At 68.8% G+C, this 113,868-nt stretch carries 111 protein-coding genes and 6 pseudogenes (1 of these 117 running past the window's edge); 66 read left to right on the top strand and 51 right to left on the bottom strand.

Annotated elements, in window-relative coordinates:
* Positions 1-40: 40 nt before the first annotated feature.
* Positions 41-157: a DUF397 domain-containing protein gene (locus FDZ84_RS38225; protein WP_371812713.1), complete on the top strand. Its 117-nt coding sequence runs from the start codon at positions 41-43 to the stop codon at positions 155-157.
* A 251-nt stretch (positions 158-408) separates the two neighbouring features.
* Entirely contained in the window at positions 409-951 is a 543-nt protein-coding gene (locus tag FDZ84_RS31205) for an AAA family ATPase (protein ID WP_168588787.1), read from the top strand.
* Between the two features lie 276 nt (positions 952-1,227).
* On the opposite strand, the gene FDZ84_RS31200 is transcribed toward FDZ84_RS31205, so the two are convergent.
* Positions 1,228-1,824, bottom strand: coding sequence for an MBL fold metallo-hydrolase (locus tag FDZ84_RS31200; RefSeq protein ID WP_210435235.1), 597 nt, complete (start codon positions 1,822-1,824; stop codon positions 1,228-1,230).
* A gap of 505 nt (positions 1,825-2,329) precedes the next feature.
* Here FDZ84_RS31200 and FDZ84_RS41180 point away from each other — a divergent pair.
* Positions 2,330-2,607: pseudogene (locus tag FDZ84_RS41180) on the top strand (Tn3 family transposase); the annotation flags it as partial.
* Between the two features lie 91 nt (positions 2,608-2,698).
* On the opposite strand, the gene FDZ84_RS31190 reads toward FDZ84_RS41180, so the two are convergent.
* The 5 genes and pseudogenes from FDZ84_RS31190 to FDZ84_RS31170 form a co-directional block, all read right to left on the bottom strand.
* Positions 2,699-3,034 carry a hypothetical protein gene (locus FDZ84_RS31190; RefSeq protein WP_210435234.1) on the bottom strand — a complete coding sequence of 112 codons (336 nt, stop codon included), beginning with the start codon at positions 3,032-3,034 and terminating at the stop codon, positions 2,699-2,701.
* A 329-nt stretch (positions 3,035-3,363) separates the two neighbouring features.
* Positions 3,364-4,839: a discoidin domain-containing protein gene (locus FDZ84_RS31185; RefSeq protein ID WP_168588786.1), complete on the bottom strand. Its 1,476-nt coding sequence runs from the start codon at positions 4,837-4,839 to the stop codon at positions 3,364-3,366.
* 713 nt (positions 4,840-5,552) lie between these two features.
* A pseudogene (locus FDZ84_RS31180) lies at positions 5,553-6,292 on the bottom strand (Tn3 family transposase).
* Between the two features lie 103 nt (positions 6,293-6,395).
* Positions 6,396-6,623 carry a hypothetical protein gene (locus FDZ84_RS31175; protein WP_168588785.1) on the bottom strand — a complete coding sequence of 76 codons (228 nt, stop codon included), beginning with the start codon at positions 6,621-6,623 and terminating at the stop codon, positions 6,396-6,398.
* 168 nt (positions 6,624-6,791) lie between these two features.
* Positions 6,792-7,643, bottom strand: a complete 852-nt coding sequence (locus tag FDZ84_RS31170) for a LysR family transcriptional regulator (RefSeq protein ID WP_168588784.1) — start codon at positions 7,641-7,643, stop codon at positions 6,792-6,794.
* Positions 7,644-7,742: 99 nt separating this feature from the next.
* On the opposite strand from FDZ84_RS31170, the gene FDZ84_RS31165 reads away from it, so the two are divergent.
* Positions 7,743-8,615, top strand: a complete 873-nt coding sequence (locus FDZ84_RS31165; protein ID WP_168588783.1) for a DMT family transporter — start codon at positions 7,743-7,745, stop codon at positions 8,613-8,615.
* Positions 8,616-8,816: 201 nt separating this feature from the next.
* Positions 8,817-9,194: a Tn3 family transposase gene (locus tag FDZ84_RS41175; RefSeq protein ID WP_371812930.1), complete on the top strand. Its 378-nt coding sequence runs from the start codon at positions 8,817-8,819 to the stop codon at positions 9,192-9,194.
* On the opposite strand, the gene FDZ84_RS41170 is transcribed toward FDZ84_RS41175, so the two are convergent.
* The gene (locus FDZ84_RS41170; protein ID WP_210435233.1) at positions 9,142-9,351 is read right to left on the bottom strand and encodes a DUF4291 family protein; all 210 of its coding nucleotides are present in this window, start codon (positions 9,349-9,351) and stop codon (positions 9,142-9,144) included. The genes FDZ84_RS41175 and FDZ84_RS41170 overlap by 53 nt on opposite strands.
* A 162-nt stretch (positions 9,352-9,513) precedes the next feature.
* Between FDZ84_RS41170 and FDZ84_RS31145 the strand changes: the two genes are divergently transcribed.
* From FDZ84_RS31145 to FDZ84_RS31130, 4 genes and pseudogenes are all read left to right on the top strand, one after another.
* Positions 9,514-10,278: a class I SAM-dependent methyltransferase gene (locus tag FDZ84_RS31145; RefSeq protein WP_168588781.1), complete on the top strand. Its 765-nt coding sequence runs from the start codon at positions 9,514-9,516 to the stop codon at positions 10,276-10,278.
* A gap of 130 nt (positions 10,279-10,408) precedes the next feature.
* Positions 10,409-10,677, top strand: a pseudogene (locus FDZ84_RS39575) (transposase family protein); the annotation flags it as partial.
* 14 nt (positions 10,678-10,691) lie between these two features.
* On the top strand, positions 10,692-10,829 hold the full coding sequence (locus FDZ84_RS31135) for a hypothetical protein (RefSeq protein ID WP_168584135.1): 138 nt from the start codon (positions 10,692-10,694) through the stop codon (positions 10,827-10,829).
* Between the two features lie 19 nt (positions 10,830-10,848).
* The gene (locus tag FDZ84_RS31130) at positions 10,849-11,154 is read left to right on the top strand and encodes a protein-L-isoaspartate O-methyltransferase (RefSeq protein WP_246869256.1); all 306 of its coding nucleotides are present in this window, start codon (positions 10,849-10,851) and stop codon (positions 11,152-11,154) included.
* A gap of 43 nt (positions 11,155-11,197) precedes the next feature.
* On the opposite strand, the gene FDZ84_RS31125 is transcribed toward FDZ84_RS31130, so the two are convergent.
* Positions 11,198-12,072, bottom strand: a protein-coding gene (locus FDZ84_RS31125) for an IS5 family transposase (protein WP_168588780.1) whose coding sequence is annotated in 2 segments (ribosomal slippage) — positions 11,198-11,725 and positions 11,728-12,072 — 873 coding nt in all. Because the reading frame shifts where the segments join, the coding sequence is not laid out codon by codon here.
* Positions 12,073-12,293: 221 nt separating this feature from the next.
* Here FDZ84_RS31125 and FDZ84_RS31120 point away from each other — a divergent pair.
* Entirely contained in the window at positions 12,294-13,232 is a 939-nt protein-coding gene (locus tag FDZ84_RS31120) for a site-specific integrase (protein ID WP_210435232.1), read from the top strand.
* A gap of 114 nt (positions 13,233-13,346) precedes the next feature.
* Positions 13,347-14,402 (top strand): VOC family protein, encoded by a 1,056-nt coding sequence (locus FDZ84_RS38220; protein WP_210435231.1) that lies wholly within the window; start codon positions 13,347-13,349, stop codon positions 14,400-14,402.
* A gap of 138 nt (positions 14,403-14,540) precedes the next feature.
* Here the strand turns inward: FDZ84_RS38220 and FDZ84_RS31105 are convergent, their stop codons facing one another.
* Positions 14,541-17,624, bottom strand: coding sequence for a Tn3 family transposase (locus tag FDZ84_RS31105; protein WP_168588779.1), 3,084 nt, complete (start codon positions 17,622-17,624; stop codon positions 14,541-14,543).
* A 124-nt stretch (positions 17,625-17,748) separates the two neighbouring features.
* Here FDZ84_RS31105 and FDZ84_RS31100 point away from each other — a divergent pair, with 124 nt between their 5' ends.
* Entirely contained in the window at positions 17,749-18,099 is a 351-nt protein-coding gene (locus FDZ84_RS31100) for a protein-L-isoaspartate O-methyltransferase (protein ID WP_246868559.1), read from the top strand.
* Positions 18,100-18,130: 31 nt separating this feature from the next.
* Here FDZ84_RS31100 and FDZ84_RS31095 read toward each other — a convergent pair whose 3' ends face one another.
* The gene (locus FDZ84_RS31095; RefSeq protein WP_168588778.1) at positions 18,131-19,174 is read right to left on the bottom strand and encodes a tyrosine-type recombinase/integrase; all 1,044 of its coding nucleotides are present in this window, start codon (positions 19,172-19,174) and stop codon (positions 18,131-18,133) included.
* Positions 19,175-19,536: 362 nt separating this feature from the next.
* Here FDZ84_RS31095 and mug point away from each other — a divergent pair, with 362 nt between their 5' ends.
* From mug to FDZ84_RS31080, 3 genes are all read left to right on the top strand, one after another.
* A complete protein-coding gene (gene mug, locus FDZ84_RS31090; protein WP_168588777.1) occupies positions 19,537-20,124 on the top strand; it encodes a G/U mismatch-specific DNA glycosylase in 588 nt (195 codons plus the stop codon).
* A gap of 243 nt (positions 20,125-20,367) precedes the next feature.
* Entirely contained in the window at positions 20,368-20,838 is a 471-nt protein-coding gene (locus tag FDZ84_RS31085; protein ID WP_246868558.1) for a hypothetical protein, read from the top strand.
* Positions 20,839-21,249: 411 nt separating this feature from the next.
* Entirely contained in the window at positions 21,250-21,825 is a 576-nt protein-coding gene (locus tag FDZ84_RS31080) for a hypothetical protein (RefSeq protein WP_168588776.1), read from the top strand.
* Positions 21,826-22,058: 233 nt separating this feature from the next.
* Here FDZ84_RS31080 and FDZ84_RS31075 read toward each other — a convergent pair whose 3' ends face one another.
* Entirely contained in the window at positions 22,059-22,835 is a 777-nt protein-coding gene (locus FDZ84_RS31075) for a hypothetical protein (protein WP_210435230.1), read from the bottom strand.
* A gap of 44 nt (positions 22,836-22,879) precedes the next feature.
* Between FDZ84_RS31075 and FDZ84_RS31070 the strand changes: the two genes are divergently transcribed.
* Positions 22,880-25,999 (top strand): Tn3 family transposase, encoded by a 3,120-nt coding sequence (locus FDZ84_RS31070; RefSeq protein ID WP_168588775.1) that lies wholly within the window; start codon positions 22,880-22,882, stop codon positions 25,997-25,999.
* Between the two features lie 58 nt (positions 26,000-26,057).
* Here the strand turns inward: FDZ84_RS31070 and FDZ84_RS31065 are convergent, their stop codons facing one another.
* The 4 genes from FDZ84_RS31065 to FDZ84_RS31050 all read right to left on the bottom strand — a co-directional run bounded on the left by FDZ84_RS31065 (position 26,058) and on the right by FDZ84_RS31050 (position 28,865).
* Positions 26,058-26,417: a hypothetical protein gene (locus FDZ84_RS31065; protein ID WP_168588774.1), complete on the bottom strand. Its 360-nt coding sequence runs from the start codon at positions 26,415-26,417 to the stop codon at positions 26,058-26,060.
* 246 nt (positions 26,418-26,663) lie between these two features.
* Positions 26,664-27,947 (bottom strand): oxygenase MpaB family protein, encoded by a 1,284-nt coding sequence (locus FDZ84_RS31060; protein ID WP_132485213.1) that lies wholly within the window; start codon positions 27,945-27,947, stop codon positions 26,664-26,666.
* Between the two features lie 199 nt (positions 27,948-28,146).
* Positions 28,147-28,464 (bottom strand): hypothetical protein, encoded by a 318-nt coding sequence (locus FDZ84_RS31055; RefSeq protein WP_168588773.1) that lies wholly within the window; start codon positions 28,462-28,464, stop codon positions 28,147-28,149.
* The gene (locus FDZ84_RS31050) at positions 28,461-28,865 is read right to left on the bottom strand and encodes a recombinase family protein (protein ID WP_246868557.1); all 405 of its coding nucleotides are present in this window, start codon (positions 28,863-28,865) and stop codon (positions 28,461-28,463) included. The genes FDZ84_RS31055 and FDZ84_RS31050 overlap by 4 nt, the downstream gene beginning before the upstream one ends.
* A 30-nt stretch (positions 28,866-28,895) precedes the next feature.
* On the opposite strand from FDZ84_RS31050, the gene FDZ84_RS31045 reads away from it, so the two are divergent.
* The 6 genes from FDZ84_RS31045 (at position 28,896) to FDZ84_RS41165 (ending at position 34,902) form a co-directional block, all read left to right on the top strand.
* A complete protein-coding gene (locus tag FDZ84_RS31045; RefSeq protein ID WP_168588771.1) occupies positions 28,896-29,990 on the top strand; it encodes a hypothetical protein in 1,095 nt (364 codons plus the stop codon).
* A complete protein-coding gene (locus tag FDZ84_RS31040) occupies positions 29,987-30,427 on the top strand; it encodes a hypothetical protein (RefSeq protein ID WP_168588770.1) in 441 nt (146 codons plus the stop codon). The genes FDZ84_RS31045 and FDZ84_RS31040 overlap by 4 nt, the downstream gene beginning before the upstream one ends.
* A gap of 147 nt (positions 30,428-30,574) precedes the next feature.
* Positions 30,575-30,712 carry a hypothetical protein gene (locus tag FDZ84_RS31035; protein WP_168588769.1) on the top strand — a complete coding sequence of 46 codons (138 nt, stop codon included), beginning with the start codon at positions 30,575-30,577 and terminating at the stop codon, positions 30,710-30,712.
* Between the two features lie 145 nt (positions 30,713-30,857).
* Positions 30,858-32,042: a site-specific integrase gene (locus FDZ84_RS31030; RefSeq protein ID WP_246868556.1), complete on the top strand. Its 1,185-nt coding sequence runs from the start codon at positions 30,858-30,860 to the stop codon at positions 32,040-32,042.
* A 44-nt stretch (positions 32,043-32,086) separates the two neighbouring features.
* Complete coding sequence (locus FDZ84_RS31025; protein WP_168588768.1) at positions 32,087-34,378, top strand: site-specific integrase; 2,292 nt, start codon at positions 32,087-32,089, stop codon at positions 34,376-34,378.
* Between the two features lie 38 nt (positions 34,379-34,416).
* Positions 34,417-34,902, top strand: a complete 486-nt coding sequence (locus FDZ84_RS41165) for a DUF6262 family protein (RefSeq protein WP_371812929.1) — start codon at positions 34,417-34,419, stop codon at positions 34,900-34,902.
* Here FDZ84_RS41165 and FDZ84_RS31020 read toward each other — a convergent pair.
* Both FDZ84_RS31020 and FDZ84_RS31015 read right to left on the bottom strand, forming a co-directional pair.
* Positions 34,892-35,080, bottom strand: coding sequence for a hypothetical protein (locus FDZ84_RS31020; RefSeq protein WP_168588767.1), 189 nt, complete (start codon positions 35,078-35,080; stop codon positions 34,892-34,894). The two genes, FDZ84_RS41165 and FDZ84_RS31020, sit on opposite strands and share 11 nt — an antisense overlap.
* 37 nt (positions 35,081-35,117) lie before the next feature.
* Positions 35,118-35,687, bottom strand: a complete 570-nt coding sequence (locus FDZ84_RS31015; RefSeq protein ID WP_168587152.1) for a DUF6431 domain-containing protein — start codon at positions 35,685-35,687, stop codon at positions 35,118-35,120.
* A gap of 419 nt (positions 35,688-36,106) precedes the next feature.
* On the opposite strand from FDZ84_RS31015, the gene FDZ84_RS31010 reads away from it, so the two are divergent.
* Together FDZ84_RS31010 and FDZ84_RS31005 are read left to right on the top strand one after the other, a co-directional pair.
* Positions 36,107-38,026: an integrase gene (locus FDZ84_RS31010; protein WP_168588766.1), complete on the top strand. Its 1,920-nt coding sequence runs from the start codon at positions 36,107-36,109 to the stop codon at positions 38,024-38,026.
* Positions 38,023-38,445 carry a hypothetical protein gene (locus FDZ84_RS31005; protein WP_168588765.1) on the top strand — a complete coding sequence of 141 codons (423 nt, stop codon included), beginning with the start codon at positions 38,023-38,025 and terminating at the stop codon, positions 38,443-38,445. Before FDZ84_RS31010 ends, FDZ84_RS31005 begins: the two co-directional genes overlap by 4 nt.
* A gap of 131 nt (positions 38,446-38,576) precedes the next feature.
* Here FDZ84_RS31005 and FDZ84_RS40200 read toward each other — a convergent pair whose 3' ends face one another.
* Both FDZ84_RS40200 and FDZ84_RS31000 read right to left on the bottom strand, forming a co-directional pair.
* A complete protein-coding gene (locus FDZ84_RS40200) occupies positions 38,577-38,699 on the bottom strand; it encodes a hypothetical protein (RefSeq protein WP_256413591.1) in 123 nt (40 codons plus the stop codon).
* 430 nt (positions 38,700-39,129) lie between these two features.
* Positions 39,130-39,660 carry a recombinase family protein gene (locus tag FDZ84_RS31000; RefSeq protein ID WP_256413784.1) on the bottom strand — a complete coding sequence of 177 codons (531 nt, stop codon included), beginning with the start codon at positions 39,658-39,660 and terminating at the stop codon, positions 39,130-39,132.
* 284 nt (positions 39,661-39,944) lie between these two features.
* Between FDZ84_RS31000 and FDZ84_RS30995 the strand changes: the two genes are divergently transcribed.
* Positions 39,945-40,355, top strand: coding sequence for a RidA family protein (locus FDZ84_RS30995; RefSeq protein ID WP_168588764.1), 411 nt, complete (start codon positions 39,945-39,947; stop codon positions 40,353-40,355).
* Positions 40,356-40,400: 45 nt separating this feature from the next.
* On the opposite strand, the gene FDZ84_RS30990 is transcribed toward FDZ84_RS30995, so the two are convergent.
* Positions 40,401-43,361, bottom strand: coding sequence for a Tn3 family transposase (locus FDZ84_RS30990; protein WP_246868554.1), 2,961 nt, complete (start codon positions 43,359-43,361; stop codon positions 40,401-40,403).
* A 215-nt stretch (positions 43,362-43,576) separates the two neighbouring features.
* Between FDZ84_RS30990 and FDZ84_RS30985 the strand changes: the two are divergent.
* Positions 43,577-45,691 (top strand): annotated as a pseudogene (locus tag FDZ84_RS30985) (Tn3 family transposase); the annotation flags it as partial.
* Positions 45,692-45,797: 106 nt separating this feature from the next.
* Positions 45,798-46,680: pseudogene (locus FDZ84_RS41160) on the top strand (Tn3 family transposase).
* 127 nt (positions 46,681-46,807) lie between these two features.
* On the opposite strand, the gene FDZ84_RS30980 reads toward FDZ84_RS41160, so the two are convergent.
* Positions 46,808-47,386: an SMI1/KNR4 family protein gene (locus FDZ84_RS30980; protein ID WP_168588763.1), complete on the bottom strand. Its 579-nt coding sequence runs from the start codon at positions 47,384-47,386 to the stop codon at positions 46,808-46,810.
* Positions 47,387-47,421: 35 nt separating this feature from the next.
* Here FDZ84_RS30980 and FDZ84_RS30975 point away from each other — a divergent pair, with 35 nt between their 5' ends.
* A complete protein-coding gene (locus tag FDZ84_RS30975) occupies positions 47,422-47,952 on the top strand; it encodes a hypothetical protein (protein WP_168588762.1) in 531 nt (176 codons plus the stop codon).
* A gap of 41 nt (positions 47,953-47,993) precedes the next feature.
* Here the strand turns inward: FDZ84_RS30975 and FDZ84_RS30970 are convergent, their stop codons facing one another.
* A complete protein-coding gene (locus tag FDZ84_RS30970) occupies positions 47,994-49,157 on the bottom strand; it encodes a recombinase family protein (RefSeq protein ID WP_210435227.1) in 1,164 nt (387 codons plus the stop codon).
* An 8-nt stretch (positions 49,158-49,165) separates the two neighbouring features.
* Entirely contained in the window at positions 49,166-49,453 is a 288-nt protein-coding gene (locus FDZ84_RS30965; protein WP_168588761.1) for a hypothetical protein, read from the bottom strand.
* Between the two features lie 63 nt (positions 49,454-49,516).
* Between FDZ84_RS30965 and FDZ84_RS30960 the strand changes: the two genes are divergently transcribed.
* The gene (locus FDZ84_RS30960) at positions 49,517-49,990 is read left to right on the top strand and encodes a hypothetical protein (RefSeq protein WP_168588760.1); all 474 of its coding nucleotides are present in this window, start codon (positions 49,517-49,519) and stop codon (positions 49,988-49,990) included.
* A 135-nt stretch (positions 49,991-50,125) separates the two neighbouring features.
* The gene (locus FDZ84_RS30955; protein WP_168588759.1) at positions 50,126-51,358 is read left to right on the top strand and encodes a class I SAM-dependent methyltransferase; all 1,233 of its coding nucleotides are present in this window, start codon (positions 50,126-50,128) and stop codon (positions 51,356-51,358) included.
* 309 nt (positions 51,359-51,667) lie between these two features.
* Here FDZ84_RS30955 and FDZ84_RS30950 read toward each other — a convergent pair whose 3' ends face one another.
* Positions 51,668-51,958, bottom strand: coding sequence for a Tn3 family transposase (locus tag FDZ84_RS30950; RefSeq protein WP_210435226.1), 291 nt, complete (start codon positions 51,956-51,958; stop codon positions 51,668-51,670).
* Between the two features lie 311 nt (positions 51,959-52,269).
* Here FDZ84_RS30950 and FDZ84_RS30945 point away from each other — a divergent pair, with 311 nt between their 5' ends.
* Positions 52,270-53,505 carry a glycosyltransferase gene (locus tag FDZ84_RS30945; protein WP_168588758.1) on the top strand — a complete coding sequence of 412 codons (1,236 nt, stop codon included), beginning with the start codon at positions 52,270-52,272 and terminating at the stop codon, positions 53,503-53,505.
* Between the two features lie 369 nt (positions 53,506-53,874).
* On the opposite strand, the gene FDZ84_RS30940 is transcribed toward FDZ84_RS30945, so the two are convergent.
* Positions 53,875-54,267, bottom strand: coding sequence for a hypothetical protein (locus tag FDZ84_RS30940; protein ID WP_168588757.1), 393 nt, complete (start codon positions 54,265-54,267; stop codon positions 53,875-53,877).
* Between the two features lie 49 nt (positions 54,268-54,316).
* Here FDZ84_RS30940 and FDZ84_RS38210 point away from each other — a divergent pair, with 49 nt between their 5' ends.
* Entirely contained in the window at positions 54,317-54,529 is a 213-nt protein-coding gene (locus FDZ84_RS38210) for a hypothetical protein (protein WP_210435225.1), read from the top strand.
* On the opposite strand, the gene FDZ84_RS38205 is transcribed toward FDZ84_RS38210, so the two are convergent.
* Positions 54,494-54,682 carry a hypothetical protein gene (locus FDZ84_RS38205; RefSeq protein WP_210435224.1) on the bottom strand — a complete coding sequence of 63 codons (189 nt, stop codon included), beginning with the start codon at positions 54,680-54,682 and terminating at the stop codon, positions 54,494-54,496. The genes FDZ84_RS38210 and FDZ84_RS38205 overlap by 36 nt on opposite strands.
* A 361-nt stretch (positions 54,683-55,043) precedes the next feature.
* On the opposite strand from FDZ84_RS38205, the gene FDZ84_RS38200 reads away from it, so the two are divergent.
* Positions 55,044-55,286, top strand: coding sequence for a hypothetical protein (locus FDZ84_RS38200; RefSeq protein ID WP_210435223.1), 243 nt, complete (start codon positions 55,044-55,046; stop codon positions 55,284-55,286).
* A gap of 203 nt (positions 55,287-55,489) precedes the next feature.
* Here FDZ84_RS38200 and FDZ84_RS30925 read toward each other — a convergent pair whose 3' ends face one another.
* Both FDZ84_RS30925 and FDZ84_RS39570 read right to left on the bottom strand, forming a co-directional pair.
* A complete protein-coding gene (locus tag FDZ84_RS30925; protein WP_168588756.1) occupies positions 55,490-56,254 on the bottom strand; it encodes an SMI1/KNR4 family protein in 765 nt (254 codons plus the stop codon).
* Positions 56,233-57,078, bottom strand: a pseudogene (locus FDZ84_RS39570) (Tn3 family transposase). Before FDZ84_RS39570 ends, FDZ84_RS30925 begins: the two are co-directional and overlap by 22 nt.
* A 240-nt stretch (positions 57,079-57,318) precedes the next feature.
* On the opposite strand from FDZ84_RS39570, the gene rox reads away from it, so the two are divergent.
* The 8 genes from rox (at position 57,319) to FDZ84_RS30880 (ending at position 65,882) form a co-directional block, all read left to right on the top strand.
* On the top strand, positions 57,319-58,743 hold the full coding sequence (rox, locus tag FDZ84_RS30915; RefSeq protein WP_210435782.1) for a rifampin monooxygenase: 1,425 nt from the start codon (positions 57,319-57,321) through the stop codon (positions 58,741-58,743).
* A 1,530-nt stretch (positions 58,744-60,273) separates the two neighbouring features.
* Positions 60,274-61,191 carry an NADP-dependent oxidoreductase gene (locus FDZ84_RS30910; protein WP_168588754.1) on the top strand — a complete coding sequence of 306 codons (918 nt, stop codon included), beginning with the start codon at positions 60,274-60,276 and terminating at the stop codon, positions 61,189-61,191.
* Positions 61,192-61,480: 289 nt separating this feature from the next.
* A complete protein-coding gene (locus FDZ84_RS30905) occupies positions 61,481-62,521 on the top strand; it encodes a s-methyl-5-thioribose-1-phosphate isomerase (RefSeq protein ID WP_168588753.1) in 1,041 nt (346 codons plus the stop codon).
* Positions 62,518-63,237, top strand: a complete 720-nt coding sequence (gene mtnC / locus FDZ84_RS30900; RefSeq protein WP_168588752.1) for an acireductone synthase — start codon at positions 62,518-62,520, stop codon at positions 63,235-63,237. Before FDZ84_RS30905 ends, mtnC begins: the two co-directional genes overlap by 4 nt.
* Positions 63,234-63,860: a methylthioribulose 1-phosphate dehydratase gene (mtnB, locus tag FDZ84_RS30895; RefSeq protein WP_168588751.1), complete on the top strand. Its 627-nt coding sequence runs from the start codon at positions 63,234-63,236 to the stop codon at positions 63,858-63,860. Before mtnC ends, mtnB begins: the two co-directional genes overlap by 4 nt.
* Entirely contained in the window at positions 63,857-64,435 is a 579-nt protein-coding gene (locus tag FDZ84_RS30890; RefSeq protein ID WP_168588750.1) for an acireductone dioxygenase, read from the top strand. The genes mtnB and FDZ84_RS30890 overlap by 4 nt, the downstream gene beginning before the upstream one ends.
* 27 nt (positions 64,436-64,462) lie before the next feature.
* Positions 64,463-64,753, top strand: coding sequence for a hypothetical protein (locus FDZ84_RS30885; RefSeq protein WP_168588749.1), 291 nt, complete (start codon positions 64,463-64,465; stop codon positions 64,751-64,753).
* Positions 64,754-64,841: 88 nt separating this feature from the next.
* Positions 64,842-65,882: an MFS transporter gene (locus FDZ84_RS30880; protein ID WP_168588748.1), complete on the top strand. Its 1,041-nt coding sequence runs from the start codon at positions 64,842-64,844 to the stop codon at positions 65,880-65,882.
* Between the two features lie 100 nt (positions 65,883-65,982).
* Here the strand turns inward: FDZ84_RS30880 and FDZ84_RS30875 are convergent, their stop codons facing one another.
* Together FDZ84_RS30875 and map are read right to left on the bottom strand one after the other, a co-directional pair.
* Positions 65,983-67,182, bottom strand: coding sequence for a macrolide family glycosyltransferase (locus FDZ84_RS30875; RefSeq protein ID WP_168588747.1), 1,200 nt, complete (start codon positions 67,180-67,182; stop codon positions 65,983-65,985).
* A 294-nt stretch (positions 67,183-67,476) separates the two neighbouring features.
* Positions 67,477-68,244, bottom strand: a complete 768-nt coding sequence (gene map, locus FDZ84_RS30870) for a type I methionyl aminopeptidase (RefSeq protein ID WP_168588746.1) — start codon at positions 68,242-68,244, stop codon at positions 67,477-67,479.
* Positions 68,245-68,301: 57 nt separating this feature from the next.
* On the opposite strand from map, the gene FDZ84_RS30865 reads away from it, so the two are divergent.
* From FDZ84_RS30865 to FDZ84_RS30855, 3 genes are all read left to right on the top strand, one after another.
* Positions 68,302-68,574, top strand: coding sequence for a helix-turn-helix domain-containing protein (locus FDZ84_RS30865; RefSeq protein WP_168588745.1), 273 nt, complete (start codon positions 68,302-68,304; stop codon positions 68,572-68,574).
* Positions 68,575-68,914: 340 nt separating this feature from the next.
* Complete coding sequence (locus FDZ84_RS30860) at positions 68,915-69,445, top strand: hypothetical protein (protein ID WP_168584134.1); 531 nt, start codon at positions 68,915-68,917, stop codon at positions 69,443-69,445.
* Positions 69,439-70,275: a hypothetical protein gene (locus FDZ84_RS30855; RefSeq protein WP_168588744.1), complete on the top strand. Its 837-nt coding sequence runs from the start codon at positions 69,439-69,441 to the stop codon at positions 70,273-70,275. Before FDZ84_RS30860 ends, FDZ84_RS30855 begins: the two co-directional genes overlap by 7 nt.
* An 89-nt stretch (positions 70,276-70,364) precedes the next feature.
* On the opposite strand, the gene FDZ84_RS30850 is transcribed toward FDZ84_RS30855, so the two are convergent.
* Positions 70,365-71,060, bottom strand: coding sequence for a histidine phosphatase family protein (locus FDZ84_RS30850; protein WP_168588743.1), 696 nt, complete (start codon positions 71,058-71,060; stop codon positions 70,365-70,367).
* Positions 71,061-71,162: 102 nt separating this feature from the next.
* On the bottom strand, positions 71,163-71,984 hold the full coding sequence (locus tag FDZ84_RS30845) for an undecaprenyl-diphosphate phosphatase (RefSeq protein WP_371812928.1): 822 nt from the start codon (positions 71,982-71,984) through the stop codon (positions 71,163-71,165).
* Positions 71,985-72,262: 278 nt separating this feature from the next.
* Between FDZ84_RS30845 and FDZ84_RS30840 the strand changes: the two genes are divergently transcribed.
* The 5 genes from FDZ84_RS30840 (at position 72,263) to FDZ84_RS30820 (ending at position 76,679) form a co-directional block, all read left to right on the top strand.
* Positions 72,263-73,246 carry an aldo/keto reductase gene (locus FDZ84_RS30840; protein ID WP_168588742.1) on the top strand — a complete coding sequence of 328 codons (984 nt, stop codon included), beginning with the start codon at positions 72,263-72,265 and terminating at the stop codon, positions 73,244-73,246.
* A 52-nt stretch (positions 73,247-73,298) separates the two neighbouring features.
* A complete protein-coding gene (locus FDZ84_RS30835; RefSeq protein WP_246868553.1) occupies positions 73,299-74,342 on the top strand; it encodes a YncE family protein in 1,044 nt (347 codons plus the stop codon).
* Positions 74,339-74,566, top strand: a complete 228-nt coding sequence (locus FDZ84_RS30830) for a DUF5703 family protein (protein ID WP_210435221.1) — start codon at positions 74,339-74,341, stop codon at positions 74,564-74,566. Before FDZ84_RS30835 ends, FDZ84_RS30830 begins: the two co-directional genes overlap by 4 nt.
* A 200-nt stretch (positions 74,567-74,766) precedes the next feature.
* Positions 74,767-76,326, top strand: a complete 1,560-nt coding sequence (locus FDZ84_RS30825; protein ID WP_168588741.1) for an amidohydrolase family protein — start codon at positions 74,767-74,769, stop codon at positions 76,324-76,326.
* A 200-nt stretch (positions 76,327-76,526) separates the two neighbouring features.
* Entirely contained in the window at positions 76,527-76,679 is a 153-nt protein-coding gene (locus FDZ84_RS30820) for a hypothetical protein (protein WP_168588740.1), read from the top strand.
* 135 nt (positions 76,680-76,814) lie between these two features.
* Here the strand turns inward: FDZ84_RS30820 and FDZ84_RS30815 are convergent, their stop codons facing one another.
* Positions 76,815-77,555, bottom strand: a complete 741-nt coding sequence (locus FDZ84_RS30815; protein WP_168588739.1) for a TetR family transcriptional regulator — start codon at positions 77,553-77,555, stop codon at positions 76,815-76,817.
* Between the two features lie 90 nt (positions 77,556-77,645).
* On the opposite strand from FDZ84_RS30815, the gene FDZ84_RS30810 reads away from it, so the two are divergent.
* Positions 77,646-78,845 carry an acyl-CoA dehydrogenase gene (locus FDZ84_RS30810; protein ID WP_210435780.1) on the top strand — a complete coding sequence of 400 codons (1,200 nt, stop codon included), beginning with the start codon at positions 77,646-77,648 and terminating at the stop codon, positions 78,843-78,845.
* A gap of 54 nt (positions 78,846-78,899) precedes the next feature.
* Here FDZ84_RS30810 and FDZ84_RS30805 read toward each other — a convergent pair whose 3' ends face one another.
* Positions 78,900-79,373, bottom strand: a complete 474-nt coding sequence (locus FDZ84_RS30805) for a YkvA family protein (protein WP_168588738.1) — start codon at positions 79,371-79,373, stop codon at positions 78,900-78,902.
* 130 nt (positions 79,374-79,503) lie between these two features.
* Here FDZ84_RS30805 and murJ point away from each other — a divergent pair, with 130 nt between their 5' ends.
* Entirely contained in the window at positions 79,504-81,132 is a 1,629-nt protein-coding gene (murJ, locus tag FDZ84_RS30800) for a murein biosynthesis integral membrane protein MurJ (RefSeq protein ID WP_168588737.1), read from the top strand.
* A gap of 3 nt (positions 81,133-81,135) precedes the next feature.
* On the opposite strand, the gene FDZ84_RS30795 is transcribed toward murJ, so the two are convergent.
* From FDZ84_RS30795 to fdh, 7 genes are all read right to left on the bottom strand, one after another.
* A complete protein-coding gene (locus FDZ84_RS30795) occupies positions 81,136-81,861 on the bottom strand; it encodes a type 1 glutamine amidotransferase (protein ID WP_371812710.1) in 726 nt (241 codons plus the stop codon).
* Positions 81,858-83,201, bottom strand: a complete 1,344-nt coding sequence (locus FDZ84_RS30790) for a Mur ligase family protein (protein WP_168588736.1) — start codon at positions 83,199-83,201, stop codon at positions 81,858-81,860. Before FDZ84_RS30790 ends, FDZ84_RS30795 begins: the two co-directional genes overlap by 4 nt.
* 62 nt (positions 83,202-83,263) lie before the next feature.
* Positions 83,264-83,575 carry a hypothetical protein gene (locus FDZ84_RS30785; RefSeq protein WP_168588735.1) on the bottom strand — a complete coding sequence of 104 codons (312 nt, stop codon included), beginning with the start codon at positions 83,573-83,575 and terminating at the stop codon, positions 83,264-83,266.
* A gap of 474 nt (positions 83,576-84,049) precedes the next feature.
* Positions 84,050-84,895: a siderophore-interacting protein gene (locus FDZ84_RS30780; protein ID WP_168588734.1), complete on the bottom strand. Its 846-nt coding sequence runs from the start codon at positions 84,893-84,895 to the stop codon at positions 84,050-84,052.
* Between the two features lie 269 nt (positions 84,896-85,164).
* Positions 85,165-86,055, bottom strand: a complete 891-nt coding sequence (gene nrfD, locus FDZ84_RS30775) for an NrfD/PsrC family molybdoenzyme membrane anchor subunit (RefSeq protein WP_168590462.1) — start codon at positions 86,053-86,055, stop codon at positions 85,165-85,167.
* 17 nt (positions 86,056-86,072) lie between these two features.
* Positions 86,073-86,960, bottom strand: coding sequence for a 4Fe-4S dicluster domain-containing protein (locus FDZ84_RS30770; RefSeq protein WP_168588733.1), 888 nt, complete (start codon positions 86,958-86,960; stop codon positions 86,073-86,075).
* 4 nt (positions 86,961-86,964) lie between these two features.
* Positions 86,965-90,240, bottom strand: a complete 3,276-nt coding sequence (gene fdh, locus FDZ84_RS30765) for a formate dehydrogenase (RefSeq protein ID WP_246868552.1) — start codon at positions 90,238-90,240, stop codon at positions 86,965-86,967.
* 169 nt (positions 90,241-90,409) lie between these two features.
* Here fdh and FDZ84_RS30755 point away from each other — a divergent pair, with 169 nt between their 5' ends.
* From FDZ84_RS30755 to FDZ84_RS30740, 4 genes are all read left to right on the top strand, one after another.
* Positions 90,410-91,072 carry a TetR/AcrR family transcriptional regulator gene (locus tag FDZ84_RS30755; RefSeq protein WP_168588731.1) on the top strand — a complete coding sequence of 221 codons (663 nt, stop codon included), beginning with the start codon at positions 90,410-90,412 and terminating at the stop codon, positions 91,070-91,072.
* Positions 91,073-91,110: 38 nt separating this feature from the next.
* Entirely contained in the window at positions 91,111-92,400 is a 1,290-nt protein-coding gene (gene selA / locus FDZ84_RS30750) for an L-seryl-tRNA(Sec) selenium transferase (RefSeq protein WP_210435778.1), read from the top strand.
* Complete coding sequence (gene selB / locus FDZ84_RS30745; protein ID WP_168588729.1) at positions 92,400-94,220, top strand: selenocysteine-specific translation elongation factor; 1,821 nt, start codon at positions 92,400-92,402, stop codon at positions 94,218-94,220. Before selA ends, selB begins: the two co-directional genes overlap by 1 nt.
* 81 nt (positions 94,221-94,301) lie before the next feature.
* A complete protein-coding gene (locus FDZ84_RS30740) occupies positions 94,302-95,273 on the top strand; it encodes a Ku protein (RefSeq protein WP_168588728.1) in 972 nt (323 codons plus the stop codon).
* Between the two features lie 4 nt (positions 95,274-95,277).
* Here the strand turns inward: FDZ84_RS30740 and paaE are convergent, their stop codons facing one another.
* Genes paaE through paaZ form a run of 6 tightly spaced genes read right to left on the bottom strand, consistent with a single transcriptional unit; the run spans position 95,278 to position 101,131 of the window.
* Positions 95,278-96,396 (bottom strand): 1,2-phenylacetyl-CoA epoxidase subunit PaaE, encoded by a 1,119-nt coding sequence (gene paaE / locus FDZ84_RS30735; protein ID WP_168588727.1) that lies wholly within the window; start codon positions 96,394-96,396, stop codon positions 95,278-95,280.
* Between the two features lies 1 nt (position 96,397).
* Positions 96,398-96,916: a 1,2-phenylacetyl-CoA epoxidase subunit PaaD gene (gene paaD, locus FDZ84_RS30730; RefSeq protein WP_168588726.1), complete on the bottom strand. Its 519-nt coding sequence runs from the start codon at positions 96,914-96,916 to the stop codon at positions 96,398-96,400.
* Positions 96,910-97,800 (bottom strand): 1,2-phenylacetyl-CoA epoxidase subunit PaaC, encoded by an 891-nt coding sequence (gene paaC, locus FDZ84_RS30725; RefSeq protein ID WP_168588725.1) that lies wholly within the window; start codon positions 97,798-97,800, stop codon positions 96,910-96,912. Before paaC ends, paaD begins: the two co-directional genes overlap by 7 nt.
* Positions 97,801-97,810: 10 nt before the next feature.
* Entirely contained in the window at positions 97,811-98,122 is a 312-nt protein-coding gene (paaB, locus tag FDZ84_RS30720; RefSeq protein WP_168588724.1) for a 1,2-phenylacetyl-CoA epoxidase subunit PaaB, read from the bottom strand.
* Positions 98,119-99,072, bottom strand: coding sequence for a 1,2-phenylacetyl-CoA epoxidase subunit PaaA (gene paaA / locus FDZ84_RS30715; protein ID WP_168590461.1), 954 nt, complete (start codon positions 99,070-99,072; stop codon positions 98,119-98,121). The genes paaB and paaA overlap by 4 nt, the downstream gene beginning before the upstream one ends.
* Positions 99,073-99,088: 16 nt before the next feature.
* Positions 99,089-101,131: a phenylacetic acid degradation bifunctional protein PaaZ gene (paaZ, locus tag FDZ84_RS30710; protein ID WP_168588723.1), complete on the bottom strand. Its 2,043-nt coding sequence runs from the start codon at positions 101,129-101,131 to the stop codon at positions 99,089-99,091.
* A gap of 300 nt (positions 101,132-101,431) precedes the next feature.
* Between paaZ and paaK the strand changes: the two genes are divergently transcribed.
* The 6 genes from paaK (at position 101,432) to FDZ84_RS30680 (ending at position 106,368) form a co-directional block, all read left to right on the top strand.
* Positions 101,432-102,775, top strand: a complete 1,344-nt coding sequence (gene paaK, locus FDZ84_RS30705) for a phenylacetate--CoA ligase PaaK (protein WP_168588722.1) — start codon at positions 101,432-101,434, stop codon at positions 102,773-102,775.
* 13 nt (positions 102,776-102,788) lie between these two features.
* Positions 102,789-103,436 (top strand): TetR/AcrR family transcriptional regulator, encoded by a 648-nt coding sequence (locus FDZ84_RS30700; protein WP_168588721.1) that lies wholly within the window; start codon positions 102,789-102,791, stop codon positions 103,434-103,436.
* 374 nt (positions 103,437-103,810) lie between these two features.
* Positions 103,811-104,443 (top strand): hypothetical protein, encoded by a 633-nt coding sequence (locus FDZ84_RS30695; protein ID WP_168588720.1) that lies wholly within the window; start codon positions 103,811-103,813, stop codon positions 104,441-104,443.
* 91 nt (positions 104,444-104,534) lie between these two features.
* The gene (locus tag FDZ84_RS30690) at positions 104,535-105,506 is read left to right on the top strand and encodes a phytoene/squalene synthase family protein (protein WP_168588719.1); all 972 of its coding nucleotides are present in this window, start codon (positions 104,535-104,537) and stop codon (positions 105,504-105,506) included.
* Positions 105,507-105,573: 67 nt separating this feature from the next.
* Positions 105,574-105,909 (top strand): plasmid stabilization protein, encoded by a 336-nt coding sequence (locus tag FDZ84_RS30685; RefSeq protein ID WP_168588718.1) that lies wholly within the window; start codon positions 105,574-105,576, stop codon positions 105,907-105,909.
* Between the two features lie 138 nt (positions 105,910-106,047).
* Positions 106,048-106,368 (top strand): hypothetical protein, encoded by a 321-nt coding sequence (locus FDZ84_RS30680; RefSeq protein ID WP_168588717.1) that lies wholly within the window; start codon positions 106,048-106,050, stop codon positions 106,366-106,368.
* Between the two features lie 20 nt (positions 106,369-106,388).
* On the opposite strand, the gene FDZ84_RS30675 is transcribed toward FDZ84_RS30680, so the two are convergent.
* Positions 106,389-107,555, bottom strand: coding sequence for a S8 family serine peptidase (locus FDZ84_RS30675; RefSeq protein WP_168588716.1), 1,167 nt, complete (start codon positions 107,553-107,555; stop codon positions 106,389-106,391).
* Between the two features lie 268 nt (positions 107,556-107,823).
* Between FDZ84_RS30675 and FDZ84_RS30670 the strand changes: the two genes are divergently transcribed.
* Both FDZ84_RS30670 and FDZ84_RS30665 read left to right on the top strand, forming a co-directional pair.
* On the top strand, positions 107,824-108,657 hold the full coding sequence (locus tag FDZ84_RS30670) for an SDR family NAD(P)-dependent oxidoreductase (protein WP_168588715.1): 834 nt from the start codon (positions 107,824-107,826) through the stop codon (positions 108,655-108,657).
* 38 nt (positions 108,658-108,695) lie between these two features.
* On the top strand, positions 108,696-109,130 hold the full coding sequence (locus tag FDZ84_RS30665) for a universal stress protein (RefSeq protein WP_168588714.1): 435 nt from the start codon (positions 108,696-108,698) through the stop codon (positions 109,128-109,130).
* 15 nt (positions 109,131-109,145) lie between these two features.
* On the opposite strand, the gene FDZ84_RS30660 is transcribed toward FDZ84_RS30665, so the two are convergent.
* The gene (locus tag FDZ84_RS30660) at positions 109,146-109,907 is read right to left on the bottom strand and encodes an IclR family transcriptional regulator (RefSeq protein ID WP_168588713.1); all 762 of its coding nucleotides are present in this window, start codon (positions 109,905-109,907) and stop codon (positions 109,146-109,148) included.
* A 231-nt stretch (positions 109,908-110,138) separates the two neighbouring features.
* Here FDZ84_RS30660 and FDZ84_RS30655 point away from each other — a divergent pair, with 231 nt between their 5' ends.
* Positions 110,139-111,401: a cytochrome P450 gene (locus tag FDZ84_RS30655; RefSeq protein WP_168588712.1), complete on the top strand. Its 1,263-nt coding sequence runs from the start codon at positions 110,139-110,141 to the stop codon at positions 111,399-111,401.
* Positions 111,402-111,440: 39 nt separating this feature from the next.
* Positions 111,441-112,910 carry an MFS transporter gene (locus FDZ84_RS30650; protein ID WP_168588711.1) on the top strand — a complete coding sequence of 490 codons (1,470 nt, stop codon included), beginning with the start codon at positions 111,441-111,443 and terminating at the stop codon, positions 112,908-112,910.
* 66 nt (positions 112,911-112,976) lie between these two features.
* Here FDZ84_RS30650 and FDZ84_RS30645 read toward each other — a convergent pair whose 3' ends face one another.
* On the bottom strand, positions 112,977-113,147 hold the full coding sequence (locus FDZ84_RS30645) for a hypothetical protein (RefSeq protein ID WP_168584133.1): 171 nt from the start codon (positions 113,145-113,147) through the stop codon (positions 112,977-112,979).
* Positions 113,148-113,294: 147 nt separating this feature from the next.
* Between FDZ84_RS30645 and FDZ84_RS30640 the strand changes: the two genes are divergently transcribed.
* Positions 113,295-113,462 carry a hypothetical protein gene (locus tag FDZ84_RS30640; protein ID WP_168588710.1) on the top strand — a complete coding sequence of 56 codons (168 nt, stop codon included), beginning with the start codon at positions 113,295-113,297 and terminating at the stop codon, positions 113,460-113,462.
* Between the two features lie 50 nt (positions 113,463-113,512).
* Here the strand turns inward: FDZ84_RS30640 and FDZ84_RS30635 are convergent, their stop codons facing one another.
* On the bottom strand, positions 113,513-113,868 hold the final stretch of the coding sequence (locus FDZ84_RS30635) for an MFS transporter (protein ID WP_246868550.1). Its footprint extends 805 nt past the window's final position; only the last 356 of its 1,161 coding nucleotides appear in the window; its start codon lies beyond the right edge, outside the window; the stop codon is at positions 113,513-113,515.

The following is a 113,868-nucleotide window of genomic DNA, read 5'->3' as shown; positions in this document are numbered from 1 at the left end:
GGAAGTCCAGTTACTCCGGCGGAACGGCACGTGCGCTGAGGTGGCGTTTCCTGCTGGCTGGATCGCGGCTCGGGACTCGAAGGATCCCGATGGTGGTGTGCTCGTTTTCGACCACCCCACCTCCCCGAGCTCATCGAAGGCGCGGCCTGGCTGCTGAGAGCAGACGCGCTTGCGCTGAACGCGGCCACGAGGTCCACGAGCTGCGGGAAGCTGTTGATGCTCTCGCCTGTCGGGCTCGGCATCACCACGCGCACTAGTCGCTCTGCCCCGTCCGGTTGCTAGAATCGTGTCCGGACCAGTTCGAAGTTGCCTTTCACACCGCATCTGGTGTTCACGCCGCATCTGGCGACAGCAATCACCGCACGTCCACTCACGACAGTTGTCGCGCGTTCAACCGTGGAGGTCGGCATGTCTTCGCCGGAGTGTTTCGTCGTGGTCACGGGCGGTCCCGGGACAGGTAAGACGACGTTGGTCGAGCGGCTGGCCGCCGCCGGGTACGCCTGGTCACCGGAAGCGGGCCGCGGTGTGATCACCGATCAGCTCGCCATCGGTGGCCGCGGGCTGCCCTGGGCCGATCGGGCGTTGTTCGCCGAGCTGATGCTCGGCTGGGACCTGCGCTCGCACCGGCAGGCCCACGTCCGCCCCGGCCCGGTGATCTTCGACCGCGGGCTGCCCGACATCATCGGCTACCTTCGGCTGAGCGGCCTGCCCGTGCCTGAGCACGTGGATACCGCTGCGCGGCGGTTCCGGTATAGCCGCCGGGTGCTGATCGCGCCGTTCTGGCCGGAGATCTACCGGCGGGACGGCGAACGCAAGCAGTCCCTCGCCGAGGCCGAACGCACTTGCGGGCACATGGTTGCCGCCTACACCGACTACGGCTACGAACTCGTGCACCTGCCGCGCACCACGGTGAACGAGCGGGTGCGTTTCGTGCTCGACGAACTGCGGTAAGAACCTGCTCTCACGCCCCGAATGCGAGGCATTCCCGACTGGCGCGTGCGCCTCTGCTGTTGTCGCTGCGCGTTTGGGCTCTGTGAAATGCCGCTCGACGCCTTTCTCGTGGTACCGGTGGTCTAGCGATGCCCACGGCGATCTCTTGTCCACTGTGGAGCAACTCGGGCACAGGGTGGCCGCCTACACCGACTACGGAAGTGGGCCGCCATGCCGGTGAGCACAAGCTTGTTGATCTTGTCGAGGCGCGGCTTTTCCGAAGCGGCGTGGACCTGATCAGCGCAGCCGGTAGGTCCTGCCCTCAACGCCCCATTCGCCGAAGGGCGGGGACTGGCCGCGGTCGATCGCGCGGATCGATGGGCGTCCGATGTGGGCGAATACAAGCCGCGCGGCACCGGCGCGGGTGGCGCGTTCGGCGGTGTCCAGGGTCGCGGCGTGGCCGCCGACGCCACCGGCGAAGCGGATCGGCCGGTCCCAGCCGGCCGCGTCGGCGAACATCAGCTCCGCGCCGGCGGCCCAGTCGGGGAAGGCCCAGAACTCCGGTGCCCACACGGAGCGGTGGCCGTGGTGTTCGATGAGGTAGCCGTAGGTGGGATGCGAGGTGTGTTCGACCGGCAGAGGACGCAACCGGACCCCACCGGCCTGGTACTCGACCACCCCGGCAGGCACGCCGAGAGCGGCACTGCGCCGCCGGATCGAAGGCATCAGCTCCGCGCGTTCGTCGCAGACCAGCCAGGCATCGACATGCTCACCTTCCTCAGGGATGCCGCCGCCGTCGATGACCACCCGATGCCCCGCCCAGCGCACCGCCAGTCCCGCAGGGCGGTAGCGGGGCGAGTTCATCGCCCCCACGCCCAGCAGAATCAGGTCCACTCCTGCACGATCCTCCGGCCGCAACGTCCAGCGCACCCCGGAAGGCAATCAATCCAGGCGGAGTGGCCTGCGCCGAGCGGTGCCCGGCGGTCCAGGTCGGGCCGGTGGCCGACCGGCGGGCATCGGGGCGGCTCCTGGGTGGGCATGGGGGCGCATCCCGCCAGCGATCGCTGAAGGAGTTGTCGATGAGCACCGTGGCGACCACCGCAGCGGAACACGCTGCGGCAATCAGCTCAGGAGCGGACGTGATCGAGACGGTTGGCACGATCACCGGCTCACCGATGATCACGCTTCCACCAGGTGTGCGACATCCCGTGAGTTCGGTGGTTCCTCGTTGGGAACGTGAGGGTGGGTTGCCACCAGGAACAGGGCGTTCAGGGTGATTCCCGCACCAGCACCCCAGCGTGGATGTGTTCGTGCCCGTGATCTCGCCGTTGTCGGCGGAGGACGTGCCGGCCGAGGCGGTCGCGCTGAAGGCGGAGCTGACCGAGATGCTGCCGTTCGCGCCGATCGTCGGCAGAACGCCCTGGCCGCAGCGCTCAAGGAGTACGGGGCACTCCGCAGAACGATCTACGCTGCTAGGTACTTGTCGGATCCGGCGTATCGCCGCAAGATCTCCCGCTGGCTCAACAAGGGCGAATCGTTGCACGCGCTGAACTGAAGCGGGACCTGCTGTATGCCCACGAGGGCACGGTCCGTGCTCGTCGCCTTGAACAGCAGACCGAGCAGGCGTGGTGCCTGACACTGACGACAAATGCTGTGATCGCTTGGACGACCGAGTACGGCCTCGGGGATCAATGGACCAGCCGTTGGCGGTAAGGACCATCTGAGGCTGTTGTAGCTGGTCAGCCCCGCCGGTCGGGGTTTTGTCACGTCATGTGCGGAGTCGGTGCTGGTGAGAAATCTGCCAAGTGACGGGTAGTGGTTGGTCAGGCGTCGTTGTCGGCGAGGGCGCGGTAGAGCGAGGCGATTGAGGGGTGCTCAGCGTTTTGCCGGTTTTGATGGTCAGCTTCTTGACGATGTCGGGCATCGGGATGCCTTTGTCGCGGAGGGCGCGGGCAAAGAGCACGTCGTCTTCGTCGATGACTTTGGGGCGGCCGCCGTGGTTGCCGCGTGCGGCGGCTTGTTGGCCTTCGAGGGTTTCCTCGCGGATGTAGTCGCGGTCGAGTTGGGCGGCGACGGCGAGTACGGCGAAGAGCATGGAGCCCATGTGGGTCGTAGATCCCGGTGAGCGGCCCGGTGAGTAGTTCCAGTTGCACGCCGCCGCCTTGCAGTTGGGCGGACAGCGTCATCAGTTCGGCGGCGTTGCGGGCGAGGCGTTTCATCTCGTGCACGGTCAGGATCGGCATGGCGAGCACCGCGGGTTCCGGCACCGAGAACGTCCCCGCGTCGGCCGGGCTGACCGAGGTTCAGCGCGGCCAGGCGATGGCGGGATTCGCGTTGCTGTGCTCGCACGTCGAGGACGGCGTCGCGCTGGCCGGTGCAGCGAGGTATGCCGGGGTGCCGCCGCGCACGGGCGCCCGCCGCCGCTTCGTGACCTCAGTCCCCGGCGGGCGGTTCGGGGTCGTAGCTGAGCATGGGTCGCACGATGCCGTCGTCGTCCGCGGAGTCCGCGAAGTCTTCCCAGTCCATGTTCGCGATGGACAGGTTGTTCTCGATTTCCGCCGCCGCAAGGGGGGTGGCGCGGAAGGTCCGGACGTCGTCGTCATCGAGATCGACGACCAGCACGTGATGTTCGGCGGATTCCATGGTCATCTTGTCGGCGATCATCAGGAACGGCCAATCCACACCCGGTGGCACCAGCTGAACAAGTTGTTCGGCGGTCAGTCCTTCGAATTTGACGTCGTCGACCGGTTCCACGTACGCGGAAAACGTGTCCGGCCCGTACTGGCGTGGCGAGATTATTTCGCTGTGCGTCGTGGCCCAGAGGTTGTCGTCCGAGAAGTCGGTGCGCACCAAGGGAGCCGACTCAAGCGACGGCAGCTGGGAAAGGACGGCCGGAACCGGTGGACGGGCCGGTAACACGTCGGGCAGTGGCGCTGGAGGAGTCTTGTCCGGCGACTCCAGCGCCGGACGCACGCCCCGGTAGGCGATCGGTCCGTAACCTGCGTGTTGCCGGTAGCCGGCGAAGCCACTGGCGCTGTCGGCGAAAAACCGGACGCTTTCCAGTTGCAGATCCGGGGACCCGTTGTTGCCGGTGATGTCGAGGCGATAGTAGTCGTATGCGCCGGGCCCGGCGATCCGGTACGTCTTGGACTGGTGCCGGTCGGCGAACGACTGGCCGGTGCGGGTGTCGAGGGTTCGCCACAGTTGCCCGTCGGTGGAACCCCGCAGTGTCCATGCCGCCGGATCACGATCAGGCGCGTCATTGGCCGAGGTGAGAACGTACCGATATGCCGCGACCGGCCGCTTCAGCTGGAATTCCAGCGACGCGCGGCTGTGTGGTGCGAACCATTTGCTGCTCGACGGGTCGATGAGATTCGCGGCGACCTCGCCCGCTTCGCGGTACTGGGCGCTGGCCCACACGACGGTCACCAGGCCGGTGACATCCGGATTGCCGGACGGACCCACCGAACGCAGTGCGACCGAACAACTGTTGCCCGACCGGTCGCGCCACGCCGCCCACCGGAGAGGCGCCTGGCCGCCGTCGTCGATCAGCAACCGCAGCCGTCCCGCCGGATGCCAGGAATCAGCCTCCTGGACCTCCGTATCGAATTCGTACTGATGAGTGGTGTCCTGGTAGCCGACGGTGTGGCCGTCCAGTTCACCGCGAATCTCGACGAGGTCACCGCCGGCCGCGCGGCGGTGACCGTAACAGCTTGTCCGCTCGCCCGAGAACCCGACCGCGGTGTGCGTGCCATCCTCGCTGGTCCAGGCCAGTTGCTCCAGCGCCGCGCTGCCTCCGCCGCTCACGTGCACCAGCAACCGTGATGCCGGAAGCCACTCCGCGGAGTCCAGCGCACGCCACCACATCCGGAACGTGGACACGGACGCCTCATCCGACACCGGCCGCACGGATCCTCCCTACCACCCAATGACACTTGCCGGAACGACCGTACTCACACCTCGGCACGTCCACTGACAATTGTCCGGAAAGACCCCAAGACGATGTCCGGAAGGGCACCGGCGTGACGCCGCACCACCCACCTGTTCCATCCGCGTTCCTTGCGCGTACGCCGTCCGGCTCACCGTCGTGGGACGGCGCCTGCTCGCCGCCCGCATCAATACCCGCTCGGTGTGGAGGCGGTGAGCTGGCCGGCGGTGCACGACCAGCTCACCTAACCCCCCATCGACGTGCCCGGCGAATTCGCGGCCGGGATACACGCGCTCAAGTCCCCACTGGGCCCGGCGTGCCCTTACGGCTGCGTGCCTACTGCGGCATGACCATCAAGCCCGGAATGGCCGGGTTCGTCGGCCTTGCCTCCGGCGCGCCCTGCCCGGCCTGCGTGCTCCTCGCCCCCCAGACCCGTCATTAACGACGGCATCAACGGCGAACAAAATGCTCGCTACAGCGGGTGGCGCGTCGGTGCACTGAACCGGAAGGCCGATACGGAAGGTCCCCGGCGCGCCTGCCGGATGGAGCCGGACGGCCACCGGGGACACCCATCGCCCCGGACCTGTTCCGAGGCGATCACCATGCTGCCCGATCGGGGAGGGATATCCGGTGCCGGTGTCGTCGGGCACGCTTGCCTCAGCCGTCGTCTTCGTCGAGGTCGACGGTGTCCGGGTCACGCAGGGGGCCGCAGCCTCTGGATGGACGCCGAAGAGCGGAAGCTGTAGCGGCCCAGGCAATTCAGGTTGGCGTGTTTGAGCGGGGACAACCGGGCGACATCCTCATCGGCCACGTCGTCTCCCTCCGGGCAATGAGCCCTCAAGTGGGCGACGGCGGCGTCCATGTAGCGGGTCGTCCACAACACCGCGGCGTTCACAACGAGGCCCAGGACGCCGAGCTGATCCTCCTGCCCGTCACGGTAGGCCTGCATGATCTGGCCGCGCTTGCCGTGGCAGATGTCGCGGGCCAGCTTGTGCCGGGACTCCTGGACGGTCAGCTGACGGTTCATCTGCCGCCGGTAGGTGTCATCAACCGGGTCGACCACGGCCAGCAAATGCAGTGTCCTGGAAATCCGCCCGTACTCGGCGAACGCCTGCCCCAACGGGGCCGGCCGTCCTTCGCGGCCGAACAACCGCAGCAGGTCATAGGCGCGGACCTGCCCGGTCAGCAGCGACCCGGCGACCCGGAGCATGCCGGGCCAGTGCGTGATCACCTTGTTCAGGTTCACTTTGTTGCGTGCCAACGACTCCAGTGGCCCGTAATCGCCGATCTCCACACCCGGCATCTGCGCCCGCCAGAACCGCTGATCGTTCAAATCCTTGGAACGAGGGGAAAGTTGTAGCCCAGCATGCTGAACAATCCGAACACCATGTCGGAGTACGAGGCGTTGTCGGTGGCCACCATCTCCGGTTTCACCCCAGCGTCGAGGTTCGGTAGCGCATCAAGGATGTGCAGCGAATCGCGCGGGGTACCGGGAGAAGTCCCTCGAAGGCCAGGCCTCGGCCCGCGAACGCGGCATTCACACCGCCGGCGGCATCCCGGCGGGCACCCCGGACCTGACCTCCAGTGGCGTCTTCGTCACCTCCGGGGCCCGCGTCGAGCAAGCCACCACCGCCGGCCCGATCACCACGTACGGCCAGCACGACATCGTGCTGGACAACTGGGGCGCGGTGAGCACGTGGACCGCGACCACCCCGGTTACGTCCTGCGGGCCCAGCGGGATCGGGTTCGTGAACTTCGGCGACATCGGCCTGCCGTTCGTGCGGGCCCCCATCCGCACGAACGGCAAGGGCGCGCGCGGGTTCAACCTCTACGACGGCTCGCTACGTCGAGATCGAAACCACCGGCGACGGCTCCGTGGGAAGCAGCCGACCTGGCCACCCGCTCCCCGCGTGCTGGCGTCGGGCCGCTGGTGCTACGCCCGGTAGAGGTCGGTGAGCAGGGCGACAGCGTCCTGCGCCGCCGGGTGCGGGTCGTCGCGCCACCAGATCAGCCGCACCGCGACGGGAGCGGCGTTGCGCAGCGGGCGGAAGACCACGCCTGTCCGCGGGTACTGGGTGACGGTGCTCTCCGCGGTGATGCCGACGCAGCGCCCGGTGGCGATGACGGTGAGCCAGTCGTCGACGTCGTGGGTGTATTCGACGGCGGGCCGGTTCTCCGGTGGCCACAGCTCGGTGGTCGTGGTGCCGGTGCGCCGGTCGATGATGAGGGTGCGTTCGCCGAACTCCTCCAGCCGGATGGAACGGCGGCGGGCCCACGGGTCGTCGGAGGCCACGGCGCAGAACCGCCGTTCCAGTCCGACGATGACGCCGTCGAAGCGCCGCTGATCGGGCGGGGTGCGCACGACCGCGATGTCGCAGGCACCTTCGGCCAGCCCAGCGGTGGCGGAGTTGGTGCGGACCAGGTGCAGCTCGACGTCCGGGCGCAGCGCGGTCCACCGACGCTGGAAGTTCACCGTGTGGCGGCCCATCGCGGACCAGGCGTAGCCGATGCGAAGCCGGGAGTGCCCGGAGTTTGCTTCGCGCTCCAGTTCGTCGGCCTCGGCCAGCAGCCGACGGGCGCGGGCGAGGACCTGCATGCCGACGGCGGTGGGGACGACCTCGCGGCTGGTGCGGCGCAGCAGCCGGACGCCGAGGGTGGTTTCCAGCGAGGACAGCGTGCGGGACACCGCCGCCTGGGAGATACCCAGTTCGACGGCGGCGTCGGTGAAGGTGCCCTCGTCGACGATCGCGACCAGGCAGCGCAGCTGCCTAAGCTCCACGTGCATAACCAAAGCGTATAGCTGAGGCATTGGATGCATTTTGCGGAAGCTTCGCCGACGCGCACGCTCTGGTGCATGCAGACAACAGCGCACGCGCAGCGGCCCGTGACCACCCCGGCTCCCATCACCGACAATGGCGGCCGCTACGCGGGTATTGCGATGATGCTCGGCAGCGGGCTGTCCAATCAGGTCGGCGCGGCTATCGGATCGCTGGCGTTACCGGTGATCGGTCCGGCCGGTGTGGTGGCGGTGCGGCAGTGGGTCGCAGCCGTCGCTCTGCTGCTGGTGGGCCGACCGCGGCTGAGGTCGTTTTCCTGGCGGCAGTGGCAGCCGGTCCTGCTGCTGGCCGCGGTGTTCGCGACGATGAACCTCTCGCTCTACAGCGCGATCGACCGCATCGGCTTGGGCCTGGCGGTGACGCTGGAGTTCCTCGGTCCGCTGGCTGTCGCCCTAGCGGCCTCGCGCCGCTTGGTGGGCCTCGGTTGCGCGGTGGTGGCCGCGGCGGGTGTGGTCGCGTTGACCCGGCCGCAGCCGACGACGGACTACCTCGGCATCAGCCTCGCGCTGCTGGCCGCGGTGTGCTGGGCGTCCTACATCCTGCTCAACCGTTCGGTGGGCCGCCGGTTGCCCGGTGCCGAGGGCACCGCGGTCGCGGCTGGGCTGTCGGGACTCTTGTTCGTGCCGATCGGCATCGTCGTGCTCGTCCAGAATCCACCGACGCAGGCCGCGCTTGGGTGCGCTGCGGCAGCGGGCATCCTGTCCTCTGCGCTTCCGTTCCTCATCGACATGCTTGCGCTGCGCCGGGTCCCGGCCCATTTCTTCGGCATCTTCATGAGCATCAACCCGGTCCTGGCGGCCACGGTCGGCCTGGTGTTCCTCGGCCAGACCCTGCAGGCCGGCGAGTGGCTGAGCATCGCGGCCATCGTCACCGCGAACATCGTCAGCGTCATCACCACTAGCCGCCAGCCCGGGGTTTGAAAAATCTTCACGCTGCCGCGGAGCCCGAGGAGCTCGGCTCCGCGACGTCGAGCGCCGCCGAGCCGATGCCTGGCTGAGCTGGGATACGTGGCGCTGGCCTTCGACCTCCACGGCGGGCGCGCGGCCGGCTGCACCTGACGGCGCTGCCCGCCCGAGGCGGAACCGCCGAGCCTGGAGAACCTGCGGGTGCTGACCAACCGGATGCTGCCGAGGGTGGATCTGCCCGAGGTGCTGCTTCAAGTGTTCTCCTGGACCGGCGCCGCGGATGCGTTCACCTCGATCACCGGAGGTAAAGCACGCCTCGCTGATCTGCACATCACGATCGCGGCCCTGTTGGTGGCGGAGTCCTGCAACATCGGCTGGCCGCCGTCCGCACCAGGTCCTGCGCACGGCGGCGATGGACATGCGCCAGATCAAGATCCGCCGGAAAGGCCGCAAGGCCCGAGCGTCCCCCAAGCGACGGCCGCGGCGCGGCCTGGTGCTCAACGAGCCCAGCCGCGGCCCGCACATCCCCGCGTGGATCAGGTCATCCCTCGATACCGAGCCCGGGCTTTTGAGCCCAGTTGCTGCGGTGCGTGAGCCGGCGGAACGACGGCTTGATCCACGTCATGCGGTTGAAGAAAAACGGCCGGGACGAGCCGGTTGGTCTGCAAGGCCAGGTCGGCGACAGCCGATGAGTACGCCTGGTGGGCGAGCGTGCGTCATATTCACCACGGATCTGTCGCAGGGGCAACATGTTTCGCACACTGCCAGCCGTTAGGCACGTCTGGCCAACGATTTTCCGCTCAAACTTCTAGGACGAGCTTGGGGAGACTGCAGTGTCCAGGCGCAGCGCGCGTCGCGTTCCCAGGGCGGATAGTCGGTGGCTGTCCGCGTGGCTTGGTGGGAGGATCACCGAATGTCAGCGGGTTCGTTCGAGAAATTGGTGGCCGAGGCGTCAGCGGTCCCGGTCGATGGTTGGGACTTCTCCTGGTTGGACGGGCGTGCGACCGAGCAGCGCCCCTCGTGGGGTTTCCAGCGGTTGTTGCGTCAGCGAATGGGGGCTGCGTCGGCAGCACTGGACATCCAGACCGGCGGTGGTGAGGTGCTGGCCGGTGCCGGGAACTTCCCCGCATTGATGGCGGCGACGGAGTCCTGGCCGCCGAACATCGCCAGGGCCACCGAGCTGCTGCACCCGTTGGGGGTGGTGGTCGTGGCGGACCCCGACGAGCCCCCGCTACCGTTCGCCGACGGGGCGTTCGACCTGGTCACCAGCCGCCATCCGGCGACCGTGTGGTGGGCGGAGATCGCGCGGGTCCTGAGGCCCGGTGGGACCTACTTCGCACAGCACGTCGGGCCGGAGACCGTGTTCGAGCTCGTCGAGTTCTTCCTCGGGCCGCTGTCCGAGGACATCCGCCGCAAGCGCCATCCCGACGTCGAGAGCGCCGAGGCCGAAGCCGCCGGGCTGGGAGTCGTCGATGTGCGCCTGGAACAGTTGCGGATGGAGTTCTTCGACATCGGTGCCGTCATTTACTTCCTGCGCAAGGTGATCTGGACGGTCCCGGACTTCACCGTAGACCGCTATCGGGACCGGCTGCGTGAACTGCACGAGCAGATCCAACGCCAGGGACCGTTCATCGCCCACTCGACCCGGTTCCTCATCGAGGCCCGCAAACCAGCCTGAATTCCGGCTCTTGTGACTGATCCGTGGGTGCTTTGAACTGGGTTTTTGGGTCTGGAGACGGGGGAACGCCGTTGCTTCGTCTAGGTTTCTGGCTTGTCGAGAGTCAGGAACCGAGGGGACGGAGAACGGTGTGCCGAAGGCCGGTTTATGGCGTGCTGTGGTGGGCGTCGACAGGCGCACGGTGACCGAGGATGTGTATTTCGATGAGACCGCGGAGCGGGTGGTGGTGCACGTGCGCCCGCGTCGGCGTGGGCGCACGTGCGTGGGCGCACGTCCGGGCGGTATGACCGGGGTGAGGGACGGCGCCACTGGCGGGCCCTGGACCTGGGCACCATCCAGGTCTGGCTGGAGGCCGAAGCGCCGCGGGTGCGCTGCCGGGAGCACAGGCCCACCGTGGCGCGGAGATCACGCATGTGTCCGCCGATGCGGCCCAGTGGATCGCCGACACCGCGGCCCGCCGCGCCCCGAACGCGATCCAGCGCAAGCAGCTCCAGGGCCGGCATGATCGGTTCGCGGATCGGTCTCCTACAGCGGTCGTGGCGGGGCGATGATGCAGGTGGAGGCAGTTCCATGCACCCCGCCGGACCTGAGGAGCTCGTGCGCGCGGCCCGTCACGCGGGCGTGACCGATGAGCGCGTGCTCAGGGTGTTGCTTGCGACGCCACGTGAGGTGTTCGTGCCGTTGGAGGCTCGCACTGCCGCCTACGACGATGCGCCGCTGCTGATCGGCCACGGCCAGGTCACGACGCAGCCTTCGTTGTCGGCGCTGATGCTGGAGGGGCTCGCGCTCACCGGCGGCGAACATGTTCTTGAGATCGGCACCGGGGTGGGTTTCCAGACCGCGTTGCTGGCTCGGCTGGCCGGTGATGGGGTTTGAGGAACATCGGAACGGCGGACAGCGCTAGGGTCTGTTTCATATGTCAGAGCCATTCGTTGATCGCCGCGACGACTACTGTGGCCTCGTAACGAACTGCCAACTTGTCGTAACGGGTAGCGACGGCACGATTGCGCTTGAGCCTGTTGATGCCGCACTCCACCGCGTGGCGTTGCTTGTAGATCTCCTTGTCGAACGCCGGTCGGCGACCACCGCGCGAACCGCGGTTCTTGCGATGGCGAATCTGGTCGGCCTTCTCCGGGATGGTGCACCGAATGCCACGTCGCCGCAGGTAGGCACGGTTGGCGCGGGAACCGTACGCCTTGTCCGCCAACACCCGATCCGGACGCGTCCGTGCCCGGCCACGACCGGCACGGGGCACCCTGATCCGCTCCAGGACCGTCTGGAACTGCGGCGAGTCGCCCCGCTGACCGGCAGTGACCACAACTGACAACGGCTTCTGGCCTTGCTCGGTGGACAGGTGCAGCTTCGTGGTCAACCCGCCCCGCGACCGGCCGATCCCGTGATCGTCCGGCTCGACGTCGACACCGCCCGGGGATTCACGCTGGTCAGCCCCTTTTTACGCGCGCCAGCGGCGTGCTGGTGTGCGCGGGTGACGGTGGAGTCCACGCTGACATCCCAGGTGATCAGCCCCTCGGCGTCGGCCCGGGCCTGCAACCGCGTCAGGATCCGTTTCCAGGTCCCATCCCGCTGCCAGCGCCGGAACAGGCCATACACGGTCTGCCATGGGCCGTACCGGTCGGGCAGGTCGCGCCACTGGACGCCGGTACGCACCCGGAATCGAATCCCGTTGATGAGCTGTCGTTTCGGGTGCTTGGGCGGGCGTCCTGACTTCTTGCCCCGGGGTAGCAGCGGTTCGAGCTTCGCCCACTGCTCGTTCGTCAGATCGCCACGTCCCACACGGAGATCATCTCAAACCCAGATCAACTTCTGAAACAGACCCTAAGCCCTGAGCGGTGCTGGTCGGCAGGTTGACCGCTTGTCGTTGCTGTCTCAACATCATCGGTTTCCGCAGATAACCAATGATTATCTGCGGTAGGGTGATCGGCGCCCTGGAAGAACACCGCCCTGCGGGCGCGGTGACTCGCCATGCTTATCTGCGATATTGCTGAGGAGGGCCTGTGGGCACCGTCCACCGTCTCGATGTCCCTCGGTCCGGACCGAAGCTCGGCGGTGCCGTCGATGTCTTCCTGGCGGAGGTGTCCAACCGCAACACCACCCGCGCTTACGCCACCGCGCTGCGGGCACTGGTGGACGAACTCGGCGCGGCGATACCGGTGACGGCGTTGGACGATGAGGCGACGGTGGAGAAGATCGGCCGGTGGTTTGCCCGCCGCTGGGGCAACTCCGCCGCGGCGACGGTCAACGCCAGGTTGGACGCGCTTCGCTCGGCCACCGCCTGGTGGCGTCAGCAAGAGTGGATTAGCGGCGAACCGACCCGTCGTATCCGTCGGCGGCCGCGTACCCCGGATCGCACCCGCGCCGTGGCCCGTGCCGACATCGAGTCCCTGTTGACTCGCCAGCATCTGCCGCTGCGCGAGCGGGCTCTGTGGCGAATGCTGTATGAAACCGCTGCCCGTGCCGAGGAAATCCTCGCCTTGGACCTCGACGAGCTGGATCTGCGCAACCGCTGCGCGAAGGTCCGCCGCAAAGGGGGCGCCGCCGATGTCATCGTGTGGCGCACCGCCACTGCCAGGTTGCTGCCACGTCTGCTGAACGGCAGGAAGACCGGCCCGGTGTTCCTCACCGATCGACGGGCACGGATCGAGCTGCCGTCGGTCGACCTCGATCCGGAATCCGGCCGGGCCCGGTTGTCCTACCGACGTGCCGCCGAGACCTTCGAGCACGCCAGCAAGGACCTGACCGGTGGGCCGTGGACGCTGCACCAACTCCGGCACTCGGCGTTAACCCATGCTGCCGAGGACGGCGCCAACACCTCCACCCTGCTGTCGTACTCCGGGCACACCTCGGTCGCTTCCCTCGCGCGGTACGCGCGAGTCTCACCCGAGGCTTTGGCTCGCTGGCAGCAGGGCCGGGATCCGGCGGCCAGGCGGCGATGAAGGCAGAAAGCTGACTCGGTCTCGGAGCCGATCGTGCACGCGAGGTTTCCCCATCGTCCCAGTTCACACAGTCGGCGACATTGGCTGCACCCGGCCACTGTCATGATGAGGCACATGAGCCAGAGTGTGCCGGTGACGTTGCCCGAGTGGCAGGAGTTCCTCCGCGGCTATAGCGATGACTATCTGCGGATGGCCACGGATGAGGAGTTGGCGCGCCTCGACGGCGTCCAGCGGGAGAATGGGTGGCTGGGCTACGAACCAGCCAGTGAGGAGGCCCTCCGTGTCGCCGAGAAACGCCTGGATGTGCGGCTGCCGCCGAGCTACCGCAACTTCCTGCTCGCCAGCAACGGCTGGCGCGACATCGACCCCGAGTTGAGCGAGCTGTTCCGGGTCGACGAGATCGGTTGGTTCGCTGAGAAAGATCCCGAGCTGCTGGCCGCGTGGACGGAGGCGGGCCTGGATGTCGTGGAGCAGGTCAAGCCGTGCTTGTTGGTGTCAGATTGGTCCGACTGCGCTGTCTACTGGCTGCTGGACCCGACCACGATCGGGCCGGACGGGGAATGGACCGTATACGAGTGGGCGACTGGTGACGGCTCCGATCCTTCGCCGTACCCCAGCTTTGGTGCCCTGGTGGCAAGCGCTCGAGATGTCTTTAACCGATGGAAGACCCACGGTTTCATCCAGAAACAGGGGTACCAGGGCACCGACCCGGCACCTCAAACTCGCCCCGACGCCGCACCGCTTCCCCATGTGACCGCAGCCGACACGTGGCCGCGCCTCATGCGCATCGACCGGCTCGACCACCTGGTGCTGACCGTCGCCGACCCGGCCGCCACGATCGACTTCTACACGCGGGTGCTGGGCATGAAGGCGGTCACCTCCGACGACGGCCGCACGGCGCTGACCTTCGGCCACAGCAAGATCGACCTACGCGTGGCCGGAGAGGATACCGAGGACTCCACGCCCGCCAACCCCGGTCCGGGCACCGCCGAGCTGTGCTTCGTCGTGGACACTCCAGTGCTGCTCCTGATCGACGAGCTCCGGGAGCAGGTGGGGGTGGACATCGAGGCGGGCCCGGTCAGCCGTACCGGTGCACTCGGCCCGATCTACAGCCTCCATCTGCGCGACCCCGACAAAAACCTGATCAAGCTGAGCAACTACCTCGACTGAGCGGGGCTATTCGTCCTTGGGCGAGGTCGGCTCCAGCAGCCGCACCCTGACCTACCACCTCGCTTGACTTGCTTTCGGCTCCGGCGTTGGCAGCGTGGAACAACGCGCGAACACCGGAGCCGAAGAGCATGATTGTCGCTAGTCGATCTCGTCTTCGTCGAGGCTTTCGGAGTCGCGTAGCGGGCGCAGGCGCCCGGCGAGGTCCGGGAGGAGGAACGAGTAGCGCCCCAGGACATTGATGTGATGACGTACGAAAGGCGACAGTCGCACGGCGTCCTCGTCGCGGACCTCGTAGCCACCGGCCCGTAGCTCTTTGATGGCGGCGTCGAGATAGCGGGTGTTGAACAGCACGATCGCGTTGAGCACGAGGCCGAGGGCGCCGAGCTGGTCTTCCATGCCTTCGTAGTAGCGCTGGCGTAGTTCGCCGCGCTGACCGTGGAAGATCCTCCTGGCGAGGGCGTGGCGGCCTTCCTGGAGGTTGGCCTGGGCTTTGATGTCGCGGCGGTAGCCGGTGTCGTCGACCAGACGCAGCACGTGCAGGGTCTTGTGGATCCGCCCGTAGTGGGCGATGGCCTCGCCGAGCGGGGTGGGGTGGCCGTCGCGGGAGAGCATCCGGATCACATCGTGCGCGCGTACAGCGCCGGTGTGGATGGAGGCGGTCACGCGCAGGATGTCCTCCCAGTTTCGCCGCACTTTGCCCAGGTCGATGCGGCCGCGGGCGGCGGTGGCGAACGGGCCGTAGTCGGCCTTGGTGTTGATGCGCCACAGCTTCTGATCCGGCAGGTCGGCCAGCTGCGGCGCGTAGGAGAACCCCGCCAAAGTCAGGAGTCCGAAGACAATGTCGCTATACGAGGCGGTATCTGTCACGATCATCTGCGGTTTCTGCCCGCCATCGCGGTCATAGAGCACGTCCAGCACGTGCAGGGAGTCGCGTGGAGTGCCGGCGACGACTTTCCCGGCGAGGCCGGCGGCCTGATCGTTGACCATGTTCAGCCACGTCGCGCCCCGTTTCTGGCCCCAGTAATGGGGATTGTGGCGGGCGTTGATCGTCTGCACCGGCACGACGAACCGCATCCCGTCCACACTGGCCACATGCCCGCCGCCCCAGATCTGAGCCAGGCCGATGCGGGCCTGTTCGTCGATCAGGGCGGCGTTGGCGGCCTTGAGGGTGTCCATCCGCAGGTAGGTGGCATCGACGTGCGCGAGCCGGTCCCGGGTCAGCGCGGGCACGGCGTGCTTGATAACCGGGGTCCAGCCGATATTGCACGACTCGGATACGAGCAGGGCGGCGATGGTGATGTGCAGGTCAGCCAGGCGGGCCTCGCCGCCGGTTATCGAGGTGAACGCATCCGCCGCGCCGGTCCAGGACAACACCTCTAGCAGCACCTCGGGCAGATCCACACGGGGCAGCATCCGGTTGGTCAGTACCCGCAGGTTCTCCAGGCTCGGCGGTTCCGCCTCCGCCGGGATCGCCGCCAGGTGCAGGCGCCCGGCGTCGTCGAACCGCACTGCGGTGTTCTCCGGAACCCTGGCGGCGACCTCGCGGAAGGTGGCGTCCAGCAGCTCGGCGCGCTCGTCCAGGTGGTCATCGGGGTCGGGTGGCAGACCGAGGCTGGACAGCACCACCGGCTTGGCCGTGGTCCACGCTTTGCCTGCCAGTAGCTTCGCGCGTGGGTCGCCCCACTTGCTGGAGTTGACCGCGAAGATGTCCCGGCGCCGCACACAGCGGTGGAACTGTTCCAGCACGCAGAAGGTGTAGGCCCGCCAGTCCACCGTGCCCGGTTCCAGCTCCGGGGCGTTGAGCACCAGGCGCTTCCAGGAGCCGATCAGCAGCTGCTCGTCGATCTCCGAGCGATCGACCTTGTTGCGGCCACCGCCCCACAACGTCGGCAGATTCCGCAACGCCGCCAGCACCCGTTGACCGTCGGGGGCTGCACCGAAGCGGATCACCTCGCACAACAGCGGCAGGAACGGCCGAACGGTGGCGAACCGTTTCACCAGCACCGCCCGCCATGCCTCGTCCGCATCCGAGTCCGGCGGCCCGGCCAGCTCCACCACCGCGACCAGCGCCTCGGCGAGCTCCGCACGTGGCACCACGGCCTCGATCTCGGCCCACACCTGCGCCAGACTCACCGGCTCCACCGCGGCGCTGTCATCGGCGGACTGGTCGGCGAGGTCGTCGTGAGCGCCGGTGACCTCCAGCAGCACCCCGAACGCCGCCGCGAGCTTCGCCGACGCCTTCCCCAGCTTGGGTAGGGTGCGGAGTTTCTCCTTGGCCGATTCTCGCTCGGCCCGGGCCAGCAGCTTCGAAGCGATCAGCACGTCCAGCAGGTCCAGGGCGTCATCGACCGCCCGGGTTTGCAAATAGGTCACCGTCGCCAGCAGCGTCGCCGCCCGGCGCGAATCACCGTGCCGGCGCAGCAGACTGGCCTTGCCCTGCACCCCATACCGCGACAACTCCGCCAACCTGCGGGGCGGCACGACCTCGGTGTCGACCTCGGCGAACCCCAGCCCCAAAATCTCCGCAGCCCGCTGGAGCGCATCGACCATCGCCGGCCCCGACACCCGCACCGGCGGCCGCCGCAGCTTGTCCAGCTGCGAACTCCGCTGCCCGTCCGGGACTTCCAGCAGTTCATCCAGTGTGGACCGCTGCTCATCGTCAAGCAGCCGGTGCAGCGTCTCCCATAACCGCTGGTTCGCCGCCTCGCGGCGGGACGCGACCAGCCGCACCAGCGTCGTCACGCCCGGCAGCAGCACCCGCCGTTCCCGCAGCCATCCCACTGCCGCGTCGAACAACGCTTTCGGCCCGTCCCCGGTAGTCCAGGCGCGGGCCTCGATCCACTCGCCGAGCTCGCACTCGACCTCGGAAAACTCCCGCCACCGCTCGGTTCGCCGGATCTCCCACTGGTGTTCCAGACGCGTCATGGCCCGCTCGCCGTAGGACTTCACACACGCCGCGTCGTCGATACCGAGTTGCTCGGCGAGGTAGTCGACGAGCTCGACCGGCACGTCCAGCGGATCGTCGAGGAACGCACCGGCGTTGCGAACGGTCACCAGCTGCAAACTGAAGCCGAGCTTGTTGTGATCCCGGCGCTTGGCCTCCACCAGACCCCGGTCGACGTCATCGAGGAAGAAGAACCGCTCCAACTCGGCCCGGGACAACGACTCCGGTAACCGGCTATAGGCCGTGGCCTGCTCATCGGACAAGAACTCAACGGGCAACGAAGTGCCTCCTGCTGCTCACACCGCCCACCGTGGCGGCACCGCGGCGTACCTCAGCAGCAGCCAGCAACCAAGGTCAAATCGCAAACCAGCAGGTCACGGCTTAGCGCTGTCCACCGTTCCGATGTTCCTCAAACCCCGTGATGTGGTCAGCATCGAGTGGTGGGCGGATCTGTCCGGGCAGGCCGGCCGTGTTCTGGCGGCCGAAGGTGCGAGCAATGTCGAGCTGGTCGTCGGAAATGGCAGCCGCGGATTTCCCCAGCGGGCTCCGTTCGACGCGGTGCTGGTCTCGGCCGCTGCACCGGATGTGCCTGCTGCGCTGGTTGAGCAGTTGCGCCCGGGTGGGCGTTTGGTGCAGCCCATCGGTGTGGGCGGCGATGAGCAGGTGGTGCTGTTCGAACGGCGGGAATCGGGACTGCGGCGCGTGGATGTGCTTGCGCTGGCCCGATTCGTGCGGCTGCGGGGCGACGACTGAGCATCATATTTCGTCACCGTGACATAAGTGATCAATGTGATTCCTCTTGGGAATCAGGTGATTCCGGCCCGGTTCGGTGCGTTGCGCTGGCGACGAGGTGCGCCGGGTCGCGGGTCAGGGACAGGGCGACGTGATCGTAGAGCTGGGTGATCGCGGCCGAGGAGTGGCCGAGGGCGTCGCGGCGGTCCTCCAGGGCCGCTCCCCTTTCCCGGGCGATGGTGTTGAAGGCGTGCCGCATCGAGTGCGGGGTGATCCGCTGGGGCATCGGCACCCCGGCCTGGGCTGCCAGGGCCTGCACGAGCCGGTAGACCTGGTGGCGGTTGACGCGCCTGCCGTTCCGGGTGACCAGCAGTGCGGACGTGTCGGCGCCGGACGGGCGGGCCTGAAGGTAGGCGTCGAGCACGGGGGCCAGCGGAGCCGGGATCGGTCGGGTACGGACCTTGCCGCCCTTCATGCGCACGGTCAGCACTCGAAGTCCGTCGCGCTGCCCGAGATCGGCCAGGTCGGCGTTACACAGTTCGGAGACCCGGATGCCCAGGTCGATCAGCAGCATCATGGCCAGGGCCGCTGCCTGCGGGTCAAGGGTGCGGTGCGGATAGCTGCGGCTGCTGGTCAGCATCTGCGCCGCCTGTTGTTCGGACACGCTGGCTGTCGTCGAATGCCGGCGGTCATAGCGCGGGCGGGCGGCGTCGCGAGCAGGGTTGGCGTCGATCGCCCCGGCTCGCACTAGGAAGGTGTACCAGCTGGAGACCGCCGCGAGCTTGCGTGCCCGGGTCGAGGCTGCGAATGGGCGCCCGGTGCGGTGGTTGGTCGCGGCGGCCAGCTGGGCCGCGTACATCTGCACCTCGGGCAGCCGCATCGTCAGCGGGTCGAGGTCGCGCTGGGTGCACCACGCCAGATACTCACGCAGATCGCGTGCGTAGGCGGCGCGGGTGTCCGCGGAGTCGGCGAACGAGCCCAGCCAGGCCGAGATCAACGCGGTGATGGTATGGCCGGTCCGAGTGGTCGCGGCCAGCAGTTCCGTTTGCGTCCCCACCGGCCGGACTCCGCCACCAGACCCCGAGATGATCTCCATGCGCCAACCTTACCGCACATAAGCGCGATTATGCGCGGTGACTCTCCGGCCGTTCTCCTCGCCGAATTTTTGTTTCGTTTAGTTTGTAACGTTATTGAATTCATGTCACGTAATTGATGGCGGGAGCGCGGAGGCGCCGAATTGGGGCTTGCGGGGGCGCAATGGCGCGGCGCTACTGCTCGGGAACACCCACGTCGACCGCTCCCCCGTGCCCCCCGGTGGCCCGCTCGTCAACGGGGCGGCGGTCTTGTGGGGCGACCACCTCGGCCGGGGCTGACCGAGGTGGTCGGATCGCGGTCCGGGGTGTAGTGGCCTCCGGGTTAAAGTCCTGTGTGGTTTGCGGGGACCGGAGGTGGGAGTTGGTGGGGAACCGGCCGAGCGCGCGGGAGCTGGCCGCGGCGGAAGGGGCGAGGATTCCAGACGTCCTCTCCCCCGGTTTGCGGGTGCTGTTCTGCGGGATCAATCCTGGTCTGTGGTCGGGTGCCACGGGTTTCCACTTCGCGCGGCCGGGCAACCGGTTCTGGCCGGCTTTGCACGCCGCTGGGTTCACCCCGCGACTGCTGCGGCCGGACGAGCAGGCGGAGTTGCCTGGTTTCGGGTTGGGCATCACCAATTTCGTGGCGCGGGCCAGCGCGCGGGCGGCGGAGCTCTCGGACGAGGAGTTGCGGGCCGGCGGGATGGCGTTGGTGGAGAAGGTGCGGCGGTTTCGGCCGGAATGGGTGGCAGTGGTAGGAATCACCGCTTACCGGGTGGCTTTCGGCGAGCGGCGGGCGACGGTGGGCCGGCAGGACCGCCGGATCGAGAGGGCCGGAGTGTGGGTGTTGCCGAATCCCAGCGGGCTCAACGCGCATTGGACGACGGGCACCCTGGCTGCGGAGTTCCGCCAGTTGCGGCAGGTCGCGATGGGCGACGAGGCGCCGCAGCAGGGGCTTGGCGGTAGCGGCGGCTGACCCGGATCGGGCCGCCGGCGGGACGTTGTCGCAAACGATGCTGGCAGGACTGGGTTTTCCGGCAACTGGGCGGATCTTGATTACGCCGAATGGCCGCGTTGGTACTGGGTGTGATCGCGGGACGAGAGCTAGGGAACACGGGGTGTGCTTTATCTGTCCGTTACCGGTAGGGTCTGATCCGCCGGTGAAGGAATCCCCTGATCTGGCGACATTGGCCGTTTGTCCCCCGCAGAGTCGATACGGATGACTATTCAAGACGACCTTGCTCGACCGTGGTTCCAGCCCGTGGTCGCGTCGGAAGACCAGCAATCGCGACTGGACCCGGGACCGCCGACTACCCGCATCGTGGGCCAGCTGCCCCTGGATGAGGTGTTCGTCCCGGCCCGCCCGGCGGTGCCACCACCACCGATGGCCAACGCCCCGTCGCGGGTGGAGGTCACCCAGCCCTACATTCCCGCGATTCGCGATGAGCAGCCCCAGTTCGCCAAGCGGTTCAACGCCGACCCGTCGGCTGCGGCCGCGGGTATGACGGGTCCACAGCCACAGCCACAGCCACAGGCGTCGGCTTCGGTCGCGGCGCCGACCGAGCGGACCAAGCCGGTCGCGCAGGCTCCGGCTGCGCCGGTGAAGAAGCGCAGCCTGGTTCGCCGGGTGGTGCGTCGTATCATCGGTCCTGATCTGCTGCGCAAGGATCCGCCTAAGAAGAGGCGGTAGTAGCGGAGCGAGAAAGCGGTGGCCTTGGCACTGGCGCAGACCTGCATCCTGCGCTGGTGCCAAGGCCACTGTTGTTTCGTGGGCCGTGTTCCCGGCCGTCAGGTCAGGTCGGGGGTTGAGACTGGTGAGGTCGCGTATTCAACTGTCGCGAGTTCCCCGTGGATGTAGCGGTGAGTGATCGCCAGGGGCGTATTGGCTCCAGGTGGTGCCGGCCTGGGTGACGAGCCTGGTTGTGGTGACGGGGTGGTAGCCGAGTGCGTCAGCGACGTTGGAGCGGTTCTTCTTCCTAGACGACGCGGACCGGGAGCTGATCGAGGGCAAGCGGCGGGCCCATTGACAACACCACGCCGGTGCTGACAAATTTCTTGATCGCAGCGGTGGCGCCGCATCCGCGAGGGCAGGGAGGCCCGCATGACATCCATCCACAGCCGTTCCCGTCACCGTGGTGCTGGCCTGACGGCCGTCTTGGCTCTGGCGGCCACGGCCGTCGTGGTGAGCCCGGCCCCCGCCCAGGCCGCCCTCGGTGACCTGTTCTGCCCGGACTCCAATGGCTATGTGGTGTTCCAGCCGCCGCTGCAGTCCGGTGTCACCTCGACCGTCACCGCCCATGTCTCCACCAACAACCCCACGCCATGTCACTCGCCCAACGGCAGCCACCCCGAGCTGGACTGGTACGACGAGGCGGTGAACGGCACCGCCACGGTGAGCGGCGTCGTCGATGGTGGCGGCATCTGCAACCTGCTGTTCACCCTCACCGGCACCGGAAGCCTTACCTGGTCCGACGGCACCACCAGCGACGACGAGATCACCCTCCAGACCGACCCCGCCAAGCCCCAGACCCTGGGCGGCAGCGCCACCATCACCCGCGGCACCCTGCAGGGCGACACCGTCACCATCGTCGAGGGCGTCGTTACCACCAACGCCGACTGCGCCACCGCGGGACTGTCCCGCCTGGACTTCCATCAGGCCTCCAACACCTTTTCCTGATCGCCCGATGGGGCAGCACCGGGAGCGGGAGGCAGGACGGTTCCATGGCCGCCGTCGTCATGCAGTGAGTACGTGTCCTTCCTGGTCACTGGCTGGATAGAGGCGTTGACGTTCCCGAGCGACATGATCTTTCCATAGGCGTCGAGATGACCGTTGGCGGTGACGGTACGGAGTTTCAGGACGGCTTCGGCGCCGTCGAGGCCCTAGACGGGGCTTGAGACTGGCGAGGTCGCCTATTCAACTTCGCGAGTTCCCCGTGGATGTAGCGGTGAGTGATCGCCAGGGGCGTATTGGCTCCAGGTGGTGCCGGCCTGGGTGGCGAGCCTGGTTGTGGTGACGGGGTGGTAGCCGAGGGCGTCGGCGACGATCGGGGCTGGCATGTTCTGGAGGTGCTGGCGGATTGCGGCTCCGCGGCTGGCGGCGGCAGGAATCCCGAGTTGGTGAACGAGCCGTGCGAGGTATTCGGGGCGTAGTGGCTGGTTGGCGCGGCGGCCGGGGAATAGCCAGGTGGCGGCGGGGTTCGTCGCGGTGTGCATGTTCGCGCGGTGGGCCGCGTAGTCCAGCAGCAGCGCGGCGAAGGGCGGAGGGACCGGTGACGGCGGGTCGCCGAGGCTGATGAGGACCTGGTCGTCGTCCTGGATGATGTCGTCGACGGTGAGCCGGACGATGCGGCTGACCGGCTGGGCGTAGAGCAGCACGAGGCCTGCGGCGATCCTGCTGCGCAGTGGCGCGTCGGCGTCGGTGAGGACTTGGCGCAGCAGCTCGATCCGTCTGGAGCGGGTGAGCGGGGCGGCCTGTCTGGTTTTCGCTGATGGCAGCACGAATTTCCGGGTGAGCTTGTTTTCCGTGCACCACAACAAGAAACGGCGGACGGCGTTGCGGCCGTGCTCGTTGTGCCCGGCATGCCAGGTGTCGATATCGGCCTGTCGGCAGTCGGCGAGAGTTGTTTGGCGGGTGGCGAGCCAGGCGAGAACGGGGTTGAGTAGCAGCGGTACAGCCGTTGGCGCCAAGCCAAGATCCGCAGATCAGCGGTGATCGTCTACGGTTGCCGCTCGTGCCCGTTGAGTTCTTAACCGATGAGCAGGCCGAGTCCTACGGGACGTTCACCCAGGTACCGACTCGTCCGGAGCTGGAGCGGTTCTTCTTCCTCGACGACGAGGACCGACGGCTGATCGGCAAACGCCGGGGTGATCATTCGCGCCTGGGGTTCGCCCTCCAGGTCTGCACGGTCCGCCACATCGGGCTGTTCCTCCAGGACCCTCTTGCCGTGCCGTGGCCGGTGGTCGAGTACCTCGCCGACCAGCTCGGCATCAGCGATCCGTCGTGCGTGAAGCGCTACACCGAGCGGGAGAAGACCGCCTACGAGCACGCCTGGGAGATCGAGCAGGCGTTCGGCTACCACTCGTATGAGGACCGGGACTGGGGCCGAAAGTTCCGCACGTTCCTGTACGGCCGCGCGTGGACGCACGCTGAGGGGCCGGTGGCGCTGTTCAACCACGCGGTCGCCTGGCTGCGTCGGCACCGGGTGCTGCTGCCGGGGGTGAGTGTCCTGGCCCGGCAGGTCTCCGGCGCTCGCACTGCCGCGGAGAACCGGCTGCACTCCTCGGTGGCGCGGGCCGCTCACCGGGCGGACCCGGCGTTGCCACCGGCACTGCTGGCGTTGTTGCCGGTGCCCGAGGGCGCGCGGCGCTCGGAGCTGGAGCGGTTGCGGCGTCCACCGACCCGGTCGACGGGGACCGCGATGGCGAAGGCGTGGGACCGGGTCAACGAGATTTCCGGCTTCGGGTTGGGCCGGGTAAACCTGTCTCGGGTTCCAGTGAACCGGCTGGCAACGCTGGCCCGCTACGGCATGGCCAGCAAGGCCGCCGCCCTTGAACGGGCCCCGGAGCCCCGGCGAACGGCGCTGTTGACGGCGGTGATGCGCAACCTGGAAGCTGCCGCGATCGATGACGCGCTGGACCTGTTCGCGCTGCTCATGTCCACCCGGTTGTTATCGCCGGCCAAGCGCGCGACCGACAAGGAGCGGTTGGCGAACCTGCCGCAGTTGGAGCGGGTGTCGCGGACCCTGACCAAGGTGTCGCAGGTGCTGGTCAGGCTGTTGGAGGACGCCGACCGGGACCAGGTGGCGCTGGACCCACCGCTGGTGTGGCAGGTGCTGGGTGAGATCGCGCCGCGCGACAAGATCTCTGCGGCGATGGAGATGGTGGACAAGCTGGTACCCGAGGACGACGGGTCGGCCGAGATCGCGCTGCGCAAGGCCCTGACCACTCGGTACAACACCGTGCGTCCGTTTCTGGCGCTGCTGGGCGACTCGCCGGCGCTGGCCGCCGCGCAGGGTGGGCGTCAGATCCTGGCCGCGGTGCGGACGCTGCCGCAGCTGGCCCGCCGCAAGGGTGCCTCGAAGTCGCCGCCGGTGAAGGACATCAACGTCGATTTGGTGCCGCGTGCGTGGAAGCCGGTGGTGTTCGCCAACCCCGCGTTGCCGGCGGGTGCGGTGGACCGGGACGCCTACGTGGTGTGCGTGCTGGAACAGCTGCATCGGGCGCTGTTGCGTCGCGACGTCTACGCCACTCCCTCCAACCGATGGGCCGATCCGCGGGCCCGGTTGCTGGACGGGTCTCGTTGGGAGGCGGTGCGCCCGGATGTGCTGGCTGGGTTGAGCCTGGATATGCCGGTCGAGGAGCACTTGGCCGAGTTCACGCGGGGCCTGGACGCGGCGTGGCGGCAGATGGCCGACCGGATGGCCGAGGCCGGGCCGGAGGCCAAGGTCGAGGTCGTTGTCCCGTCCGAGGGCGGCCGGGCGCGGTTGAGCGTGGACAAGCTCGGCGCCGTGGATGAGCCGGAGTCGCTGACCTGGCTGAAGAAGACGACTGCGGCGATGCTGCCGCAGATCGACCTGCCGGACCTGCTGTTCGAGGTGCATTCCTGGACTGGATTCCTCGACGCCTTCACCCACGTCTCCGAGGGCGCTTCCCGGATGGCCGGGCTGCCGGTCTCGCTGGTGGCGCTGTTGGTGGCGGAGGCGTGCAATATCGGGCTCACTCCGGTGATCAACCCGAACCGCGTCGAGCTGACCCGCACCCGCCTGTCGCACGTGGACCAGAACTACCTGCGCGGGGACACCATCGCGGCGGCCAACGCGCTGCTGATCGAGGCCCAGTCGCGGATATCCCTGGCGCGCTGCTGGGGTGACGGGCACCTGGCGTCGGTGGACGGAGTGCGGTTCGTTGTCCCAGCGCGGACGATCAACGCCGCGCCGTCCCCGAAGTACTACGGCTTCAAACGGGGCATCACTTGGCTCAACGCGGTCAACGACCAGGTCTCGGGGATCGGGGCGATGGTGGTGCCGGGCACCCCGCGCGACAGCTTGTTCATCCTGGACACCTTGCTCAACCTTGACGGCGGGGTGAAGCCGGAGATGGTCGCGACCGACCACGCCTCGTATTCGGACATGGTGTTCGGGCTGTTCAAGATGCTGGGCTACCGGTTCTCCCCGCGCCTGCGGGACCTGTCTGACCAGCGGTTCTGGCGAGTGGAGATGCCCGGTGAGAAGCCGGGCGACTACGGCCCCTTGAACGCGATCGCCCGCAACAGGATCAACCTGGAGAAGGTGATCACGCACTGGCCGGACATGCTGCGGGTGGCCGGGTCGCTGATCACCAACCAGGTCCGCGCGTACGACCTTCTGCGCGTGTTCGGCAGGGAGGGCCGCATGTCCCCGCTGGGGCAGGCGTTCGCCGAGTACGGGCGCATCGACAAGACGATGCACCTGTTGGCGCTGTGCGACCCGGTCGACGACTCCTACCGGCGGCGGATGAACCGGCAGCTGACGGTGCAGGAGTCGCGACACCGGCTGGCGCGGGCGATCTGCCACGGCAAACGCGGCACCATCATGCAGGCGTACCGCGACGGGCAGGAGGACCAGTTGGCCGCGCTCGGCCTGGTGCTCAACGCGGTGGTGCTCTGGACGAGCCGGTACCTGGACGCCGCAGTGACCCAACTGGAGGCCAAGGGTCACGTCATCGACGACGCGGACAAGGCCCGGTTGTCCCCGTTGAAGGACAAGCATGTCAACGTCCTGGGGCGGTACGCGATCATCGCCTCGCAGCCCGCGCAGGGCCTGCGCGGGCTGCGCGACCCGGCCAGTGTGGAGGAGAGCGACATCGACTTCTGACCCGATCGGGGTTGCCGACTGGCGCCGAAAGAGCGGACGGATATGGCTGACCAGGGCCTCAGAGCTCGCCTGCGATGTCGAAGAATGCCGTGTCAATGACGCCCCACACCTGAAGGAACAGGGCGTTTTCGACGAGGCCGCTGTACTCCACGGTGCCGCCGCCGGTGGACGGTGGTATGACCGGCGTGAGCCCTAGCAGGTCTGCCCATGTCCGCAGGACGCGCGGTATCTCGGTCTCCGAATAGTTGTGTGCCGCTCCGCTGAACCCTCCGCTAGTGCCGATCTCGGCCGCGATCTCCCACGTCAGCGGCTGGCATCCCGCCGGCGCGCCGAGTGTGTTCAGCGCGGTTCCCACCACTACTTCCAGGTCGCGGGAACGATTCGACTCCCATGTCACCATGCCATCCTGAACGATCATGACTGGGCAAGCCATGCCTGGGTACGGGCAGGGAGACGCTCATCCCTGTCCTACCCGGGGCGGACGGGACTGGCGGAGTCCCGTATTCAACTGTCGCGAGTTCGGTTGATTCCTTGGTCTTCAGTGCTCGCAGGCGATCAGGGAGCGTTCGGCCGGGGCGGTTCCGGCCCAGTTGTGCCCAGATGGTGGCAGCGAGGGCCAGCAGCCGTTGTGCGGTTCGGGCCGTGATTTCTCGAGAGATTGCGGTCACCCACGCGGCGGTGGGAACTGGGATTGGTGGCTCTCCTGGGGCACGCCCGCCGCCTCGGCCTGGCGCGCTTCTGCGCCCTGCGCCATCTGCCTGTCGACGGCCAGGAGCGGCACGATCTCCACATCACCCGCGTGCTCAAGCTTCTCCGCGCTACGCGGCGTCGGCACGGTGATCTCTTCGTTGTAGCCGGCGAGCTGGGTAGGCAGTGCGAGCGGCTTGCTCTTGCCCCTGGTCAGGATGCGCAGTTCCAGCGCGTACTGGGCCTTGCCGAGCCTGTCGAGCCACCACTTGCCCAGCCGGGAACGGTCTTCGATCCGCTCCAGTCCCCCGAGCACGGCCACGTAGACTCGGACGACGACCTGCCACAGCGGCGAGTGCGGAACCTTGAGCAAGTTGGCCACGTCCTTGCCGATCAGCCTGCGCAGCAGCGCGGGGACGACACCGTCGAAGACCTTCCCCGGCAGCACCCCGGAGTAGAGGTCGATCAGGTGCCCGGTGAGTTCCGCGCCTTCTTCCGACGGTCCCGCACTGCGCGCCAGCGCGGTGGCGAACAACTGGCGCGCCTCGCTCGCGGTCGACGGCATCGCGGCGGCCGGGATGCCGAGGAAGGTGCCCGCGACACGCCAGGTGTGCATGTAATCCTCGGCCTCCTGCGCGGTAACCCTGATCCGAAGCCGCTCCAGGAAGTCCAGCACCTGCACGGACAGTGCCAGCCACACGATCAGCAGGTGCTCCTGGGAAGCGGGAACACCGTGCCGGTCCTCGTCCCAGCTCCCGGTGGCGCGGAGGTGGTGTCGGACGGTCGCGTGGATGAGCCGGACCTTTACCGCGCTGACCACGAACCGGCTGTTCGGGCCGAACGGGTCCGGCTGCATCAGGTCGAAGACGAACTGGGCGGTGTTCGCCATCCGGCGCTCGGGGTAGCGCAGGCGATGGGTGAGGCTCATCATCTTCGCGCCGAGCGGGACCGCGTAGGCCATCGCCATCGAGCCGAGTGCCAGGACGGTGCCGATGTGGATGCCGTCATCCTCGAAGAACTCGTGCACCCGGGTCAGCCGCTCCTGGTCGGCCCACTCCGGAGCCACCCTGGCTTCCTGGAGGAAGTCGTGCAGGCCGCGCGGCAGTCCAACCGGGATGTCCTGGTCGTAGGAGTGCCACTGGCTCAGGACGCGGTTGACCTCCTCCAGTTGCCCCTTCTCGACCAGTTCCGAGACCACCTGCTCCGCTTTGGGATCACCGATCCGTGCCAGCTCGTCCAGCGTCGTCCCACTGATTTCCATGACAGTCCTCCGCCCTGCCGTCAACGCGACTTGCCCGCCCGACGGCAACCGCGGGCGGGCGTTCCAGTCAGGAGGATCCGAGAACACGAGGAAGCTCGCAGGCCCGCTCACAGGGCCACGCGTCCAAACCACCCTGCGGGGTGGACATGGGCACTGATCGCCTACGACCACTAACACCGACTTCACGGAATCACTCATCCTAGATGCGGAAACGCTGATCCTCACGGTCGTGGTTGCCGTAGCCGATGCCCTGACACTGCCCCAGCACGCCCGGTGGCTCATGGATCAGGTGGTCCGCCTCGCCGAGCGAGCCGGCAGGGAAGGCACCGAGCTGGGTGTCCTTGACCGCGATTACGTGCTCGGCGTGGTTGGCGACATCGCCTGGCACTGCCGCGATGTCGTCGACGAGTTGGTGGGTGCGACCAGCGACGAACGGCGCGAGGCCGCCGCCAGACTGCGGGCCGTCCTCCGGGACGCCGCACCTACGGTCCCTGACCAGTAGCCACGGCCGTCTCAAGGCTGCTGCTGGACGTCGGCCTCGGCGGCTTTCACCTCGCCGTGCACCACGGCGAGGCTGACGCCGACGCCTCGGGCGATCTGGCGCAGGGATTGGCCCTCGGCGCGGCGGGCGAGGATCGCGCGTCGCTTGTCGTCGTCGACGACGCGGGGGCGTCCGCCCTTGCGTCCGTGTCGGGCGGCGGATTCGAGACCGTTGCGGGTTTTGCGGGCGATGTCGCGGCGGCGATCCTCGGCCAGGGCGAGCGCAAGGTCGAGGATCAGGCTGCGCTCGGTGTGCTCGCCTGCGGCGATGCCTTCCAGGATCTTCACGGCCACGCCTTGCTCGAACAGGTCGTTGAGCACGATGAGGCCTTCCAGAAGGTTGCGGCCGAGCCGGTCGGCTTCCTGGACGGTGAGCATGTCGCCGGGGCGCATGTAGTCGAGCGCGGCTTGCAGGCCGGGGCGGTCGGCGACTTGATCTACCTGCAGCCGATGGAGGGTTCCGGCGGGGTGCACAAGGACGGGCTCGCCGTCTATGCCGCGGAGCTGATCGAGCCGCGCTGGTGGGCCGATGCGGTGGTCGTCATCCCGATCGAGGAGAACCTGCGGTTCTTCCCTGAGCACGACCACGCCCCGCTGGCCTGGGTGTACCAGCTCACGCCCCGGGCAGACGGCACCAGCGAACCGGACAGCAGTGGCGGGGTGTTCGGCGGGATGCGCCGGTGGTTCTCTCGCACCATGCCGCCCGAGCTGACCGGCCCCGCGGTACCGAACGCGCACTGGGCCACGTCCATGGACCTGGACGAACTCGCCAGGGTGGTGGGCCGCCCGGTCCCGTTGTGGCTCAACGACACCACCACCACCGACAACGCCGAGCGGTCCCTGGCCTATGACCGCACGTTCACCACGACCGACACCGTCACCGAGTGGCCGGCCGCGCAGGACCGGCTGACCCGCGCCATCGAGGTCGGCATGCCCGGGGACTACCCGTGCGCGTTCGCCGCATTGGCGGTGGAGGCCGCCGAGGGCCTGACCGCGATCCGGTCCGCCCACGAACACACCCCGGACACCGGGCCCGGCTGGTACCTGGTGTGCCGCCCGGCCCGCCCGGCCCCGCCGATCGAACTGGAACAACAACTCGCCGCGACCCGCCTCGTCACCGACCTGGACCTGGTCGCCGCCGAGCTGACCGAGCTGCGCGCCGTGGAGGGTGAACTCGACATCGACGACCCGCGCGGGGAGGTCTACGCCGAGGCGATCGGCCTGCTGGAATGGCAGCTGCGGCGCGCAGCCAAAGAGGCCGGCACCATCCGCGATCTGAGCCACGACTACGTGCCCGTCGCCGACGACGGATTCCTGCGCTACCACGCTCCCTGGAACGGGCCCGTGGTCGACGCCTGGAGCAAGACCTTGACCCCGGTCACCGACCTCGACGCCACCCTGCGGCTGCGCCGGGTCCGCCGACTCCTCGAGACTACACACCCGACCAGGTCCTGCGGGCCTACCGCGATCCTCACGGCCGCTATGTGCTGGTCGTGGGCATGAGCTTCGGCGACGAGTGGAGCCTGGCGGAATGGCCCGCTTCCCTGCAGGTCACCGATACCTGGACCGACAAGACCGTCCTCGCCGGCGACCACGACGGCGGCACCACCACAACCCTGCTCGCCCTCACCCCCACCGACGACGGCCGGATGCAGGTCGACCCCGTCCCGCTCCCGGCCCGCAGCGACCGCGACGCCTTTGCCTACGGCTACGGCGGCGGCACACCCGGCACCACCTACCAGGCGCTGTTGCGAACCGCGCTCGGTAACGACAGCAACCCCGCCCGCGTCGCCGGCCTGGCCCGTGAACGCGACACCGACGGCACTCCCGTCAGCCAGCTCTGGGCCGCCCTGTCCACCACCAAGGGACCGCTGCGCTTGTCCTGGCCTCAACTGCAGCTGTGGGCCAGAGCCGACAGAAAGCACATGGAGGAGCGATGAGACATGGCGGCCCGGAGGCCTCTACCAGTTCAGAACGCGCACTCTGCTGAGGCCCCGAGCAGGCCCTGATTTCACGACGCGCAGGCCCGCGCCTCGGCGAGGCGCGGGCCTGCGCGTCGTTGATCGGGTGTGTGCTCGGGGCACGGGATGGGCGATGCCGTGGTGAATCTCGCCGCGTTCTACCGGCGCCAGCACCGCGACGACCTCGCAGCGGCCTGGTGGACGACCGCCAAGGACGAGGGGTTCAGTGAGCGCGATCTGATCGAGGTGGACCGGCTCGGATGACGGAACTGTTGCCCGTTCTCTTGGGGTGGCCGGCCTGTTGTGTGGTGTCGCCCGATTCGGGTGATTGTGGTGGTTGTGTGGTGGTTCTCCTGGGGTGCGGTGCTCGTGGCTGGTAATCGTTCACGATTCCTGTCACGAGATCGGAGTGGGGAGAGTGCGGGCGTTCCTGGTGAGGCTGCCGTCCGGCGCGCGGTACTGGACGGTGCTGGATGAGGACCTGGTCGTGGTTGGCGAGGCGGACGTGTTCTTGCGGCATGTTCGGTTTGGCCGTGATGGCTCGGAGCTGACCACGAAGTCGTATGCCGGCGGGATCGCGTTGTTCCTGCGCTGGTGTGCCCGGACCGGGCGGCACTGGCATGCCGGGGTGGAGCATCTGGGACTGTTCATCACCTGGCTGCAACACGCTGGCGCGCGGGCCAGCGGGGTTGATGCCGTCCCGGGTGGCGAGGTGCTAGTCGGGCCGGGGCGGGAGCCGGTGCGTGGCGCGCGGCGGGTGAATGCGGTGTTGTGTGCGGTGCGCGGTTTCGTGACGCATTCCGTGACCGTGGGGCTGGCCCCGGCGGGGCTGGTGCCGCTGTTGTATGAGGTGGCTGATGACCGGGACCTGCCCGAGGCCGCCCGCGGTGAGGACGACCGCATGACGTGGCGGATGCGGGCGCGGCATCGGTTGCGTGAGCCGGAAACGGTGGTGGACCGGGCCAGCGACGAGGAGATCGTCGCGCTGCTACGGGCCTGCCGGTCGGCGCGGGACTGGCTGATCGTGCTGCTGATGGCTCGGGCAGGGTTGCGCCGTGGTGAGGTGTGCGGGTTGCGCCGCAGCGATGTGCATCTGCTGCCGGATTCGCGGCTGTTGGGGTGCAAGGTGGCCCGGGCGCATCTGCATGTGGTGCGCCGCGAGAACCCGAACGGGGCGTGGGCCAAGTCCCGCCGCGAGCGGGTGGTGCCGCTGGATTTCCTTGCTGTGCAGGCGTTTGACGTCTACGAGTTCGAGCGGATGAAGGTCCCGCAAGCCGCAGACAATGATCTCGTGTTTGTCAACCTGTTCCGTGAGCCGCTCGGCGCGCCGATGCGCCCGGACGCGATCAACGAGTTGATGGCCGCCTGCTCACGGCGGGCCGGGCTGGACCAGCCGGTCCGGCCGCACCAACTCCGGCACGCGTTCGGGAGCAATGTCGCCGACGCCGGCGGCCGCCTGGACGAGATCGCCGAGCTGTTGGGGCATGCCGCGGTGTCCTCGTCGCAGGTGTACCTGCATCCCGACCCGGGTCGGCTGCGGGAGGCCGTCGAGCGTGTGCCCAGCCCGCGTGTGCAGCCGGGAGCCCTGCGGTGAACGCGGTTACGACGGTGAGGTCGGTGCCGCCGTCGAGCATAGCCGTGGCTGTTCCCGCAGACGCGGCGCATGTGCTCGGTGCGGGGTGCGACGTCGAGCCCACGGTGGCTCGGTTGGCTGCCGTGATCGATCCGGCTTTCCTGGCCGAGGCCGGGTGGGATCCGGTGACGCGGGTGTTGTCGCTGCCGTCGGAGCATTCTCAGCTGGGCTGGCGGATGTGTCAGACGCAAGGGTGCGGCAATCAGGTCTATGGCCACGATCGGACGTGCGGCATGTGCCGGACCAGCATGGCCAGCCCGGAGGATCACCAGGGCGGGGGCGCGGTGGAGGGTGTTGTCCCGCTGCAGCCGGGCCGGTTGTGCCAGGTGGAGGCATGTGGCCGTGCTCGCAGGAACCGGCGCTACTGCCGGGCTCACGACGAGCGGTGGCGAGATCAGCGCCGCACCGATCCGGGCTTCGATGAGCGACGGTGGCGCCGGATCGAACCGGCCATCGAGGGGGCCGGCCAGGTCAGCCTGCACGGCATTCCGGCCCTCCTGGTCGCGGAGGTCCTTTATGGACTGCAGCAGCGGACCCGCGACGGCGCGCTCACCGGCACCGCCAGACTACGTCAGATCGCGTGGGAGTTGCGGCGTGAACAACCGGTCTCCCTCGCAGGCAGCGACCTTAATGGTCGCGGTGATCAGCACAAGGTGCTGCGCTGCTTTGTGCGCCATGTTCAACGCGCTTTCCGCACTCCCGAGACCGAACGAGTCAAGGATGTGTGGGACCTGGCCGTGTTCGGGTTGCCTGGGCGTCTGACCTTCACCCAGATCAGCCAGGCATGGTTGCGCGAGGCGGCCAAGCGGTGGGCAGCCGACGATTTGCCGAGACGCCGCGGCAAGAACGCTGCCGGGCCGGCGCATCACTACCTGACCAGCCTGGCCAGCTTGTCCGAGAGCCTGCGGGCCACACGCACCGATCACGGCAACGACCCGGCGGTGCTGGGACGCGGCGATATCGACGCCTTCCTGCAACGGATGGCTTTCCTCGCCGCTGAAGGGCAACTGTCCACTGACGCCCGCACGCGCCGATGCCGCGAGGTCAGGCAGCTGCTGGTGCGATTTCGGGCGCTCGGGTTGACCCGCGCCGGCGGCCCGGCCGCTGGTCTGGGTGATGATTTCGCCCTCGTCACCAGCGATATTCCGCAAAAGCCCGAGGATCCCGAGCCGAACCGGGACCTCCCCGCGGAGATCCTGCGGCAGCTCTGTGATCACCTGCCGGCACTGGAGCATTCCATTTCCTGCCGGGAAATCCGCGTCGCAGTGGAACTGATCATGGACACCGGCCGGCGACCGGACGAGATTTGCGCGTTGCCGTGGGACTGTCTGGAATACGACGAGGACCGGCTACCCGTGCTGGTCTACGACAACCACAAGAACGCCCGGCTCGGTCGGCGGCTGCCGATCGCGCAAGCGACCGCGGACTTGATCAGCGAGCAGAAAGACCATGTCCGCACCCGGTTCCCCGATACCATGCTGGCGGAACTGAAGCTGCTGCCCGCTGCCTATGCCAACCCACACGGCCGGCGCGCGATCACCGAAAACCAGTTGGGTGCCCGGCACCGCGCCTGGATCGACAGCCTTCCGTCACTGCTGCGGACCGATGGCACCGAGTACGACAAAGCCCGGATCGTGCCCTATGCCTACCGTCATTCGTATGCTCAGCGGCACGCCGACGCCGGTGTCCCGATCGATGTGCTGGGGTCTTTGCTCAACCATGTCAGCCTCAACACGACGAAAGGCTACTACCGTGTCGGCGGCGCGCGCCGCCGCGAGGCCGTCGACCGGGTCGCCACGATGCAGTTCGACCGGCACGGCAACCGGATCTGGCGGCAGGCGCAGCAACTGCTGGACTCCGAACGCGCTCGCCGCGCGATCGGGGAGGTCGCCGTCCCGTTCGGGATCTGCGCCGAGCCCTCCAACGTCAAAGCCGGCGGCCAGTCCTGCCCGTTCCGGTTCCGCTGCGCCGGCTGCGACCACTTCCGCACCGACGTCTCCTACCTGCCGGACCTGCAGGCATACCTCGACGACCTGCTGCGCAACCGGGAACGCGTGCTCGCTGCCAGCGACATCGACGACTGGGCGCGCGCCGAGGCCATGCCCTCCGACGACGAGATCGGCCGGATCCGGCGGCTCATCGCACGGATCACCACCGGGCTCGACGAGCTCACCGCCACCGAACGCGAACACCTCGAGCAGGCAGTCACGGTAGTGCGCCGCCACCGCGCCGTGATGCTGGGCATGCCCCGCATCCGCCAAGCCCTGCCCGACCTCCGCCCGGAGCGCACCGCGTGACCACCAACCACACAGATCGTCGAGACACGGCCAGGGCGATGGTCGAAGGACGACGAGCGGACTCCGGCCGACGCCGCCAGCGCGTCCTCACAGCCCTCCACACCGCGGTCGCCAACGGCGATCAGATCACCGTCAGCGCAATCGCGCGCGCCAGCGGGGTCGACCGCAGCTTTCTCTACCGCCACCGCGACCTGCTCGAACAACTCCACGCTGCCGACGCCCAGCCACCGAACACCGCAGACCCGGCTGTCCGCGCTCCTCGGCGAGCAAGCCTGGCGCGAGTCCGGGCTCGGCGCCCCCGACGACATCGACCAGCTCAACCAGCGGATCGTCCACTTAGAACAGCAGGTCACCGATCTGCGCCTCCAGCTCGAGGAACGCGACCAGGACCTCACCGCCGCCCGCGCCGCCAACCGCGAGCTGATGGCCCGCATCAACGCCCCAAACACCAACAGCTGAAAACCCCCACCAGCCACTTGCGCCACACCTGTTGCACCGATAACTTCCACCGCATCAGCCTCTGAGCAGCGCAAACGCGGAGGACTCAACCTCCACCACGGCGCCAAACCCCAGAGAATGCCCGGCATTCAAAATGAACATGGCGGCGGCGCTGTAGATGATCACGAACAGGGCACCGTTCGTGCTCACGGTGACGCCGTCATGCTCATCCTGTCGGACCTCGCCCTCCGTGCCGGTGACCAACTGCGGACACACTGATGCCACGACATGTCCGTGTTGATCATGGTGGAGAAAGCAGGCGGCCAGCGGTGAAAACCCCGATCAGCGTCCACGCCTGGACAGGTCGGGCGAAACGGCGCCGCCAGGCCAGCACGGCCGCAGCCAACGCGCACAGCGCGTCGCCCAACGCCGTGGCCTGCACCGTGAGGTCCACCAGCAGGTCCTGGTCCAGCTCGAACGTCCGCTGCACACCTTGACGCCGCAGCCACTCCACCTGATCGCCCCGGACGCCGCGCAGCCAGTGCCGCACGGTGGAGACCGGGCGGCCCAGCTCACGCGCGATCGAGCGGTAACCCTGCCCACGCGCCTTCGCGACCAGCGCCGCGCCGATGACCTCGGCCGCGTCCGCCCGCCGGGGCAGGCACCAGGCCGGCATGAGCACCTGGGTGGCCCGGCAACCCGAACAGCGTGCCCGGCGCGGTCGCACCAGGCGGTGCGAACCGTCGAGCTGCCGGATCTGTCGGGCCGACGCGGAGGACCACGGTCGTAGCACCGCCGAGCAGTGTGGACAGCGCAGCGCACCGGCGTGCAGGTCGACCTCGGCCTGCTCGACGTCCAGCACGATGATCACGGCGGCGGGCTCCTCGCACAGTGGTCCAGCATGCCTATCACGCTTGTGGCGGTCCAGGGGCCAGTTCGCGTTGCTGATCGTGGTCCTGGATCGTCCACAGTCGACGGACGGCCGGGCGATGTGCTGCCGTCACGATGAACATGAGGGATCAGGAGCGGTCAGCCCTGTGCTGGGCGGGCGCGCGTGGTGTTCATTCTGCCGCCGGGGACGAAGCTCTTGGGCGTGCTCACCGTCAATGCCGCCGACAGGGCTCCACGTCGTTATCCAGAACGCCTGACAACAACGGAACAGTCCCCTCGCTGACCTGCGGATCTTGGCTTGGCACCGCTCGCTACGCCGACCCCGCCTGGCCCCTCGCCTCGCTGACCGAGAACCCAAGTGTCTGCAAGAGGACGATCTACTGGCGCCGGTGTCCCGCAGTGTTTCAGGAGGAGATTCGGCTGGCGTCCTGGAACCTGATCAACGGCCAGTTGCGGCCCACCTATCTGAAGAACTACGGCACCAGACTTCGGGCCCGCATCAGTCTGGGAGCGATCGACCAGGCCATCTCGGAGTGGTTCAAGCTGGCCACATGGCTGGAGGGGCGGGGCATCTACCGTCTCGCCGATTGTGACACGGACGTCCTGCATGACTACGGCGAACGGTGCCGAGACTCAGGGGTCGGGCGACAACAGGTCTACAAGATCCTAGGCATGCTGACACGACTGTGGGCGTTCGACCAGCTCAGTGCCCGTCCGAATGGGATCGGCCGACCACCATGGGAAGAGGCGGGTGTCGATGACTATCTCCCCGCCGCGACCACGCTCGGTGGGGAGAACGAGACCGAACCGCTGGCTGAGGAGACCATGGGGCCGCTGCTGGTCTGGGCGATGCGCGTGGTCGACGACCTGGCGGAGGACATCCTCGCCGCCTGGACCGAACGGCAACGCCTCACGGACATAGCCCGCACCAGCACCGCCACCGAGGCTGGTGCCGCCGCACTCCGTGCCTACCTTGGTCCTCTCGTTGCGGCCCAGGCGCCGCTTCCGGCCACCGTCTACAAGAACAAGATTGGACTGGCTCGCCGCTACATCGGTGGCATCACGGGAGCCTCTGCCAACCAGATCGAGAGGTTCAGCGTCCGCGAGGGGTTGGTAGCCGCGGTGGCGCAGCGGCCTGGGCCTTGTCCGCTCAATGTTGCGGTGAGCGGCCGGATCGCCGGAAAGCGGTGGCGGTCGATGATTGACTTCAACGAGGCCCCGACGCTGATGCGGCACCTCACGACAGCCTCGTTCGTTGTCTGTGCCTACCTCACAGGCGCCCGCCCGGGTGAGATCCTGGGCATGCGGTCCGGGTGCTGCCCTGACCCGATGCCTGATGCCGACGGCAAGGTTGGTCGGCACTTGATCCGCAGCAGTGTGTTCAAGACCGCCGTTGACGAGTACGGCAACCACAAGTCGTCCGGAGTGGAACGCGACGTGCCGTGGGTCGCGATTCGTCCTGTCGTCAACGCCATTCGTGTGCTGGAGCGCATGGTTCCTGAGGGAGCGCTCCTGTTCGACCATGACGTTCACGACACCATGTCGCGGCCAGGCACAGGGTCGCTCAAGACGGCCACACTCGGAGGCCGGATCGAAGCATTCATTGCTTGGGCCAACGCCCAAGCAGCTACTCACGAGCTGCTCGGCGAGGCCATCGCACCCGATCCGAACGGCGCGATCGGGACCGCCCGGTTCCGGCGCAGTCTCGCGTGGCACGTCGCTCGTCGGCCGAACGGCCTTGTCGCGCTGGCCATTCAGTATGGACATCTTCGAACGGCCGTGGCTGGTAGTTACGCGGCTCGCAGTCGGGGCGGGATCCAGGACCTGATCGACATCGAGACCGCTCGCGCGGTCGCTGACACCGTCGCCGATCTCCACGACGACCTGGAAGCCGGTGGAGGCATGTCTGGTCCGGCCGCCCACCGGGCGATCAAGGCCGCCGCGACCGCACCCCGCTTCGCCGGCACGGTCATCACCGCCACCACTGCACGGCGGCTGATTGCGAACGAAGACGCCATGATCTACGACAACCCGCACGCGCTACTTCTCTGCCACTACAAGCGTTCCACCGCACTCTGCCACCGCGACGGGGTCAAGGACACGCCCAGTCTGGATCACTGCGTCCCGGGCTGCGGCAATATCGTGCGCACCGACCAGCACGCCATTCAGCTCCGCGAGCGCGCTACTGCCATGGACACCCGGGCCGCCCGGGTTCCCGGTCCGCTGGGCGAGCGGCTGCGCGGCAACGCCGACAAGCTTCGGGGCTACGCCGACGCCCACGACCGCACCCGCATCACCCTGACCGAGGACGCCGGATGAACCCCACGCCCGACGAGCGAGTCCGGATCCGCGCCGCGATGGACCGCATCCTGTCCGGGACCGCTGAACACTCCAACGGCGCGCTCACGATCGTCGCCCTGGCCCAGGAAGCCGAGGTCCCCCGAAACGCACTCACGCAACGCCACACCGACCTGAAAGCCGAGTTCTACACGCGGGTAGCCGAGCGCGGGGCGCCCTCGGAGGTCGAGAGCCGACTGCGGGCCACCATCACCGCACTGAAGAAGACGATCGCGAACAAGAACGCCGAACTCGCCCAGCTTCGGGCCGACGTCCCCGCCCTTGTCCGGGCGGTGAATCAACTCACCCTGGAGAACCAGGAGCTGCGCGAAGCCCTGGCGAACCCCAGCGCCGAGGTCATCCCGATTCGGGGACGGCGGTCGCGCCACGTCGAGGATTGATCGCGCTTGCAGCCTGCTGCGGGCACACCTCCGACGACTCGGACTTGTGCCTCCATTTCAGTCTCGGCCATGCGCCGAGGGCCGACCATGGCGGCTGCCGCAGGTTGGGCGGGGAGCATGGCTTCAAGATCTCAACACGCTGACTTGACAGGGAACAGCATCGCCGAGAAAACCTGCTCCTCCGGCCGCAGCAGCGACACCCCGTCCACCAGATGCAGACTCGCCGCACCCGGCACCACACCGATCGGCCTCACCGGCCACCACCCTCCGTCACTCGCATAGGACGCGATAAAACCGCATCCGATGCGAGTCACCTAGAAAACCGCAGGACAACCAGCCAAAGGAGTGATCATGGAAGCGGTGGATCACCACCGAGCAAGGCCGTAAAGTCGTCATCACCGCAGGCCCGGACGCTGGTCAGATGCCCAATCGCAGTCGACTGCGGCGAGCATCGCAAACTGTCGCGAATTCGCATCTGATGCAATTGGCGGCAGATGGAACATCGGAACGAAAACTGGCGCTAGCCCTGAAGTTGCTGGTCGGCGAGCTGCGGGCGCACCGCCTCGAAGATTAATTTGTGATCCGCAGCACACGAGTGGTCGCCGAAAATCGGGCGGATTTGGTTGACCAGCGATGACGGCCCAGGACTCCCGAAGCTACGGCCAGGGGACATGTAGCGCGGGATCACGCAGTTGGGCCTGATGAGGGGGTTTCCTTGCTGAGGTGGCGGTAGATGGTGGGGCGGGTGACGCCGAACTCGTCGGCGATCTGCTGCACGATGTAGCGGCGTTTGCCGTCGTCGTCTTTCTCGTCGTACATCTGCCAGGCGAGTTTCACTTGCCTGGGGCCGAGTTTGGGCTTCTGGCCGCCGGTGCGTCCGCGCGCCCTGGCGGCGGCCAGGCCGTCCATGGTGCGCTCGGAGGCCAGCGCGGCCTCGAACTCGGCGACAGCGCCGAGGATCTGAAAGAACATTCGGCCGATGGCGGTGGAGGTGTCGATGCCCTGGTCGAGCACCACCAGGTCGATCCCGCGCCGCTGGAGCTGCTTGGACAGCTCGATCAGGTTCTCCAGGGAGCGGCCGAGCCGGTCGAGCTTGGTGACGACGAGCTGGTCGCCCTCGCGGGCCACGAGCAGCGCCTTGTCCAGCTCGGGCCGGCGGGCGAGCTTGCCGCTGGCCTTGTCGGTGAACACCTTCTCGCAGCAGGCCGCGCGCAGGGCGTCCTATTGGGCTTGGGGGTTCTGGTCGCGGGTGGACACCCGCGCCACGCCGATCCTCATGCCCGGACCGTATCGCCAAACCCCGACAACGTGACGTTGCCGCGTGCACGGCAAGCGTTACAGATCCCACCTGCGGGAACGGCGATCTCGGCGAGTTGTCACGCGGACGGTCTTTTGCGGACGTCTCCACGCGGGCGCAGATGCGCGCTCATGCCGATGTGCGAGCGTTGCGTGGTCAAAATCGCGTGTGGATTGCGGTGTCGCCGGGCATGCTTGTCCGCATGCCCTCGAAGATCACTCGCGTCAACCCTGATCAGCTGCACACGCCACCTGGATACCACCACATCACCGTCGTCGAGGCTGGCCGGACGGCCTTCCTGGCCGGCCAATGCCCAATCGACACGGCGGGCGCCCTGGTCGGCGAAAGCGACATCAACGCCCAGATCGACCAGGTCGTTGCGAACGCGATGATCGCGCTCGGCGCGGTCGGGGCCGGGCCGAGTGACGTCGTGCGCACGGTGGTCTACGTGGTCAGTAATGACGGGTCTGTGCTGGGCGCGGCGTGGGAACGGCTGACGCAGTCGCCTCTCGGGTCGGCTTTCACCACTGCGAGCACATTGCTGGGGGTCGCACAACTCGGGTTCCGTGGCCAACTGATCGAGGTCGACCTCACAGCAGCGTTGCCAGGATGACAGGAACGCACTCATCTGCCGCGTAGAGCGCATTGGCCGCTTGACCTATGCCGCCCTCGCGTCTAGGTCCAGGCGCTTGCTCATGTCCAGCCGGAACCGCCCATACGGGTTCACGTGGGTCCAGAAGAGCGCGCTGAGCGCTCTGCGGTCCTCGGCGGTGAGCCGGCTCTCCCACGCAGGATCGTCCAAGACCCGTTGCACCAGCAGGGTGTTGATGAACACGAGGCTGCTCTGGAGCAGGTGGAGCGCGAGCATCGAGACCTCGACGTGCTCGCGGTCGGCGCCGGTGAGCACGCCGTCCTTGCCGTAGAACACCACCTCGTTCGCGGAGTTCCAGTTCTCCACCACCTGCAACCCGGTGTGGATCTCCCTTCTGAGTTCTTCCGACGCCAGGTAGTCGCAGGCGAAAATCGTGCGGACCGCGCGCCCCAGCTCCTCCAACGCGAGATAGACGGGGTTTTTCGGCCCGCCGCCCTTGGTGAAGCGGCGCAGCACCTGCTCGGCCTCGGCGGTCCCCAGCCGCAGGGCGGTCGCGTACTTGACCATCTGGTCGTAGTTGCGCTCGATCAACTCCCAGTCGATCGGCCGGTTCTTCACCACCCGCTCCATCCTCGGCCAGGCCGCTGGCCCGTCGTCGGGGCTGTACAGCCGCACCGACCCGATGTTCTTCAACCTCGGGAGCAGCTTGAAGCCCAGCAGTTCGGTGAACGCGAACCCGACCACGCTGGCGCCGTGCGTGTCGGTGTAGTTGGCCTCAATGTCCGCGTCTGTGCAGTGCCGCAGCAGGCCCTCGACCATCGCCGCCACCTCCGACGACGAACAGCTCTTGGCCTGCGAGTAGATACAGACCCGCCCGCGCTCGACGTGCCAGTAGATCATGATCCCGCCCGACCCGTACCTGGCGTGGAACTGCGTCATCACGTTGGAGTCCCAGGAGCCGAACCGCTTCGAGTCGCTGGCCGTGGCCGTCGCCTCGCCCCACCACTTCGGGTCACGCTCGGCGAAGGTCGCGTTGACCACCCGGACGATGGCCCGGCGCAGGTTGTCGCGGGTGACGTGGCTGGCGCGGACCCGCCGCAGCGCGGCCTCGTCCTCCTCGTGCTCCCCGGTGGCGGCCATCTGCCGGATGCCCATGTTCGTGCCCAGCGCGAACAGCGCCAGCAGCAGCCGCCGGCGCAGCACCGCCTTGGGCAGGGCCTCGCGGGTGGCCACCGACACGAACTCGTCAGTGAAGTCGATGAGGAAGTCCGCGTCGCGCAGGCTGTCCAGCAGGTCGATCGTCCCCCAGCGCCGCTGGACCTCGGCCTTCAGCGCGGCGAGGTTGGCCGGCTCGGGCAGCTTCTCCAGCTTCGGGACACTGGTCCACGGCTGCCCGTTGCGGGTGACCACCCGGACCCCGCCCGTCTGCCCGGCCGCCATCGCCGCGTCCAGGCGGTCCAGTGCCTCGCGGTGCCGCCGCTTCACATCGGCGGTGAACGCCTTGGCGTCCAAGGCTTTGCCCAGCGCGGCGTAGTGCACGTCCCGGTTGTCGTCGAAGTCGCCGGGCAGGTCCTCGTCGGGGTCGCGCCACCGGCCGGCCCCCTCCACCCACACCTCGCGGCGGCGCAGGGCCTCTCGCAGGCTGATCAGCACGCACAGCTCGTACGGCACCCGCTCGACCCGGCCGTTGGCCGCGTCCACAACCGCCTCCAGCCAGGCTTTCGGCACCACACCCATCGGCACCTTCTCGCCCTTGGCGAAGCACTTCTGGTCGGCGGGGACGTCCTTGTAGCGGGCGAGCAGGCCGATCGCGTCCATCACCGGCCGGAACGCGGTGTTGTTGCACCGGAACCGCAACGCCCCCAGCAAAGGGGCGAGCACCCGCCGGTAGTAGTGCGTGTAGGAGCCGCGCAGGGACACCCGGACCCGCTCCCGCCAGGCTTTCTCGGTGGCCATCAGCTCCCGCGCGAGCTTGCGCAGCGTGGCCTCCCCGCCGGGCACTGCCGGATACACGGCCTGCCGGACGGTCTCGTCGGGCTTGTCCAGGGCGGCGTTGACTAGCTTCGAGTAGATGCACTTTTTCCCCTGCATCGGCGCGAGGCCGCCGATCAGCTCCTTCTCCACCCGCCGCTCCGCGCGGGCGTTGATCCGGTGGATCAGCCCTGTCAGCAGCTCGACCAGGCCGTCGGTGATCTCCGTCTGCCGCGTCCAGCACAACGCGGCCAACAGCGTGACCTGGACCGGCTCCGCGCACGCCTTGAAGTCCGAGGGGAACATCCGAGCGGCCCGCGCCCGCCACGCCCCGACCAGCCGGCTGGACGTCTCGGCGAACAGGTCGTCGGGCAGGCCGAGCGCGTTCACCGTGCCCAGCTTGCCGATCTCGGAGAGCAGCGTGTCCAGCCCCAGCGCGCCGGGGTCGGCCTTCAACTCCGCCAGCAGCCCCTCCTCGTCCACCAGCCCGGCGAGCCGTTTGCACACGCTCGGCCCCAGCTTCGCGGTGGTCTCGGCGGCGAACGACTCCTCGTGCCGCCGCAGCGCCGAGCCGACCAGCCGCTCCACCTGGCCCTCGGCCGGCGGCTCCACCTTCTCGCTGCGGCACCGCCGCAGTAGCGCCTCCACCAGCCTGTCCCGGCGTGTCTCTACCGGGCACACCTCGGCCGCCAGCCACCCGGCCCACCGCTCCTCGTCGGCCTCCGTGGGCGTGCGGGTGCCGAAAGCATCCCGGATCTGCCTGCGGTGCCGCTTGATCTGCCGGTCGGTCCAGGAGTACTTCGCGAACGCCCCCGGCTCGACCCCCACCAGCCCGGCCACGTACTCCACCGCCGCGCCCGGAACCTCCTCCGGGTACGCCGGGAACCGGCCCTCGATCTCGTAGAACTTCAGCAGCAGCGCGAACCCTAGCCGCGTCGCCCGGACTTGTTGCCCACCAACTCCTGATCGGCCTCGACCAGGGGTCCAGGACTCGATCAGATCCTCGGGTAACCACTCTCGCCGCACCCGCCGGACGTAGGCACCCCACCCCGTCACCCAGTTCAGCTACCGCCCGCCAAGGCCACCACCCATGCGGGAGCCAACACCATCACCGCAGGCCCAACTGCGTGATCCCGCGCTACATGTCCCCTGGCCGTAGCTTCGGGATTTCCGGGCCATGACGGGGTGCCGGGGAGGAAGCTGTCACCAGCCGCAAACGGGCGGGAGTGCCTGGGCACGGCCGTGTCGTGGTGCGGGAGTAGCGTCCACGCGTGGCGCGGAAGATCGATGACGACGAGCTGATCGAGCACTGGACGCTGGTTGGTGACGAGTTAGGGCAGGTTGCCGGTAAGCGTGGCCCGACACGCCTGGGCTTCGCGCTGTTGCTGAAGTTCTACACGCGGCATGGCCGGTTCCCCCGCAGCCGGGGCGAGCTGCCGGACGCGGCGATGGACTACGTAGCCCGCCAGGTCAAGGTTCCCGCGACGGAGCTGGCTTCTACGACTGGGACGGCCGCACGGTGGAGTATCACCGTGCCCAGGTCCGCAAGTTCCTCGGGTTCCGCGAGTGCTGCCGACGCGGAGAAGCTGGCCGTGTGGCTGGCTGAGGAGGTCTGCCAGGCCGAACACCGTACCGACCAGGTGCGCGAGGAACTGCTGAAGCACTGTCGTGACGACGGAATCGAGCAGCCGGCACCGGGCCGGATCGGCCGGATCATCGGCTCCGGACTGCGCCAGGCCGAGAAGACCCTCGTGGCGAAGGTGTCCGGTCGGATTCCGCCCGAGGTGGCCGCGCGGATGACCGCACTGATCGCCGAGGCAGGCGATAACGAGGACACCGGGCCGGGCGAGGAAGTCGGGCGGGCACTGTTCGCGCTGATCAGAGCCGATCCGGGCAACGTCAGCCTGAACACCACGCGGGAGGAGATCGCCAAACTGACCGTGATCCGCGCGATCGGCCTGCCGGCCGGTGTGTTCGCCGACATCGCGCCGGAGGTGCTGGGCTCCTGGCGGGACCGGGCCGCGGTGGAGACCCCGAGCCACCTTCGAGAGGATCAACCGCAGGAGATCACGCTGACCCTACTTGCCGCGTTGCTGTACTGCCGAGCACGGGAGATTACCGACACGCTGGTGGATCTGCTGATCGCCACGGTGCACAAAATCAACGTCCGCGCCGAGCGGCGGGTGGTGGATGAGTTCGTGGCCGACCTCAAACGGGTGTCGGGCAAGGAGAACATTCTGTTTCGCATCACCGAGGCCGCCGTTGGCGACCCGGACGGAGTGGTGCGGGACGTGGTGTTCCCGGCCGCCGGTGGGGTGGGCACGCTGATGGACCTGCTGGCCGAGTACAAGACGAAGGGCAACGCGTTTCGTCAGCACAAGCAGCGAGTGTTCAAAGCCTCCTACACCAACCACTACCGGGCCGGGTTGATCGAGCTGATCGACGCGCTGGAGTTCCGCTCGCACAACACCGTGCACCGCCCGGTGCTGGACGCCCTGGAGCTGATCAAGCGGTATCGCGTGGAGACCACCCACGCCACCCAGTACTACGCGCGCGGCGAGCACGTGCCGGTCGACGGGGTGATCCCCGCTGACCTGGCCGAGCTGCTGCACCGGGTCGACAAGCGCGGCCGGGTGCAGCGCACCGTCTACGAGTGCGGCGTGTTCCAAACGCTGCGGGAACGGTTGCGGTGCAAGGAAATCTGGGTGGTCGGCGCCGAGAAGTGGCGCGAGCCAGACGAGGACCTGCCGGCGGACTTCGAGGCCAAGCGGGCGGAGAACTACGCGGCACTGCGCAAGCCGGCCAACGCCGATACGTTTGTGGCTGAGTTACGGGAAGAGATGCACGCCGAGCTCACCGCTCTGCACGATGCCCTTCCCCAGTTGGACTGGTTGGACTTCAAGGCCAATCGCAAGCAAGGCGCGATTGTGCTGACCCCGTACGACGCCGCGCCCGAGCCGCGCAACCTGCGCCGACTGAAGCAGGCGGTACGCGCCCGGTGGGGTGTGGTGCCGCTGCTGGACATGCTGACCGAGGCCGCGCTGCGCACCGGCTGCCTGGCGGCGTTCACCCCGGTGGGCACCCGCGGCGAGATTGACCCAGCGGTGCTCGCCGAACGGCTGTTGCTGCTCATCTATGCCTACGGGACCAACACCGGAGTTCGGGCGGTAGCGGCCGGCGACCACGGGCACAGCGAGGACGAGCTGCGCTACATCCGCCGCCGGTACATGACCATCCCGGCCTGCCGGGAGGTGGCCCGCGTCATCGCCAACGCGACCTTCGCCGCCCGCCAGTCCTGGTTGTGGGGCGAGGGCTCCACTGCGGTCGCATCCGACTCGACGCACTTCACCGCGTTTGACCAGAACATCTTTACCGAGTGGCACTCGCGGTATCGGCGCGGCAAGCGGGGTGTGTTGATCTATTGGACGGTGGAGGCGAAGGGCTCGATGGCGGTGTCTCCTGCTGGTTTGGGCGGCGTCGGAGGTGCACGCGATGGTCGAGGGCGCGATGCGCCACGGCACCGACATGACCATCGAGTCCAATCATGTGGACTCACACGGGGCCTCGTTCATCGGGTTCGGCATCACCAGGCTGTTCGGGTTCGACCTCATCGCCCGATTCGAGCAGATCCACCACATGAAGCTGTACCTGCCCGACAAAGGCACCGGCGAGGCGTACCCGCTGCTGGAGCCGGCGCTGACCCGTCCGATCCGATGGGATCTGATCGGCCAGCAGTTCGATCCGATGATCAAGTATGCGACGGCGATCCGGCTGGGAACCGCCTCGACCGAGGCGATCCTGCGGCGGTTCACCCGCGATGTCACCCACCCCGCCTACGCGGCGATGCTGGAACTGGGCCGCGCCCAGCGCACGATCTTCCTCGCCCGCTGGCTACGCGACCGTGACCTCCAGCGGGAGACCACCGCCGCGCTCAACGTGGTGGAACTACAACGGGGTCAACGACTACATCCACTTCGGCAAGTCCGGGGAGCTGGCGTCCAACCGCCGCGAAGAGCAGGAACTGTTCATGCTCTGCCTCCACATCCTTCAGTCGAGCCTCGGCTTCGTGAACACCCTGATGATCCAGGACGTCCTCGCTCAACCCGAGTGGGCTGACGTGCTCGGCGACGCCGACCAGCGCGGTCTACCCCCACTGTTCACCTCGAACATGACGCCCTACGGGGATAGATATCCAGCTCGACACCAGCCGCCGCCTGGCCATCGGCGACATCACCGACCAGCGGCCAGCGGAACCTGCCGAATCCGCCGAGGAGTAGCAGCAGCGGCCGGGTCTCGAAACCAAGGTTCCGCGACAGCGGCATCTCTCCGCAGGTCAAAGGCTCGACGGGGCCGCGGTACTACGACTGGGTCCTGATCACCGACTCCATACCGTCGAGTGAGCCTCCGCACTCCCGCCCTATCACTGCCGCCGCGAGTCCAGTTGGGCCCACTTGACGCCACGGTGCGCGTGTGCTCGCCAGCCGTTGTTGTGCCTGCTCATGTCAATCGGCGTCCAATCGCCGAGCCGCATCCAACAGCAGCGCACCAAAGTTGTCGTAACGATCATCATCAGGACTGCTGCCGTCGCCGGTAAACCACTCGTACGCGGCCCACTCACCGTCCTCCGCCGCGGCCTCGGGATACAGCAGCAGCCAGCAGACGCCGGGACCGCCATCGTCTCGTGCGATCAACAAGCTCCGCTCGAACATCTCGCGATTAACGTCGTCAATGCCGAAGCTCCAGGCTTCCACGAGGTCTGGGTCGCGTTCGGGAAGCCACCCGATCTCGTCCACGTTGAGCAGATCGACATGGTCGACATAGCCAAAGCCGTCGCTAGCCATCAGGAAGTTCCGGTACGTCGGCGGCAGTCGAGTGCCGAGCCGCTCTTCAGCGGCCACGATGGCGTCCGCACTGGCCGGCTCGTAGCCGATCCATCCCTCACGTTGGACGTGACTCCTGACGAACGTTCCGGCCCCGTTCTTCTCGATCACGCGCAGCGAACTCGAGTTGTCCAGGAACTTCGAACTGTAGTCACGCAGGAACGTGCGCCACTCGGTGATGCTGAAGGGCCGAATGTCCACGTTTGAACTCCTCTGACAAGCATGCTCGGCACGGCGTGTTCTATGAGATCAACAGGCAGGCTCCACTCCTGGACACGCCGGACAAGTCAGCCCAAGTTCATTCAGCCTCGTGCAACGATAGCAAGATACAGGCCACATCGATCAAACCGCAGGAGCGGTCTCGCCAGGCCAGGCGGGAAGAAGTCGAGTTCCTGTTCGCCCGTGCGATGTTCTTCGCCGAGGTCATCCTGCAGGTGGTGCCCCGCCGCAGCCACGCCGCCGAGGCGGGGTCGCAGGCGATCTCCCGCGACCGATTGGCCGTGCACGCCGGCGAGCTGACCAGTCCGGCGGGGAAACCATCCGTGCGGCGCTCGACGCCGTGCTGCGCCTGTCGCAACCAGACCCGCAAGCTCTTGCCTTTGGCCGATCTCGCCGACCAGTTCGCGCGGCACGCGGAGGACTTGCAGTCCACCACGACAAGCAGGCCGACGCGCCGGGTGCGGCGTGCCCGGCTACGCGCACCGCGCGGACTCCGACGAACCGGCGGCCGTATGACCAGCATTGATCTGCTCGTTTGCGGCTGGTGACAGCCTCTTCCCCGTCACCCCATGACCTGGCCCGCGGCTGGCTATTCGGTTTCCGGGGTCTGGAGTACCTGGTTTTCGATGCGCTGGCGTAGGTCGGTTTCTTCGGGCGTCAGCGGTTCGCCGGGGCGCCGGATGCGGGCGGGTTTGGGTCTGGTCGGCAGGTTGTCGTCCGCTGCGGTTTCTTCGGCTTCGGCGAGGGCTCGGTACAGCGAGGCGACAGAGGGGGATTTGCCCGCGTTCTTGCCGGTTTTGGTGGTGAGTTTCTTCGCGATCTCGCCGACGGGGACGCCCTTGGCCTTCAGGGCGAGGGCGAAGGTGAGCGAGTCGTCGTCGACGACCTTCGGCCGGCCGCCGTGGTTGCCTTTCGCGGCGGCGGCCTGCTGGCCTTCGAGGGCCTCTTCCCGGATGTAGTTGCGGTCGAGCTCGGTGCCGACCGCGAGCACCGCGAAGAGTATCGAGCCCGCTCCGCGCGGGTCGTAGATCCCGGTCAGCGGCCCGGTGAGCATCTCCAGCCCGATTCCGCCGGCCAGCAGCTTCGCCGACAGGGTCATCAGCTTGGCGGCGTTGCGGGCGAGGCGTTTCATCTCGTGCACGGTGAGCACGACTTGCTGACGCGGGGCGGCCTGCTTGATCTCGTGGGCGAGGGCGAGGACCTTTTCGAATTCGGGCCGGATCTTGATCTGGGTGCTGATCTTCTCCGAGAACACCCGCGTGCACTGTGCCCGGGCGAGCGCGTCGAGCTGGCTCTGCAGCTCCTGAGTAGCAGAGCTGCAACGGGCGTAGCCGATCCGGATCGGACCGTCGGTCCCGATATCGTCCGGCTCGGGTACAGGGGCCAGGTGCCCGGGTTTCGGCCCAGGACTCCCGAAGCTACGGCCAGGTGCAAAGTAGATCGTTGTAGCTGGTCGGCTGACGTGCCATCCGCTGTTCCAGCCGGGGAACTTCTCGGTGAATACCGCGAATTCGAGGTTCAGGGTGTGGGCGGCTGGGGCGAACATGGCCGTGTAGTCCGGGTCGGGTGAGTACAGCGTCCATCGGCGACCGTGGGCGTCGATGACCAGAAGCAGTCCCCATTCCTCGGGCACATGACCGGCCAGCTCGACGAGTCGGTAAGGATTGGGCAGGTGGGTGTGGCGGATGCGGCCGAGTCCCGCGATGGTCATCGGGAAGGCCGGTTCGCCGCGTGGCCACCGCCAGCGCCTCATGCGCGCGGTCACTGCTGCTGGTCCACGGTGCGGCCGGAGATGGCGGTGGCGTCGGTGAGTGCGTCGTCGACCCAGTGGATGAACTTCAGCGGGGAGCCGTTGAAGTGTTCGCGGACGCGGGCCTGGATAGCGCGCACGTCGTGGCCGGGCAGGAAGTCGCGGTCGGTGTTCTCGCCGCAGCCGCAGGCGCAGGACCTGTAGAGGAACTGCTTTTCCTCGGGTAGTTCGCAGTATCCGACCGGGTTCTGCGATCCGTTGACGACGGGGTCGGGTTGGCCGAGCCAGGCATCGCGCACCGGATGACCCACAGGCAGTGCGGTGCCCCCCATGGCGCGCGGTCGCCATGGGCAGTCACACCGGTGAGCTCGCCGATGGCGCGGATGTGGCCTTCGCCGACGATGACGGCGAAGCGCTGCCTGCTGGCCTTCTCGGCGTTCATCCGCCACACCCCCGGCCCGCTTCCGATGCCTCTGTCTCTGAATCCGGTTGCCAGACGGCCGAGGACCTGCCAGTACATGATGCCGCTGTACAGACTGAACCGGGATTTCAGCAGTGAGGGCAGCTTGTGCAGGACCGGTGGCATCTGCGCCGGCGCGTGCTGCAGGTACCAGAAATGTGCCCACCGCAGCACGACCGCGCGGCGCAGCCGCGCGGTCGTGGAACGCTTCCCGCAGCCGCACCCGAATCTCATCGGTCGGCCAACTGACCATGTCCATGCCAGCCTCGGCCGGGCTGCCGAGATCGAGCGCATCGGCCAGGATCGGGCGAATATGCCTCTGAACTGCGTGATCATCAGGAGTGATCACGGACAGTTTCAGCTTGAACACCGGTAGCCCAGGTGTGCGACATGGCTGGGTAGGCTGCTGCGCTGACGATCTTGTGGGGCTTAGCTTCCAAGATCGTGTCTAGGAGATGCATTTACCCGTAACGCCGCGTCTGCGGCGTTCAACATGGGAGACGGATGCCGCATGACTGAAACCACCGGAATGAGCCAGAACCTCCCAGGACGCACCAACGGTGCGGCCCGGCTGCCCCGGACTGGTCTCGCCGCGCTGCTGGCCGCCGCCGACCTGCCGGGGGAGATCGAGCTGCCCTGTGGCTCGATCGTGGCGGTCGGCGTGGGCGAGCCGCGGTACCGCATGACGTTCCGCTCGGAAAGCGCTTTGCGCGCACCGCTCACCGAGTTGGCGATCGGCCAGGCCTTCGTGTCGGGCGACATCGACGTCGAAGGTGACCTGGGTGCGTTATTCGGTATCCGCACCGCGCTACGGGAGGAGGTGCCGATGCGGCAGCGGCTGCGATTCCTGTACGACTTTCTGCGCTCACCACTCAAGATGAACAAGCAGGCCGTGTCCGCTCATTACGGCCGTGGCGACGACTTCTACCTGACTTTCATCGACAAGCTGTTCCGCTTCTACTCGCAGGGCCTCTTCCAGCACCCCGGCGAGACGATCGAGGAAGCGTCCGAGCACAAGCTCGAAACCATGTTCGCCGCGCTGGACCTCCAGCCAGGCGTCAGGCTGCTCGACATCGGCGGCGGCTGGGGCGGTGTTACCCAGTACTGCGGCGAGCGCGGCGTGCACGTCACGACGCTCACCATCGCGGAGGACTCCGCCAACCACGTCCGGGCGCTGATCGCTGACAACGACCTGCCCGGCGAGGTGCTGCTGGAGGACTTCCTCGCCCACCGTCCGGTGCAGCCGTACGACCACGCCGTGATCTACGGCGTGATCGAGCACCTCCCGAACTACCGCAGGTTCGCCGCGAAGGCGTGGGACGTGCTGAAGCCCGGCGGACGACTTTACCTCGATGCCTCCGCGTCCATCCAGAAGTTCTCGGTGAGCTCGTTCACCCGCGACCACATCTGGGGCGGCACGCACACGTACATGACGCTCCAGGACGTCATCGCCGAGATGCTCTACCACGGCTTCGAGGTGCTGGACGTGACCAGGGAGACCCGCGACTACGAGCTGACGATGCTGGAGTGGGCGAAACGCCTCGACGCCGCGAAGGACGACGTCGTCGCGCGCTGGGGCGAGGAGACCTACCGGGCGTTTCGGCTTTTCCTATGGGGCGGCACACACGCATTCAACGTCAACGCGCTGCAGGCCTACCACCTGGTCGTCGAACGCACTGCCGATCCCGGTCCCCGGCCGTCCCGCCTCCGCAGGCTCGTGGAGTTCCTGGCAGGCCTGCGCTGAGCGGCTTTGGTTGCGAGACGTCATGCAGCGGGAAATGCCGCGGGCTGGGCGCTTACCAACACGTGCAGAACAGAAGGTCCCCGGCATGCGGATGGCTGCGGCCCGGGGACCTGGTGGTAGATGCGGGACGACGTAAGAGACAACCCTCGTGTTCCGGGGTTCCCACGTGGGGACGGTCCGATCCGCCCAGGACCAGCCGGAGGAACTGGCGACGATCGCCGGTGTCGACAAGGGTCTTCTCGATCCGCCCGTAGTGGGCGATCGCCTCCCAGAGCAGGGTGGGGTGGCCGTCGCGGGAGAGCATCCGGATCACATGTGCGCGCGGACCGCGCCGGTGTGGATCGAGGCGGTGACCCGCAGGATGTCCTCCCAGTTCCGCCGCACACGTTCCAGGTCGACGCGGCCGCGGGCGGTGGTGGCGAACGGGCCGTAATCCGCCTGGGTGTCGATGCGCCACAGCTTCTGATCCGGCAGGTCGGCCAGCTGCGGCGCGTAGGAGAACCCCGCCAAAGTGAGCAGCCCGTAGACGATGTCGCTGCAGGAGGCGGTGTCGGTGACGATCATCCGCGGTTTCGTCCCGCCGTCGCGGTCGTAGAGCACGTCCAGGACGTGCAGGGAGTCGCGCGGGGTTCCGGCGACCCGCCGATGGGGCCGCGCGCCATGGCCGCCGCGAGGCCGTCCATCTTGGACAGCTCGATCACGCGACGGTCTCGTCTGTGGTCTCAAATGGGTGTTTCGCCGAGTTGCGAGGAGGCTGTCCGTCCAGAGTGGAGGAGAAACGGCGAAAGTGAGGAGACCCCACTCCTTCCCACTTCAACATATAGCGGACTGGGGGGCTTGCGGCAAGACCCGGGTCGTACCTCAGAATCACCGACCGGAAGCCAGAACCTGCGGAAATGGGGAGTTGCGAAGTGCGTGTGTTGTTGACGACGTGGGGATCGCGCGGGGACGTCGAACCGCTGGCGGGACTCGCGCTGGCGTTGCGGGAACTCGGCGCGGAGGCGCGGGTGTGCGCGCCGCCGGATGAGGAGTTCGCGAAGCTGCTGGAGCGTGTCGGCGTGCCGCTGGTGCCGCTCGGCCCGACGGTGCGCTCGGTCGTCGCCAACCCGAAGCCACCGACGGCGAAAGACGCGTTCCAGCTCGCTCCCGCGCTGGTCGCCGCGCGGTTCGACACGCTCACCGCGGCGGCCGAGGGATGTGACGCGCTGCTGGCGACCGGCCTGATGCCGGCCGGCGCACGGGACGTGGCCGAGAAACTGGGCATCCATTACGTGCTCGCGTGCTTCCACCTCCTCGGGCTGCCGTCGCGGCACTTCCCTCCGGGGAGACGGCCGGGCACACCGTCGCCGCAGGAGGAGACCGACAACCGGGTGCTGTGGGAGCAGGACGCCCAGAGAGTGAACGCCTTGTACGGCGAGGCGCTCAACAGCCATCGGGCGGCGATCGGCCTGCCACCGGTGGACAACGTCCGCGACCACGTCCTCACCGGCCGGCCGTGGCTGGCGGCGGACGCGACGCTGTGTCCGTCGCACGGCATGACGGACCTCGACGTCGTGCAGACCGGGGCGTGGATCCTGCCCGACGAACGCCCGCTCCCGGCCGGGCTGAATGCGTTCCTGGACACCGGCGCGCCACCGGTGTACGTGGGCTTCGGCAGCATGGCCGCGCACGCCGCGAAGGACATCGCCGGGGTGGCCATCGAGGCGGTCCGCGCGCAGGGCCGCCGGATCCTCCTCGCCCGCGGCTGGGCCGAGCTGACCCCGATCGGCGACGCCGACGACTGCTTCGTCCTCGGCGAGGTCAATCAGCAGGCACTGTTCCGTAGGGTTGCCGCCGTCGTGCACCACGGCGGCGCGGGCACCACCACGACGGCAGCCCGGGCGGGCGCGCCCCAGGTGATCGTGCCCCGGATCGCGGACCAGCCGTACTGGGCCACCCGAGTGGCCGAGCTGGGCATCGGCGCGGCACACGAGGGCTCGACGCCGACCGTCGACTCCCTGTCCGCCGCGCTCACCACGGCCCTGACCCCCGAGACCCGAACGCGAGCCAGGGCCGTGGCCGGCACGATCCGAGCCGACGGGGCGACGGTGGCCGCGAAACTGCTCCTCGACGCAGCCAGCCGGGAAAAGCCGCCCGTAACCCTGTGAACCACACGGAGGCCGGGCCGAGCGGGGTCCGCAGCCAGGATGTCAAGTGGTTCCCTCCGGCCGGATATCGCCGCTGGCGGGATGTCGGGCTGCGGGACTTCGGCTGCGGGACTTCGGGCTGGACGGGCTGGAGGATCCACGGTGGCGCAGCCGCAACGAGCAGCGGGATGCCGCGATGGCCGATGGCCGATGGGCTGTTCGAGACCGGCCCGCGAATCAGCGGGTGGGCCAGCGTGCTGGATGTCGAGCTGCCGCCAGACGATCCGGGGTCGCCGACGACCCGCTGGCCAGGCCCGGGAGGCGTGCGTGAACAACACGAACTCGCGCGGCTGCAAGCACTCATCGACGAACACGAACACACCCGGCCAGCTAGTGAGCATGACGATCGACACCAAGGAACGCGCCGCGATCCAATCCGCCGCCGACCGGCTGCTCGCCGGCACCCCGCTGCGATCCGACGGAGAGTTGACCGTCGTCCAGCTCGCGGTCGAGGCCGACGTCAAACGCTGACTGCTCGCCCACAAACAACGCGATCTCGCCGAGCGGTTCCGAGCCCGCGTCCGCGCGGCCTGGGGCGACCCACGCCAGGTCACCGAACTCAAGAACCGGATCCGACAACTGGAGGAAGACAACGCGCGCCTGCGGGCGGACAACGCCGAATAGCACGCGCTGACCGAGTATTATGCGCACATAATCAACGAACTGGCCGCCGCGCTCGATAGCGTCACCGCCGAGCACGACTAGTTGCTCGGCAACGTCCACGCCATCACCGGCGCCGCCAGCACCAATCCGGAGCGAGAGGATCCCGCACATGAGTCGAAGCTGGCTGTCGGTGCGTGTTGACCTCGTCGGCGGTGCCGGCCGTGACCTCTGGCTGCGGCCGGGCCGGATCTTCGCCGCCGCCCGCAGCCACACCTTCACCCAATTGGCTACCGCGATCGACGACGCCTTCGCCCGCTGGGACCGCGCCCACCTGCACCAGTTCGAGCTAGCCGACGGCCGTCGCATCGGCCGACCCGACTAGGAAGACGGCGAAGACCCCGACCTGCTCGATGGCCACAAGCTCACCCTCGGCAAACTGCGCGGCGGCGACCAGTTCGTCTACACCTTCGACCTCGGCGACTGCTGGGCCCACCTCTGCACCGTCGCCGAGCAGCGCATCGATCCCCTCGAGCAACTCGGCATCAAACCCGACCAGCCGCTGCCCTACTGGGGCTGGGGAGACATCCCCGATCAATACGGCCGCCGCTGGGACACCGATGACGGCGAGACACCGCTACCACCGGATCCTGGGCTCGCTGATCTGCCGCCCCTGCAGCCTGGGTGGGGACCCAACCGTCGCCGCTGAGCACCACGCCCGACCACCCGGCGCTGCGGTCAACAACAACACCGCTGGACTGGGGAGAGAACCGGGGTTTGAGACTGGCGGGGTCGCGAAAACTGGCGCTAAGCCGTGACGTGCTGGTTTAAGAGTTGGCCTTGGTTGCTGACTGCTGTTGAGGTGGTGGGCCGAAGGCGTTGTTCGACGCGGCGGTGGGGTGGCTGCGGGAACGGCGGGTGCTGCTGTCCGGGGTGAGGATGCTGGTGCGGCTGGTCGTTCCCGGCGGGAGGTGGCGACTCAGCGGTTGTGGGCGGCGCTGTACCGGCTGTTCGACGACGAGCGGCGCGCCGCCCTGGACGGGTTGTTGGAAGTGCCGGAGGGGCAAAGGGAATTCGCGGCTGGACAAGCTGCGTCGCCCGCCGGTGCGGGTGTCGGGTCCGGCGATGGTCGATGCGCTTGAGCGGGTTGCGGAGATTCTGGGGTTTGGGGTTCGGCGAGGTCGACATCGAGGTGGTGCCGCCGCGGCGGCCGGCCGAGTTGTCCCGGTATGGAGTGCAGGGCAAGGCCAGCCTGCTGCGTCGTCACGGGGATCGACACCCAGGCCCGTGTTGATCCACGAGCGGGTTACGAGCCGGCCTTCATCTGTTGTCTTTGGTCGGCGGACTACTCTTCCCCGCCGACCGCGTCCGGGGGCACGACCGTGCCCGGCCTGATGGGCTTGAGTGCCTGCGCAAGGTTGGGCATGGGCAAAGCCAGACCGGTGCTGTGAGCCGGCATGTCTCCGGGGTCCGGTTGTGTCACCGGGTTGTTTTCTTCCCGGCAGAAGTGGAACAGCTCAGCAAAACTCGCGAACCGCTGTAATTCCCCGGCTTTGACTTCATACCGCCAAGCAGTCCACTCCCCGTCGACCCCGGGTTTGGCAGGGTCGAGCAGCCAGTGGTCCTCGCCGCTGGCCACCAGCAACGACCGCTCGAACACCGTCGGCGGGGACGGGTCGTCCTCGTCTTCGTCCTCTTCGTCCGGCTCGCCGAAAAAAACCTCAGCAACGTCGATGGCGGTCCCGCCCTCGTCGGTATCACGGAACCAGGCAAGGTTGTCGCATGAGTACAGCGCGTCGACCCAGTCACCGACACCAGGCCACCCGTCGCTGGTCAGCAGGAAGTTACGAAAGCTGGGCGGGAATTGGACAGCGAGACGCTGCTCGGCTGCCGCCACCGTTTGTTCGGCGGCGGGCTCATATCCCAACCAACGTGGGGTCCTCTGCTCTGCCGCCAGTCCGCCACGCTCGTCGGCGTTGCTTGCCGTGCGCAAGTGTAGTTCGCTGTATTCACGCAGGTAGCTGCGCCATTGCTGAGGCGTCGTCAGCGCAGGCGTGATCGGCGCCGCGCCATCCTCGCTACGGTCACTCAAAACGGCAGCAGCTCCCATCGAACATCACCAGTCATCGTCGTGGCCACCCAGCATGCCACGAACCCTGCCGCACTGACGCGAGGTCCGGAAAGCACCGCCATTACGGGCAACCGGCAGTGCCCTCCGATACCAGCGCCATCCGCATCGACGCGTCCGCGACGCTGACCTTGTGAATGCACAGAGCACGCTGGGCGTGAACGTCGTTTGGCCGAGTTCCAGTTCTCCACTACCTGCAACCCGGCGTGGATCTCCCGCCGCAGCTGCTCCGACACCAGGTAGTCGCAGGTGAAGATCGTCCTCACCACTCGGCCCAGCTCCTCCAGCGCGAGGTAGGCGGGGTTCTTCGGCCCGCCGCCCTTGGTGAACCGTCGCAGCACCTGGTCGGCCTCGGCGATGCCCAACCTGAGAACGGTGGCGTATTTGACCATGTGGTCGTAGTTGCGTTCGATCAGCTCCCGGTCGATCGGCCGGTTCTTGACGACCCGCTCCAGGTTGGGTCAGGTCCCCGGCCCCGCGTCCGGGCTGTACAGCCGCATGGACCCGATGTTTTTCAACCGAGGGAGCAGCTTGAAGACCAAAGCTCGGTGAAGGCGAACCCCCACCACCGACGTGCCGTGCGTGTCGGTGTAGTTGGCCTCGACCTCCGCGTTCGGCCCCGGTCTCCTATCTCTGACCCACGGTGCGTGACCGGGACCAGCCGGGCGGCCACGCCGGATTCGCCCTGCAACCGCCCGGGCCCGTGCGGAGTCGTGATCACGTGGCCGGGAAAGGATTGGACGGGGTGATGCTCGGGCTTGTAGCTTGCGGTGGACCGTGACACCGCCCGAGGAGGTGAGACCCATGAACGCTGTATCGATGTGGGTGCTCCCCCTTCCCGTCACGGTCGGGCGATTGACGTAGGTGTCGCCGGGAGCGCCTCGCCAACAAGGCACTCCCGAAAGGCAACACCTATGCACTCTCCGCAGTTCACTGCCGAGCCGTCGTCGAAGGTCGAGCCGTCGTCGAAGGTCGAGCGCGACTTCTCCGTGGGCGACGTCCCCAGACTCCGGTCGTCGGCCTCCGGCGTCGATCGCGCGCCCCTCATGTTCGACGTGATCATTGCCGGGTGCGGGCCGACTGGCGCGATGCTGGCCGCCGAACTGCGGCTGCACGATGTGCGGGTCCTCGTTCTGGAGAAGGAAACCGCGCCTGTGTCGTTCGTCCGCATAGCCGGTCTGCATATTCGCAGTATCGAGCTGATGGCAATGCGCGGACTGCTGGATCGCATTCTCGAACACGGAAGACAGCGTCCAGCCGGGGGATTCTTCGCCGCCATTACCAAACCCGCGCCCGAGGGCCTGGATTCCGCGCACGCCTATCTGCTGGGCATCCCGCAGCCGGTCATCGTTGACCTGCTCGAAGAACATGCGATCGAACTGGGTGCGCAGGTCCGGCGAGGTTGTGCGGTGGCCGATTTCGAGCAGGACGACGAGGGTGTGGCCGTAGAGCTGGCCGACGGCGAAGCGCTGCGTGCGCGCTATCTCGTCGGCTGTGACGGCGGGCGCAGTACGGTGCGCAAACTGCTCGGTGTCGGCTTCCCCGGCGAGCCCTCGCGGACCGAGACGCTGATGGGCGAGATGGAAGTGGGTGTGCCGCAGGAGGAGATCGCCGCCAAGGTGACCGAAATCCGCGAGCCCCATCAGCGTTTCTGGCTCAGGCCCGTAGGCATTGGGGCATATAGCGTCGTAGTCCCCGCCGCGGGAGTCAGCGATCGTGCGGAACCGCCCACCCTCGAGGATTTCAAACAACAGCTGCGCGCCATCGCCGGAACCGATTTCGGCGTGCACTCCCCGCGCTGGTTGTCCCGCTTCGGCGATGCCACCCGGCTAGCCGAACGCTATCGGGTCGGGCGGGTGCTGCTGGCCGGCGATGCGGCACACATCCATCCACCCACCGGCGGACAGGGCCTCAACCTGGGCGTTCAGGACGCATTCAACCTCGGCTGGAAACTGGCCGCACAGATCCATGGCTGGGCGCCGGAAACACTGCTGGACACCTACCAGGCCGAACGTCATCCGGTCGCCGAGGACGTGCTGGACAACACCCGCGCCCAGATGGAACTGCTGTCCACCGAACCGGGCCCGCAGGCCATGCGCAGGCTACTCACCGAACTGATGGACTTCGACGAGGTGAACCGCTATCTGATCGAGAAGATCACCGCGATCGGCATCCGCTACGACTTCGGCGAAGGCCCCGACCTGCTCGGCCGCCGCCTGCGCGACATCGACGTGAAACAGGGCCACCTCTACGGTCTGCTGCATCGCGGCCGCGGACTGCTGCTGGACCGCACCGAACGCCTGACCGTCGGCGGCTGGTCAGACCGGGTCGATTACCTCGCGGATCCCACTGCGGTACTGGATGTTCCGTGCGTCTTGCTACGCCCCGACGGCCACGTCGCCTGGATCGGCGACGATCAGCAGGACCTGGACGACCACCTCTCCCGCTGGTTCGGCAAGCCCGCCAACTGATTCGCCTGAGCAACCGAAAAGGCCCGTGAGGAGGATCGAACGGCCAGTAGCGACTGACCACCGGAAGGCTGGAGACAGCATCAGCCGTGGTGCTCTGGCGCCAGGGTCGGCCGGCGAGGAGGGTTAGCCTCCGAGTGACGACCGGAAGACGGCGGAAGAGCACCGCGGAGTGGATCGGCGCAGGTGGCCGTGCGTTCGTCTAACGGCCGTCTGTCGAACATGAACGACGGGGCCACCCGGCGCCCCAACTGCCCCTTTCGTTCATTCTCCCGTTCGCCTTCTGCTTGCGTGTTCAGCAGCTCGACCAGGCCGTCGGTGATCTCCGGTCTGCCTGGTCCAGCCCAGCGCGGCCAGCAGCGTGATCCGCACTGGGTCCGAGCGGGCTTTGAAGTCCGAGGGGAACATGCGCGCGGCCCTTGCCCGCCAGACGGCCGGAGGTGTCGGCGAACAGGTCGTCCGGCAGACCCTCTTCGTCCAGCAGTCCGGCGACCCGCCGGCACACCCCCTGGCCCAGCTTGGCGACGGTCGCGGCGGCGAAGGCGTCCTCATGCCGTCGGGCATCGGACCCTGGGCGTCCACGCGGTTTCGGAGTTCGGGGACGTACTTGTCGTCCATGACGTCCTGGCCTGCGGTAATAGGGGGCGATCGCGGTGTCTCGACTGGACTGGCCGCCGGTGGTCGACGCGGCGCGGGCGATCGTGGAGAGCGACGCCGAGCCCGTGACGCTGCGGCAGTGCTTTCTACCGCCTCGTCGCCACACCGACGAGCCCGCCGGTTCAAGACCGACATGACGGCCGTTCGAGGGCGGCGTTGACTGGAGGTATGAGTTACGGCGCTAGCTCCGTAAAACGCCCTCGACGCACAAAAGCGCAGGTCGAGGCGTTACGGGCGGAGCTGTACGCGCTGGTGGAAACGGCCCAGCCGTGCAGCGTCCGCCACGCCTACTACCTCGGCATCGGACGGCTGTGGGGCAAGGGACAGCGGCACCTCGCGCCGGAACTACTCGGTCGTCGTCCGCGAGCTCGGCGTGATGCGGGAACGCGGGATGTTGCCGTGGGAGTGGATCACCGACGGCACCCGGCTCGTACGGCAGGCGACCGCCTTCGACTCGATAGAGGACGCCCTGGATCGCACGGCGGAGGTTTACCGGCGCAACTTGTGGAGTACACAGGCACGGCGGGGTCGAGGTGTGGTGCCAGAGCGACTCGATCGCCGGGGGGCTCCAGCCCGTCACCTCCGCTTGGGGCGTGGGCTTGTACTCCTGCCGCGGCCAGTCCAGCAAAACATTCGTACACGAGGCGATGCAGCAATATGTCCGGCAGGGCAAGCCCGTTACCGCGGTCTTCGCTGGCGACTGAGATCCCAGGGGCCGGCCGGTACCCGGGGGCCGACCGGGATACGCGAGAAAGGGGCAATGAGCCCCTGAAACCGCTACTCAGCCGTCTCCGGTGATCCGGCGACCACGTCGGCTGGCCCACTGGCGCGCTCCTGTCGTTCTACGGTGATCCCCATGCGTATACGGAGGTACCAATGAAGGCAATCGTCGCGACGGATCAGGCCGCGGAAGCAGCCGGGATCACACTCGCGGAGCGGCCTGAGCCGACGCCGGCGATCAACGACGTCGTCGTTGAAGTCCATGCGTCGGGCTTCGTCCCTGCAGAGTGGGAGTGGCCCTCGACGTGGGTCGATCGCTCCGGTCACGATCGAGCCCAGGCGATCATCGGCCACGAGTTCGCCGGAGTGGTCACCTCCCTCGGCTACGGCACGACGGGACTCTCGCTGGGACAGCGGGTGTCCGGGATCACGGACTGGCACCGCGATGGAACCCTGGCCGAGTACGCGGCCGTGGAGGCACGCAACCTTGCCCCGCTGCCGGGGAACGTCGACTTCACGGTGGGTGCGAGCCTGCCGATCTCCGGCCTGACCGCATGGCAAGGCCTGTTCCAGCACGGTCGTCTTCAAGCGGGGCAGAGCGTCCTCGCACACGGCGCCGCCGGCGCGGTCGGATCTGTGGTGACGCAGCTCGCCCGGGAGTTCGGCGCCTACATCATCGGTACCGGGCGGGCGGCGGACCGCCAGGCGGCGCGCGACTTCGGCGCGAACGAGTTCCTCGACCTCGATGACGACGATCTCGAAGACATCGGCGGGGTCGACCTGGTCTTCGATGTCATCGGCGGTGACATCCAAAGGCGCTCGGCGAGCATCATCCGGCCTGGCGGGACGCTGGTGTCGGTGGTCGGGCCTGCTGAGGCTCGCCCTGTCGACGGCCTCGCGGTCGACTTCGTCGTCGAGTCCGTTCCGAGTCAGCTGGTGGAGATCGTCGACCGGGTGCGGGACGGGCGCCTTCGCACGCACATCGGAACCGTCGCGACCCTCGACGACGCCGTCCCTGCGCTCAACCCGACCGAGCGGCGCAAGGGCAAGACCGTCATTCGCGTGCGCCCCTGAGCGCCCTGGAATAGGCCAACAGCGCCGTCCTGCCGACACCCTACTGACGAGATCGGCACCCGCCCCGACGCCGACGACGTAAGTGGGGCACGCTCAACTCACGACGGCGTCACGTACTTCGATCTCACACTCAACGACGACGGTCCGATCATGGTCGGTACCGGCACCCTAGCAAACGCCGCGTGGGCGCTGCTCCCGCGATGTGGATCTCGTTTCCGGTAGGTGGACCGGGATCGATACCCTGGGGTGAAGACCTGTTCACCGCCCACGAGTACTGCCGAGGACCTGAATGCCGCCGCCTGCCGCACACCCCGGGTTGCCGACGCTGGCCGACAGCGTGCGGCTGGCCGAGGACGGGGTTCACATCCTGGATCGCCGGGTGTTCCCGTTCGAGCACCGGTGGGTGCGCGCTCGCACGGTCGAGGAGGTCGCCGCAGCGATCGAGGACATGGTGACCCAGTCCTCCGGGCCGTACTTCGCGGTGCTGTGGGGCATGGTGCTGGCCGCGCGGGAGGCCGCCGGTCAGGGGCCCGCCACCGCGCGCAAGCACCTGCGGGTCGCCGGTGACCGGTTGATCGCCACCAGGCCGACCAACGACCAGCCGCGCAAGGCCGTGGAGTGGGTCATGGCGTCGGTGGACGCCGGCGGCGATGACGTGGTCGCCGCGGCGCTCGCCGGCGCGCAGGCCGGTGACGCCGATTACCGGCGGCGCAGCCGCGAGATGGGGCGCGCCGGTGCGGCGCTGCTGCCGGAGCGGGGGCGGATCCTGACGCACTGCTGGGGTGATCTGTACCTGGTCGGGCTCGTCGAGGCGGCGCTGGAGGCGGGCAAGCAGCTGTCGTTCGTGTGCACCGAGACCCGCCCGTACCTGCAGGGCGCGCGGTTGACCGCGGAGACGCTTGCGGAGATGGGTGTGGACACCACGCTTGTCACCGACGGCATGCCGGCGTCGCTGATGCGCGCGGGTGAGATCGACGCGTTGGTGACCGCCAGCGACCGGGTCACCATGGACGGTCACGTGATCAACAAAGTGGGGACGCTGCAGCTGGCGGTGGCCGCGCACACGTTCGGGGTGCCGTTCCACGCGTTGTGCCACGCGCCGGATCCCCGCTCGTCCACCGGCGCGGACGTGCCGATCGAGTTCCGCGACGGCGATGAGGTGCTGCACACCCTGGGACGGCGCAGCGCCAGCGAGCAGGTGCGGGGCCTGTACCCGGCCTTCGACATCACCGATCCGCGGTTCGTGACGACCGTGGTGACCGACCGGGGCGCGTTCGGGCCGGAGCGGGTGCACGAGTACTGGGAAGAGGAACGGGGGACGGCGCGGTGAGCGTGCAGGTCGCGGCCCGGTGGGGCGTGCTGGACATCGAGGGGACGTTGACCGCCACCAGCCAGGTGCACGTGGTGCTCTACGACTACGCGCGCCCGCGGTTGGGGGCGTGGATCGACGCGCACTCCGACGATCCTGTGGTGGCCGAGGCTGTCACGCAGGTCAAGGCCGACACCGGGCTGGGCGAGCAGGCTGGGACCGCTGAGGTGGTGGCGGTGCTGCACGGCTGGATGGACGCCGATCGCAAGGCCACCCCGTTGAAGACGTTGCAGGGCCTGATCTGGTCCGACGGCTACGCCCGCGGGGAGCTGACCACCGACTACTTCGCCGACGTGGTGCCGGCGCTGCGGTCCTGGCGCGACCGGGGCCTGGGGCTGGCGGTGTTCTCCTCCGGCTCGGTGGCCGGGCAGATCGCGTCGTTCTCCAACACGACTTCCGGCGATCTGCGGGGGCTCTTCGCGCATCACTTCGACACGGTCAACGCCGGGCCGAAACGGGAACGCGACTCCTACGAGAAGATCGCCGACGGGCTGGGCGCCACGGCAGCCGAGATCGTGTTCTTCTCCGATGTGCCCGCGGAGCTGGACGCCGCCGCGGCGGCGGGCTGGCGGACGGTGGGCGTGGCCCGGGCCGGGGAACCGTTCGCGGACGCCGATTACGGGACGCACCCGGTGGTGTCCACTTTCGGCGATGTTGAGCTTGAGGTGATCGCGTGAGCATCGAGCTGAAGCAGGCCGGGGCGGCGCTGGCCTGCGAGGCGGCGCGGATGGCGGGGCTGGGCTGGATGCGCGGCACGTCCGGCAACCTGTCGGTGACGTTGCGGCAGGACCCGCTGCGGCTGGCGGTGACGGCCAGCGGCCTGGACAAGGGCGAGCTGACCGCTGCCGACGTGGTGGTCGTGGACGCCACGGGTAAGGCCGTGCCCGATCAGCCCAATCCCGCGCAGCGGCCTTCGGCCGAGGCGGGGCTACACGCGAGGATCGCGTCGGTGGCCGGGGCGGGCGCGGTGGTGCACGTGCACATGCTCTCGGCGGTGGTGGCCGCACAGCGCTGGCCCGGCGGTGTGGTGTTGCGGGATCTGGAGATGCTCAAGGGGCTCGGGCGCCGCGACGACGACGTAATGACGGTCCCGGTGGTCCCCAACAGCCAGGACATGGGTGTGTTGGGTGATGCGTTCGAGGCGGGTTTCGACGCCGCGACGCCAGTGGTGATCGTGGCGCGCCACGGCGTGTACGTGTGGGGGCGGGACCTGGTGCAGGCCAGGCACCGCACGGAATGCTTGGACTGGCTGTTCCAGTTCACCTTGGCCACGAACGGATTCCAGGAGGTAGTGGCATGACGTTGCTGACCGTGTGGCCGGACACCGATCCCGGCACGGTGGAGTTGCGCACCGAGGACCCCGGCCCGATCGGAGACGTCCTCAAGCAGTTCGGGGTGCGCTTCGAGCGTTGGGAGCTCACGGAGCTGGCCGAGGACGCCACGTCGGAGGACGTGCTGGCGGCCTATCGCGCCGAGGTCGACGCCGTCATCGACGCAGAGGGCTACATCAAGGTGGACGCGGCGGTGATGGCGCCGCGCGACGGTGATCCGGAGTGGGAGCAGCAGGCCAAAGCGGCTCGGGAAAAGTTCCTCTCCGAGCACACCCACGACGATGACGAGGACCGGTTCTTCGCTCGTGGCGCGGGGGTTTTCTATCTGCACATCGGCGCGAAGGTCTACGCGGTGCTGTGCGAGGCGGGTGATCTGCTGAGCGTGCCGGCCAACACCACGCACTGGTTCGACATGGGCACCCGCCCGGATTTCGTCGCGATCCGCTTCTTCCACGACGAGGACGGTTGGGTGGGCGATTTCTGCGACACCAACACTGCAGAGCTGTTCCCGTCGTTCGATGATCTGATGGCCTCGCGGGGCTGACCTCTCACGCCGGAGCCGGGTGCGGACTTGCTGTCCGCACCCGGCTTTTCCGTTCCCTGCGGTTCTTCCCAAGAGGGATGGTCGGGATACGGGAGCCACCATGAAGATCCCAGCCCCATCGGCACCTCGCCGATGGGGCATCTTCACCCCCTCGTCATCGGCACCGTCAACGGCGCAGTCACCGGCACGCAACTCGGCAACGAACAGTTCATGATGTGGACCATCGGCGGTTTGACGGCGTGGCTGGGCTGGGTGGTTCCGCTGACGCTCGCCCAGCTGTGGCTGGACCGCCGCCCCAAGCACGCCCGGGCACGCTGATCACCGGCAGGCTTGACCTGGAGTGCGGTGGAGGTTGAACGCTGGCACGGTCCGTCGTCCGAAGAGCCGCGCAAGGGGGGGCCGGCCCGTGTCCGCGATCGATGCCGATTCCGCAACCGGGGCGGGTTTGCTGTCCCGCCGCTACCGGTCGCTGACCGTTGGTGCGCTGATCTTGATCTCGTCGGTGGCCTTCGAGTACGTGGCGGTGGCCACGGCGATGCCGACGGTGGTGCGGGCCCTGGACGGGTTGACGCTGTATGCGGTGGCTTTCGGCGGCACCATGGCCGCGGGTGTGGTGAGCATGGTCGTCTCGGGTGGGTGGAGCGATGTTCGGGGGCCGGCGGTGCCGCTGCGGGTGGGGGTCGCGGTGTTCGCCGCCGGGTTGCTGCTGGCCGGGGTGGCGCCGGTGATGTGGGTGCTGGTGGTGGGCCGGATCGTGCAGGGCCTGGGTGGCGGGTTGAGCTCGGTGGCGCTGTACGTGGTCGTCGGGCACACGTTGCCGGAAGAGTTGCGGGCGCGGTTTTTCGGGTTGCTGGCCGGAGCGTGGCTGTTGCCGTCGATCGCGGGCCCGTTGGTCGCGGGTTTGCTGGTGGAGCAGTTGAGCTGGCGGTGGGTGTTCCTGACGACAGCGGTGCTGGCGGTGCCTTCGTTGGTACTGGTGAACCCAAGTCTGCGCGGGTTGTCGTGGCCCGTGGCGCCGCAGCGGCCCCGCTCGCGTCGTCCGTTGTGGGCGGTGGGTGCAGCCGCGGGGGCGCTGCTGCTGCATTACGGCGGGCAGCAGACCGGTTGGGTTCCGCTGGTGCTGGTCGTTGCGGGGTTGGGTGCGCTCCCGGTGGTGCCGCTGGTGTTGTGCATCGCCGGGTTGACGGTGCTGTCACTGGGGATGGGGTTGATGTACCCGGTGTTGTCGGCGTTGACGCTGCGGTGGTCGGCGCCGCAGGAGCAGGGGGTGAACAGTTCGGCGTTGCAGCTCAGCGAGTCGCTGTTCACCACGACCGTTCTGGCGGTCACGGGTGCGTTGTTCGCGGCGTGGTTGGTGTGGTCGCCGGTCACGGCGTACTTCGCGGGCTTCGGCGTCGCTTCGGTGTTGACGCTGCTGGCCGTGGCGGTGGCCGTCCGAGTCCGGTGATGTCCGGATCCCCCACCCGCAGCCGTCTTCGCGCCGACCGCTGCGCTGCTCGGCCAGGTGGCTCGTGAGTGGTTTTGGGCGCTGTGGCCCCCGAAACCACTCACGGGCCGTGCGTCCCCGGGGGGCAGCTCAGGTAGGTCTCGAGGGCGTCGGCTCCGCCACCGCGCCCGCCGCAGCCGCGGATGATCTCGCGCATCCGGTCCAGGTTGGCACGGACCTGCTCGTCGGCGGCGATGGTGTCGACTGCGGCGCGCAGGTCGGTGGCGGTGAGGGTTTCGGGTTTCAGCCGGCGGCCGAGTCCCAGTTCTTCGACGCGGGCGGCGTTGGCGGCCTGTTCGGGCATCTGCGGCACGGCAACCAGCGGGACCCCGGCGTGCAGGGATTCCATGGTGGAGTTCATGCCGGTGTGGGACAGGAACGCGGTGGCGTGGCGCAGGACCGCCGGCTGCGGGAAGGAGGCGCGCACGTCGAAGTTCGCGGGGATCGCGCCGAGTTGGGCCTGGTCGATGTGCTGGCCAGTGGACATCGCGATCTGCCAGTGGCTCCCGCCGAATGCCTCGAAGCACATCCGGTAGAACTCCGGGCGGTTGTTGAACGCGGTGCCTAGGGAGATGAACAGCAGCGGGGCATGCGGGTCGCGGGGCTTCCAGGGCGTTTCGGCGCGCTCGCCCAGCAGCGGGCCGATGAAGCGGAACCGCTGGTCGAAGGTGTCGGCGCGGAGCTGGAATTCCCGCGGCAGGAACACCAGGTTCAGCTCCGCGGGCGGCGCGCCGAAGGGCAGTTCGGCGCGCACGCCGAACTCGGCGCCCACCTGCTGCATCCGGCTGCCGAATTCGGCGAACGCTTCGGTGGGGAATCCGGCGTTGTCGGCGTCGAGCACGTCGCGCAGCGAGAAGTTCTCGTTGGCGGCGAAGCTGGGCACCAGCGCGATCGCGGGGACGTCGAGGTCTTGGGCCAGCATGCGTCCGGTGCTGGTCATCACGTCGAAGCACACCGCATCCGGCGGGTCGGCGCGGAATCGTTGCCGCAGAGGCGGGAAGCTGGCGCGGATGTCGTCGATGAAGAACTGCATCAGTTTCGCCACCGGCGGCGGGCCGGGCTGGTCCTGTGGCGGTATTTTCGGCAATTCGGTAGGTAGTTCCAGGATTTCGGCACCGCTGGCTTGCACGGTGGACGCCATTTCGCGGCCGATGGCGTAGCTGACGCGGTGGCCGCGGCGCAGCAGTTCGGCGACCAGCGGCAGCGTGGGGTTGACGTGGCCGGCGGCGGGCATGCTGATGAAGGCGAAGTGCTTTTTCATGGTTCCTCGTGCTGGACATGCGCGTTTCGCGCGCGGGGCTCACCGTCCAGTATCCGGGTCTGTTCCGGTGGCGGCATGTGGCGTTGATCATCGCCGTTTTCACACCTTTCCCGGGGAAAACGGGGCTCGCATCCGAATTGGGCCATCGCCGGACGACCGCGCATGCCGTGAAGGAATTGCGTCCGGCATCGGCCGTTGGTCGCATTTCCTCGTGCCGTTTCCGGTTACCACCGCGTGCGCCACGCGGTTCCGGGGCTTCGCGCAAAACCCCGGAACCGCGTGGTTCCGGGCGGGTCAGGGCAGGGTGAGCACGCGTGGTCCGTCGTCGGTGATGGCGATGGTGTGCTCGACGTGGGCGGCGCGGCTGCCGTCGCTGGTGAGCACGGTCCAGCCGTCCTCGGCGGTGCGGATGTCGTCGCTGCCGCCGGCGAGGAACATCGGCTCGATGGCCAGGACCAGTCCGGGGCGCAGCGGGGTGCCGCGTCCGGCGGGGCCGTCGTTGGGCACGAACGGGGCTTCGTGCATGTCGCGGCCGACGCCGTGGCCGCCGAGGGGGCCGGGGATGCCGTAGCCGGCGCCGCGCCCGACGACGCCGATGGCGCGGGCGATGTCGCCGGTGTGGCCGCCGGGCCGGGCGGCGGCGATGCCGTCGGCCAGGGCCTGCGCGGTGGTTTCGGTCAGCTGGGTGTCCTCGGGGCGGGCCGGGCCGACGCTGAAGGTGATCGCCGCGTCGCCGACCCAGCCCTGCAGGCGGGCTCCACAGTCGATGCTGACCAGGTCGCCGTCGGCCAGTGCACGCCCGTTGGGGATGCCGTGCACGATCGCGTCGTTGACCGAGGCGCAGATGGTGCCGGGGAACGGGGTGGGTGCCCAGTTGGGCCGGTAGCCGAGGAACACCGGTTGCGCGCCGGCTCCGGTGATGGTGGTGTGCGCGATCTCGTCGAGTTCGCGCAGCGTGGTGCCGGCGGTGGCGTGCGCGCGGACGGCTTGCAGCGCTTGGGCGACGACGCGCCCCGCTTCGCGCAGCGCGTCGATCTCGATCGCTGTCTTCAATTCGATCACGTGCGTCTCTCCCACACCACTGGCCCCAATAACTATACCGATATTAGTATCACGGCCATGGTGCGTGTGCCGCTGAACGAGCACGAACGGCGACGGGGCGAACTGCTTGGCCAAGCGCTGCGGGACGCCCGCGGCGAACGCAGCATGGTCGAGATCGCGGCCGCATCCGGGATCTCCACCGAGACCCTCCGCAAGATCGAGAAGGGCCGCATCCCCACCCCGGCGTTCTTCACCGTCGCCGCGGTCGCCGACGCGGTGGGACTGTCGCTGGACGAACTGCGCAGGGACGTCGCGGCCACGCAGGAAACGCAACGCCGCATGCCGGCCTGACACCCCCGCAAGACATAAGTCCTTCTTAACCCCGGGCGAAAAAACCAGCGACCGCAATACCCACGGCGCCCGGTCCGCGGTCCGCTGCGGACAGTCCACATCGGATGATCACGACGACGACCCTTCGTGTCCGGACCTGCGTTTCCGGTTGACCCACACCCACTCCCGCAACGCTGCGATGGAGATCACAGCCAAGACTCCGCGGTCCCATACGCTCCGACAACCAGCCGGCAACCCACGACGCCCACCCCGGCTTACGACACGAGTCCGTGACGAATTCGCTACGATGCGCCAGCCGGGTCGGGGAGAACAACCGGCACAACACGAACGGAGTCGCCAGTTGCCTGCCGAGCACCCCGACCAGTTGCGCCGCTGGTGGTGGAAAAGCCCCCTGGCGGCACGCCTGCTGCCCGCCGCCGCGCTGCTGACCGCGACCGGCGTCGGCGTGATCAACGCCCTACCCACAGGCAACCAAGATCTCGCCACACCCCCGCAACCCCCGCGTGTGCCCGTCAGCCACCTCACCCCGGTCACGACCTCGATGGCCCCGCCGACCACCACGACGACCACCGAACCGGAACCGACCACGCCGCCGAGCACGACGACCACCACCAGCAAACCCCCCACGACCTCGGCCACCCCCACCACCACGCAGCAACCCCAGCCAACCCGCCTGCCCAACCCACCGGGCCACAACGGTGACAACGGCCGCCCCCGGCCCACCACCACCAGCAAGGACGACCCGGGCCCGGTAGTCGACGAAGGCGAACGCTGCTCCCAAGAAGGCGACTTCGGCCGCACCACCTCCGGCGCGGCCGCCAGCTGCGAACGCGCCGACGACGGCAAACTGAGGTGGACCACACAATGGTGAACAACACCGACGACGACCACCCCACCGACCGCCACCACGCCAGCGCCCTGCGCATCCTGGAAAACGGCCCCCACGCCCCGCAATGCCCCCACGGGCACGGCCCCCTGACCACCGTCACCGACCACGACGCCCCCACCGGCGTCGTCATGGTCTGCCAGCAATGCGGGCACCGCCGCGACATGGAAGTCACCATGCTGCGCACCCTGCTCAACCCCGACCACACCAGCTTCGACCAGCCGCTGGCGATCCCGGCCGAGCACCCCTCAGTGACCGAAACCGCCGAAATCCCCCGGGTCCGACCCGAGGACACCGCCCGCGAACCACTCGGCAAGATCACCGCCGGCGAAACCACCCGCGATGATCTCGCCGACGCAGACGACACCTACTTCGACTCCCCCAACCAGCCCACGACACCACCCCGCGGCCACCAACCCGACGGCACCATCCGCACCACCGGCTGGCTGCAACTGGGCAAAATCCCGATCAGCTCCGGACTGTGGGCCACGCTCACCGGCACCGCGCTGGGCCTGGCGCTCATCGACCTGCACGCCTGGCTGCCGCTGATCCTGCCCGCCGCCGCCTTCGCCGCCTGGTTCGCCACCATCCGCTGGTTACGGCCCGCCTCGGCCGCCACCAACGTCGAACAGGTCAACGCCAACGAACTGCTACCCGGCGACGCGGTCCGCATCTACGGCCCGATCGGCCCCGTCGGCATCGTCGACCAGGTCACCCCGGCAAACAACCAGCAGGTCCTCGTCCGCTTCACCGGCGGCACCCAGCGATTCCTGCCCGAAGACGCCCGCTGCCACCTCGTCCAACTCCGCAACTAACCGCCACCCGGGGGCGGCCGTGAACACCTCAAGACGCGAAAGCGACCCGAAAACACCCACGGCCGCCGACCAAGCCGAACACCCCAAGGTCAGCCGCGACCAGACTCCGAAACACCGGCCGAACCACCCACGACCGCATCCGAACCCGACTTCGCGGCATCCACCGGCGGCACCAACCCCGACACATCCCCACCCGTGTCGTTGACCTTCAACACGAACGGCCTCGTCTCCGTATAGCGCACCACGCTCACCGAACACGGATCAACCACGATCCGCTGAAACGCATCCAGGTGCAGCCCCAACGCATCCGCCAGCACCGACTTGATCACGTCACCATGCGTGCAGGCCAACCACACCGCATCCGCGGGCAGCCGGCGATCATGCGCTCGCACCGCAGCCACCGACCGCGCCTGCACCTGCGCCAACCCCTCACCACCCGGGAACACCGCCGCCGACGGGTGCTGCTGCACCACCTTCCACAACGGCTCCCCGACCAACTCCGAAATCTTGCGCCCCGTCCACTCGCCGTAATCGACCTCGACCAGATCCGCCTCCACCACCGGCGAAAGCCCCCGCCGCGCCGCCAACCCCGCCACAGTCTCCCGGCACCGCTGCAACGGCGACACCACCACCTCCCGCAACGGAACCCCCGCCAACCGGTCCACCAGGCCCGCCGCCTGACCCACCCCGGTCTCGTCCAACCCGACACCGGGCGAACGCCCAGCCAAAGTCCCGGCACCATTAGCCGCCGACCGCGCATGCCGCAACAGGATGAGAGTCGCCACGCCAGCCGAGGGTAGGCCCAACCCCAACGCCACCCACCACAACCCCCACAAAAAGACGCGGCCCGCACCACCCGGTGCGGACCGCGCCCAACGATCACCAGATCACGGCTGCATGACACCGAAACCCAACAACCCGAACAACACCAACCCCAACACGATCCGGTACCACACGAACACGTACACGCTGTGCCGCTCCACGAACCGCAACAACCAGGCGATCACCGCATACCCGATCACCCCGGCCACCACGGTCGCCACGACCATCTGCGCCACCGACGGCTGCAACCCGTACGGGCTCGGCTCGAACACGTGCGAAATCTCCGACAACCCCGCCGCGAACACCGCCGGAATCGCCAACAAGAACGAAAACCGCACCGCCGTCGGCCGATCCAACCCCAACGCCAAACCAGCCGTGATCGTGCCACCCGACCGCGACACACCAGGGATCAACGCCAACGACTGCGCGAAACCCATCGCCACGCCATCGCTCAACCGCAACTGGTCCTGCGCCCGACGCTGGCGGCCCAATCGCTCCGCCAACCCCATCAGCACACCGAACACAATCAACGTCGCACCAGTGATCCACAAACTACGGAACGTCGACCGGATGAAGTCCTGGAACAACAAACCCAGCACCCCGATCGGCAAACTGCCGACGATCACATACCACGCCAACCGGTAATCCTGCGTCCGCCGCACCTCAGCCGACACCAAACCCCGGAACCACACCGCCACCAAACGCACGATGTCCCTAGCGAAGTAGACCACCACCGCCAACTCGGTACCGATCTGCGTCACCGCCGTGAACGACGCACCCGCATCGTCACCGAAGAACAACTTCGACACGATCGACAGATGACCAGACGAAGAAATCGGAAGGAACTCGGTGAGCCCCTGGACCACGGCCAACACCATGGCCTGCAACCACGACAACGAAACCCACTCCAGGACGATCGCGAAAACTCTTGTACGCCCACCGGCCACCGGCCGCCAGGCCCGGAACCCAAATCCTGCAACATCCCCAACAACCACCCACCCCCACCCCGCAAACCCGCATCCCAGCAGGTCAGCAAACAACTGACCACAACGAACAACGAACAAACCCGACACCCACCAAGCACTGTGATCCGGAACACCCAGAACCAGACCCGCCGCTGCAGCCTCACCAACCACGGCCGCCACACCGAATACCCTCACCCAACGTGGAACACCGACAACTCGGCCGCAGCGGCCTCCGCGTCTCCCGCCTCGCCCTCGGCACCATGACCTGGGGACTGGACACCAACGCCGACGAAGCCGCCGAGCAACTGTCCACCTTCCACGAAGCCGGCGGCACCCTCATCGACACCGCCGACGTCTACCAAGACGGCCACAGCGAAGAAATCCTCGGCAACCTCCTCACCACCCAACTCCCCCGCGACGAAATCGTCCTCGCCACCAAAGCCGTCGCCCGCCGCAAACCCGGCCCCTTCGGCGGCGGCGCCTCCCGCGGCGCCCTGCTCACCGCCCTCGACAACTCACTGCGCCGCCTCCAAGTCGACCACCTCGACCTCTGGCAACTCCACGCCTGGGACCCCACCGTCCCCCTCGACGAAACCCTCTCCGCCATCGACACCGCCGTCACCAGCGGCCGCGTCCGCTACGCCGGCATCTCCAACTACTCCGGCTGGCAACTCGCCACCGCCGCCACACACCAGAACACCCACCCCACCCGCACCCCCCTGATCGCCACCCAAGTCGAATACTCCCTGCTCGAACGCGGCATCGAACGCGAAGTCACCCCCGCCGCCGAACACCACGGCCTCGGCCTGCTCGCCTGGGCACCACTAGGCCGCGGCGTCCTCACCGGCAAATACCGCAACGCCACCCCACCCGACTCCCGCGGCGCCACCAGCCACCTCGCCAGCTACGTCGAACACCACCGCAACGAACGCGCCGCCCGCATCGTCCAAGCCGTCCTCACCGCCGCCGAAGGCCTCGGCACCTCACCCGTCCACGTCGCCCTCGCCTGGGTCCGCGACCGCCCCGGCGTCACCGCCCCCGTCCTCGGCGCCCGCACCGCCACCCAACTCAAAACCGCCCTCGCCGCCGAAGACCTCACCCTCCCCCCAGCCATCCGCGCCGCCCTCGACGACATCAGCACCCCCAACAAGAGCTACCCCGAACGCAACCCAGCCCAGCCCTGACCCCACCGACACATCCACCACACCCCACACAGCCCCCACCGCCGGATCAGGGATGCTGGAAACAAGCAACACGCACCGCACCCCGCGGGCACCCGGCACCAAGGAGGCCTCGTTGCGTCGGCTGGCCATCATCTGCCTCTCCGCAACCCTGCTCACCGGCTGCGGAATGGACACCACCAGCGACCCCCTCCAGGTCACCGACACCCTCACCGCCGCAACACCCGCCACCGCACCCCCAGCAACCACACCACCAGCAGGAACCGTCCACCCCGCGCCACCGGTGCAACACGCCGCCTACGACCACGACACCCACACCCTCGTACTCGCCAGCGGCCCCAACCTCACTCTCACCAACACACGCACCAACACCCAACGCACGATCACCCTGCCCAGCGCACCCGCCACACTGCACGCCGAACGCGGCCAACTCCTCGCAGCACTCCCCGACGCCAACACCATCACCCGCGTCGACCTGCGCACCGCCACCGCACAACCCACCCCAATACCCGGCGGCCCCATCGACGCAATCGACCTCGACGGCAACCGCACCGCGATCATCCTCCGCAACACCGCCACGGTCACCATCCTCCAAAACGGCAACCCCACCGCCACCACCGAAAAATTCCAGGGCCCCGCACAACTACTACCCACCCGCAACGGCAGCATCGTCGTCCTCGACCGCCTCACCACCGCACTAACCCCCATCGACACCACCACCGGAACCAAAGGCGCAGGCCTACGCGCCGGACAAGGCGCCACCAACGCCGTCACCGACCGCTACGGCCGCATCCTCACCATCGACACCCGCGGCCAAGAACTCCTCGCCTTCAGCACCGACCCGCTGATCATGAAACAGCGCTACCCCGTCCCCGGCGCCCCCTACGGCCTCGCCTACGACCCCACCCGCGACCTAGCCTGGGTCACGCTGACCGCAACCAACGAACTCGTCGGCTACGACATCGCCGGCGGCGAACCCCAAGAACGCCACCGGCTCCCCACCATCACCCAACCCAACGCAGTCGCAGTCGACCCAGACACCGGAGACATCTACATCGCCTCCGCCAACGGCGCCGGATACCAGGTGGTGAGAGTGTGAAACCCGTGAACGCGGACGGAACCGACACCGACCCGGACTGGGAGTACCGGCCGCTGCGCCTGCCCCCGGGCATCACCCGCTGGAGCGCAGCGACCCAGCTCAGCATCCACGCCGAATTCGCCGGCTGGGAACTATCCCGGGTACTCCTCTACTCCGACGGAACCCGCAAGGTCTGGCTGCGCCGCCGCCGAACCACCCCCGGCGTACCCGGCCTGCTCACCTGAGCCCAACAACACCCCACGGTTCTGCCTGACCCAGCCAGAACCGACCCTGCACGCTCACGGCACCCGCAACAACCACTCCCGCCGTTCGCGAACTCCGACTCGTTCAACCGCTCGATGATCACCCCGCGCCAACCCCGTCTGCCGCCGCAACCCGGCTCCACCGCACACCCCACCACCGGCAGCACGAAAGGCAAACCCGCGTGACCACCGAACTGCTCACCGGCGCACTCCTCACCGGCGCACTCCTCGCCGACGGCACCGGAGCGCCCCTGCGGCCCGCCGAGATCCTCATCCAGGACGACCGCATCACCGCCGTCGAACACCCCGGCACGCTCCCAGCCGGAACCCCCCAACGCGACCTCACCGGACTCGTCCTCGCCCCCGGCTTCATCGACGTCCACTCCCACGCCGACAACGCCCCACTGCTCACCACCGACGACACCACCAAGATCCTTCAAGGCATCACCACCGAAGTCGTCGGCAACTGCGGCTTCAGCCTCGCACCCCGCGGCAACGCCGACACCCTCGCGACCTTCCTGCAACGCCTCTTCCCACCGCTGGACTTCACCTGGACCGGCTTCCACGACCTCTTCGCCGCCACCGACGCCGCCGGCTACGTCACCAACTACTGCCCCCTGATCGGACACGGCACCCTCCGCATCGCCGCCCTCGGCATGGCCGACACCGCACCCGACGACGACGCCCTGCGCACCATGCGAACCGCCCTGGAAGAAGGCATGACCGCCGGCGCGTTCGGCCTCTCCAGCGGCCTGATCTACCCACCCGCCGTCTTCTCCACAACCGCCGAACTCACCGCCGCCGCCGATGCCCTCGGCGGCACCGGCCTCTACGTCACGCACATGCGCAACGAAGGCGACGCCCTGCTGGAATCCATCGACGAAGCCCTCCGCATCGGCGCCACCGCAGGACGCACCCACCTGTCGCACCTCAAAGCCACCCGCCCGGACAACTGGGGCAAGATGCGCCCCGCCCTGGACAAGATCCACCAGGCCCGCGACACCGGCCACGACGTCGTCCAGGATGTCTACCCCTACACCGCATCCTCGACCATGCTCACCGCCGTGCTACCCACCACCTACCTCGCCGGTACCGCCGACGAGACCCTCGCGCGCCTGCGCAGCCGAACCGGACGCGACGACCTCGCCGTCACGATCGGCGACCAGACCGCCTGGGACCGCATCCTCATCGCCACCACCGCCAGCCACCGCTTCGAAGGCCGCACCATCGCCGAGATCGCTGCGACCGACGGCACCGAATCCGTCGACGCGCTGATCAGAGTCCTGGTCGGCGAACGCCTCCGCGTCGTGATGATCAACTTCTCGATGCACGAGGACGACCTCGAACTCGCCATGGCCGACCCGCAGACCATGATCGGTTCCGACGGCTTGCCTCCCGGCACCGGCGGAAAACCGCACCCGCGACTGACCGGCACCTTCCCCCGTGTGCTCGGCCGCTACGTCCGCGAGCGCGGCGTGCTGACCCTGCCCGAAGCGATCCGCCGGATGACCTCGCTGCCCGCCCAGTGCTTCCGCATCCCCGACCGCGGCGTGATCGCCGCCGGCCACGTCGCCGATCTGGTCGCCTTCCACGCCGACACGGTCATCGACGTCGGCGACTACCGAGACCCGCTGCGGCCACCGGCCGGCATCCCCTGGGTCTGCCAGGCCGGGCGAACCGTCGTCGACAACGGCGAATACCTCGGCCCCCGCACCGGAATCCGCCTCACACCAAAGGCGTGAGCCCTGTCATCGCGTTTTTCAAGTCTGCTTGATGGACGTTCCGATAGGAAGATTCATTTCAGTCATCACTGATATCATAGAGATAAATATCCATTCCTCCCGACCGGGCGATTTCTGATCACCGAACGCGCTCCGCGCATGCGATCTCCCTACACGAGAAGCACCATCAGGCAATAACTTCCGCTTCGATAGGAGCCGGCATGACGCTCACCGACCACTTCACCGCCCCGCAGCAGCGCACCGACTCCCGCACCCCGGACATCCATCTACCCACCCAGGACCGCGTGGAAACCGCACCCGGCGCGGACCACGACGACCACGACGAAAGCCACCTGATCCGCGGCTACGACTGATCCACCCCGTCAGCGCCTCGTACAACCTCGTTTTGCCGATTAGATTCGGCTAACACTGAAACAATAGAACCAATCGATCTTTTTGATCGAGCGTTCCATATCACATGGTTTCTGACACTGGGTGCCGCACGCTCGCTAGCGGAGATCGCGCAGTGCCTCTTCGAGGTGCTTGAGCACGACGCCGGCAGGCGCCGCAGTGCGCACGACGCCCACAACGACGTTCTCCCCCGCCTCGGCGGCATGCGCCTCGCCCCACTGCCCCGACATCGCGCCCGCCACCTGCTGCAACGCATCGCGCAGCATCTGCATCGCGTCGAGCGCTCCCCCGCTCTTCAGCCACTGCCGGAGCACATGGTTGTGCGCCGCGACCACCGCCGCAGCCACCACCGCGGCTCGGAGGTCCCCGCCCGGCTCCCCGGAAAAACGATCGCGGAGGTAACGCGCGAACACCCGCTGGTAGCGATCGATGCTGGCGATTTCCTTGTCCCGCAACGAAGAGACCTCGCGAGTCAGTTCCGAGCGCTTGAGCGAGACCTCCGGCTCGGCGAGGTACATCTCCAGCACCACCTCGGCGGTCCGCCCGAGCACCACCACCGGGTCTGCCGCCGGGTCGGCGGCGTCGAGCCGCTCGACCACTTCAGCCAGCCGTTCGTCGTGCCCGGGGAACACGACGTCCTCCTTGGACCGGAAGTACCGGAAGAAGGTGCGCCGACCGACTCCCGCCGCCTCGGCGATCTGATCCACAGTGGTCGCTTCGAAGCCTTGCGCCGCGAACAGCTCCATCGCGGCCAGCGCCAAGGCGCTGCGCACCTTTCGGCGGCCGTGCGGGGTGCGGCCGGAGCGGGTTCTGGGCGCCGGGGCCGCTGGCTCGGACATGGCCGGAATATACACCGGCACCATCTTGGAAGTGGCACTCAGTGCCGTTACGATTGGCGGCGCAGGGTGTCCGCCATCGCGCGGGCGGAGATGAACTACCCCGGCCGGGAAGCCGGGAACCAGGAGGACCCGGTGGACCCGAACTTCGGCACCTACCAGCTGGCCGAGGAGCACGAGGCGCTGCGCGAGGCGGTGCGCGCCCTGGCCGACAAGGAGATCGCGCCGTACGCGGCCGAGGTCGACGAACAGGAGCGCTTCCCGCGCGAGGCGCGCGACGCGCTGGAGAAGTCGGGCTTCGCTGCCGTGCACGTGCCGGAGGCCTACGACGGGCAGGGCGCCGACTCGGTCGCCGCCTGCATCGTGGTCGAAGAGGTCGCCCGGGTCTGCGCCTCGTCGTCGCTGATCCCGGCGGTCAACAAGCTCGGCACCATGCCGATCCTGCTGTCCGGTTCCGAGGAGCTCAAGAAGAAGGTGCTGCCCTCGATCGCCAGCGGCGAGGCGAGCGCGTCGTACGCGCTGTCCGAGCGCGAGGCGGGCTCGGACGCCGCGTCGATGAAGACCCGCGCGCGCCTCGACGGCGACCACTGGGTGCTCAACGGCAGCAAGTGCTGGATCACCAACGGCGGCGAATCCAAGTGGTACACCGTGATGGCGGTGACCGACCGGGACAAGGGCACCAACGGCATCAGCGCGTTCGTGGTGCACGCCGACGACCCCGGGTTCGTGGTGGGGCCGAAGGAGAAGAAGCTCGGTATCAAGGGCTCGCCGACCGCGGAGCTGTACTTCGAGGACTGCACCATCCCGGCCGACCGGATCATCGGCGAACCCGGCACCGGGTTCAAGACCGCACTGCGCACGCTGGACCACACCCGGCCCACCATCGGCGCGCAGGCCGTCGGCATCGCGCAGGGCGCGCTGGAACAGGCTCTGGCCTACGTCAAGGACCGAAAGCAGTTCGGCAAGGCCATCTCCGGATTCCAGGGCGTCCAGTTCATGCTGGCCGACATGGCCATGAAGGTCGAAGCCGCGCGGCACATGGTCTACGTCGCCGCGGCCCGCGCCGAGCGCGGCGAGCCGAACCTCGGGTTCATCTCCGCCGCGGCCAAGTGCTTCGCTTCGGACGTCGCCATGGAGGTCACCACCGACGCGGTGCAGCTGTTCGGCGGCGCCGGCTACACCCGCGACTTCCCGGTGGAGCGGATGATGCGCGACGCCAAGATCACCCAGATCTACGAAGGCACCAACCAGATCCAGCGCATGGTCATGGCCCGCTCGCTGCTCAAGGGCTGAGCCCCGAACGGTTGGGGCAGCAAGCAGCTGCCCACGCCGACCGCGACCTGACGGTCATCCGGCTTCCAACTCGCTGCGCTGCTCCTTCGCCGCGAGGTAGTTCCCCGATTCGGCGTACAGGCTGGTCAGCAGCCAAGTGCCGACGCCGATGTCGTCCCCGATGCCCAGCAGCGGCAGGAAGTCAGGGATGAAGTCGACCGGCGAGACCACGTACACCAGGGCCAGCAGCCAGAGCGCGAGCTGGTAGCGCGGCAGCACGGGATTCCGGCCACGGGCGGTGGAGGCGATCATCGACGGAACCGCGCGGGCTCGTCGCAGCGGGCCACCCACCGGCGCCGCCCGGTGGGCGCGCACCGCCGCCCGCAGCGCTAGGCGACGCCGAGCCGCCGCGACCGTTCCGGCCACGAGCATGCCGGCACCGGCGGCGATCAGCGCAACCGGCAGCAACCAGCCCCCGGCCGTGTCTCCGCCGGTCACGATCGCCACGACCACCCCGGCCACCAGCAGCAGCCCGCCGATCACGATCATCGATGCGTCTCCCCCGTTCACGTCGGTGTGATCAGGTTGCCATGAATCGGACGCCGGTGGAGCGTCGCGCGGCGACGGCGGGCTTTTCGTGGCACGGTCGGCGCAGGTGAGGTCGAGAGCTGGGGGCGTCGTGGTCGATCAGGCCGATTCCCGCGTGCACGGCACCTCGCTGGCCCGGGCCAGCGCGGCGATGGCGGTGGCGACCACCGTCAGCCGGGTCAGCGGTCTGCTGGCGAAGGTGTTGCTGGTGGCCGTCCTCGGGCTGGGCATGGTCAACGACTCCTACACCGTCGCGAACACGCTGCCGACCGTGGTGAACGAGCTGCTGCTCGGTGGCGTGCTCACGAGCATCGCCGTGCCGCTGCTGGTCCGGGCGCAGCAGGAGGGCGCGCGGCAAGGCGAGGTCTACGCCCAGTGGATGATCACCATGGGTGGCGTGCTGCTGGTCGCGGCCACCACCGCCGCGGTGGCCGCCGCACCGCTGCTCACGGAGCTCTACCTCGGCCCCGACACCCGCGCGAACGCCGCGCTGACCACGGCGTTCGCGTACCTGCTGCTGCCCGGCATCATCTGCTACGGCATGTCGGCGCTGCTGCAGGCGATCCTCAACGTCCGCGGCGTGTTCGGCACCCCGGCCTGGGTACCGGTGTTCAACAACGTCGTCGTGATCGCCACAGTTGTGGTGTACGCGATGGCCCCCGGCGAGATCACCACCCACCCGGTGCGCATGGGCGAACCGAAACTGCTGGTCCTGGGCATCGGCACCGCGCTGGGCATCACCGCGCAGATGTTGATCATGGCGGTTTCGCTGCGCCGCAGCGGCTTCCGGTACCGCTGGCGGTGGGGCTGGGACCGCAGGCTGACCGAGTTCGGCGGGCTGGCCGGATGGGTCGTGCTCTACACGCTGGTCAGCCAGGTCGGCATGGTGGTGATCACCCGCGTCACCGGGCAGGGCACCACCGGCAGCGTCGCGACCTTCAACTACGCCTGGCTGCTGTCGCAGGTCCCCTACGGCGTGCTCGGCGTATCGCTGCTGACGGCTCTGATGCCCCGGATCAGCCGCGCCGCGGCGGCCAAGGACACCGTCGAATTCGTCGCCGACGTGTCGTTGGGCAGTCGGATGAGCGCCGTGCTGCTGATGCCGATCAGCGCGCTGCTGGCGGTGGCAGGTGGCTCGATCGGCGTCGCGTTCTTCTCGCTGGGGGCAAGCGATTTGGCCGCCGCCGACCGGCTCGGCTGGGCACTGGCCGCCGCCGCGCTGGGCGTCGTGCCCTTCGCAATCACGATGCTGCAGCTCCGCGCGTTCTACGCGATGAAGGACGCCCGCACACCCACCTGGATCAACGTGATCATGGTGCTGGTGCGCAGCGTGCTTTGCTACGTCGTGCTCGCCGTGCTGGATCCGCGCGACCTGGTCATCGGGGTCACCGCGGCGATGTCGGTGAGCTTCGTGGTCGGCGCGATCGCCGGCCAGCTCTGGTTGCACTGCCGGGTCGGCCCGGTCCAGACCAGGCGCACCCTCGCCGGGATCGCGCGGACGCTCGCGGCCACCCTGCTCGGCTCCGGCTGCGGCATCGCGGTCCTCGCCGGCTTGCGCAGCGCGTTCGGCCCGTTCGGACCGGTGACCGACGCGTGGTTCTCGCTGGTCGTGCACACGGTCGTGGTGCTGGCGGTCAGCTTCGGCGTGCTGGCGCTGGTCCGCGCCCCGGAACTCAAACCCGCCGTCGACCGGCTGGCCCGGATCGTCCGTCGCCGCTGAGAATCACTTGCGGTTGCGCACGTGCAGCCGGGTCCGTTCGGAGCGCAGCGAACGAAGCTCCGGGGGATCGGGCAGCGGCTCCAGGGGTTCGCCGATCGCCCACTCCAGTAGCAGATCGGCCAGCTTCGGATTTCGCGCCAGCACCGGTCCGTGAAGGTAGGTGCACACGACGTGCCCGCTGACCGCGCCTTCGGCGTCGTCGTGACCGTTGCCGATGCCGCGGGTCACCCGGCCCAGCGGCCGCGATCCGGGACCGACCCGGGTCCGGCCCAGGTGGTTCTCGAACCCGGTGAGCATCCCGACGCCGCCCAACGTGGATTGGGTGGTCACCTCGCCGATCGCTCGTCCGCTGCCCGGCGCGGTGGCAGCATCGACCAGGCCCAGCCCACCATGCTGGACGCCGTCGCCGGTGACGAAGCTCGTCCCGAGCACCTGCAGACCGCCGCAGATGCCCAGCACCGGTGAGCCACGGTCCACCGCGCGCCGCAACCCCGGACCTCGGTGCAGGAACCGCACCGCGGCGATCTGCGCGACGTCCTCGCCGCCGCCGATCAGGTACAGGTCACAGGATTCCGGCACCGCGTCGGAGGAGGACAGCACCGTCACCGTTTCGCTGTCGATGTTGCGCCACTTCAAGCGTTGCGCCAGCACCAGCACGTTGCCCCGGTCGCCGTAGGTGCCCAGCAGGTCGGGCAGCACAAGCGCGAGGCGGACCCGGTCGCGCATCATTGGCGGCTCCTCGTCACGAGGTCGCGGAAGGCGGTGTAGTTGGCGATCACGTCCGGCACGCCGCGGTCCGACCCGGACAGCGCCTCGTCCACACCAGACGCCACGGCGCAGGGCACCTCGGCGTAGCGCAGCCGCACCGCCAGATCCAGCGCCCGGTCCCCCGCCACCCAGACCGGGCGGTCGCGCAGCACCTCGAAATCGACGTCCCACAACCACGAGACGTCGTGGCCGTCGGCTTCGCGGCTGTTGACCACCAGCACCAGCGGCTGGTCCTCGCGGCCGACGAGGTCGAGCATCTCCAGCCAGCTCGCGGGGTTCTTCGCCAGCAGCAACCGGACCTCCCGACCGGCCAGTCGCACCGTTCGGTAGCGACCGGCGGCCTCCGAGATCCGGCCGATCCGCGCCAGCGACGCCGCCTCATCACAACCCAGATGCAGCGCCGCAGCCAGCGCGAACGTCGCGTTGACGCGGTTGACGTGGCCCGGCAGCGACAAGTCGAGCTCGTGCTGGGAGCCGTCCGCGGCGAGCGCCCCCGCCTCGGTGACCGTCCAGTCCGCCTCCGGACGCGCCAGACCGCAGGCGCAGCGCCAGCCCCGGTCGGTGTCACCGATGAACTCGCCGCAGTTCGGGCAGTTCAACGCGTCGTCCTTCCACCGCACCCCACCGGAGATCCAGGTGACCGCCGGGTGCCCGGCTGCGGCGAAGACGATGTTCGGATCATCCCGGTTCGCGATCACCTGCGCTCCCGGCGCCTGCGCTAGCGCGCGCCGCAGGCTCGCGACGACGGTGCGGATCTCCCCGACCCTGTCGAGCTGATCCCGGCTCAGGTTGAGCAGCAGGATCACCGCCGGCTCGAACTGCTCGGTCACCTGCACCAGATGAAGCTCGTCGACCTCCAGCGCGGCGAACGGGGCGTCCGACCGGGTCATCAGCGCGGCGACGTGGCCGTCGAGCATGTTCGCGCCCGTGCCGTTGCTGACCGCGGGAGCCCGGGAGCGCAGCGCCTCGGCCACCATCTGCGTGGTCGTCGTCTTGCCATTCGTGCCGGTAACCATCACGACACGCCGTCCGGACGCCAGCCTTCGCAGGGCTCGCGGTTGTACGCTCAACGCGAGTCTGCCGCCGATCATCCCGCCACTGCCCATGCCGAGCCGCCGTGACATCGACGCCGCCAGCCGTCCCAGATCGACCGCGATGGTGGTGCGCAGGTCCTGCCGGTGCGCGCCGCGCGTTGGCGGTAGCGCCGGAGCGGGAACGACCCGCCAGCGCTGATCGGTCGACGGGTATTCGGTCGGGGTGCGCTCCGTCGCTTCCCTGGAATCCCGCGTGGTGTCGGTCATGCATCCCTCCCCCTCGGCGCCCGCCGGCACGCGGTGCGCCTAGGCCGGCCCTGGGCGATGCGTCACCACCATTCGGCCGCACTTGGCCGCGCCGCCCGGCGCTTCTTGGCCAGTGTGGCGCGCGTTCGGCGAAACAGCGCGACGATCAACAACAGGAGCCCGGCGAGGATCGCCGATGGGCCCACCCAGCCGTCCAGGGCGGTCGACTCGACCAGTGCGACGTGTTGGCCGGAGAACATCGTGCGGCCTCCTTCCGCTGCGCGCGCCGTTCCCGGCACCAGGAACGCGGCCGGGGATTGACCACGGACATGATCGAGGTAATGCGCGATGCGACCGGCACCAACATGCCGATGAATCACTCCGCCGGGGATCATTCACCCAAGTAATGATCCGATGACACGGAATGTGAGAAGCGGGAGGCAGCGGCGCGCGTTCGAACGACGCCCCGAATTCGGCTCCGGCGCGGGGAATTGGGCATCGGATGGACGATCGGCCGATTTGGACAGTTCACCTGACCAGGTTTTATAACCCGACACGTTCGGCGATCAAGCGAGCGGTCATTAGGCTCAGAAACCAATCTCGACGGCCCCACACCGCCCGAAGGGAGCCCGCCGTGACCGAGGAACTGGTGTTGATCCTGATGGCCGGTATCGCGCTCGGCGGCATCAGCTGGACCGTCTGGGACATCCGCAGCGACCTGCGCCGCCGCAAGCTGAAATGAGCCGTGGCGCGCCGCGTCCGAGCGGGTCACTTCACGCCCAGCTGCCGCCCCGGGAAGATCAGGTTCGCGTCGGCGAATCCAAGAACGGGCGTGGCTCGAATTTCCGCGCCCACTGCGTCAACCGCCCCTAACTCCTCGGTTCGTCCTCGGACCTGCCGAGGCGCCAATAACCCATGAATGTCACGGCGGAGCGGTCGAACCCCCGGTCGTCGACCAGATGGCGTCGCAGCGAGGCGACCATCCCGGTCTCCCCCGCGAGCCACGCATACCACTCGCCAGGCAGCACGGCGGCGCGGATCGCGGAGAGCAACGCTGCACCGGGACGCCGCCCGCGGCGCGGCAGCCAGTGCAACTCGACCTCCGCCGCGCTCGCGAGGTACTGGGCGTCTGCCGCGTCCGGGATCTCGACGTAGACCTTCGCCCGCACTCCGCCCGGAAGCGCCGCGAGGATGCCGGCGATCGCCGGGAGCGCGGTCTCGTCGCCGATCAGCAGCGCCCGGTCGCGGACCGCGTCCAGGCGGAACTCCACGCCACCGCAGCTGGCCGGCCATGCGGCGTTCGGCGCGTACACCACCAACCGGTCCCCCGGCCGGGCCCGACCGGCGAAGGCAGAGGCCGGACCGGTGTCGCCGTGCAACACGAAGTCGACGTCGAACTCGTCGCGCTCGGGCCGGTGGGCGCGCACCGTGTAGCTGCGCAGCTTCGGCCGGATCTCCAACGGCAACGCGCGCAACGCCTGGTACGGCCGCTCCCCCGCCGGAACCATCGGCTCCCGCTGCCCGGGCAGCGGGAAGATCAGCTTGACCCGCTGGTCGAGCCCGCCGCTGGTCATCGCCGACAGTTCGGGGCCGGTGAAAGTGATTCGAACCAGGCGTCGGCTCAACCGGTGCACCTCGGCGACCTCGATCCGGAACAACCGGAACGGCAGGGCCTCGGCGCCCAGTTCGAGCCGCGGCGGACTTGAGATCGTCATGCGGGAACTCCGGATCTGCATTCGTCGGCGCGACGACCAACGCTTTAACGAAGGCTAACCTAACCACTTTTCCGAAGGTTTGCAGCACAACATGATCCACCGCACTCGATCGGATCAATTTTGATTGACACTGAACTCATAGTTATAGTTAATCAATCGGGTCATTCGGTGCCACCGCAGATCCGCCTCCAACTGGAAGAGGGCGTAGTCGGGCACCAACCGCTCGCCGAGTCGGCTTCGACCTTGCCCCGATCAGACGAAAAGAAAGGTCAACGGCGTGCGTCGAGGCGTTCGCGTTGGGGAACGACGGTGTAGCGGGGGTCGCTGACCGAGGCGCGGCCGGCTTCGAAGATCGCGTACCGCGTCGCGACGGCCCCGGCCGTCAAGCACAGCCCCGAGGCGATCGCCGCCGGTCGGCTGCGCCCGGCGAACAGCGCCGCGCCCGCGCCGAGGCCGGTCAGCACGCGGGCCGCCCGCCACGCCGCGCCCGCGCGCCCCTGCCGGTACACCTCGCCGACCATGCCGGTCCGCTGGTGCATGCTCCGTTCCGCCGCGAACTCCAGCGCCGCCCCGGCCACGGCCATCCGGCGGGCCGGAGCCGATTCGGCCGGCGCGGCGAGCATGCCCACCGCTCCCGCGCTCGACACCGCACTCCCGGCGAAGAGGAAGGGCAGCTCGCGGTAGGCCGCGTGCCAGCCCGGCACCGCCGTATCGGCCAGCAGCACCGCGGTGTAGGTCGTCATCGCGGGCGCGATCACCCCGGCCGTCGTGGCCGCCGCCCGGCCCAGCGCAGGCAGCCGCCCGGTGATCTCGCTGGCCGCGGCCGCACCCGACAAAGCCGAGAACGGCGCCAGGATCCAGGAACCGACGCTCAGCGGCGACGTCGGCTTCAGCACTCGGAGCATGTTCAGGAACCGCGCGGGGCGGCCGAGGTCGTGGATCAACGCACCGACGCTGGCCGTCGCCCCCACCGCTGCGGCCAGCCTCCCGGAGCGGGCCAGCCGGCGACGACCCGTGAGGTCGGCGCACAGCGCCATCGTCGACGACGCCCCGGCCAGCCCGCCGAGGTAGAGGTACGCGGGCACGTCCGGCACCTTCCACACCGGCTGCTTGAGCACCGGCCGGCCGTAGTAGGACCGGAACTCCGCCTCGGGCACCATCAGCCGGTCGCCGCGCTTCACCGCTTGCCCCCGACGAAGCACCCGACGATCACCGCCGCCGCGGTCAGCGCCGCACCCGCCGCATGCCGCCACATCGAGGGCAGATCGCGCGTCGTCACGACCGGGTCCGGCGGCAGCCCGTACACCTCGGGTTCGTCCAGCAGCAGGAAGAACGCACCGTCGCCGCCGACCCCGTCGGCCGGGTCGTGGCCGTAGAGCCGGGCCTCGGTGATGCCCTGCTCGTGCAGCTCCGCGACGCGTTGCCCGGCGCGGTCGCGGAGCTCGTCGAGCGGACCGTACTGGATGGATTCCGTCGGGCACGCCGTGGCGCAGGCCGGCATGAGCCCGGCACCCAACCGGTCCTGGCACATCGTGCACTTGGCCGCGCCGCCAGTGTCCGGGCGGATATCGATCACCCCGTACGGGCAGGCCGGTACGCAGTACCCGCAGCCGTTGCAAATGTCGTCCTGCACCAGCACCGTCCCGTACTCGGTGCGTATCAACGCCCCGGTCGGGCAGACGTCCAGGCATGCGGCGTGCGTGCAGTGCTTGCACACGTCCGAGGACATCAGCCAGCGCACCTGGTCCTCGCCCATGCCCGGCATCCCCAGGTCCACAGTGGACCCAATGGACCCAGTGGACCCAGTGGACCCGTGTTGTTCCACGAAGGCCACGTGCCGCCAGGTCGTCGCGCCGAGCGCGCCGGTGTTGTCGTAGGACATTCCGGTGAGGTCGAGGCCGTCCTCGGGCAGCAGGTTCCACTCCTTGCAAGCGACCTCGCACGCCTTGCACCCGATGCACACGCTGGTGTCGGTGAAGAAGCCGACTCGGTCGGGGTGATCCGACGGGTAACCCGCCTCCCCCGCCGGATCCGCCAGCGGGCCGCTCAACCGATTCGAATCCACGACCTCACTCCCCTCCGCGCCTCGGGCTGTCGGCGTGCTCCGTGCCGGTGCGCTCGGTGATCCCGGCGCGCCTGCGGTACTCCTCGACGTAGCGGACCAGCGCCGCGCCGCGCGGGCGGCGGCCCGGGCGGATGTCGCAGCTGCCCGCCTTGGTCTCCATGATGTGCACGTTCGGGTCCAGCGCCACGTTGATCAGCTCGTTGGCGGCGTCGCCGACGGTCAGCCCGTTGGGTCCCCAATGCCACGGGATGCCGATCTGGTGGACGGTGCGCTCGCCGTGGCGCAGCGGCCGCATCCGGGAGGTCACCAGGACGCGGCCCTCGATCGCGTTGCGGGCCGTGACCACGGTCGCCCAGTCCAGGTGGCGCAGCCCGCGTTCGGCCGCCAGTTCCGGGGAGACCTCCAGGAACATCGCCGGGGCCAGCTCCGACAGGTGGGCCAGCCACCGGCTCATGCCGCCGGCGGTGTGGTGCTCGGTGAGCCGGAACGTGGTGAACACGTACGGGAAGACCTCGCTGCCGGGTTCGGCGCCGCTGGGCTGGTACCGGTTCTCCGGCCGGGAGTGCACCTGCCGCGCCGGGTTCCGCTGCTGGCCGTCGTGGATCCGGTTCTGCAGCGGCGATTCCTGCGGTTCGTAGTGCACCGGCAGCGGACCGTCGACCAGACCGGCTGGGACGTAGAGCCAGCCCCGGCCGTCGCTCTGCATGATGAACGGCTCGGTGCCCGCGATGCCCTCCGGGCCGGTGGCCTCCGGCGTGGGCACGTAGTCCGGGCGCTTGCCCCTGTCGAAGTCCGGGATGTCGTGGCCGGTCCACTCGCCGCGCTCGCCGTCCCACCAGACGTAGGCCTTGCGCCCGCTCCACGGCCGGCCGGCCGGATCCGCCGACGCGCGGTTGTAGAGCAGCCGCCGGTTGGCCGGCCAGGCCCAGCCCCACTCGGGCGCGACCCATGACTGCTCCCGTCCGGGGCGCCGCCTGGCCGACTGGTTGATCCCATCGGCGAACACTCCGCAGTAGATCCAGCAGCCGCAGCGCGTCGAACCGTCCGCGCGCAGCTGCGTGTAGGACGACAGCGGGTTGCCGTCGGCGTCGAAGCCGTTGATCTCCTGGAGCACGGCTGCCGCGCTCGGCTCGTCGATGTCGCCTTCGGTCGGGTAGTCCCAGGTCAGCTCCAGCAGCGCGCGGTCCCGCTCGCCCTGCGGTTCGAGCTTCTCCCGGACCCGCCGCCCCAGGTGGTAGAAGAACCACAGGTCGCTGCGCTGATCCCCTTGCGGCGGAACGGCTTTGTGGTGCCACTGCAGCAGCCGCTGGGTGTTGGTGAAGCTGCCGTCCTTCTCGGTGTGCGCGGCGGCGGGCAGGAAAAACACCTCGGTGCCGATGTCCTCGGTGCGCATCTCCCCGGTCTCGATCTCCGGGCCGTCCTTCCAGAAGGTGGCCGTCTCGATCAGGTTGAGGTCGCGCACCACGAGCCAGTCCAGGTTGGCCAGGCCCATCCGCTGCTGGCGGGCGTTCGCGGTGCCCACGGCCGGGTTCTCGCCGACGACGAAGTAGCCCTTGCAACGCCCTTCGATCTGGTCGATCGTGGTCTGGAAGGTGCTGTGGTCGCCGGTCAGCCGCGGCAGCCGGTCGAAGCAGAAGTCGTTGTCGGCCGTGGCGTGCTCTCCCCACCAGGACTTGAGCAGGCTGACCAGGTAGGAGCGTATGTTCCCCCAGTAGCCGCGGGCGAGTTCGTCCGACGCGACGAAGGTGTCCAGGTCGAAGTCCACGTGCGCGTGCGGCATCGGGATGTAGCCGGGCAGCAGGTTGAACAGCGTCGGGATGTCCGTGGAGCCCTGGATGCTGGCGTGCCCGCGCAGGGCCAGGATTCCGCCGCCGGGCCGGCCGATGTTGCCCAGCAGCAGCTGCAGGATCGAGGCGGCACGGATGTACTGCACGCCCACGGTGTGGTGTGTCCAGCCGACCGCGTAGGCGATGGCCGTGGTGCGCTCCCGGCCCGAGTTGGCCACCAGCTGCTCGGCGACCCACTGGAAGGTCGCCCGCGGCACCCCGCACACCTCCTCCACCACTTCCGGCGTGTAGCGGGCGTAATGCCGCTTGAGCAGCTGGAAAACGCAGCGGGGGTGTTGCAGCGTCGGGTCGGTGGCGGCGCGGCCGCGGTAGACCGGGCCGCCCGATCCGGTGCGCTCCGGCCGGCTGGTGTCGCGCTCGCGTTCGTGCGCCGTCGTGGGCGGCGTGCTCTCCGGGCCGTGGCCGCCGACCGCCGGGACCGCGGTGCTTCCCTCGTACTGCCAGGTCGCCGTGTCGTAGGTGCCCGTTTCGGCGTCGAAGCCGGAGAACACGCCGTCGAGGTCTTCGGTGTCGCGGAAGTCCTCGCCGACGATCATCGGGGCGTTGGTGTAGATCGCCACGTAGTCGTGGAAGTAGGCGTCGTTGGTCAGCACGTAGTTGATCAGCGCCCCGAGGAACGCGATGTCGCTGCCCGCGCGCAGCGCGACGTGCCGGTGCGCCAGCGCCGAGGTCCGGGTGAACCGCGGATCGACGTGGATGATCGTGGCGCCGCGCCGCTTGGCCTCCATCACCCACTGGAAGCCGACCGGGTGCGCCTCGGCCATGTTGGACCCCTGGATGAGGATGCAGTCCGCGTTGGCGAGGTCCTGCTGGAACGTGGTGGCGCCGCCGCGCCCGAACGAGGTGCCCAGACCGGGCACCGTGGAGGAGTGTCAAATGCGCGCCTGGTTCTCCACCTGGATCGCGCCGAGGGCGGTGTAGAGCTTCTTCATGAGGTAGTTCTCCTCGTTGTCGAGGGTCGCTCCTCCGAGGCTCGCGATGCCCATCGTGCGCCGCAGCGGCCTGCCATCGGCGTCGGCGTCCTGCCAGGTGGCGGCCCGGGTGGCCAGCACCCGGTCGGCGATCATGTCCAACGCGGTGTCGAGGTCGAGGTCCTCCCACGCGGTGCCGTGCGGGCGCCGGTAGCGAACCTTCGTCTGCCGCAGCGGCGAGGTCACCAGTTCGCGGCTGGCCGAGCCCTTCGGGCACAGCCGCCCGCGGCTGATCGGCGAATCGGGATCGCCCTCGACCTGCGTGACAGCCCCGTCCCGGGCGAAGACCCGCTGGCCGCAGCCCACCGCGCAGTACGGGCACACCGACCGGACCACCGAGTCCGCGTCCTCGGTGCGCGCCCGCCGCTCATCGGTGCGCCGCGACCGGGCGGCCAGGCCCCTGCCCAGCGGGTCCGTCCCGGTCAGCTGGCTCACCACCGGCCAACGCAACCACTCGACCATCTCGCGTTCTCCCTAGGAGAGTGCGGCTCGCGGTCTCCAGGGAAAACCCGTTGCCGGGGTGGTGCAAGTTCAGCGCTGCTCGCGTGCTGCCTCGCCATGTTGTGGCAGGACTGACATTTGTCACGAAACACGCTTGACCTGGTCCTGAGCTGGGACGAATCTGGCAGGTATGACGGCCGCCGCGGCGCCCAATCCCGCTCCCGAACCCCAGGACCGCCGCCACCGCCGGACGATGCGCACCCGCGCGGCCATCGAGGCGGCGGCCCTGAAGCTGTTCGCCGAGCAGGGCTTCGCCCACACCACGGTGGAGCAGATCGCCGAGGCCGCCGACATCGCTCCGCGCACGTTCTTCCGCCACTTCCCCAGCAAGGACGCCGTCCTGTTCGGCGACCAGAACCGGGAGGCGGAGCGGATGCGCGAGGTGCTGGCCACCCGTCCCGCCGGCGAGCACCCGATGCGCTCGCTGGCCGCGGCGCTGCTCGACGCGGCCGAACGCGCCGAGCTCGACCGCGCGCAGCACCTGATGCGCGCCGAACTGCTCGACAGCCTGGAGAACGCCGGCGACTACGAGATGCACCTCATCAAGCAGCGCTCAGTCCAGGACATGGCGGGCCTGGTCGCGCAGCGGTCGGGCGCCGGGACCGACGACCCGCACACGGTCGCCTGGTCGATCATCCTGATGAGCTGCTTCGGTTCGGCCATGCACAGCTGGCTGGTCTGCACCGACGGCACGCCGCTGCGCGAGATCCTCGCCCAGGTGCTCGACGAGACGGCGGGCGGCCTCGCGCAGGCCGCCGACGTGGTCGGTTCAGCGATCAAGGATGCGGGATGAGTCCCTTGCGAACCCGGGAACAGTCCTATAGTCCGGTCATGGCCGATCCGCGGCGGCGTGTGCCCGGCACCGACCGGGTGCTGGCCGATCCCGAGGTGGCCGCCGCGACCGCGCGGCTCGGCCACCGGCTGGTCAAGCAGGCCGTGCACCTGGCGCAGGAGCGCGCCCGCAACGGCGAGATCGAGCCGGATCGGGTCGTCCCCGAAACCCTGGCCGCGCTGCCGGGTTCCGCGTCGAGCATTCGGCCGGTGCTCAACGCGACCGGCGTGCTACTGCACACCAATCTCGGGCGCGCACCGCTGTCGGACGCGGCTATCCACGCCCTGCAGCAGGCCGCCGGAACCACGAACGTCGAACTCGACCTGCACACCGGCCGGCGGGGCCCGCGTGGTGCGGCCGCCATCGCGGCGCTGCTCGCCGCCGTGCCGCGCGCGGAGGCCGCGCACGTAGTCAACAACGGTGCCGCAGCGCTCGCCCTCGCGGCGACCGCACTCGCCCAAGGCCGCGAAATCGTGTTGGCGCGCGGCGAAATGGTCGAGATCGGCGACGGATTCCGCATTCCCGAACTCCTCACAGCAACGGGCGCGAGGCTGCGCGAGGTCGGCACCACCAACCGGGTCCGGCTGGACGACTACCGGTCGGCGCTGGGCCCGGACACCGGCTTCGTCCTCAAGGTGCACCCGTCGAACTTCATGATCCGCGGCTTCACCGCTGCCGTCCCGGTCTCCGCGCTGCGTGAACTCGAGGTGCCGGTGGTGGTCGACATCGGCTCGGGACTGCCGCACCCGCATCCGGCCCTGCCGCAGGAACCGGACGCGACCACGACACTTGCCGACGGAGCCGATCTGGTCATCGCCAGCGGGGACAAGCTGCTCGGCGGGCCGCAAGCGGGCCTGCTGCTGGGCAGCGCCGAGATCGTGCACCGGCTTCGGCGGCATCCGCTGGCCCGCGCGCTGCGCGTCGACAAGCTCACCCTCGCCGCGTTGGAAGCCACCCTTCGCGGCCCGAGCACGCCGACCGCGCAGCGGCTGCGCCAAGACCAGGCGCAACTGCTGATCCGCGCCGAACGGCTCGCGGATGCGCTCAACGCGGCCGGCGTCCCGGCCTCGGTGCAACGCAGCGAGGCGACTGTCGGCGGTGGCGGCGCGCCCGATGTCACGCTGCCCAGCGCGGCGGTTGTGCTCCCCGAACGTTTCGCGAAGCTCCTGCGCGAGGGCTGCCCGCCGGTCCTCGCCCGCACCGAACGCGGTCGCTGCCTGCTGGACCTGGCCGCGCTCTCCCCTGAACACGACGACGACCTGCGTCGCGCGGTGCTGGCGGTGGACTGATGCACGTCATCGCCACCGCCGGACACGTGGATCACGGCAAGTCGACGCTGATCCGCGAGCTCACCGGCATGGAGCCGGACCGCTGGGCGGAGGAACGCCGCCGGGGCCTGACCATCGACCTCGGGTTCGCGTGGACCCGGCTGCCCGACGGCTGCACCGCCGCCTTCGTCGACGTGCCCGGCCACGAGCGCTTCGTGCCGAACATGCTCGCCGGCATCGGTCCGGTGCCGGCGGTGCTGTTCGTCGTCGCAGCCGATGAGGGCTGGATGCCGCAGTCCGACGAGCACCTGGACGCCTTGAACGCACTCGGCGTGCGGCATGGCCTGCTCGCCGTGACCCGCTGCGACCTGGCCGCCCCCTGTGCCGCCGCCGAACAGGCCCGCGACCGGCTCCGCGCGACCACGCTGGCCGACATCCCGACCGTGCACGTCAGCGGCCGCACCGGAGCCGGCCTGGGTGAGCTGCGGCACCAGATCGACGAGCTCATCCACCGGCTGCCCGCAGCCGACCGGGATGCCGATGTGCGGCTCTGGGTGGACCGCACGTTCACCATCCGCGGCGCTGGAACGGTCGTGACCGGCACGCTTCCGGCAGGCACCCTCCGCAAAGATGCCCGGCTCCAGCTGCACCCCGCCGGCGTGGACGTGACGATCCGCGGCCTGCAGGCGCTCGGATCGTCCGAGCACCAGGTCGGCGCTGTGGCGCGCGTGGCGGTCAACCTCCGCGGCGTGGACCTCGACCAGGTGCGGCGCGGCGACGCGCTGCTGACCCCGGACCGCTGGCTGACCACCGATGTCCTCGACGTCCGGATCCGCCGCGCGACCTCGCCGACTTCCGTGGGAACCGGCGCGACACCACGGCTGCCCCGCGACCTGGTGCTGCACATCGGTGCGGCGGCGGTCGGGGCGCGCGTCCGGCCGCTCGGCCATGACACGGCGCGGCTGACGTTGCGCACCCCGCTTCCCCTCCGCATCGGCGACCGAGCGCTGCTGCGGGATCCTGGAAGCCGGCGCATCTGCGGGGGACTCGTGGTGCTCGATGTCCGCCCCCCGCAGTTGACCAGGCGGGGCGCGGCCCGCGCGCGAGCGGCCGAACTGGACACCATGGACGGCCGCCCCGACGGGGCAGCCGAGCTGCGGCGACGGGGCCTGATGCACGCCGGCGACCTTCGCGCGATGGGAGCCACACCGCCCGGGCCCGGGCGGTGGCTGCTGGGCGAGGAACACCGCGACGAACTCGGCACTCGCCTCGACGAGTTGCTGACGCAGCACCACAAGACGCACCCGCTGGAAGCCGGCATGCCCACCGAGGCCGCACGCCGCGCCCTGGACCTGCCCGATCCTGCTCTGCTGCCCCCAATCGCCGAAGCCGCCGGTGTCTCCCTGTCGGACGGACGGCTGCACAAGGGGCCAACCCCGCTCCCCGAACGCGTGCACCGCGCGGTGGAAACGATCCGGCGGGCGCTCATCGACCACCCGTTCCAGGCCCCGACGGCCGGCGAACTCGCCGAACTGGCAATCGGCGACAGGGAACTCGCCGCCGCCGCGCACGCGGGCGCGCTACTGCGCCTGGCCCCGGGCCTGGTGCTCCTGCCGGACGCCGAACAAGCGGCCGTTACGCGCTTGGCGCCGCTGCCCGAGCCGTTCACCCTCAGCCAGGCCAGGCAGGCGCTGGACACGTCGCGCCGCGTTGCGGTTCCCTTGCTGGAACTGCTCGCTCGCTGCGGCCGGACGCAACGGCTGGCCGACGGCACCCACCGCATTGTTTCTCCACCCCCGGCTCCGGGAAATACCGAGAGCGACTCGACGCTACGGCGATGAGCAGGAGTTCTGCGATCTTGCGCCCACCACCGCATGGTGAACACCGGTGGCGCCCGGGCGCCGGGGCGATGGGAGGCAGCCATGCCGCGGAAGATCTGGACCGGCTCGATCAACTTCGGCCTCGTCACCATCCCGGTCGGACTCTACGCGGCGACCGAGGACCACACGATCCAGTTCCACCAGTACGAGCGCGGGACCACCGACCGGATCCGCTACAAGCGCGTCAACGAACGCACCAGCAAAGAAGTCGGCTACAACGACATCGTCAAGGGCCGCGAGTTCGACGGCGGGGTCATCACCGTCGAGCAGTCCGAACTCGACGAGATCGCCCCCGGCCGTTCCCGCACCATCGACATCACCACCTTCGTCGACATCACCGAGATCGACCCCGTGCACTTCCAGAAGACCTACTGGCTGGCTCCCAACAGCAAGGAGCACTTCCGGCCCTACAACCTGCTGCGCCGGGCGATGCACGAAACCAGCCAAGCGGGAATCGCGACCTTCGTGCTGCGGGGCAAGCAGTACCTCACGGCGGTGCGCGCCGACGACAACGTGCTTGCGCTGAACACCCTGTTCTTCGCCGACGAAGTCCGCGATCCGAGCGAACTGGTCGGAGAGGACGGCGAGCAGGCGAAGCCGTCGGAGAAGGAACTGCAGATGGCGACCACGATCATCGAGTCGATGAGCGGGCCGTGGGAACCGGAGCAATACGAGGACACCTACACCGCGAAGGTCGAGGAGCTGCTGGCGGAGAAGGCGCGCGGCGGCGAGGTGGTGGCGGCGGAGGAACCGCCGAAGCCGACGGACGTCACCGACCTGACCGAGGCGCTGCGGCGCAGCGTCGACGAGGCGCGCAAGGGCCGCAAGCCCGCGCGATCCGAGGAGGACCTGTCCGAGCTGAGCAAGGCCGAGCTCGACGACCGGGCCAAGCGGCTGGGCATCAAGGGCCGCACCAGGTTGAAGCGGGCCGAACTCGAGAAGGCGGTCGCCGAGGCGACGGAGAAGCCCACCGGCACCGAAGGCCGCCGCTCCCGCTCCCGCAAGGCCTCCTGATTGATCAGGCGTCGAAGTCGACCGTGACCGTGTCGGTGGTCGGGAGCGATTGGCAGGTGAGGACGAACCCGTCCGCCACTTCCGATTCCTCCAGGGCGAAGTTGCGGCGCATGCGGACTTCGCCGCAGGTGACCTTCGCCCGGCAGGTGCCGCAGACGCCGCCCTTGCAGGCGAACGGCAGGTCGGGGCGGACCCGTTGGGCCGCGTCCAGGACCGGGACGTCGCGGGGCAGCGACATCGGCGTCGAACGGCCGTCGAGCACCACCGTGACCTCGCTCGTCGGCCCCTGCACCGTCGGCTCCTCGTGGCGCGCCGGTTCCGGCGGCACGTCCTCGACGTAGAACAGCTCCTGGTGGATTCGTCCGTTGACGACGCCGCTTTCGCGCAGCACGTCCTGCGCGTCGCTGACCATGCCGAACGGCCCGCACAACCACCACTGGTCCACCGAGTCGGCGTCGACCACCGTGGATAGCATCGCCCGGATCTTCGTCGCGTCCAACCGGCCGGTGAACAGCTCCGACTCGCGCGGTTCCCGCGAAAGCACGTGCACCAGCTCCAGCCGCGTCGGGTAGCGGTCCTTCAGGTCGGCGAGCTCGTCGGCGAACATCACTGTGTCGCTGCGCCGGTTGCCGTAGAGCAACGTGACGGTCGCGTCCGTCTCGCGCAGCACCGATGCCGCGATGGACAGCACGGGCGTGATCCCCGATCCGGCGGCGATGCACACGTGCCGCTCGGGTGTGGTCAGGTCTGGGGTGAAGCTGCCCGTCGGCGGCAGCACTTCGATCTCGTCGCCGGGCCGCACCTCCTGCACCAGCCAGCTGGAGAACAACCCGCCCGGCACGTGGCGCACGCCGATCCGGGGTGTTGCGCCGTGTGGGGCGCAGATCGAGTACGACCGGCGCTCCTCGCGGCCGTCGACCCGGCGGCGCAGCGTCAGCGATTGGCCCGGCTTGAAGGCGAAATCCTCGGCGAGCTCCGGTGGGACGTCGAAGCTGACGGCGACCGCGTCCTCGCACAGCCGCTCCACGTGGCTGACCCGCAGCGGGTGGAACGACGTGCGGCGACGGCCGGTCCGCGCCGGTGCGGGGGCCGCGGGTGGGTCGACGGGGGCGGGACGGACCACGTCAGATCTCCTTGATGTGCTCGAACGGTTCGTGGCACGAGCGGCATCGGCGCAGCGCCTTACACGCGGTCGCGCCGAACCGCGAGACCTGCTCGGTGTCTGGCGAACCGCACTGCGGGCAGCGGACCCGGGTCCGCGGCGAGGTCAGCGTCAGCGGCACCGGGCCGGCGGCGCGCTGCGGAGCGGCCCCCGGCGGGGCGATGCCGTACTCGGCGAGCTTCTGCCGCCCTGCCGTGCTGATCCAGTCGGTGGTCCACGGCGGGTCCAGCACGGTGCGCACCTCGACGTCGGTGAAACCGGCCTCGCTCAGCCGATTGCTGAGGTCCGCGCGCATCTCGGGCATCGCCGGGCAGCCCGAGTAGGTGGGCGTGATCGACACGATGACCTTCCCGTCTCCGGCGAGCTCGACGCCGCGCAGGACCCCGAGGTCGGCCAGCGTCAGCACCGGCAGCTCCGGGTCGGTGACCGACTCGGCAACCGCCCGGGCGTGCCGGAGGTCCGGCTTCGTGCTCGTCACCATGCCGCCTCCGGGTGCGCTCGGGCCAGGCTCTGCATCTCCGCGAGCAGGTAGCCCAGGTGCTCGGTGTGGATGCCGTCCCGGCCGGTCTGCTCGGCCACCCCGGCCAGCGCCGAAGCCTCGGGCCGCTGCAAGGTGGCCGCCGCGACGACCTGCTCCAGGACGTCGTCGAACTCGGCACGCGCCTGTGCCGGGTCGGTGCCGACGCCGACCGCGACCATCTCCTGGTCGGTCGCGTTCGGCACGAACAGTTCGTCGACCCGCGGCCACACCGCGTCGAGCCCCTGCTGCATCCGCACATGGGACACCTCGGTGCCGTCACCGAGCCGGACCATCCACTGTGCCGTGTACTCGCGGTGGTAAGCCAACTCCTTGACCCCCTTGGCCGCGATCGCCGCCAGCACCGGGTCGCGCGATTCGGCGAGCCGGGCGAACAGCGCGAGGCGCCACGTCGAGAAAACCAGCAGCCGGGCGATGGTGTGCGCGAAGTCGCCGTTGGGCGGCTCGACCAGCCGCACGTTGCGGAACTCCCGTTCGTCGCGGAAGTACGCCAGCTCGTCCTCGCCGCGCCCGCTGCCGTCGGCCTGCCCGGCGCGGGCCAGCAGCAGCCGTGCCTGGCCCAGCAGGTCGAGCGCGATGTTGGCCAGCGCCAGCTCGTCCTCCAGCTCCGGCGCGTAGGTGACCCACTCGGTCAGCCGTTGCGAGGCGATCAGTGCGTCGTCGCCGAGCATCAGGCAGTACCGGGCGAACGCGACGCCGTCCACGCCGTCCGGCAGCGCGGTGTCCACTCCGGACAGCGGATCGTCGAAGCCGGTGCCGAAGGCCCAGCGGGACTCGCCGTCGGGCTCCGCGGCGGTCAGCGCCTGGTAGGCGTTGTCGAACGACATCGGGATGACCTCAAATGTGCGGAACGTTGTCGGGGATCCGGTAGAACGTCGGGTGCCTGTACACCTTGTCGCCGCTGGGTGCGAAGAACGGGTCCTTCTCGTCCGGGCTGGACGCGGTGATCGCGTCCGCTCGGACCACCCAGATGCTCACGCCCTCGTTGCGGCGGGTGTAGAGGTTGCGGGCGTTGTGCAGCGCCATCTGCTCGTCCGCGGCGTGCAGCGAGCCCACGTGCACGTGGTTCAGACCCCGCTTGCCGCGGACGAAAACCTCGAACAGCGGCCACGAGGACCGCGGTGCGCCGGTCTCGGCGTCCGGACTCATCGCGCGACCTCCTCCCGTACGGCCTTTTTGGCAGCGTGGGCCGCTGCCGCGTCGCGCACCCACTGCCCTTGCTCGTGCGCGGCCCGGCGCCGGGCCAGCCGCTCCTCGTTGCAGGGCCCGTTGCCGGCGATGACCCGCTTGAACTCGGACCAGTCCGGCTCGCCGAAGTCGTGGTGCCCGCGCTCGTCGTTCCAGCGCAGCTCCGGGTCGGGCAGCGTGACGCCGAGCGCCTCGGCCTGCGGCACGGTCATGTCGACGAACTTCTGCCGGAGCTCGTCGTTGGTGTGCCGCTTGATCCGCCACGCCATGGACTGCTGGGTGTTGGGCGAGTCGCCGTCCGGTGGGCCGAACATCATCAGCGACGGCCACCACCAGCGGTTCGTCGCGTCCTGCACCATCTCCCGCTGCTCCGTGGTGCCGCGCATCATCGTCATCAGCAGCTCGTAGCCCTGCCGCTGGTGGAACGATTCCTCCTTGCAGATCCGCACCATGGCCCGCGCGTAAGGACCGAAGGAGCTGCGGCACAGCGGCACCTGGTTGCAGATCGCCGCCCCGTCGACCAGCCACCCGATGACGCCGATGTCGGCGAAGGTCAGCGTCGGGTAGTTGAAGATCGATGAGTACTTCTGCCGCCGCTCGATGAGCTTCTCGGTCAGCTCCGAACGGTCCACTCCGAGAGTTTCGGCCGCGGAGTACAGGTAGAGCCCGTGCCCCGCCTCGTCCTGCACCTTCGCGAGCAGGATCGCCTTGCGCCGCAGGCTCGGGGCGCGGGTCAGCCAGTTGCCCTCCGGCTGCATGCCGATGATCTCGGAGTGCGCGTGCTGGGCGATCTGCCGCACGAGGGTCTTGCGGTAGCCCTCGGGCATCCAGTCCCGCGGCTCGATGCGCTGGTCGTGCACGATCCGCTCGTCGAAGTGCTGCTGCAGCTCGGCGTCGTCGAGCCGGTCCACCGTGGTCGTCACCTGGTCACCCCTGCTCCCCCGGCCGCTTGGCCACCAGCGTCAGCACGTCGTACTTCGCCACCGAGGCGCCGTCCTGGTTGGTCACGTCCACGTCCCAGCGGACCTCGCCGTACTCGGCGCCGACCCGCGGAGTGATCTGCTTAGCGGTCATGGTCACGGTGATCTCGTCACCGGGGTAGGTCGGCGTGAGGAACCGGAGGTTCTCCAGGCCGTAGTTGGCCAGCACCGGTCCCGGGTCGGGATCCACGAACAGCCCGGCGGCGAAGGACACCACCAGGTAGCCGTGCGCCACGCGGCCGTCGAAGAACGGATTGGCCCGCGCCGCTTCCTCGTCGGTGTGCGCGTAAAAGGTGTCGCCGGTGAACTCGGCGAAGTGCTCGACGTCGTCCAGCGTCACGGTGCGCGGCCCGGCGACCACCGTGTCACCGATGCGCAGTTCGCCGAGATGCTTGCGGAACGGGTGCTTTTCGGTGATGTTGCGCGGAGTTCCGCCCACCCACTGCCCGGTGATCGCGGTCAGCGTCGCCGGGTCGGCCTGCACCGCGGTCCGCTGCATGTGGTGCAGCACGCCGCGGACGCCGCCCAGCTCCTCGCCGCCACCGGCCCGGCCCGGCCCGCCGTGGACCAGTGCGGGCAGCGGCGAACCGTGCCCGGTGTTCTCCTTCGCGTTCTCGCGGTTGAGCACCAGCATCCGGCCGTGCCGCGATGCCGCGCCCAGCACCACCTCGCGCGCGAATTCCGCGTCGGCGGTCACCACGGAACCGGCGAGGCTGCCCTTGCCGCGGCGCGCCAGCTCCACGGCCTGCGCCGCGGTCTCGTACGGCATCACCGTGCTGACCGGGCCGAAGGCCTCGACCTCGTGCGGCTGCGGCTGGTCTGGGTCGTCGCAGCGGACCAGCAGCGGCGGCAGGAACGCGCCGCGCTCCGCCTCGGCGTCCACGACGTCGACCCGCCCGGGGTCTCCGTGCACCAGCGTTCCGGCCTCCAGCAGCGCCTTCAGCGACCGCCGCACCTCCTCGCGCTGCTCCAGGCTGGCCAGCGCCCCCATCCGGACCTCCGGCGAGGCGGGGTTGCCGACGACTACCTTCGCCAACCGCTCCTTGGCGGCCGCGACCACTTCGTCGATCAGGTTCGCCGGCACCAGCGCCCGCCGGATCGCGGTGCACTTCTGCCCGGCCTTGACCGTCATCTCGGTGACCAGCTGCTTGACGAAGAGGTCGAACTCGTCGGTGCCCGGCGCGGCGTCCGGGCCCAGGATCGAGCAGTTCAGCGAGTCGGCCTCGACGTTGAACCGCACCGAGTTCGCCGCCACCACCGGGTGGGCGCGCAACCGCTGGCCGGTCGAGGCCGAGCCGGTGAACGACACCAGGTCCTGGTCGGTCAGGTGCTCGAACAGGTCGCCGACGCTGCCGCAGACCAGCTGCAGCGAGCCGTCCGGCAGTAGCCCGGAGTCGGCCATCAGCTCCACCAGCCGGTGCGTGAGGTACGCGGTCTGGCTGGCCGGTTTGATCAAGCTGGGAACCCCGGCCAGGAAGGCGGGCGCGAACTTCTCCAGCGGTCCCCACACCGGGAAGTTGAACGCGTTGATCTGCACCGCGACGCCCTGCAGCGGCGTGCAGATGTGCTGCCCGACGAACGTGCCGCCCTTGCTCAGCGGCTCGACCGCGCCGTCGACGTAGACCGTGCTGTTGGGCAGTTCCCGGCGGCCCTTGCTGGAGTAGCCGAACAGCACCCCGATGCCGCCGTCGATGTCGAACTTGGAGTCGCCGAGCGTGGCACCGGTGCGGGCCGACAGCGCGTACAGCTCCTCGCGGTGCTCGCGCAGGTGCGAGGCGAGGCTCTTCAGCAGCGCGGCACGCTGGTGGAACGTCAGCTCCGCCAGCGCCGGGCCGCCCCGGCTGCGCCCGTGCGCCAGCACCGCGGCCATGTCGATCCCCGCCGAGGAGACCCGCGCGACCTCCTCACCGGTCACCGCATCGTGCAACGGCACCCCGTTGTCCGACGGCGCGTGCCAGTCGCCCTTGACGTAGCTCCGCAGGGCAGCCATTCGCCCGACCTCCTCCGGCTGGTTCTTTAACTGACCGTTCGTTCGAAAAAGTAGCACTCGTCAAGACTGTCGCGCACCACCCGATGCAGCTAAATTCTGCTTTACCGAGCCAGGTCTGGACCGGCTTCGCCGGGAACCCTTGACAGGATCCTGCGGCGCAGGATTAATTACCGACTGTTCGCTCGGTGACGAGGCGGTGACCCAGTGCAGGAGCCCGGCGCGGCGACGCGCAACCCGGCCCAGGCCATGTTCGACGACGACCGAGCCTCGCAGGCGCTGGGAGCCCGAAGGAGTTAAAGCATGACAGCGACGACGGGCGCGCCGCGCCGGCTCGGAACCGCGCCGGATCCGGCCGACCTCGACCCCGCCGAGCGGTACTCCGCCGACGAACTCGCCGCGGTGCAGCTGGAACGCCTGCAGCGGACCCTGCACCACGCCTACGAGAACGTGCCGCTGTACCGCAGCAAGTTCGACGCGGCGGGCGTCCGGCCGGAGGACTGCCAGAGCTTGGCCGACCTGGCGAAGTTCCCGCACACCACCAAGCAGGACCTGCGGGACAACTACCCGTTCGGCCTGCTCGCCGTGCCGATGGAGCAGGTCCGGCGGCTGCACGCCTCCAGTGGCACCACGGGCAAGCCGACCGTCGTCGGCTACACCGAGCAGGACCTGGACGCCTGGGCCGATGTGGTGGCGCGCTCCATCCGCGCCGCAGGCGGGCGGCCGGGCCACAAGGTGCACATCTCCTACGGGTACGGCTTGTTCACCGGCGGGCTCGGCGCGCACTACGGGGCCGAGCGGCTCGGGTGCACCGTCATCCCGGCCTCCGGGGGGATGACCGCCCGGCAGGTGCAGATCATCCAGGACTTCCGGCCCGAGATCATCATGGTCACCCCGTCCTACATGCTCACCCTCATCGACGAGTTCGAACGGCAGGGCATCGACCCGCGCAGCACCTCGCTCGAGATCGGCATCTTCGGGGCCGAGCCGTGGACCGAGCAGATGCGGCAGGAGATCGAGGAACGGCTGGACATCGACGCGGTCGACATCTACGGCCTGTCCGAGGTGATGGGCCCCGGCGTGGCCAACGAATGCGTGGAGACCAAGGACGGGCTGCACATCTGGGAGGACCACTTCTACCCCGAGGTGATCGACCCGTTCACCGAGGAAGTGCTGCCCGACGGCACCGAGGGCGAACTCGTGTTCACCTCGCTGACCAAGCAGGCCATGCCGGTCATCCGCTACCGCACCCGGGACCTGACCCGTCTGCTGCCCGGCACGGCCCGGCCGATGCGGCGGATGACCAAGATCACCGGCCGCAGCGACGACATGATCATCCTGCGGGGCGTCAACGTCTACCCCACCCAGATCGAGGAGCTGGTGCTGCGCATCTACGGCCTGTCGCCGCATTTCCAGCTGGTGCTCACCCGCGAGGGCCGGATGGACCGGATGACGGTTCGGGTGGAGGCCCGCACCGACTGCCCGGGCGACCGCCGGGATCCGGCCGGCGCCGAGCTGGTCCGCGCGATCAAGGACGGCGTCGGCATCAGCACCGAGGTCACCGTGGTGGATCCGGACACGCTGGAGCGTTCGGTTGGCAAGCTGCGCCGCCTCGTGGACCGCCGCGAATCCGGATCCACCGGCTGAAATACTGCGAGCCATGTCGGGGAACGCTGGGCGCGCGAATCGCCGGGGTCGGCCGGGTTACGACCTCGGTCGGCTGCTGGACGTCTCCGTCCGGGTGTTCAACGAGCGCGGCTACGAGGGCACCAGCATGGAGGACCTCTCCCGCCGGCTGGGCATCACCAAGTCGGCGATCTACTACCACGTGTCCAGCAAGGACGAGCTGATGCGGCTGAGCGTCAACCGGGCGCTGGATGCGCTGTTCGCGGTCACCGAGGAAGAGGGGTCGACCACCGGTAAGGCCATCGACCGGCTGGAGCATGTGGTCCGGCGCAGCATCGAGGTGCTCGTCGACGAACTGCCGTTTGTCACGCTGCTGCTGCGGGTGCGGGGCAACACCAAGGTCGAGCGGCAGGCGCTGACCCGGCGCCGCGAGTTCGACCAGGTGGTCAGTGACCTCGTCAAGCAGGCCGAGGCGGAGGGCAGCATCCGGCCGGACGTCGACCCGGCGCTGACCAGCCGGCTGCTGTTCGGCATGGTCAACTCGGTCATCGAGTGGTACAAGCCCAGCCGCGGCCTGCGGGCCGCGCAGCTCGCCGACGCGGTCACCAAGATCGCCTTCGAGGGTCTGCGGGCCAGCGCCGACGAGCACGCGCCCGGCGCTTCCGGATCTCGCGCGCGATAAATCTCCGGAACTCCCGTCATGACGATCATCCATGCGGGACGGCTGGCGGTCCCACGCGTCACTCCAGCCCCTTTCTGCGCAGTGGTGCGGATTGTGCCGACATTGAGCACAATGGACAGTTACGCCCCGGCATCGCAATCCCCAACTTGTGGGTGACAAAAGACCACTGCGATCACGGCCGGGGTCCGCTTACGCTCCTTCGATGTGACCGACCGCGACCCGGCGGTCGCATGGCGGATCCGCTGAAACTGGGGACAGCGGCAACCATGATTCCGAAACCGGCTGCGCGCCGGTGCGTTCTGCGGTCTTCGGCAGGACCCGGGTCCGCCCTCCCTCTCGCCCTGCACCCTGGACGAGCAATCTGGAGGCCAACCGTGTCAAGGCTTGAGTCGCTCGCTCGCGCCTTCCTCCGCTACCTCTACGAGGACGACCGATTCCGGCCCGAGGTCGCGGGTTTCTTCGACAGCCCGGCGGCCGAGGCCGCGGCGCTGCAGCCGTCGTGGGCCGAGCTCGCCGAAGTCGTGCGGACGCTGCGGGAGCAGGAGCTGATCGCCACCAGCGGGACCGGGCAGCAGGGCGCACCCGCCCGCGCCGGCCTGACCGGCTCCGGGCTGATCTGCGCCGGCCGGCACGGCGGGGACATCGGTTCGTGGGCGAGGGCGCAGTCGGTCGCGGTGCTCGACGAGCCCCCGGCACCGGTGGTGCCCGCCCAGCCGTCGCCGGCACCCGCGCCCAGACCCGACTTCACCGGGCTGACCCGGGTGGCCAAGGTCGTGCTCCTCACGCTGCCGACGGTGCACGCCCGCTACGGCGACACCGCCGGGATCGAATTGATCGCACGGCGGCTGCGCGAGGCCGCGCGGCAGGACCGGCCGGACCCGCGCCGGGTGCGATTGCTCGCCTACCGGCTCCGCAGCGAGCTGGCGACCGGCTCGGTCTCGAACACCCTCGGCGTGGTCCTGCTCGACGGGCTCGACGAGGCCCTCGCCGAGAGCGGGCTCGGCTGAAACGTCCTAATCGGACTGTGGTAGTGACCGGGTTCACCGCGGATGCCCACCGTGCGCACGCTCGCGCACTCCGTGTGCTGAGATTCCCGGTATGGACACGGGCACCTGGCCGCGGGCGGCGGCGCGCCGCGAGCTCGACGCCGCGGGCGTCCAGCCGCAGCTGCGTCCCGCCTACCAGCGGTGCCGGGTGCTCAACGCCGCGCACGGCCGCACCTACTTCCTCGCGACCCGGCTGCTGACCCCGGCGCAGCGGCCCGCGGTGCACGCGCTGTACGGCTTCGCGCGGTGGGTGGACGACATCGTCGACGACACCGACGAGTCGCGAACGGTCCGGGACCGGCAGCAGGCGGTGGACCAGCTGGACGACAAGCTGCGCGCCGGTCTGCGCGCCGGTAACAGCGAACACCCGATCCTTGCCGCGCTCGTCGACACCGCCGCCCGGCACCGCATCGACCCGGCGCTGTTCACCGACTTCATGGCCTCGATGCGGATGGACCTGACCGTCCGCTCGTACGCGACGCGGGCTGCACTGGACGCCTACATCCACGGCTCGGCGGCGGTGATCGGCCTCCAGTTGCTCCCGGTGCTCGGCACGGTATGCCCGGCCGGCGAGGCCGAGCCCTACGCCGCGGTGCTGGGCGGCGCTTTCCAGCTCACCAACTTCCTGCGCGATGTCGGCGAGGACCTCGACCGCGGCCGGGTCTACCTGCCGCTGGAGGAACTGGCGGTGTTCGGCGTCGACCGGGAGCGGCTCGTCTGGTGCCGGAAGGCCGGCCGGCCCGACCTCCCGGTGCGCCGGGCGCTCGCCGACCAGGTCGCCCGCACCCGCTCGAAGTACCGGGCCGCGGAACCTGGCATCGCGCTGCTCGCCTCCTGGTCGCGGCCGTGCGTGCGCACCGCGTTCACGTTGTACGGCGAGATCCTCGACCGCATCGTGGAGTCCGGGTACGACGTGTTCGGGCGACGGCTCGCTGTTTCCGGCCCGCGGCGCCTGGCGGTCGCCGCAGGTGCTCTCGGCGCGGTCGTCGCGGCGCGCCTCCGCTCCCGTCGCGCCAACGTGTGACCGCCGCTCGCACCGGGTACGCGAAGCACGTCGCAACCGACGTACCGCGGAGGCGAGGTGGGTGGGAATGCCGCAGCAGAGCTGGACCGAGAAAGAGGAACGGCAGTACGAGCACATCAAGAACCAGGCGATGGAGCGCGGCAGCAGCGAGGACCGCGCCGAAGAGATCGCGGCGCGGACGGTCAACAAGAACCGCGCGCAGGCCGGTGAGTCCCAGCAGCGGAGCAGGACCGCCACGCAGGACATCCCCCCGCAACGCCGCGGTGGACTACGCTCCGGATCCGGCTCCGGGCCGGGCGGTCGAACCAAGCAACAGCTCTACGCGGACGCGCAGCGCGCCGATATCAAGGGCCGTTCGAGGATGACCAAGGCGGAGCTGGAGCGGGCCCTGCAGCGGAGCTGAGCGCGAATGCCGAGCTGCCGAACGCGGGTTCCCGCCGTTCGGGTGGGTGAATGCGGCGGCGGGCCCGGTTCAACCGCCCCACCAGGGACGGAAACTGCTGATAGTGCGCCAATACCGGTGCTTGTGGGGGGCGACCAGATGGAGAGCGGAACGCCGTCGCGCTGGCAGGACGTCAACGCGACCGCCGAAGCGATCGCGCAGGCCAGCGGCAAGTTGGAATGGAGCGCCCGCCAAGCCAGGACACCGGCCGAAATCGCCGTGGCGCGGGAAGCGTTGCTGGCCGTCACCGCGGCCGGGGCCCGGCTTGCCCGGCAGCTCGACTTGCTGGCCTCCAGCTACGAGACGCCGAACGCCGCCGAGCCGTCGGCGGTGCACGTCGCGCTCGATCAGGCCGCCGCCGCCGCCGAAGACCTCGGCAACTGCGCGAAGGTCGCCGCGCAGGCCATCGATGATGACTGACCGCGCGGCGACCCCGGCAGCTACGGCGCCTGGACCACGCCCGCACCGACGTCGGTCGATGCGAGCGGCAGTCGGCGTGCGGTCTGCGACAGCCGCGCCCACAGGCCCCACGCTCGCTCCGGATACTGCTGCGCGTACAGCGCCGCGACACCGGCGACGTGTGGGGTGGCCATGCTGGTGCCGCTGAGCTTGCGGTAGCGCTCCGCCCCCGGCCAGCTGGAGTAGACGTCGACGCCGGGGCCGACCAGATCCACCTGGCCGATCTCGTCGACGGTGCCGCAGGAGAAGTCCGCGATCTGCAGCTGCGGGTCGATCGCGCCGACCGCCAGGATCGACGGGCAGTTCGCCGGGTGGCCGACCGGCGCGACCACCCCGGCGGAACGCTGGCTCTCGTTGCCGGCCGCGGCGATGACCAGCGTGCCGCGCTCCATAGCGCGTTGGGCGACCCGCTCGAAGGCCGCGGAGAACGGTTCGCCGGGCTGCGTCGGCGCGCCGAGCGACATCGACACCACGGCGGCTCCGTTGGAGATTGCCCACTCGATGCCGGAGAGGATGCCGCCGTCGGTTCCGGAGCCGTCGTCGCCGAGCACCTTGCCCGCGTAGATACTGGCCTCCGAAGCGATGCCGTAGCCGGGGCCGCCCTGCAAGGTCCGCGGACCGCAGGAGGTGCCGATCACGTGCGTACCGTGCCCGTGGCCGTCCTGCACGTCCTGGCCCTCCACGAAGGACCCGGCGACGATGTCCCGGTCGGCGAAGTCGGGGTGCTTGAGGTCCAGGCCGGTGTCGAGCACCGCGACCCGGACGCCCTTGCCGGTGGGCTGCGCGTGGTCGGCGCGCACCGCCTGCAGGCCCCACGTGGACTCGCCGTCCTCCACCTGCGCCTCCGCGCCGATGGCGAACACCCTGCGCTCCTGCTCGAACGCAGCGATCGGGCTGGTCTCCCGGGACGCGCGTTCGAGCGCCGCGGCCTGGTCCGGATCGGCGCTGATCAACGCGATGCCGAGCTGATGCAGCACGATCCCGCCCGCGCCGCGGAACAGCTCCTCCGGTGCCGCGCCGGCCGCGTCGGCGGTGTTGGCGCAGCGGATGCCCGTCAGCCGCGTCAGCTCGCGGGTTCCGATGATCGTCGAATTGTCTTCCAGCAGCACCAGATAACGTCCGGTGGAGCTCTCCTCGCTGGTGGTCATGGTCGCTCCCTCGGCAGGTTTCGGGTGTAGCGGCGCCACACCGTCCCCAGGTGTATCGCGCGTTACCCACAGTTACAAGCGCCCACTCGGGTAAGGACTGCACGATCTGTGCCGCCGGTCTCGATGTCCTCAGTGAAATACCTGCGACACAACGCTTTCGGGGTACTCAGGTCGGGGGCTATCAGGTACGACACGCATGCGCTGATGACAACAGCGGAAGCTCATCCGCACACTGGTGGTAATCACCTCCCGACAGTTCGGAGCGACCGTGCGCACTCCCAGCCAGCGCTGCATCCTGGTCACCGGCGCGACCAGCGGGCTCGGACGGGCACTTGCCCACCAGCTCGCCAAGACCGGGTCCCGGGTACTGATACACGGGCGCAGCGCGGAGCTAGCTGAGCAAACGCGCGCGGAGATCGCGGCGGCCACCGGCTCCGACCGCCTCGACGTGGTGCTCGCCGACCTCGCTGAGCTGCGCCAGGTCGAACGGCTGGCCAACGACGTGCAGCTGCGCTGCGACCAGCTGGACGTGCTGGTGAACAACGCGGGCATCGGTTCCGGGCCGCCGGGCGGCGGGCGCGAGGAGAGCCCGGACGGCATCGAACTGCGGTTCGCGGTGAACTACCTGGCCGGCTACCACCTGACGCACTTGCTGCAGCCGCTGCTGCTTGCCTCGGCACCGGCCCGGGTGGTCAACGTCGCCTCGGCCGGTCAGCACCCGATCGACTTCGACGACCCGATGATGACCGAGAACTACATCGGCGCCCGGGCGTACGCGCAGAGCAAGCTCGCGCAGATCATGTTCACCTTCGACCTGGCCGAACAGCTTCGCGGCCACGGCGTGACGGTCAACGCGTTGCACCCGGCGACCTACATGAACACCGCGATGGTCCGCGAGGCCGGCGTGAGTCCGCTGGGCACGATCGCCGAAGGCGTCGAGGCGACGATGCGGCTGGTCGCGGATCCGGGACTGGACGAGGTCACCGGGGAGTACTTCCATGGGACCCGCGCGTGCCGCGCGCTCGAGCAGGCCTACGACGAGCAGGACAGGACGCGGCTGCGAGAGCTCTCCGGCAAGCTCGTCGAGCGGGCCCGCGGCTGAACCCGCCACAGCGGATCGTCGAACTGGAGGCTGGCGTCATGAACAGCGGAACCCAGCACAAGATCGTCGTCGGCGTGGACGGCTCGGAGTCGTCCAAGTGCGCCCTGCGGTGGGCGCTGAAGCAGGCAGCGCTTTCCGGGGCCGCGGTGCACGCGGTCACCTCCTGGGAGTTCCCCGCCTTCTACAGCTGGGAGGGTGGCCCGATGCCGCCGGATGACTTCGAGGAGTCCGCGCGCAAGAGCCTCCACGACACCGTCGACGAGATCGAGCACGAGATGAGCCCGCCGGTGCCGGTGGAGCGCGAGCTCGCCCATGGGCACGCGGCTCAGACGCTGCTGGACGCCTCCGAGGGCGCCGACCTGCTGGTGGTCGGCAGCCGCGGCCACGGCAGCTTCTACGGCGCGCTGCTCGGCTCGGTGAGCCAGCGCTGCGTCCAACACGCGAAATGCCCGGTGGTGATCGTCCGGCACTAGGGGTAGCGCGGCGGCCTAGCCGGTGTGGCCCAGGCGTTCGGACAGGGCGGCCGCGCCTTCGTGGACGAGTTTGCGCAGCGCCACTTCGGTCTGGTCGTTCCAGCGCAGGATCGGCACCGCGATGCTCATCGCGGCGACGACCTCGCCGCACTGGTCGCGCACCGGCGCCGCAACGCAGGCCACCGACTCGTTGGACTCGCAGTACTCGCGTGCCACGCCGTTCTTGGCGATGGCGTCGAACTCTTGGCGCAGCGCCTTGCGGGTGGTGATGCTGTGCTCGGTCATCGCATCCAGGCGGCGGTTGCCGTAGAGCTCGTCGACTTCTGCGCGCGGCAGCGCCGCCAGCAGCGCCTTGCCGAGCGCGGTGCAGTGCGCGGGCAGCCGCCGGCCCACGGCCGAGACCATCCGCACCGGGTGGCTGCTGTCGACCTTGGCCACGTACAGCACGTCCGCCCCGTCTCGCACCCCGACGTGCACCGTTTCCTGGCAGCGCTCGGCGATGTCCTCGGCGACGAGCTGGCCCTCACGGGCTAGGTCCAGCCGCTCGGCGTAGGCCGCGCCCAGCTGGAAGCCGCGTACTCCCAGCCGGAACCGGTTGCTGCCGCTACCTGCGGGCATCAGGTAGCCGCGCTCGCTGAGCGTGCCGACCAGCTCGTGCACCGTGGTGCGCGGCAGGCCCAGCCGCGCGGTGATCTCCGGGGCGCTCAGCTCGTGGGCGTCCAGGAACAGCTCCAGGACATCGAATGCCCGTTCCACGGCAGGTACCGCTCGTGCCACGCGTTCTCTCCCCCTGTCACATCTCAACCGGCCAACTGTTTGACCGATATTCCGAACATCGTACCCGGTATCGGCCAACACCAGCTCAGGCGCTTGACCACCCAACCCGGCCAACCATACGATCCAGCGAACGTTGTGCGGAATATCGAACGGAAGTTCCACCGCTTGCACTGCCGCGCGAAACGGATCCGGCTATAGGCTCCAGGGCCGTAAGACGTTGAAGGAGTCGCCATGGCAGCGCCCGCCCACGTCCCGGACATCTTCGATCCGCGCAGGTACGCCGACGGCGTGCCGCACGAGGACTTCGCTTGGCTGCGCCGGCACGCGCCGGTGAGCTGGCAGGAGGAGCACGAGATCGGCGACTGGCCGGCCGGGCCCGGGTTCTGGGCGGTCACCCGGTACACCGACGTCGTCGCCGTGCTGAAGTCCGCCGAGGTCTATTCGTCCTGGCTGGGCGCCACGCAGATCCGCGATCCCGACCCGGCGGACCTGCCGTTCATCCGCAGCATGATGCTCAACCTCGACCCGCCGGAGCACGGGCGGTTGCGCCGCCTCGTCAGCCGCGCGTTCACACCGCGGCGGATCGACCGGTTCCGGCACGAGGTCGCCGAGCGGGCCCGCCAGCTGGTCGACGAGGTGATCGAGCGCGGCGAGTGCGATCTGCCGGTGGAGGTCACCGACGACTACCCGCTGCGCAACCTCGCCGACCTGCTCGGTGTGCCGGAGCCGGACCAGCGGATGCTGCTGGAGTGGACCAACCGGGTGATCGGCTACCAGGACCCGGAGCACTCCGAGGTGACCCGCGGCCCGGACGGCAAGCCGGTCAACCCGCGCTCGCCGACGATGCTGGCCGACATGTTCTCCTTCGCCCAGGACCTCGCGGCGTTCAAGCGCCGCAACCCTGCCGATGACGTGATGACCGCGCTGGCTACCGCCGAGCTGGACGGGCGCGGGCTGGCCGGCGCCGAGCTGGAGATGTTCTTCTTCCTGCTCTCGGTGGCCGGCAACGACACCGTGCGCAGCGCGCTGCCGGGCGGGATGCTCGCCTTCGCGGAGAACCCCGGCCAGTTGCGGCTGCTGCGCGACGATCCAGGGTTGCTGGACTCCGCCGTGGAGGAGGCGCTGCGCTTCCACCCACCGGTGCTCAGCTTCCGCCGCACCGCGACCACCGACACCGAGCTGGGCGGTCAGCGAATCGCCGCCGGGGACAAGGTCGTGGTGTTCCACTGCTCGGCACATTTCGACGAGCAGCAGTTCCCCGACCCGCACTGCTTCGACATCCGGCGCACGCCCAACGACCACGTCGCCTTCGGCAACGGCCCGCACGTGTGCCTGGGTGCGCATTTCGCCCGGGTGCAGCTGCGGGCGTTCTACCACGAGGCGCTGTGGCGGATGCGCGATCTGCGGGTGACGGGGCCGGTCGAGCACCTGGTATCGAACTTCATCAACGGGATCAAGCACCTGCCGGTGGCGTTCACGCCGGGTAGCAGGTGATCGAGGGCGGGCCCTAGGCACGCGCCTTATGGTCGTGCGGTGACCACCGCTGTTGCCCTGCGCTCCCAGCCGGGACGCTGGATCCTCGTCGCCACGATCCTCGGTTCCGGTGTGGCGTTTCTCGACGGTTCGGTCGTCAACGTCGCGTTGCCGGCGATCGGCCGGGACATCGGCGGTGACCTCAGCGTCCTGCAGTGGGTGCTGGACGCCTATCTGCTCACGCTCAGCGCGTTGTTGCTGCTCGGCGGGGCGCTCGGCGACCGCTACGGCCGCCGCCGGGTGTACGTGCTCGGGTTGGTGCTGTTCACCCTGGCGTCGCTGGGCTGCGGCCTGGCACCCGGCGGCACGGCATTGATCGTCGCACGCCTGGTGCAAGGCGTCGGTGGGGCGTTGCTGGTGCCCGGTAGCCTCGCGCTGATCAACTCCGCCATCCGGCACGACGACCGCGGCGAGGCGGTCGGCCGCTGGGCCGGGTTGACCGGCATGTCGTCGGCGATCGGGCCGTTCGCGGGTGGCTGGCTGGTGGACGCGGCGTCCTGGCGGTGGGTGTTCTTCATCAACGTCCCCATCGCGGCAGCGGCGCTGCTCGCGCTGCGGCACGTGCCGGAGAGCCGAAACCCGGCTGCGGCCGGTCGCCTGGACGTCTACGGCGCGATCGCCGTGACCGTCGGCCTGGCCGGCGCCGTGTACGCCCTGATCGAGATCCCGACGAAGGGGCTTGACGCGGTCTCCGCGGGAGCGGCCGTGGTGGGCGTGGTCGCACTGGCGGCCTTCCCGCTGATCGAGATGCGCCACCCGGATCCGCTGCTGCCGCTGTCGTTGTTCCGCTCCGCGCAGTTCACCGGAGCGAACCTCACGACCTTCACCGTCTATGCGGCACTGAGCGGTGCGTTGTTCCTGCTGTCCCTGCAGTTGCAGCAGTCGATGGGCTACCCCGCGCTGGCCGCCGGGATCGCGACGTTGCCGATCACGATCATCATGCTGCTGATGTCCGGCCGCGTGGGTGCTCTCGCGCAGCGCACCGGCCCGCGCGTGCCGATGACCATCGGCCCGCTCAGCTGCGCGGTCGGCCTGGCGCTGATGACGTGGGCGGTGCCCGGCAGCACGTACCTGAGCGGCGTGTTGCCGGGCGTCCTGGTCTTCGGGGTCGGCCTGTCCATCACGGTGGCGCCGCTGACCTCGGCGGTGCTCGCCTCGGTCAGCCCGGACAACGCCGGCGTCGCCTCGGGCGTGAACAATGCCATATCCCGTCTGGCCGGGCTGCTCGCAATCGCGGTGCTCCCGGTGATCGCCGGGTTGTCGCACACCGGAACGGGTGCCCCGCTCGGCCCCGGTTTCGGCCAGGCCATGCTGATCTCGGCGGCCATGTGCGCCGCCGGCGGTGTGCTTGCGTGGCTGACGATCGACCGCGGGCGGAAGGTCGACACCTATCCGCTGCCGGGTGTCAACCACGCCTGCCAGGACCCCTGCACCTGCCAGCTCGGCAAGAATCGCGGCCAGGCCACCTGACCCGGCAACCGATCTGTCCTCAATGGACTCAGCTGATCCGGACCCCGCGCACCGCCGGAAGTCCTGTCATGCGGCGGAGGTCCCCGCGGTCAGGCGGTGCATCCGCAGCAGCCACAGCTCCAGCTCGGAGAGCTGGCCGTCCAGGCTCTCGCTGCCGTACATGTCCGGGCTCGCGCGCAGAGTCATCAGCTCTTCCCAGCGCCGTTCCATCTGCTCGACCAACTCCCGCACCGTCACCTGGCGCCCCTCTCCCCGACGTGCAACACCGCCGATGACGGTACGGGGCTGCCGGGCACGCGCGGTAAGGCCGAAAGTCACGGTTTCACCCGATCTTCCGGAACCGATTCGGGTCACCGCGGGCACCGCGTGTGGTGTCATCGGTGCATGAGACGAGGGCGCCGAGGCCACCCCTGCGAACCCGACACCGGCCGGATCGGCTTGTGGCGCTGCGACGAGTGCGGGCAGCAGTGGGAGATCCACGGCGTGGCCGACAACCCGAGGATCCGCAAGGTCAGCCGGGTCGGCTGGTTCTTCGCCAAGCTGCTCGGCTGACCGGCAGAGGCCCTCGCCGGTCGAGGGCGGCGGACGGCTGCCCTGACGGGTCAGCGGGGCAGGCGCGAGGCCAGCAGCACGATCAGCCCGCCTGCGACCGGAACGATCACCAGCCCCACGCGCAGGTTGACCGCATCGGCGAGCAGCCCGACGACGGGCGGCACGGCCAGCACCCCGAGCCGGTAGACCCAGCTGACGACCGCGATCCCGGCACCGGAGGACAGGCCGGGGAGTTCGTCCGCGGCGTGGAACCCGGCCGGGATGATCGTGGCGACCCCCCAGCCCGCCACCGCGAATCCGACCAGCGTCATGGGGATGGACGGCCAGCCGAGCGCCGCACCGACGCCCACGAGCACCATGATCCCGCCGATGCGGGCCACCGCCCGGTTGCCGAAGCGGTCCACCA

It is taken from the genome of Saccharopolyspora sp. ASAGF58 (genome assembly GCF_012277335.1).
Classification (GTDB): domain Bacteria; phylum Actinomycetota; class Actinomycetes; order Mycobacteriales; family Pseudonocardiaceae; genus Saccharopolyspora; species Saccharopolyspora hattusasensis.
The sequence above is the reverse complement of the archived record's forward strand: the minus strand, read 5'-3'. Positions and strand labels throughout refer to the sequence as shown.

Bases quoted from the DNA above. Each gene is read 5' to 3' on its own strand.
- FDZ84_RS41170 (WP_210435233.1), bottom strand. From the start codon at position 9,351: ATGTTGCCCCTGCGACAGATCCGTGGTGAATATGACGCACGCTCGCCC.
- FDZ84_RS30890 (WP_168588750.1), top strand. From the start codon at position 63,857: ATGACGTTGCTGACCGTGTGGCCGGACACCGATCCCGGCACGGTGGAG.
- FDZ84_RS31085 (WP_246868558.1), top strand. From the start codon at position 20,368: ATGACTATTCAAGACGACCTTGCTCGACCGTGGTTCCAGCCCGTGGTC.
- paaB (WP_168588724.1), bottom strand. From the start codon at position 98,122: ATGAGTCCGGACGCCGAGACCGGCGCACCGCGGTCCTCGTGGCCGCTG.
- FDZ84_RS30685 (WP_168588718.1), top strand. From the start codon at position 105,574: ATGCCGCAGCAGAGCTGGACCGAGAAAGAGGAACGGCAGTACGAGCAC.
- FDZ84_RS30955 (WP_168588759.1), top strand. From the start codon at position 50,126: ATGACTGAAACCACCGGAATGAGCCAGAACCTCCCAGGACGCACCAAC.
- FDZ84_RS30905 (WP_168588753.1), top strand. From the start codon at position 61,481: ATGCCGCCGCCTGCCGCACACCCCGGGTTGCCGACGCTGGCCGACAGC.
- FDZ84_RS30925 (WP_168588756.1), bottom strand. From the start codon at position 56,254: ATGGGAGCTGCTGCCGTTTTGAGTGACCGTAGCGAGGATGGCGCGGCG.
- nrfD (WP_168590462.1), bottom strand. From the start codon at position 86,055: ATGGTGCCCGAGGCGGAGTTCCGGTCCTACTACGGCCGGCCGGTGCTC.
- FDZ84_RS31205 (WP_168588787.1), top strand. From the start codon at position 409: ATGTCTTCGCCGGAGTGTTTCGTCGTGGTCACGGGCGGTCCCGGGACA.
- FDZ84_RS30665 (WP_168588714.1), top strand. From the start codon at position 108,696: ATGAACAGCGGAACCCAGCACAAGATCGTCGTCGGCGTGGACGGCTCG.
- FDZ84_RS30680 (WP_168588717.1), top strand. From the start codon at position 106,048: ATGGAGAGCGGAACGCCGTCGCGCTGGCAGGACGTCAACGCGACCGCC.
- paaC (WP_168588725.1), bottom strand. From the start codon at position 97,800: ATGTCGTTCGACAACGCCTACCAGGCGCTGACCGCCGCGGAGCCCGAC.
- FDZ84_RS30740 (WP_168588728.1), top strand. From the start codon at position 94,302: ATGCCGCGGAAGATCTGGACCGGCTCGATCAACTTCGGCCTCGTCACC.
- FDZ84_RS31100 (WP_246868559.1), top strand. From the start codon at position 17,749: ATGTTCCTCAAACCCCGTGATGTGGTCAGCATCGAGTGGTGGGCGGAT.
- FDZ84_RS31040 (WP_168588770.1), top strand. From the start codon at position 29,987: ATGAGCTTCGGCGACGAGTGGAGCCTGGCGGAATGGCCCGCTTCCCTG.
- FDZ84_RS31060 (WP_132485213.1), bottom strand. From the start codon at position 27,947: ATGGAAATCAGTGGGACGACGCTGGACGAGCTGGCACGGATCGGTGAT.
- FDZ84_RS30995 (WP_168588764.1), top strand. From the start codon at position 39,945: ATGCCCTCGAAGATCACTCGCGTCAACCCTGATCAGCTGCACACGCCA.
- FDZ84_RS30910 (WP_168588754.1), top strand. From the start codon at position 60,274: ATGAAGGCAATCGTCGCGACGGATCAGGCCGCGGAAGCAGCCGGGATC.
- FDZ84_RS31130 (WP_246869256.1), top strand. From the start codon at position 10,849: ATGCACCCCGCCGGACCTGAGGAGCTCGTGCGCGCGGCCCGTCACGCG.
- FDZ84_RS30675 (WP_168588716.1), bottom strand. From the start codon at position 107,555: ATGACCACCAGCGAGGAGAGCTCCACCGGACGTTATCTGGTGCTGCTG.
- FDZ84_RS30780 (WP_168588734.1), bottom strand. From the start codon at position 84,895: ATGACGATCTCAAGTCCGCCGCGGCTCGAACTGGGCGCCGAGGCCCTG.
- selA (WP_210435778.1), top strand. From the start codon at position 91,111: ATGGCCGATCCGCGGCGGCGTGTGCCCGGCACCGACCGGGTGCTGGCC.
- rox (WP_210435782.1), top strand. From the start codon at position 57,319: ATGTTCGACGTGATCATTGCCGGGTGCGGGCCGACTGGCGCGATGCTG.
- FDZ84_RS38210 (WP_210435225.1), top strand. From the start codon at position 54,317: ATGAGTCGAAGCTGGCTGTCGGTGCGTGTTGACCTCGTCGGCGGTGCC.
- FDZ84_RS30795 (WP_371812710.1), bottom strand. From the start codon at position 81,861: ATGATGCGCGACCGGGTCCGCCTCGCGCTTGTGCTGCCCGACCTGCTG.
- FDZ84_RS31175 (WP_168588785.1), bottom strand. From the start codon at position 6,623: ATGTCGCCGAAGTTCACGAACCCGATCCCGCTGGGCCCGCAGGACGTA.
- FDZ84_RS30785 (WP_168588735.1), bottom strand. From the start codon at position 83,575: ATGATCCCCGGCGGAGTGATTCATCGGCATGTTGGTGCCGGTCGCATC.
- FDZ84_RS30755 (WP_168588731.1), top strand. From the start codon at position 90,410: ATGACGGCCGCCGCGGCGCCCAATCCCGCTCCCGAACCCCAGGACCGC.
- FDZ84_RS30640 (WP_168588710.1), top strand. From the start codon at position 113,295: ATGAGACGAGGGCGCCGAGGCCACCCCTGCGAACCCGACACCGGCCGG.
- FDZ84_RS30815 (WP_168588739.1), bottom strand. From the start codon at position 77,555: ATGTCCGAGCCAGCGGCCCCGGCGCCCAGAACCCGCTCCGGCCGCACC.
- FDZ84_RS38220 (WP_210435231.1), top strand. From the start codon at position 13,347: ATGAGCCAGAGTGTGCCGGTGACGTTGCCCGAGTGGCAGGAGTTCCTC.
- FDZ84_RS30790 (WP_168588736.1), bottom strand. From the start codon at position 83,201: ATGACCGACACCACGCGGGATTCCAGGGAAGCGACGGAGCGCACCCCG.
- FDZ84_RS30810 (WP_210435780.1), top strand. From the start codon at position 77,646: ATGAACTACCCCGGCCGGGAAGCCGGGAACCAGGAGGACCCGGTGGAC.
- paaZ (WP_168588723.1), bottom strand. From the start codon at position 101,131: ATGGCTGCCCTGCGGAGCTACGTCAAGGGCGACTGGCACGCGCCGTCG.
- FDZ84_RS30690 (WP_168588719.1), top strand. From the start codon at position 104,535: ATGGACACGGGCACCTGGCCGCGGGCGGCGGCGCGCCGCGAGCTCGAC.
- FDZ84_RS31080 (WP_168588776.1), top strand. From the start codon at position 21,250: ATGACATCCATCCACAGCCGTTCCCGTCACCGTGGTGCTGGCCTGACG.
- FDZ84_RS31095 (WP_168588778.1), bottom strand. From the start codon at position 19,174: ATGGAGATCATCTCGGGGTCTGGTGGCGGAGTCCGGCCGGTGGGGACG.
- FDZ84_RS31035 (WP_168588769.1), top strand. From the start codon at position 30,575: ATGGGCGATGCCGTGGTGAATCTCGCCGCGTTCTACCGGCGCCAGCAC.
- FDZ84_RS31065 (WP_168588774.1), bottom strand. From the start codon at position 26,417: ATGATCGTTCAGGATGGCATGGTGACATGGGAGTCGAATCGTTCCCGC.
- FDZ84_RS30820 (WP_168588740.1), top strand. From the start codon at position 76,527: ATGACGCTCACCGACCACTTCACCGCCCCGCAGCAGCGCACCGACTCC.
- FDZ84_RS30805 (WP_168588738.1), bottom strand. From the start codon at position 79,373: ATGATCGTGATCGGCGGGCTGCTGCTGGTGGCCGGGGTGGTCGTGGCG.
- FDZ84_RS31050 (WP_246868557.1), bottom strand. From the start codon at position 28,865: ATGCTCACCGTCCAGGAAGCCGACCGGCTCGGCCGCAACCTTCTGGAA.
- paaK (WP_168588722.1), top strand. From the start codon at position 101,432: ATGACAGCGACGACGGGCGCGCCGCGCCGGCTCGGAACCGCGCCGGAT.
- FDZ84_RS30835 (WP_246868553.1), top strand. From the start codon at position 73,299: ATGCTGGAAACAAGCAACACGCACCGCACCCCGCGGGCACCCGGCACC.
- FDZ84_RS31170 (WP_168588784.1), bottom strand. From the start codon at position 7,643: ATGCACGTGGAGCTTAGGCAGCTGCGCTGCCTGGTCGCGATCGTCGAC.
- FDZ84_RS31190 (WP_210435234.1), bottom strand. From the start codon at position 3,034: ATGGGCTCCATGCTCTTCGCCGTACTCGCCGTCGCCGCCCAACTCGAC.
- FDZ84_RS30700 (WP_168588721.1), top strand. From the start codon at position 102,789: ATGTCGGGGAACGCTGGGCGCGCGAATCGCCGGGGTCGGCCGGGTTAC.
- selB (WP_168588729.1), top strand. From the start codon at position 92,400: ATGCACGTCATCGCCACCGCCGGACACGTGGATCACGGCAAGTCGACG.
- FDZ84_RS30875 (WP_168588747.1), bottom strand. From the start codon at position 67,182: ATGAAAAAGCACTTCGCCTTCATCAGCATGCCCGCCGCCGGCCACGTC.
- FDZ84_RS30865 (WP_168588745.1), top strand. From the start codon at position 68,302: ATGGTGCGTGTGCCGCTGAACGAGCACGAACGGCGACGGGGCGAACTG.
- FDZ84_RS30855 (WP_168588744.1), top strand. From the start codon at position 69,439: ATGGTGAACAACACCGACGACGACCACCCCACCGACCGCCACCACGCC.
- FDZ84_RS31005 (WP_168588765.1), top strand. From the start codon at position 38,023: ATGAACCCCACGCCCGACGAGCGAGTCCGGATCCGCGCCGCGATGGAC.
- FDZ84_RS41165 (WP_371812929.1), top strand. From the start codon at position 34,417: ATGGTCGAAGGACGACGAGCGGACTCCGGCCGACGCCGCCAGCGCGTC.
- FDZ84_RS30970 (WP_210435227.1), bottom strand. From the start codon at position 49,157: ATGAGGCGCTGGCGGTGGCCACGCGGCGAACCGGCCTTCCCGATGACC.
- paaD (WP_168588726.1), bottom strand. From the start codon at position 96,916: ATGGTGACGAGCACGAAGCCGGACCTCCGGCACGCCCGGGCGGTTGCC.
- FDZ84_RS30655 (WP_168588712.1), top strand. From the start codon at position 110,139: ATGGCAGCGCCCGCCCACGTCCCGGACATCTTCGATCCGCGCAGGTAC.
- FDZ84_RS31145 (WP_168588781.1), top strand. From the start codon at position 9,514: ATGTCAGCGGGTTCGTTCGAGAAATTGGTGGCCGAGGCGTCAGCGGTC.
- FDZ84_RS41175 (WP_371812930.1), top strand. From the start codon at position 8,817: ATGCTGCCGAGGGTGGATCTGCCCGAGGTGCTGCTTCAAGTGTTCTCC.